At 71.2% G+C, this 115,343-nt stretch carries 103 protein-coding genes, 1 tRNA gene and 1 pseudogene (2 of these 105 only partly in view); 74 read left to right on the top strand and 31 right to left on the bottom strand.

The annotated features are described in order from the left end of the window. Window positions 1-300, bottom strand: partial view of a sugar ABC transporter substrate-binding protein gene (locus DEI96_RS03900; RefSeq protein WP_111024619.1) — the 5' end (the start) only. The gene continues 933 nt to the left of window position 1, outside the view; the window shows 300 of its 1,233 coding nt (coding positions 1-300); it begins with the start codon at window positions 298-300; the stop codon falls past the left edge of the window. Window positions 301-453: 153 nt separating this feature from the next. Between DEI96_RS03900 and DEI96_RS03905 the strand changes: the two genes are divergently transcribed. Further along, complete coding sequence (locus DEI96_RS03905) at window positions 454-1,470, top strand: LacI family DNA-binding transcriptional regulator (RefSeq protein ID WP_181433146.1); 1,017 nt, start codon at window positions 454-456, stop codon at window positions 1,468-1,470. A 217-nt stretch (window positions 1,471-1,687) separates the two neighbouring features. Beyond that, on the top strand, window positions 1,688-3,007 hold the full coding sequence (locus DEI96_RS03910; protein WP_181440584.1) for an ABC transporter substrate-binding protein: 1,320 nt from the start codon (window positions 1,688-1,690) through the stop codon (window positions 3,005-3,007). A gap of 304 nt (window positions 3,008-3,311) precedes the next feature. On the opposite strand, the gene DEI96_RS03915 is transcribed toward DEI96_RS03910, so the two are convergent. After that, window positions 3,312-3,467: a hypothetical protein gene (locus DEI96_RS03915; protein WP_284183630.1), complete on the bottom strand. Its 156-nt coding sequence runs from the start codon at window positions 3,465-3,467 to the stop codon at window positions 3,312-3,314. Here DEI96_RS03915 and DEI96_RS18055 point away from each other — a divergent pair. The 3 genes and pseudogenes from DEI96_RS18055 to DEI96_RS03925 all read left to right on the top strand — a co-directional run. Next, window positions 3,400-3,732: pseudogene (locus DEI96_RS18055) on the top strand (carbohydrate ABC transporter permease); the annotation flags it as partial. The gene DEI96_RS03915 and the pseudogene DEI96_RS18055 overlap by 68 nt on opposite strands. A 98-nt stretch (window positions 3,733-3,830) precedes the next feature. Beyond that, window positions 3,831-3,971, top strand: coding sequence for a hypothetical protein (locus DEI96_RS03920; protein WP_220039144.1), 141 nt, complete (start codon window positions 3,831-3,833; stop codon window positions 3,969-3,971). Then, window positions 3,971-4,819: a carbohydrate ABC transporter permease gene (locus DEI96_RS03925; protein WP_027464448.1), complete on the top strand. Its 849-nt coding sequence runs from the start codon at window positions 3,971-3,973 to the stop codon at window positions 4,817-4,819. The genes DEI96_RS03920 and DEI96_RS03925 overlap by 1 nt, the downstream gene beginning before the upstream one ends. A 95-nt stretch (window positions 4,820-4,914) precedes the next feature. On the opposite strand, the gene DEI96_RS03930 is transcribed toward DEI96_RS03925, so the two are convergent. Further along, window positions 4,915-5,361, bottom strand: a complete 447-nt coding sequence (locus tag DEI96_RS03930) for a MarR family winged helix-turn-helix transcriptional regulator (protein WP_164941227.1) — start codon at window positions 5,359-5,361, stop codon at window positions 4,915-4,917. A gap of 121 nt (window positions 5,362-5,482) precedes the next feature. Here DEI96_RS03930 and DEI96_RS03935 point away from each other — a divergent pair, with 121 nt between their 5' ends. Next, a complete protein-coding gene (locus tag DEI96_RS03935; RefSeq protein WP_111024616.1) occupies window positions 5,483-6,466 on the top strand; it encodes an AraC family transcriptional regulator in 984 nt (327 codons plus the stop codon). Between the two features lie 13 nt (window positions 6,467-6,479). Here the strand turns inward: DEI96_RS03935 and DEI96_RS03940 are convergent, their stop codons facing one another. Next, a complete protein-coding gene (locus tag DEI96_RS03940) occupies window positions 6,480-7,523 on the bottom strand; it encodes a LacI family DNA-binding transcriptional regulator (protein ID WP_071246046.1) in 1,044 nt (347 codons plus the stop codon). A gap of 146 nt (window positions 7,524-7,669) precedes the next feature. On the opposite strand from DEI96_RS03940, the gene DEI96_RS03945 reads away from it, so the two are divergent. The 4 genes from DEI96_RS03945 to DEI96_RS03960 all read left to right on the top strand — a co-directional run bounded on the left by DEI96_RS03945 (window position 7,670) and on the right by DEI96_RS03960 (window position 13,414). Further along, window positions 7,670-8,965: an ABC transporter substrate-binding protein gene (locus tag DEI96_RS03945; RefSeq protein WP_111024615.1), complete on the top strand. Its 1,296-nt coding sequence runs from the start codon at window positions 7,670-7,672 to the stop codon at window positions 8,963-8,965. Between the two features lie 2 nt (window positions 8,966-8,967). Beyond that, the gene (locus DEI96_RS03950) at window positions 8,968-9,990 is read left to right on the top strand and encodes a carbohydrate ABC transporter permease (RefSeq protein WP_071405209.1); all 1,023 of its coding nucleotides are present in this window, start codon (window positions 8,968-8,970) and stop codon (window positions 9,988-9,990) included. After that, a complete protein-coding gene (locus DEI96_RS03955) occupies window positions 9,990-10,871 on the top strand; it encodes a carbohydrate ABC transporter permease (RefSeq protein WP_111024614.1) in 882 nt (293 codons plus the stop codon). Before DEI96_RS03950 ends, DEI96_RS03955 begins: the two co-directional genes overlap by 1 nt. Before the next feature lie 179 nt (window positions 10,872-11,050). Continuing rightward, entirely contained in the window at window positions 11,051-13,414 is a 2,364-nt protein-coding gene (locus tag DEI96_RS03960; protein WP_502866301.1) for a beta-xylosidase/alpha-l-arabinosidase, read from the top strand. 40 nt (window positions 13,415-13,454) lie between these two features. Here DEI96_RS03960 and DEI96_RS03965 read toward each other — a convergent pair whose 3' ends face one another. Then, window positions 13,455-14,744, bottom strand: a complete 1,290-nt coding sequence (locus DEI96_RS03965; protein ID WP_111024613.1) for an MFS transporter — start codon at window positions 14,742-14,744, stop codon at window positions 13,455-13,457. Window positions 14,745-14,808: 64 nt separating this feature from the next. On the opposite strand from DEI96_RS03965, the gene DEI96_RS03970 reads away from it, so the two are divergent. Beyond that, window positions 14,809-15,432 carry a CGNR zinc finger domain-containing protein gene (locus tag DEI96_RS03970; protein ID WP_111024612.1) on the top strand — a complete coding sequence of 208 codons (624 nt, stop codon included), beginning with the start codon at window positions 14,809-14,811 and terminating at the stop codon, window positions 15,430-15,432. A 94-nt stretch (window positions 15,433-15,526) separates the two neighbouring features. Here the strand turns inward: DEI96_RS03970 and DEI96_RS03975 are convergent, their stop codons facing one another. Both DEI96_RS03975 and DEI96_RS03980 read right to left on the bottom strand, forming a co-directional pair. Beyond that, window positions 15,527-16,552, bottom strand: a complete 1,026-nt coding sequence (locus DEI96_RS03975) for a glycosyl hydrolase family 18 protein (RefSeq protein ID WP_111024611.1) — start codon at window positions 16,550-16,552, stop codon at window positions 15,527-15,529. Beyond that, window positions 16,549-17,304 (bottom strand): helix-turn-helix domain-containing protein, encoded by a 756-nt coding sequence (locus DEI96_RS03980; RefSeq protein WP_111024610.1) that lies wholly within the window; start codon window positions 17,302-17,304, stop codon window positions 16,549-16,551. Before DEI96_RS03980 ends, DEI96_RS03975 begins: the two co-directional genes overlap by 4 nt. Before the next feature lie 360 nt (window positions 17,305-17,664). Here DEI96_RS03980 and DEI96_RS03985 point away from each other — a divergent pair, with 360 nt between their 5' ends. Next, window positions 17,665-18,627 carry a helix-turn-helix transcriptional regulator gene (locus DEI96_RS03985; protein WP_111024608.1) on the top strand — a complete coding sequence of 321 codons (963 nt, stop codon included), beginning with the start codon at window positions 17,665-17,667 and terminating at the stop codon, window positions 18,625-18,627. A 34-nt stretch (window positions 18,628-18,661) separates the two neighbouring features. On the opposite strand, the gene DEI96_RS03990 is transcribed toward DEI96_RS03985, so the two are convergent. From DEI96_RS03990 to xylA, 3 genes are all read right to left on the bottom strand, one after another. Next, window positions 18,662-19,651, bottom strand: a complete 990-nt coding sequence (locus DEI96_RS03990) for an acetylxylan esterase (RefSeq protein ID WP_111024607.1) — start codon at window positions 19,649-19,651, stop codon at window positions 18,662-18,664. 82 nt (window positions 19,652-19,733) lie between these two features. Continuing rightward, entirely contained in the window at window positions 19,734-21,197 is a 1,464-nt protein-coding gene (gene xylB, locus DEI96_RS03995) for a xylulokinase (RefSeq protein ID WP_111024606.1), read from the bottom strand. A 61-nt stretch (window positions 21,198-21,258) separates the two neighbouring features. Next, entirely contained in the window at window positions 21,259-22,452 is a 1,194-nt protein-coding gene (gene xylA, locus DEI96_RS04000; RefSeq protein ID WP_111024642.1) for a xylose isomerase, read from the bottom strand. Window positions 22,453-22,549: 97 nt separating this feature from the next. Here xylA and DEI96_RS04005 point away from each other — a divergent pair, with 97 nt between their 5' ends. From DEI96_RS04005 to DEI96_RS04050, 10 genes are all read left to right on the top strand, one after another. Continuing rightward, window positions 22,550-23,746: a Gfo/Idh/MocA family protein gene (locus DEI96_RS04005; RefSeq protein ID WP_258372962.1), complete on the top strand. Its 1,197-nt coding sequence runs from the start codon at window positions 22,550-22,552 to the stop codon at window positions 23,744-23,746. Continuing rightward, complete coding sequence (locus DEI96_RS04010; RefSeq protein ID WP_111024605.1) at window positions 23,743-24,450, top strand: ThuA domain-containing protein; 708 nt, start codon at window positions 23,743-23,745, stop codon at window positions 24,448-24,450. The genes DEI96_RS04005 and DEI96_RS04010 overlap by 4 nt, the downstream gene beginning before the upstream one ends. Continuing rightward, window positions 24,435-25,547, top strand: a complete 1,113-nt coding sequence (locus tag DEI96_RS04015) for a Gfo/Idh/MocA family protein (RefSeq protein ID WP_111024604.1) — start codon at window positions 24,435-24,437, stop codon at window positions 25,545-25,547. The genes DEI96_RS04010 and DEI96_RS04015 overlap by 16 nt, the downstream gene beginning before the upstream one ends. 34 nt (window positions 25,548-25,581) lie before the next feature. After that, on the top strand, window positions 25,582-26,631 hold the full coding sequence (locus DEI96_RS04020; protein ID WP_111024603.1) for a sugar phosphate isomerase/epimerase family protein: 1,050 nt from the start codon (window positions 25,582-25,584) through the stop codon (window positions 26,629-26,631). 120 nt (window positions 26,632-26,751) lie between these two features. Next, window positions 26,752-28,044 (top strand): ROK family transcriptional regulator, encoded by a 1,293-nt coding sequence (locus tag DEI96_RS04025; RefSeq protein ID WP_284183631.1) that lies wholly within the window; start codon window positions 26,752-26,754, stop codon window positions 28,042-28,044. Beyond that, the gene (locus tag DEI96_RS04030; RefSeq protein ID WP_111024781.1) at window positions 28,041-29,072 is read left to right on the top strand and encodes an NAD(P)-dependent alcohol dehydrogenase; all 1,032 of its coding nucleotides are present in this window, start codon (window positions 28,041-28,043) and stop codon (window positions 29,070-29,072) included. The genes DEI96_RS04025 and DEI96_RS04030 overlap by 4 nt, the downstream gene beginning before the upstream one ends. Window positions 29,073-29,306: 234 nt before the next feature. Beyond that, window positions 29,307-30,689: an MFS transporter gene (locus DEI96_RS04035; RefSeq protein WP_071405221.1), complete on the top strand. Its 1,383-nt coding sequence runs from the start codon at window positions 29,307-29,309 to the stop codon at window positions 30,687-30,689. Window positions 30,690-30,839: 150 nt separating this feature from the next. Next, window positions 30,840-32,267 (top strand): bifunctional UDP-N-acetylglucosamine diphosphorylase/glucosamine-1-phosphate N-acetyltransferase GlmU, encoded by a 1,428-nt coding sequence (glmU, locus tag DEI96_RS04040; RefSeq protein WP_071405222.1) that lies wholly within the window; start codon window positions 30,840-30,842, stop codon window positions 32,265-32,267. A gap of 61 nt (window positions 32,268-32,328) precedes the next feature. Continuing rightward, complete coding sequence (locus DEI96_RS04045) at window positions 32,329-33,306, top strand: ribose-phosphate diphosphokinase (RefSeq protein ID WP_027464468.1); 978 nt, start codon at window positions 32,329-32,331, stop codon at window positions 33,304-33,306. Then, window positions 33,303-34,082: a putative protein N(5)-glutamine methyltransferase gene (locus DEI96_RS04050; protein WP_111024780.1), complete on the top strand. Its 780-nt coding sequence runs from the start codon at window positions 33,303-33,305 to the stop codon at window positions 34,080-34,082. The genes DEI96_RS04045 and DEI96_RS04050 overlap by 4 nt, the downstream gene beginning before the upstream one ends. Window positions 34,083-34,441: 359 nt before the next feature. On the opposite strand, the gene DEI96_RS04055 is transcribed toward DEI96_RS04050, so the two are convergent. Next, complete coding sequence (locus DEI96_RS04055; RefSeq protein WP_111024779.1) at window positions 34,442-36,076, bottom strand: molybdopterin-dependent oxidoreductase; 1,635 nt, start codon at window positions 36,074-36,076, stop codon at window positions 34,442-34,444. A gap of 109 nt (window positions 36,077-36,185) precedes the next feature. On the opposite strand from DEI96_RS04055, the gene DEI96_RS04060 reads away from it, so the two are divergent. Next, window positions 36,186-36,941: a hypothetical protein gene (locus DEI96_RS04060; RefSeq protein ID WP_146246963.1), complete on the top strand. Its 756-nt coding sequence runs from the start codon at window positions 36,186-36,188 to the stop codon at window positions 36,939-36,941. A 98-nt stretch (window positions 36,942-37,039) separates the two neighbouring features. On the opposite strand, the gene gnd is transcribed toward DEI96_RS04060, so the two are convergent. Next, on the bottom strand, window positions 37,040-38,497 hold the full coding sequence (gene gnd, locus DEI96_RS04065) for an NADP-dependent phosphogluconate dehydrogenase (RefSeq protein ID WP_027464472.1): 1,458 nt from the start codon (window positions 38,495-38,497) through the stop codon (window positions 37,040-37,042). A gap of 112 nt (window positions 38,498-38,609) precedes the next feature. Here gnd and DEI96_RS04070 point away from each other — a divergent pair, with 112 nt between their 5' ends. The 3 genes from DEI96_RS04070 to DEI96_RS04080 all read left to right on the top strand — a co-directional run bounded on the left by DEI96_RS04070 (window position 38,610) and on the right by DEI96_RS04080 (window position 39,903). Further along, a complete protein-coding gene (locus DEI96_RS04070; RefSeq protein WP_111024777.1) occupies window positions 38,610-39,149 on the top strand; it encodes a gluconokinase in 540 nt (179 codons plus the stop codon). A gap of 122 nt (window positions 39,150-39,271) precedes the next feature. Continuing rightward, entirely contained in the window at window positions 39,272-39,529 is a 258-nt protein-coding gene (locus DEI96_RS04075; RefSeq protein ID WP_258372989.1) for a ribbon-helix-helix protein, CopG family, read from the top strand. Next, window positions 39,526-39,903 carry a type II toxin-antitoxin system death-on-curing family toxin gene (locus tag DEI96_RS04080; RefSeq protein WP_111024776.1) on the top strand — a complete coding sequence of 126 codons (378 nt, stop codon included), beginning with the start codon at window positions 39,526-39,528 and terminating at the stop codon, window positions 39,901-39,903. The genes DEI96_RS04075 and DEI96_RS04080 overlap by 4 nt, the downstream gene beginning before the upstream one ends. Before the next feature lie 32 nt (window positions 39,904-39,935). Here DEI96_RS04080 and DEI96_RS04085 read toward each other — a convergent pair whose 3' ends face one another. The 3 genes from DEI96_RS04085 to DEI96_RS04095 all read right to left on the bottom strand — a co-directional run bounded on the left by DEI96_RS04085 (window position 39,936) and on the right by DEI96_RS04095 (window position 43,379). Beyond that, window positions 39,936-40,544, bottom strand: a complete 609-nt coding sequence (locus DEI96_RS04085) for a class I SAM-dependent methyltransferase (protein WP_111024775.1) — start codon at window positions 40,542-40,544, stop codon at window positions 39,936-39,938. 130 nt (window positions 40,545-40,674) lie between these two features. Continuing rightward, window positions 40,675-42,171, bottom strand: a complete 1,497-nt coding sequence (gene uxaC / locus DEI96_RS04090; RefSeq protein ID WP_111024774.1) for a glucuronate isomerase — start codon at window positions 42,169-42,171, stop codon at window positions 40,675-40,677. Between the two features lie 62 nt (window positions 42,172-42,233). After that, window positions 42,234-43,379 (bottom strand): LacI family DNA-binding transcriptional regulator, encoded by a 1,146-nt coding sequence (locus DEI96_RS04095; RefSeq protein WP_258372988.1) that lies wholly within the window; start codon window positions 43,377-43,379, stop codon window positions 42,234-42,236. A 120-nt stretch (window positions 43,380-43,499) separates the two neighbouring features. On the opposite strand from DEI96_RS04095, the gene DEI96_RS04100 reads away from it, so the two are divergent. The 15 genes from DEI96_RS04100 (at window position 43,500) to mfd (ending at window position 61,653) form a co-directional block, all read left to right on the top strand. Further along, window positions 43,500-44,855 (top strand): ABC transporter substrate-binding protein, encoded by a 1,356-nt coding sequence (locus DEI96_RS04100; RefSeq protein ID WP_181440594.1) that lies wholly within the window; start codon window positions 43,500-43,502, stop codon window positions 44,853-44,855. Then, window positions 44,855-45,877: a carbohydrate ABC transporter permease gene (locus DEI96_RS04105; RefSeq protein WP_111024772.1), complete on the top strand. Its 1,023-nt coding sequence runs from the start codon at window positions 44,855-44,857 to the stop codon at window positions 45,875-45,877. The genes DEI96_RS04100 and DEI96_RS04105 overlap by 1 nt, the downstream gene beginning before the upstream one ends. Next, on the top strand, window positions 45,874-46,833 hold the full coding sequence (locus tag DEI96_RS04110) for a carbohydrate ABC transporter permease (protein ID WP_214542713.1): 960 nt from the start codon (window positions 45,874-45,876) through the stop codon (window positions 46,831-46,833). Before DEI96_RS04105 ends, DEI96_RS04110 begins: the two co-directional genes overlap by 4 nt. Window positions 46,834-46,906: 73 nt before the next feature. Then, window positions 46,907-47,746 carry a sugar phosphate isomerase/epimerase family protein gene (locus DEI96_RS04115; RefSeq protein WP_111024771.1) on the top strand — a complete coding sequence of 280 codons (840 nt, stop codon included), beginning with the start codon at window positions 46,907-46,909 and terminating at the stop codon, window positions 47,744-47,746. Continuing rightward, window positions 47,743-48,957 (top strand): Gfo/Idh/MocA family oxidoreductase, encoded by a 1,215-nt coding sequence (locus tag DEI96_RS04120; RefSeq protein ID WP_111024770.1) that lies wholly within the window; start codon window positions 47,743-47,745, stop codon window positions 48,955-48,957. Before DEI96_RS04115 ends, DEI96_RS04120 begins: the two co-directional genes overlap by 4 nt. After that, window positions 48,954-49,841: a sugar phosphate isomerase/epimerase family protein gene (locus tag DEI96_RS04125; protein WP_111024769.1), complete on the top strand. Its 888-nt coding sequence runs from the start codon at window positions 48,954-48,956 to the stop codon at window positions 49,839-49,841. Before DEI96_RS04120 ends, DEI96_RS04125 begins: the two co-directional genes overlap by 4 nt. Beyond that, window positions 49,838-51,121: a mannitol dehydrogenase family protein gene (locus tag DEI96_RS04130; RefSeq protein ID WP_111024768.1), complete on the top strand. Its 1,284-nt coding sequence runs from the start codon at window positions 49,838-49,840 to the stop codon at window positions 51,119-51,121. The genes DEI96_RS04125 and DEI96_RS04130 overlap by 4 nt, the downstream gene beginning before the upstream one ends. After that, window positions 51,118-52,470, top strand: coding sequence for a D-mannonate dehydratase ManD (manD, locus tag DEI96_RS04135; RefSeq protein WP_239001473.1), 1,353 nt, complete (start codon window positions 51,118-51,120; stop codon window positions 52,468-52,470). The genes DEI96_RS04130 and manD overlap by 4 nt, the downstream gene beginning before the upstream one ends. Window positions 52,471-52,501: 31 nt before the next feature. Beyond that, on the top strand, window positions 52,502-53,404 hold the full coding sequence (locus tag DEI96_RS04140) for a hypothetical protein (protein ID WP_111024767.1): 903 nt from the start codon (window positions 52,502-52,504) through the stop codon (window positions 53,402-53,404). Between the two features lie 84 nt (window positions 53,405-53,488). Beyond that, on the top strand, window positions 53,489-54,760 hold the full coding sequence (locus tag DEI96_RS04145; protein WP_111024766.1) for a sensor histidine kinase: 1,272 nt from the start codon (window positions 53,489-53,491) through the stop codon (window positions 54,758-54,760). Further along, on the top strand, window positions 54,757-55,413 hold the full coding sequence (locus DEI96_RS04150) for a response regulator transcription factor (protein WP_111024765.1): 657 nt from the start codon (window positions 54,757-54,759) through the stop codon (window positions 55,411-55,413). The genes DEI96_RS04145 and DEI96_RS04150 overlap by 4 nt, the downstream gene beginning before the upstream one ends. 8 nt (window positions 55,414-55,421) lie before the next feature. Next, a complete protein-coding gene (locus DEI96_RS04155; RefSeq protein WP_111024764.1) occupies window positions 55,422-56,396 on the top strand; it encodes a hypothetical protein in 975 nt (324 codons plus the stop codon). A 328-nt stretch (window positions 56,397-56,724) separates the two neighbouring features. Continuing rightward, window positions 56,725-57,348: a 50S ribosomal protein L25/general stress protein Ctc gene (locus DEI96_RS04160; protein WP_071405234.1), complete on the top strand. Its 624-nt coding sequence runs from the start codon at window positions 56,725-56,727 to the stop codon at window positions 57,346-57,348. A 29-nt stretch (window positions 57,349-57,377) separates the two neighbouring features. Continuing rightward, complete coding sequence (gene pth, locus DEI96_RS04165; protein ID WP_111024763.1) at window positions 57,378-57,962, top strand: aminoacyl-tRNA hydrolase; 585 nt, start codon at window positions 57,378-57,380, stop codon at window positions 57,960-57,962. Between the two features lie 82 nt (window positions 57,963-58,044). Further along, window positions 58,045-61,653, top strand: coding sequence for a transcription-repair coupling factor (gene mfd / locus DEI96_RS04170; protein ID WP_111024762.1), 3,609 nt, complete (start codon window positions 58,045-58,047; stop codon window positions 61,651-61,653). A 189-nt stretch (window positions 61,654-61,842) separates the two neighbouring features. Here mfd and nhaA read toward each other — a convergent pair whose 3' ends face one another. Beyond that, on the bottom strand, window positions 61,843-63,021 hold the full coding sequence (nhaA, locus tag DEI96_RS04175; protein ID WP_111024761.1) for a Na+/H+ antiporter NhaA: 1,179 nt from the start codon (window positions 63,019-63,021) through the stop codon (window positions 61,843-61,845). Window positions 63,022-63,111: 90 nt separating this feature from the next. Between nhaA and DEI96_RS04180 the strand changes: the two genes are divergently transcribed. From DEI96_RS04180 to DEI96_RS04215, 8 genes are all read left to right on the top strand, one after another. After that, window positions 63,112-63,807, top strand: coding sequence for a MazG family protein (locus tag DEI96_RS04180; protein ID WP_111024760.1), 696 nt, complete (start codon window positions 63,112-63,114; stop codon window positions 63,805-63,807). A 270-nt stretch (window positions 63,808-64,077) separates the two neighbouring features. After that, window positions 64,078-65,322, top strand: a complete 1,245-nt coding sequence (hisS, locus tag DEI96_RS04185) for a histidine--tRNA ligase (protein WP_111024759.1) — start codon at window positions 64,078-64,080, stop codon at window positions 65,320-65,322. 123 nt (window positions 65,323-65,445) lie between these two features. Next, window positions 65,446-66,729 carry a phosphopyruvate hydratase gene (gene eno, locus DEI96_RS04190; RefSeq protein WP_027464494.1) on the top strand — a complete coding sequence of 428 codons (1,284 nt, stop codon included), beginning with the start codon at window positions 65,446-65,448 and terminating at the stop codon, window positions 66,727-66,729. 342 nt (window positions 66,730-67,071) lie between these two features. Then, complete coding sequence (locus DEI96_RS04195) at window positions 67,072-67,605, top strand: FtsB family cell division protein (RefSeq protein WP_111024758.1); 534 nt, start codon at window positions 67,072-67,074, stop codon at window positions 67,603-67,605. Between the two features lie 75 nt (window positions 67,606-67,680). Then, window positions 67,681-68,229 (top strand): DUF501 domain-containing protein, encoded by a 549-nt coding sequence (locus DEI96_RS04200; protein ID WP_071406119.1) that lies wholly within the window; start codon window positions 67,681-67,683, stop codon window positions 68,227-68,229. A 40-nt stretch (window positions 68,230-68,269) separates the two neighbouring features. Then, entirely contained in the window at window positions 68,270-69,745 is a 1,476-nt protein-coding gene (locus DEI96_RS04205; RefSeq protein ID WP_111024757.1) for an NAD(P)/FAD-dependent oxidoreductase, read from the top strand. 71 nt (window positions 69,746-69,816) lie between these two features. Next, window positions 69,817-69,890, top strand: a tRNA-Leu gene (locus DEI96_RS04210). 270 nt (window positions 69,891-70,160) lie between these two features. Next, complete coding sequence (locus DEI96_RS04215) at window positions 70,161-71,501, top strand: threonine/serine exporter family protein (protein WP_027464496.1); 1,341 nt, start codon at window positions 70,161-70,163, stop codon at window positions 71,499-71,501. Between the two features lie 67 nt (window positions 71,502-71,568). On the opposite strand, the gene DEI96_RS04220 is transcribed toward DEI96_RS04215, so the two are convergent. Both DEI96_RS04220 and DEI96_RS04225 read right to left on the bottom strand, forming a co-directional pair. Further along, window positions 71,569-73,290: a class I adenylate-forming enzyme family protein gene (locus tag DEI96_RS04220; protein ID WP_111024782.1), complete on the bottom strand. Its 1,722-nt coding sequence runs from the start codon at window positions 73,288-73,290 to the stop codon at window positions 71,569-71,571. Between the two features lie 240 nt (window positions 73,291-73,530). After that, entirely contained in the window at window positions 73,531-75,924 is a 2,394-nt protein-coding gene (locus DEI96_RS04225) for an Ig-like domain-containing protein (RefSeq protein ID WP_284183633.1), read from the bottom strand. 218 nt (window positions 75,925-76,142) lie between these two features. On the opposite strand from DEI96_RS04225, the gene DEI96_RS04230 reads away from it, so the two are divergent. After that, on the top strand, window positions 76,143-76,724 hold the full coding sequence (locus DEI96_RS04230; RefSeq protein WP_027464499.1) for a LemA family protein: 582 nt from the start codon (window positions 76,143-76,145) through the stop codon (window positions 76,722-76,724). A gap of 19 nt (window positions 76,725-76,743) precedes the next feature. Then, on the top strand, window positions 76,744-77,646 hold the full coding sequence (locus tag DEI96_RS04235) for a M48 family metalloprotease (RefSeq protein ID WP_111025037.1): 903 nt from the start codon (window positions 76,744-76,746) through the stop codon (window positions 77,644-77,646). Between the two features lie 4 nt (window positions 77,647-77,650). Here the strand turns inward: DEI96_RS04235 and DEI96_RS04240 are convergent, their stop codons facing one another. Beyond that, window positions 77,651-78,934: a winged helix-turn-helix domain-containing protein gene (locus DEI96_RS04240; RefSeq protein WP_111025038.1), complete on the bottom strand. Its 1,284-nt coding sequence runs from the start codon at window positions 78,932-78,934 to the stop codon at window positions 77,651-77,653. A 93-nt stretch (window positions 78,935-79,027) separates the two neighbouring features. On the opposite strand from DEI96_RS04240, the gene DEI96_RS04245 reads away from it, so the two are divergent. Then, a complete protein-coding gene (locus DEI96_RS04245; protein ID WP_051596497.1) occupies window positions 79,028-80,287 on the top strand; it encodes an AI-2E family transporter in 1,260 nt (419 codons plus the stop codon). Window positions 80,288-80,335: 48 nt separating this feature from the next. Next, window positions 80,336-81,595: a threonine ammonia-lyase gene (gene ilvA, locus DEI96_RS04250; RefSeq protein ID WP_071406124.1), complete on the top strand. Its 1,260-nt coding sequence runs from the start codon at window positions 80,336-80,338 to the stop codon at window positions 81,593-81,595. A gap of 132 nt (window positions 81,596-81,727) precedes the next feature. Here ilvA and greA read toward each other — a convergent pair whose 3' ends face one another. Further along, window positions 81,728-82,216, bottom strand: a complete 489-nt coding sequence (gene greA, locus DEI96_RS04255; RefSeq protein WP_017886739.1) for a transcription elongation factor GreA — start codon at window positions 82,214-82,216, stop codon at window positions 81,728-81,730. A 71-nt stretch (window positions 82,217-82,287) separates the two neighbouring features. Beyond that, complete coding sequence (locus tag DEI96_RS04260; protein ID WP_051596498.1) at window positions 82,288-82,779, bottom strand: DUF4307 domain-containing protein; 492 nt, start codon at window positions 82,777-82,779, stop codon at window positions 82,288-82,290. Between the two features lie 19 nt (window positions 82,780-82,798). On the opposite strand from DEI96_RS04260, the gene mca reads away from it, so the two are divergent. Both mca and DEI96_RS04270 read left to right on the top strand, forming a co-directional pair. Next, window positions 82,799-83,689: a mycothiol conjugate amidase Mca gene (mca, locus tag DEI96_RS04265; RefSeq protein ID WP_027464504.1), complete on the top strand. Its 891-nt coding sequence runs from the start codon at window positions 82,799-82,801 to the stop codon at window positions 83,687-83,689. Beyond that, window positions 83,686-83,991 carry a hypothetical protein gene (locus tag DEI96_RS04270; RefSeq protein WP_017886736.1) on the top strand — a complete coding sequence of 102 codons (306 nt, stop codon included), beginning with the start codon at window positions 83,686-83,688 and terminating at the stop codon, window positions 83,989-83,991. Before mca ends, DEI96_RS04270 begins: the two co-directional genes overlap by 4 nt. A 243-nt stretch (window positions 83,992-84,234) precedes the next feature. Here the strand turns inward: DEI96_RS04270 and trhA are convergent, their stop codons facing one another. After that, window positions 84,235-84,954, bottom strand: coding sequence for a PAQR family membrane homeostasis protein TrhA (gene trhA / locus DEI96_RS04275; protein WP_258372719.1), 720 nt, complete (start codon window positions 84,952-84,954; stop codon window positions 84,235-84,237). Between the two features lie 96 nt (window positions 84,955-85,050). Between trhA and DEI96_RS04280 the strand changes: the two genes are divergently transcribed. From DEI96_RS04280 to phoH2, 3 genes are all read left to right on the top strand, one after another. After that, window positions 85,051-85,836, top strand: a complete 786-nt coding sequence (locus DEI96_RS04280; RefSeq protein WP_027464506.1) for an isoprenyl transferase — start codon at window positions 85,051-85,053, stop codon at window positions 85,834-85,836. Between the two features lie 85 nt (window positions 85,837-85,921). Beyond that, on the top strand, window positions 85,922-87,031 hold the full coding sequence (locus DEI96_RS04285) for an aminotransferase class V-fold PLP-dependent enzyme (RefSeq protein WP_111022572.1): 1,110 nt from the start codon (window positions 85,922-85,924) through the stop codon (window positions 87,029-87,031). Between the two features lie 520 nt (window positions 87,032-87,551). Further along, window positions 87,552-88,913 carry an RNA 5'-3' helicase PhoH2 gene (gene phoH2 / locus DEI96_RS04290; RefSeq protein ID WP_181440457.1) on the top strand — a complete coding sequence of 454 codons (1,362 nt, stop codon included), beginning with the start codon at window positions 87,552-87,554 and terminating at the stop codon, window positions 88,911-88,913. A 171-nt stretch (window positions 88,914-89,084) separates the two neighbouring features. On the opposite strand, the gene DEI96_RS04295 is transcribed toward phoH2, so the two are convergent. The 5 genes from DEI96_RS04295 to xseA form a co-directional block, all read right to left on the bottom strand. Beyond that, a complete protein-coding gene (locus DEI96_RS04295) occupies window positions 89,085-90,488 on the bottom strand; it encodes a class II fumarate hydratase (protein ID WP_111022573.1) in 1,404 nt (467 codons plus the stop codon). 126 nt (window positions 90,489-90,614) lie between these two features. Next, the gene (locus tag DEI96_RS04300) at window positions 90,615-91,229 is read right to left on the bottom strand and encodes a carbonic anhydrase (protein WP_027464510.1); all 615 of its coding nucleotides are present in this window, start codon (window positions 91,227-91,229) and stop codon (window positions 90,615-90,617) included. 59 nt (window positions 91,230-91,288) lie between these two features. Then, window positions 91,289-91,924, bottom strand: coding sequence for a DUF4245 domain-containing protein (locus tag DEI96_RS04305; protein WP_110864396.1), 636 nt, complete (start codon window positions 91,922-91,924; stop codon window positions 91,289-91,291). After that, entirely contained in the window at window positions 91,921-92,166 is a 246-nt protein-coding gene (locus tag DEI96_RS04310; RefSeq protein WP_017886728.1) for an exodeoxyribonuclease VII small subunit, read from the bottom strand. Before DEI96_RS04310 ends, DEI96_RS04305 begins: the two co-directional genes overlap by 4 nt. A gap of 71 nt (window positions 92,167-92,237) precedes the next feature. Beyond that, on the bottom strand, window positions 92,238-93,473 hold the full coding sequence (xseA, locus tag DEI96_RS04315; protein ID WP_111022574.1) for an exodeoxyribonuclease VII large subunit: 1,236 nt from the start codon (window positions 93,471-93,473) through the stop codon (window positions 92,238-92,240). 126 nt (window positions 93,474-93,599) lie between these two features. Between xseA and DEI96_RS04320 the strand changes: the two genes are divergently transcribed. Both DEI96_RS04320 and DEI96_RS04325 read left to right on the top strand, forming a co-directional pair. After that, window positions 93,600-94,664 carry a 4-hydroxy-3-methylbut-2-enyl diphosphate reductase gene (locus tag DEI96_RS04320; RefSeq protein WP_081827167.1) on the top strand — a complete coding sequence of 355 codons (1,065 nt, stop codon included), beginning with the start codon at window positions 93,600-93,602 and terminating at the stop codon, window positions 94,662-94,664. After that, a complete protein-coding gene (locus DEI96_RS04325; protein ID WP_111022575.1) occupies window positions 94,661-95,407 on the top strand; it encodes a DUF6264 family protein in 747 nt (248 codons plus the stop codon). The genes DEI96_RS04320 and DEI96_RS04325 overlap by 4 nt, the downstream gene beginning before the upstream one ends. 445 nt (window positions 95,408-95,852) lie before the next feature. On the opposite strand, the gene DEI96_RS04330 is transcribed toward DEI96_RS04325, so the two are convergent. Both DEI96_RS04330 and fbaA read right to left on the bottom strand, forming a co-directional pair. Then, entirely contained in the window at window positions 95,853-97,112 is a 1,260-nt protein-coding gene (locus tag DEI96_RS04330) for a M18 family aminopeptidase (RefSeq protein ID WP_111022576.1), read from the bottom strand. 105 nt (window positions 97,113-97,217) lie between these two features. After that, entirely contained in the window at window positions 97,218-98,246 is a 1,029-nt protein-coding gene (fbaA, locus tag DEI96_RS04335; RefSeq protein ID WP_017886723.1) for a class II fructose-bisphosphate aldolase, read from the bottom strand. A 159-nt stretch (window positions 98,247-98,405) separates the two neighbouring features. Between fbaA and glpX the strand changes: the two genes are divergently transcribed. The 8 genes from glpX (at window position 98,406) to DEI96_RS04370 (ending at window position 105,995) form a co-directional block, all read left to right on the top strand. Continuing rightward, entirely contained in the window at window positions 98,406-99,395 is a 990-nt protein-coding gene (gene glpX / locus DEI96_RS04340) for a class II fructose-bisphosphatase (RefSeq protein WP_017886722.1), read from the top strand. 83 nt (window positions 99,396-99,478) lie between these two features. Then, on the top strand, window positions 99,479-100,375 hold the full coding sequence (locus DEI96_RS04345; RefSeq protein WP_111022577.1) for a hypothetical protein: 897 nt from the start codon (window positions 99,479-99,481) through the stop codon (window positions 100,373-100,375). 68 nt (window positions 100,376-100,443) lie between these two features. Next, complete coding sequence (locus tag DEI96_RS04350) at window positions 100,444-102,033, top strand: toxin glutamine deamidase domain-containing protein (RefSeq protein WP_146246865.1); 1,590 nt, start codon at window positions 100,444-100,446, stop codon at window positions 102,031-102,033. A 6-nt stretch (window positions 102,034-102,039) separates the two neighbouring features. Further along, window positions 102,040-102,321: a YrhB domain-containing protein gene (locus DEI96_RS18060; protein WP_081612280.1), complete on the top strand. Its 282-nt coding sequence runs from the start codon at window positions 102,040-102,042 to the stop codon at window positions 102,319-102,321. A gap of 115 nt (window positions 102,322-102,436) precedes the next feature. Continuing rightward, window positions 102,437-103,195, top strand: a complete 759-nt coding sequence (locus DEI96_RS04355) for a PoNe immunity protein domain-containing protein (protein ID WP_111022579.1) — start codon at window positions 102,437-102,439, stop codon at window positions 103,193-103,195. Window positions 103,196-103,823: 628 nt separating this feature from the next. Further along, the gene (locus DEI96_RS04360) at window positions 103,824-104,345 is read left to right on the top strand and encodes an RNA 2'-phosphotransferase (RefSeq protein ID WP_181440458.1); all 522 of its coding nucleotides are present in this window, start codon (window positions 103,824-103,826) and stop codon (window positions 104,343-104,345) included. 221 nt (window positions 104,346-104,566) lie between these two features. Beyond that, a complete protein-coding gene (locus tag DEI96_RS04365) occupies window positions 104,567-105,337 on the top strand; it encodes an ankyrin repeat domain-containing protein (protein WP_111022582.1) in 771 nt (256 codons plus the stop codon). A gap of 82 nt (window positions 105,338-105,419) precedes the next feature. After that, window positions 105,420-105,995, top strand: a complete 576-nt coding sequence (locus DEI96_RS04370; RefSeq protein ID WP_111022583.1) for a hypothetical protein — start codon at window positions 105,420-105,422, stop codon at window positions 105,993-105,995. A gap of 30 nt (window positions 105,996-106,025) precedes the next feature. On the opposite strand, the gene DEI96_RS04375 is transcribed toward DEI96_RS04370, so the two are convergent. Together DEI96_RS04375 and DEI96_RS04380 are read right to left on the bottom strand one after the other, a co-directional pair. After that, window positions 106,026-107,126, bottom strand: a complete 1,101-nt coding sequence (locus DEI96_RS04375; protein ID WP_111022584.1) for a DUF1266 domain-containing protein — start codon at window positions 107,124-107,126, stop codon at window positions 106,026-106,028. Between the two features lie 23 nt (window positions 107,127-107,149). Then, on the bottom strand, window positions 107,150-108,412 hold the full coding sequence (locus tag DEI96_RS04380) for a DNA recombination protein RmuC (RefSeq protein WP_111022585.1): 1,263 nt from the start codon (window positions 108,410-108,412) through the stop codon (window positions 107,150-107,152). 190 nt (window positions 108,413-108,602) lie between these two features. On the opposite strand from DEI96_RS04380, the gene iolC reads away from it, so the two are divergent. The 6 genes in view from iolC to DEI96_RS04410 are tightly spaced (at most 33 nt apart) and all read left to right on the top strand, a layout consistent with a single transcriptional unit that may run on beyond the window. Beyond that, window positions 108,603-109,643, top strand: coding sequence for a 5-dehydro-2-deoxygluconokinase (gene iolC, locus DEI96_RS04385; RefSeq protein WP_111022586.1), 1,041 nt, complete (start codon window positions 108,603-108,605; stop codon window positions 109,641-109,643). Then, window positions 109,636-110,625 (top strand): class I fructose-bisphosphate aldolase, encoded by a 990-nt coding sequence (locus tag DEI96_RS04390; RefSeq protein WP_035807563.1) that lies wholly within the window; start codon window positions 109,636-109,638, stop codon window positions 110,623-110,625. The genes iolC and DEI96_RS04390 overlap by 8 nt, the downstream gene beginning before the upstream one ends. After that, a complete protein-coding gene (locus DEI96_RS04395; RefSeq protein ID WP_110864410.1) occupies window positions 110,622-112,133 on the top strand; it encodes a CoA-acylating methylmalonate-semialdehyde dehydrogenase in 1,512 nt (503 codons plus the stop codon). Before DEI96_RS04390 ends, DEI96_RS04395 begins: the two co-directional genes overlap by 4 nt. Before the next feature lie 8 nt (window positions 112,134-112,141). Further along, window positions 112,142-113,065 (top strand): 5-deoxy-glucuronate isomerase, encoded by a 924-nt coding sequence (gene iolB / locus DEI96_RS04400; RefSeq protein ID WP_111022587.1) that lies wholly within the window; start codon window positions 112,142-112,144, stop codon window positions 113,063-113,065. A gap of 17 nt (window positions 113,066-113,082) precedes the next feature. After that, the gene (gene iolD / locus DEI96_RS04405; protein WP_110864498.1) at window positions 113,083-114,972 is read left to right on the top strand and encodes a 3D-(3,5/4)-trihydroxycyclohexane-1,2-dione acylhydrolase (decyclizing); all 1,890 of its coding nucleotides are present in this window, start codon (window positions 113,083-113,085) and stop codon (window positions 114,970-114,972) included. Between the two features lie 33 nt (window positions 114,973-115,005). Continuing rightward, window positions 115,006-115,343 carry the start of a sugar phosphate isomerase/epimerase family protein gene (locus DEI96_RS04410; RefSeq protein ID WP_017887103.1) on the top strand. It continues 616 nt past the right edge of the window, so the window shows 338 of its 954 coding nt (coding positions 1-338); its start codon is at window positions 115,006-115,008; its stop codon lies beyond the right edge, outside the window.

The following is a 115,343-nucleotide window of genomic DNA, read 5'->3' on the forward strand; positions in this document are numbered from 1 at the left end:
GAGCATGAGGACGTCGGGCAACGTCTTCGACGACGCCTGCTGCAGCACCTTCGAGATCAGGCCGGCGCCGGCGACGTGGTTGATCGTGACCGTCGCGCCGACCTCCTTCGCGCACTGCTTGTAGACCGGGTTGTAGTTCGCGTCGTAGTAGTCCTCGATCGTCAGGGCCTTGCTGCCGCCCGACGAGGCCGATCCGGAGCCGGAGCACCCGGACAGGACCAGGGGGACCGTGGCGAGCACGGCGACGGCGCCGACGAGGGCGCGGGTCCGGCGCGACTGGGAGGGGAATCTTTGCTTCATTGCAGAGCTCTTCTCTTGACGGATGCTGGGACAGGCACGCATCGACGAGGCCGCTGACGTCATCGTCGCTGTGCTCCTGGGGCGAGAAGCTAACAGATAAGCGCTTCACCTGTAAAGCGCTTTTCTGACTTGACGAGCGCTAGGATCAGCGGCATGGCCACGATGCAGCAGGTCGCCGATCGGGCGGGGGTCTCGATCGCCACCGTGTCCTTCGTGGTGAACGGGACGAAGTACGTGACCCCCGGAACCACGGCGCGGGTGCGGACCGCGATGCGCGAGCTGAAGTTCCGCGGCAACGTCGTCGCCCGTGCGCTCGCGAGCCGGCGGACCCGGATCATCGCACTGCTGTTCCCGACCACCGGCAACCGCTTCAGCCCGACCACCTCGCAGTTCTTCATGAGCGCGGCGGAGCGTGCGTCCGAGCGGGGGTACCACCTCGTGCTCTGGCCCGTGGACCCCGCGGGAGACGACCTCGACGACCTCGTGTCCGGCGGGCTCGTGGACGGCGTCATCCTGATGGAGGTGCGGATGGACGACCCTCGCGTCGCCGTCCTCACCGACCTCGACGTGCCGTTCACCCTGATCGGCCGGACCCGCGACAGCAGCGGGCTGCCCTTCGTCGACATCGACTTCGAGACGACGATCGAGGACAGCCTCGACCACCTCCAAACCCTCGGGCACCGGCGGTTCGGGCTCGTCCTCGAGGACCTCGAGGGCACCCCGATGGCCGGCTACGCACCGCACCTGCGCGTCGAGTCGACGTTCCGGCACGCGATGGACGAGCGCGGACTGACCGGGACGATCGTCACGGCGGGGCCCGGGAGTGACGGCGGGCGGCAGGCCACGAGCGACCTGCTCGCGGCGGACCCCGACGTCACCGCCGTGCTCGTGATGAAGGACGACTCGTCCGCCGGCGTCCTGGTCGGGCTCTACACCGCCGGGCGGCGGGTCCCCGAGGACGTCTCGGTGCTCAGTATCGCGTCGTCCGAGGCGAACGCCGACCAGCACTACCCGCGGCTGTCGACGATGGTCGCTCCCGGCCCGGAGCTCGGTGTGCGGGCGGCCGACGCCCTCATCGAGCAGCTCGATGGCACCTCCGAGGACCTGCCGCACTTCCTGCTGCCGTGCACGCTGCGGATCGCCGAGTCCACGGCCCCCGCCCCGGCCTGACCCCCTGCCGGCCTGGAGGCGCGGGTCGGCCCCGCCACGCGCCTCCAGGCCGCCGCTGGCCACGTTTCGGGCTGAGCGACAGTTCGCGGGGCCGCGAACCCGTGAACTGTCGTCCACCGCGAAAGCGCGGCACCCCTCGCCGCCCTGGCGGACAGCCCAGGCTCCGCCTGGTTGTGTGGATGCACAGGTTCGCAGCACCACACGTCGAGGAGGACGGATGGCAATCGACCGGAGGACGTTCATGCTCGGGGGAGCGGGGGTGCTGCTGCTCGCCGGCTGCTCCACCCGACCCGAGCGCACGCGGGTCGAGGACTGGCCCACCGAACCGCCCGAGGGCGAGGCGACGGTCAGCTGGTGGGCCGGCCAGGTCGCCTCGAAGGACGGCGGTGACCTGCGGCGGAGGCTCATCGCGGAGTTCCAGAAGGAGCACCCGAACATCCGCGTCCGGATCGTCAGCGCCCCGAGCGACACCGACACGAACCGCACCAGCCTGACGACCCAGATCGCGGCCGGCAGCAGCACGCCGGACGTCTACCTGGGTGACGTCGCCTGGCCCGGGCAGTTCGCGAAGAACAAGCTCGCGACCCCCGTGAACCAGCTCGTCGGCGAGGACTTCTTCGACCAGTTCCCCGAGGGGCTCCGGCTCGCGGCGAGTGTCGACGGCACGTACTACATGTTCCCGCTCTACATCGACGAGTCGTTCTTCCTGTACCGGAAGGACCTGCTCGCGAAGCACTCCCTGCAGGTGCCGGGGTCGTGGGAGGAAGTGCGCGAGACAGCCGCGAAGCTCGTCGACTCCGGCGACGTGTCGTACGGCTTCGCGTTCCAAGGTGACGTGTACGAGGGACTGACCTGCAACGTCACCGAGTTCGTCGCCGACGCGGGCGGGTCACTGCTCAACGACGACCTCACGAAGCCCGAGACGACGAGCTCCGAGACCAAGCGCGCGTTCGAGTTCATGCGGTCGCTGGTCACGTCGGGAGCGTCGCCACGGGCCACCCTGACGTACCAGGAGCAGGACACCAACGACGCCTTCTCCGGCGGCCGCGCGGCGTTCCTCCGCAACTGGTCGTACGCGTGGGGGATCGCGAACGGCCCGGACAGCAAGGTCGCCGGCAAGGTGGGGCTCGCCGCCCGGCCGACGTTCGACGGCATGGACGAGCACCACTCGACGATCGGCGGGTGGGGGAACTACATCAACCCGCACACCCAGGAACCCGCGGCGGCACTGACCTTCGCGCGCTGGATGTCGAGCGAGACCGCGCAGCAGTTCCTGACCCGCGAGGGCGGGGTCCTGCCGGCCCGAAGCGCCTCGCTCGTGAGCGAGGACGCGAAGCGGCAGGAGCGCCCGACCTACGACACGGCGGCGGGCATCACGCTCGTGCCCCGCCCGACCTCGACCGCCTACTACCCGAAGGTCTCGCAGGGCGTCTACCAGAACGGCAACAGCATCCTCGGCGGACAGGCGTCCGTCGACGGCGGCACCAGCGCGATGGCCTCCGCCATCTCGCTCGCCCTGCAGGGAGCAGCGCTGTGAGCGCCGGCACGGCGACACGACCGGCACGGCCTGGAGGCGCGGGTCGCGTCGATCCGCCGCCCCGGCCGACGGGGCGGTCGCGTCTCGACCGCATCCGCTCGCGGGGCGCGTGGGGCTTCGCGGCACCGGCGCTCCTGGTGGTCGCGGCGGTGACGATCTTCCCGGTCGTGTACTCGGTGGTCCTGAGCTTCGCGGACGTCGAGGTCGGCTACGAGGGCTTCACGATCCAGTCGTTCGGGTTCGACAACTACGCGGCCCTGCTGCAGAGCGCCGACTGGTACCGCGCGCTCGGCTTCACGGTGCTCTACACGGTGGTGACGGTGTCGGTCGAGCTCGTGCTCGGCATGCTCGTCGCGCTGGTGCTCGAGCGGCTGGGGGCCACCCGCGGCTGGATGCTCGCGCTCATGCTCATCCCGTGGTCGCTCGTGACCATCGTCAACGCGCAGCTGTGGAAGTACATCTACGACAGCACCTACGGCGTCGCGACTTGGTTCTTCGGCCTGTTCGGGGACGCCCCGGTGATCCTCGGCGAACCGGTGCCCGCGATCACCGGGCTGATGGTCGCGGACATCTGGAAGACGACGCCGTTCGTCGCGATCATCCTGCTCGCCGGGCTCGTGCAGATCTCGGAGGACCACTACGAGGCCGCCGAGCTCGACGGTGCGAGCACCTGGCAGACGTTCTGGCGCGTGGTGCTGCCGCAGCTCACGCCGACCCTGACGATCGCGGTGCTGTTCCGCATCCTGCAGGCGTTCGGGGTCTTCGACCTGCCGTTCGTGCTGACGAACGGCGCCCGGGCACCGCCACCCAGTCGCTCGCGATCATGGGCTACAAGGTGCTCTTCCAGGACATCAACATCGGACCGGGCGCGGCGATCGCGACCTCCACCGCGGTCATCGTCGCGGCCGGGTGTCTGCTGTTCCTCCGGGCGTTCCGGAACCAGGCGAAGGGAGGGGACGACTGATGCCCCGTCAACGTGTGCGCAAGGGTTGGCGCAAGTGGGTCAACACCGTCAACGTCAGCGGTGTCGTCATCGCGGTGCTCACCGCGCTGCCGCTCTACTGGCTCGTCACGACGTCGCTCAAGCCGGCGTCCGAGATCGGGCAGTCGCCGCCCACCGTCTGGCCGCAGTCGTTCACCTTCGACAACTTCGTGGTGGCCTTCCGCGACAACGCGCTCGGCCAGTACATGGTGAACAGCGTCATCGTGTCGGTGTCGACCACGGTGATCGTGCTCGCGCTGGCGTTCCTCGCCGGGTACGCCCTGGCCGGCCGGTTCATCCGGGGGCGCACGGCGATCATGACCTCGCTGCTCATGCTGTCGGTGTTCCCGGCGATCGCGGTGCTGACGCCGCTGTACCTGCTCGAGCGCAACCTCGGGCTGCTGAACTCGTATCCGGGCCTGATCGTGCCGTACGTGGCGTTCAACCTGCCGTTCGCCATCTGGATCATGCGGAACTACCTGCAGGGGATCCCGTCGACGATCGAAGAGGCGTCCGAGATCGACGGCGCCGGGGCCTGGCGGACCGTGCTGTCGGTGATCCTGCCGATGGCGAAGCCGGGCCTGTTCACGGTCGGCGTCTTCACCTTCACGGCGTCGTGGAGCGAGTTCCTGATGGCACTGACCTTCAACAGCGAGAACTCGTTCCGGACGATCCCGGTCGGCATCGCGCTCTTCGGAACGCAGTTCACGGTGCCGTTCGCGCAGATCTTCGCCGCGAGCGTCGCTGCGACGGTGCCGATCGTCATCCTGGTGCTGGTGTTCCGCCGCTCGATCGTGTCCGGTCTGACCTCCGGAGCCGTCAAGGGGTGACGGGTGTCCGGCATGCGGAGATAGGTAGAGAACTTACCTAGCTGCGCATGCTGGACATTCGTCCGAGCGCCGTCCTGACCGCCCGTACCCTGCCGTCAGGGGCTCGGTGCGCCGAGATCGACGGCTGCGACGATGCGGTCGATGATCCGCACGAACCTGGCCCGCTCCCGTTCCGAGAAGGAGGCCATCAGGTCGTGCAGGTGCTTGTTCGTGCCGTCCATCGCGCGCGCGTAGTCGCGGCGGGCAGCATCGGTCAGCTCGATGTACCGGCTGCGGCCGTCGTCGGGGTTCGGGACACGACTGATGTGTCCGCTGTGCTCGAGGCGGTCCACCATGCCGGTGACCGCCGGGCCGGTGAGCCCCAGGTGCTTCGACAGGTCCTTCACGCGCACCGTCCGGCCCGCTTCTTCGGCACGCGAGACGAACTGCAGCAGCGTCAGGTCGCCGCCGGAGACGCCGAGCTCGTCGCGCAGTCGACCGCGCAGTTCGGAGACCGCGGCCTCGAGCCGGGTCAGCGCCGCGTTCAGGTCGACATCGCTCACGACAATGCCCCCTTCGCACGGGTCTCGTCCGGGTCACGATACGCCGCAGTCACCGCACCAGCGTATCCACATAACGCGGAGCGTGGAACGGTGCGGGTGACGGCATCGGGAGCGGGGCACCGTGGCTGACCCCGTCCCGACTCCACAGTCCGCTGCACCCGCCGGGGAACCGGTCCGTTTCGAGGTCTCCGGCGGTGACCCCGACGCCGCCGAGCGCGACCTCGCCGCCGTCCACGGCGCCGATCGGTGGTCCGTCCGGCGCCTCGACGACGACTTCTCGTACCGGTACACGGCCGTCGGGGACTCCGACGTGAGCATCCGGCGTTCGCAGCTCCGCGGTGCCGTGCGCGGCTCGGTCCCCGTGGGCGCCGACTACGTGGTGACGTGGATCACCAGCGGGACCGCGCACCTGGACTCCGGGCGCGTCCGGATGGAGTTGCGCCGGGACGTCCCCGTGCTCCTGCCCCCCGAGGACGACTTCGTGTTCACGGCCGAGGACCACGACCAGCGGCTGGTGCACTTCGGGCGGGAGTACGTGCACCGCGTCGCGTTCGAACACCTGGAGGTCGAAGCGGCACCACTGCGGTTCGACCCGACCCGCATGCCGGAACCGGAGACCGCCGAGCGCTGGCAGGGGGCGCTCGTGGCGCTGTCCCGGGCACTGCGCGCCGAGGGCCCCGACTCGGACGCGTGGCACGCGGCCAAGCGGTCGGCGGCCACCGCGTTCCTGGACACCTTCCCGCCGCAGGCCGACGACCTGCCCGCGGTGCTCGGCCTGCCCCGGAACGCCCGGCTGCGCGCCGCGGTGGAGTACATCCACGCGCACGCCGCCGAGCCCGTCACGGTCCAGGAGCTGTCCGAGGTCGCCGGCCTGAGCGTGCGGTCGGTCCAGGAGTCGTTCCGCCGGGTCTTCGACGTGTCGCCGCTGACGTACCTGCGCGAGGTCCGGCTCGACCGGGTGCGCGGCGAACTGCTCGAGCTCGACCCGCAGGCCGGGGTCGTCGGCGACGTTGCCCGCCGCTGGGGGTTCGCCCACCTCGGCCGGTTCTCGGCGGCCTACGCGGCCCGGTTCGGCGAGTACCCGAAGCAGACCCTGCGCCGCTGACGGCGGCGGGTGCTCAGCGGCCGGACGCGGGCCTCGGAGCGGGGCCCGTACTCGCCCGAACCCGCAGGGTCGTGGGGAGCCGGACGTGGTCCGTGGTCGGTTCGCCACGGAGCATCGTCAGGAGCATCTGCACGGCGTGCGACCCGAGTTCGGCGAGCGGCTGCGACACCGTGGTGAGCGGCGGGGTCGTGGTGGACGCCTGCGGCACGTCGTCGAAGCCCACGACGGAGAGATCCTGGGGGACGCGGAGCCCGACCTCGGCCGCGGCGCGGAGCACACCGATCGCCGACGAGTCGTTCGCGGCGAACACCGCGGTGGGGCGGTCGGCGAGGGTCAGGAGCTCGCGGGCGACGGCCGCGGACTGGTCCTCCTGGTAGCCGCCGTCACGCAGCAGGCACTCGTCGACCGTGATGCCCGCGGCCGTCAGGGCCGAGCGGTACCCGGCCGCGCGCAGCTGGGCGGAGGCCAGGTCGGCGCGTCCCTGCAGGTGCGCGATGCGGGTGTGTCCGAGTGACAGCAGGTGTTCGACGGCCTGCACGGCGCCGGCCTCGTTGTCGGCGTCGACGGTGGCGTGCCCCTCCGGGCCGGTGTGCGGGTCGATCGCCACGACGGGGATCGACGAGCTCGACAGTGCCGTGGTCGGGGTGACGACGATCGCGCCGTCGATCAGGGTGCCGGACAGGCGGGACAGCGACCGGCGCTCCCACCCGGGCCGGTCGGCGCCGGTCATCAGGCCGGCGTAGGCGAGCAGCTCGTAGCCGGTGCCGGTGGCCGCCCGCGAGATGCCGCGGAGCAGCTCGGTCGAGAACGGCTCGAACTCGGGCACCAGGATGCCGACGACCCCGGTCCGCGAACTCCGCAGGCTCCGGGCGACCAGCGACGTCTCGTACCCCAGGTCGTCGACCACCTGCTGCACGCGGAGCATGGTGGCGGGTGCGACCCCGTCCCGCTGGTTGATCACCTTGGACACCGTCGGGATCGAGACCCCGGCCACCCGCGCCACGTCGCCGATCGTCACCCGGCCGGCACCGGGACGCGCGCCGAGTGCCGAGTCCATGTGCACACCGTACCGCTGCGGCACCATGCCATCGGTAAAGAAAACGTTATCGATATCGATTGACATGGACCTGGAGCAGCAGGCATGCTCTCCGCAGCGGCAGTCGATGTCGCGCATGTCAACGACGACACTTCAGGAGTTCCACGATGACGAGGAAGATCCGTGCCGCGGCAGCCATCGCGCTGATCGGGGCCACAGCACTGGTGGCCAGTGGGTGCTCGGCGGGCAGCGATGCCTCCGAGGACGGCGGGAAGGTCACGATGACCTTCTGGCACAACTCGACCACCGGACCGGGCAAGGCCTACTGGGCCTCGACGGTCAAGGCGTTCGAGGAGAAGTACCCGAACGTCACCATCAAGACCCAGGCGATCCAGAACGAGGACCTGGACGGCAAGCTCCAGACCGCCCTCAACTCCGGCGACGCCCCCGACGTGTTCCTGCAGCGCGGCGGCGGCAAGATGGACGCGATGATCGCTGCCGGGCAGCTCATGGACATCTCCGACTCCATCAGCGCCGACGCGAAGAAGTCCATCAGCGCGGGCACGTTCGCCGGGTACGAGAAGGACGGCAAGACCTACGCCATGCCGGGCGCGGTGCTCCCCGAGGGCATCTGGTACTCGAAGGACCTGTTCAAGGAAGCCGGCATCGAGGGCACGCCCACGACCATGGACGAGCTGAACGACGCGATCACGAAGCTCAAGGCCAAGGACATCGACCCGGTCGCCGTCGGCGCGAAGGACGCCTGGCCGGCCGCCCACTGGTACTACAACTTCGCGCTCCGCGAGTGCAGCCAGAAGACCCTCGAGGACACGGCGAAGTCGCTGAAGTTCGACAACGCCTGCTGGACGAAGGCCGGCGAGCAGCTCGAGGACTTCAATGCCACCAAGCCCTTCAACAACGGCTTCCTGACCACCGCGGCACAGCAGGGCGCCGGCAGCTCCGCCGGTCTCCTCGCCAACCACAAGGCCGCCATGGAGCTCATGGGCGCGTGGGACCCGGGCGTGATCGCGTCGCTGACGCCGGACGCCAAGCCGCTGCCCGACCTCGGCTGGTTCCCGTTCCCCGCGATCGACGGTGGCAAGGGTGACCCGAAGTCGATGATGGGTGGTGTCGACGGCAACTCCTGCTCCGCACAGGCCCCGAAGAAGGCGTGCACCGACTTCCTGAACTTCATCGTGCAGAAGGACAACCAGGAGGCCTACTACAAGGCCTTCAACGCCATCCCGGTGAACAAGGAGGCCCAGTCGGTCGTCGACTCGGACTACCTGAAGTCGGCCCTGGCCGCCTACCAGGACGCCCCGTTCGTCTCGCAGTACCTCGACACCCTGTACGGCCAGAACGTCGGCAACGCGCTGAACACCAGCGTCGTCGACCTGCTCGCCGGCAAGGGCAGCGCGAAGGACATCGTCGAGACCACCAACCAGGCTGCGGCCAAGGGCTGAGCATGACCCTCGACACCTCGCTCGGTACGACTCCGGCCACCGGGTCGGACACGGCCGCGGGGACGTCCCCGGCGGGGAGCGGTTCGCCGCTCCCCGCCGGTCGGCGGACCAAGCGCCGCATCGCGGACTGGCGGAAGCGCGTCGAGATCGCGGTCCTCGCCGGACCCGCGGTCATCGTCTTCGTCACGTTCGTGATCCTGCCCGTGGCGCTCGCCGCCTACTACGGGTTCTTCAAGTGGCAGGGCTACGGCCCACCCACCGACTTCGTCGGACTGCAGAACTACCTGATCATCTTCCAGGACAAGGCGTTCCACGCGGTCCTGATGCACAACGGCTTCATCGTCGTGCTCTCGCTGGTGCTGCAGGGGCCGATCGCGATCGTGCTCGCCCTGCTGCTCAACCAGAAGATGCACGGCCGCGGGCTCGTCCGCGTGCTCGTCTTCGTGCCGTACGTCATCTCCGAGGTGATCGTCGGCACCGGGTGGAGCCTGATGCTCCAGTCGAACGGCGCCGTGAACGACCTGTTCCAGAGCATCGGCCTGGGCGGACTCCGTGCGGACTGGCTGTCGAACCCCGACATCGCCATCTGGACGCTGCTCGTGATCATCTCGTGGAAGTACATCGGCTTCGCGGTGATCCTGTTCCTCGCCGGCCTGCAGAGCATCCCCGAGGAACTGTTCGAGGCCGCCGCGATCGACGGCGCCGGCTACTGGCAGATCCAGCGGCGCATCACCCTGCCGCTCCTCGGCCCGACCATCCGCATCTGGGCGTTCCTGTCGATCATCGGCTCACTGCAGCTGTTCGACCTCGTCTACATCATCTGGGGGCAGTACATCGCGTCGACCGCGGGCACCTCGACGATGGCGACGTACATGGTCGCCAACGGCCGGACCTCGGGCAACTTCGGCTTCGGCAGCGCCGTCGCGGTCGTGATGTTCGTGATCTCGCTCGTGGTCGCCCTGATCTACCAGCGCTTCGTGCTCCGCCGCGACACCGCGGGTGCACTCACCGAGAGGAAGAACTGATGGCCACCACGAGCATCGTCGCCCCCGGGCGCCGGGCCGTGCGGGAGCGCCGGTCCAGTGCCGCGATCGGACGCGCGAACCCGCTGACCTACGTCGTCGCGATCCTGTTCGTCGCCGCCAACCTGGCACCCGTGCTCTACATCGTGCTGGGCGGCTTCCGGACCAACTCGCAGATCACCACGAGCCCCGCCGGGCTGCCGGCACCGTTCGAGTTCGGCAACTACGGGTCCGTGCTGTCGAGCGGCATCTTCTGGCAGCAGCTCGGCAACTCCACGATCAGCGCCGTCACGACCACCATCGGGGTCGTCGTGCTCGGGCTGATGGTGAGCTTCGTGCTCGCCCGCTACCGGTTCGCCGGCCGCGGGGCGCTGTACGCCCTGTTCGCCGCGGGCCTGATGTTCCCGATCACGGTCGCGATCACCCCGCTCTACCTGCTCGTCAAGGACCTCGGTCTGACGAACAGCCTGGCCGGCGTGATCCTGCCGCAGATCGCGTTCGCGCTGCCGACCACCGTCATCATCCTGGTGCCGTTCCTGCGGGCGATCCCCGACGAGCTCGAGGAGGCTGCGTCGATCGACGGAGCGAGCCGTCTCGGGTTCTTCTTCCGGATGGTCGTGCCGCTGTCGCTGCCCGGCGTCGTCACGGTCGGCATCCTGGCGTTCATCGCCAGCTGGAACAGCTACATCCTGCCGCTGTTCATCCTGAACAACGAGGCCGCGTACACGCTGCCGCTCGGGGTCCAGTCGTTCTCGTCGCAGTACTCCGTCGACACCGCCAAGGTGCTCGCGTTCACCTCGATGTCGATGATCCCGGCGCTCGTGTTCTTCACGATCTTCCAGCGTCGCATCGTCGGCGGCCTGACCGGGGCGGTGAAGGGGTGACCGCGACCGACGCGACGCGGACCGCCGGACGCGACCCGCGCCTCCAGGCCGACAGCACGACGGACGCAACGACCGCGACGACCGCGACGACCGCGACGGACGCAGCCGCGACGGACGCGACCGCGACCGACGCGACCGCGACCACCGCCGGTCCCCGCGCCGACGCCCTGCTCGCCGTGATGACCCTCGACGAGAAGGTCGCCCAGCTCGTCGGCTACTGGCTCGACCAGAACGGCGTCGTCGCCCCCATGCAGGGCGAGATGGCGGCCGTGCAGCAGGGCAGCACCCTGGCGGACCTCACCCGCGACGGCATCGGGCAGTTCACCCGCGTCTACGGCACCCGCCCCGTCGAACCCGACGAGCGTGCCGCCTGGCTCTGGGCCGAACAGCGCCGCCTGCAGCGCGAGACCCGGCTCGGGATCCCCGCGCTCGTCCACGAGGAATGCCTGACCGGCCTCGCCGCGTGGAAGGCCGCGACGTTCCCGACGCCGCTGGCGTGGGGCGCGTCGTTCGACCCGGAGCTCGTCGAGCAGGTCGGCGCCGCGATCGGTGCGTCGATGCGGCAGCTCGGCGTCCACCAGGGCCTCGCGCCGGTCCTCGACGTCATCCGCGACCCGCGTTGGGGGCGGGTCGACGAGTGCATCGCCGAGGACCCCTACCTGGTCGGCACGGTCGGCACCGCGTACGTGCGCGGGCTGCAGTCGGCCGGGGTCGACGCGACCCTGAAGCACTTCCTCGGGTACTCGGCGTCGCAGGCGGGGCGGAACCACGCCCCCGTGCACGCCGGGGCCCGCGAGGTCGCCGACGTCTACCTGCCGCCGTTCGAGATGGCGCTGCGCGACGGCGGCGCCCGGAGCGTGATGAACTCGTACGCCGAGATCGACGGCGTGCCCGTCGCGGCGAACGGCGAGCTGCTCACCGACCTGCTCCGCGACCGGCTCGGCTTCGACGGCACCGTCGTCGCGGACTACTTCTCGGTGGCGTTCCTCGAGGTCATGCACGGCATCGCCGCCGACCGTGGCGAGGCCGCGGCGCTGGCGCTCGAGGCCGGCATCGACGTCGAGCTCCCGACCGGTGACGCGTACCTCGCGCCGCTCGTCGAGCGGGTCCGCAGCGGGCAGGTGGACGAGGCGCTCGTCGACCGTGCCGTGCTCCGGGTGCTCCGGCAGAAGGAGCGGCTCGGACTGCTCGAGCCGGACGCGTTCGCCGAGGACGCCCCCACCGGGATCGACCTCGACACCCCGCTGCACCAGGCGCTCGCACGGCAGCTGGCGGCGAAGTCGCTCGTGCTGCTGTCGAACGACAGCGGCACAGTCGACAGCGCTGACGGGACCGTCGACAGCACCACCCCCGTCCTCCCGCTCGCACCGGGCGCCTCGGTCGCGGTCATCGGCCCGAACGCCGACCGCGCCGAGGCCCTGCAGGGCTGCTACTCGTTCGCCAACCACGTGCTCGCTTCGCACCCCGACCTGCCGCTCGGCTTCGCGATCCCGACCGTCCGCGAAGCCGTCGTCCGGGCCCTCGGCCCGGCGGCGGTCCGCTTCGCCGCGGGCTGCGCCGTCACGGGCGACGACCGGGCCGGCTTCGCCGACGCGGTCGCCGTGGCCTCCGCCTCGGACGTCGCGGTGGTCGTCGTCGGCGACCAGGCCGGACTCTTCGGCCGCGGCACGGTCGGCGAGGGCAACGACACCGAGTCGCTCGACCTGCCCGGCGTGCAGCGCGAGCTGGTCGAGGCGGTCGTCGCGACCGGCACCCCCACCGTGATGGTGCTGCTCACCGGCCGTCCGTACGCGATCGGCTGGGCGCTCGACGGCGACCAGCCGCGTCCGGCCGCGGTCGTGCAGGCGTTCTTCCCGGGCGAGGGCGGCGGGCTGGCGATCGCCGACCTGCTCACCGGCGCGGCCTCGCCCTCGGGCCGCCTGCCGCTGTCCCTGCCCCGGTCCGCCGGTGCGCAGCCGTTCACCTACCTGCACCCGCGGCTCGGCGGCCCGTCCGACGTCACGGCCGCCGACTCGACGCCGGTGCGGCCGTTCGGCTTCGGCCTGGGCTACACCGACTTCGCCCACGACGAGCTCGTCGTCGACCCGGACGTCCGATCCGACGGCGTCTTCACCGCGTCGGTGACGGTCCGGAACACCGGGTCCCGTGCCGGCGAGGACGTCGTGCAGCTCTACGGGCACGACGTGCACGGCAGCGTCACCAGGCCCGAGGTGCAGCTCCTCGGCTACGCGCGGGTCGCGCTCGCCGCGGGGGAGTCCGCGCGGGTCCGCTTCCGCGTCCCGGCGCAGCGCTTCGCGTTCACCGACCGTCGGATGCGCAAGGTCGTCGAGCCCGGCGACGTGCAGGTCTGGGTCGCGTCGCACGCGGCGGCGTCCCGGCCTGGAGGCCCGGTGGCAGCCGGTGGGATCGTCGCCTCGGGCGACGGGCCGGTCCGGCACCCCGTCCCCGGCACCGCCACGGAGCGCGCCACCGTCGCGGTCACGGGCGCGGTGCACGAGGTCACCCCGGGCGACCCCCGCCTGGTGGAGTGGTCGCTCGTCTGACGGCAGTGCGGGGAGGCGTCGGCACCACCGATGCCTCCCCTCATCCCGTCCGTCGACCAGCCTCGGGGTCGGTGGCGAGTGCGGCCGGGTCGCGCAGACCACGGAGTGGTGAGGCGACGACCCAGACGACGGTGAGCAAGATCCCCGCGCACCCCAGGGCGAGGCCGGTCCGCGTGCCGAGCAGCTCTCCGACCAGGCCGCCGAGCCCGGCCCCGATCGCGATGACGCCGTAGGACAGCCAGCGCATGGTGGCGTTGACGCGACCGAGCACCTGGTCCGGCGAACGCAGCTGCCGGAGCGTGAGTGCGACGACGCTCGACAGTGCGGTCCCCGCGCCGTTCACGGCGAACACCCCGATCAGGACGGTGACCGTGACCGGCGTCGACCACGATGGATCGATCACGGGGAGCACTGCGAGCGCGACGCACTCGGCCGTGGCGCAGGCGACCAGGACTGGCCCGGCACCGAACCGGCGGACACTCGACGGTGCCGCGGAGGCGCCGACCACGGCGCCGATCGCCCCGAGGCTGAAGACGAGGCCGAGCAGCCCCGCGTCCAGTCCGAGCTGCCGCACGGCGTGCACGGTGAAGAGCACCATCACCCACTGCGCGAAGAGGTTGTAGATCCCGGCGAAGCCGACCAGCGAGACCAGGTACCGGTCGCGACCGACGAACCGCAGGCCCTCGGCGAGGTCGCGCAGAGCACTCCGTCCGGTCGGGGTCGGGCGGGCCTCGGGCGCGCGGATGCCGAGCAGTGCCACCGCCGACACGACGTACGTCACGGCGTGGACCGCGAGGGCCCACGGCGCCGAGAGCACCTGGACGAGCAGGCCTCCGAGTCCTGGGCCACCGACCTCGGCCGCCGCCGCCGTCGCCTCCAGCCGCCCGTTCGCGCGTTCGAGCTGCCGGCGTCCGGCGACCGTCGGCAGGAACGACTGGTAGCTCACCTCGAACGCGACGGTGAACGCGCCGAGCAGCCCGACCAGGACGACGAGCACCGGCAGGGTCAGCGCCCCGCTGAACGCCACCACCACGACGACCACGGTGAGCGCAGCCCGAGCGAGGTCGGACACGACGAGGACCGGTCGACGGCGACGACGGTCGACCAGGACCCCGAGGGGCAGCGCGAGCAGGAGGAACGGGAGCCACCGCGCGGCGTTCAGCACCCCGACCTCGCCGGCGGACGCGTGCAGGACGACGACGGCGAGCAACGGCACCGCCAGTTCGCTCACCTGCCCGCCGACGGCCGAGGCGCCCTGCGCCACCCAGAACCGCGTGAAGTCCGGGCCGAGCCCGGCCCGTGCTGCGCTAACGCGTGGAACGCTTGTCATGCATTAGACCCTGGCGCAGGCGATGCACATGGCACAACGGTTGATCACGCATTAGTCTCGGAGCATGGTGGTCTCCGACGCGCAGCCGACGTTCCCGGACGTGGGGGGACACGCGGCGCTCGACCTCGTCGACACCGTGCACTGGCGCCTCGATCCCCGTCGTTCGATCGACACCCTGAGCAGCTTCAGCGCTGTCGTGGCGTGGTGCGAGCAGATGGGCGTCCTGCCCGGCGGTGCGGACGAGATCAGCCGGCTCGCCGCAGCCGCGCCCGACGTCGCAGCGCAGGAGCACACGGCGGTGCTGGCGCTCCGCGAGGCGGTGTACGAAGCGGTGTTCGCGTCGTCACCGCGCGCCGCCGCCCACGTCGCGTCCGAGTACGTCGCTGCGCTCGGGCGCGCGACGCTCGAGCAGGGCACGGACGGGGCGTCGTGGTCGTGGCGGATGCGCGCCGACCTGTCCGGGCCGCGGGGTGCGATCGCACTGCTCGCGCAGGAACTGCTGACGTCCGACCTCAGTGCGGCGCGGCAGTGCGGCGACGACGCGTGCGGCTGGGTCTACCTGGACACGTCGCCCCGGCACAACCGCGTCTGGTGCACGGCCGCGGGGTGCGGCAACCGCAACCGGGTCGCGCGGCACCAGGCGAAGCGTCGCGGAGCCACGACGCCACAGGGCGGCCGTCAGGACTGACAGCGCGCACCACGCGCCCGGGGCGCGACCAGGCGACGGACAGGAGGCGCGGTGCGGGCTCGCACCGCGCCTCCTGTCCGTCAGCGGGTCGCGGTCACCCGACCGGTTCGATCCGGTCGGACAGGTCCAGTGACCAGACGGCGACGCCGGTCAGGCCGAGCCGCTCCGCCAGGGCGACCCGCTCGCGCAGCGAGCGTGCGTCGGACCACCAGAGCACCTCACCGCTCGGCAGGGTCGCGGTCCACTCGCCGACCGTCGCGTCCCAGTGGGCGGTCGCGCCCGCCTTCCGGACCCGGAGCCGGGCCTGGGCGTCGGAGAGCTGACCGGCCGGACGCTTCCCCTTCCAGTGGTAGCCGTACCCGGCGACACCGAGCACGATCTGGTCGGCGGGAGCGAGGGTCGCGAGCGCACGGGCGGCCTTCGACGACCACGCGAGCGACCCGACGGGGCCGGGTGCGTCCGGCTCCCAGGGGCCGTGCTGGTCGTACGCCATGAGCGTCAGGTGGTCGAGCGGGGCGCGGAGGGCGCGCACGTCGTAGCCCAGGCGGGCGTACCCGGCGGCCGTGGTCGAAGCGGACAGGGCGATGTCGAGCCGGACGTCGTCGCCGACGGCGGCCCGGAGCTCACGGGCGAAGGCGGTGAGGCCGGGCTTCTCGGCCGGGGTCAGCGCCTCGAGGTCGATCATGACCGAGTCCCAGCCGCCCGTGGCCACGTCGGCGGCGAGTGATCGGACGGCCCGGGCGCGGTTCGCGGGCGAGGTCAGGAGCTTCCGCGCGATCGGCTCGCTGAAGTCCCCGTCGGCCTCGGAGTAGTTGCTGACGAGCAGCTGCGCGGTGAGCCCGTTGGCGTGTGCCCGGTTGCGCTGGGCCTTGGCGGCGCGTGACGGTGCGGTGACCTTCGTGCCCGTGCGGTTCACCAGCAGGCCGTCGACACCGACCACGTCCATCGCGGCGGCGTTCGCGTCCACCAGGGCGGTGTCGGCGTTCTCGGGCTGGAAGCCGGTCACGTCGAACCCATCAGCGTGGGCGGCGGTCGGGGCCGTGCAGCCGGCGAGTGCGAGTCCTGCGGTGAGCGCGGCGGCGAGCAGGACCGTCCAACGGCCGCAGTGGTCGAGCGTCATGCTGGGGAACCGTCCTGCCGTTCGGGGTGGCCGGGTGCCGACCACGGCGGGAGCTCGGCGGACGGGTACCCGCCGTGCTCGTCCGGCGCCCGCATCATCGGGTTGACCGCACGCAGCCGGATGCCGGAGGTCTCTCCGGCGACCCCGCGGACGGCGCTCGCCAGCAGGAACGCGACGACGTCGGCCGTGCTGCCGTCGGGGTCGTAGCCGTGCCAGGGGCGGTCGTCGCCCTGGGCACGACGCAGGGCGCTGGCGAACGTCGCGTCGGCGTCGTCGACCTCCACCTCGCAGTCGAGCACGATCCGGAAGCGTGATCCTTCGCCCGGGGACCTGGCGAGGTCCGACGTGGCGCGGGGGTCCGGGTCCTCCGGGTCGAACGACCGGAGCGCCGCCGACGGTGCGGTGCCGAACGCGGCGCGGTACTCGGCCGCCATCCGGCCGGCGTTGCTGAAGTGCCAGTGCTTGGCGACGTCCGCGATGGTGCGACGGTCGGCGGGTGTCATGGACAGCAGGTCCCGGCGGACGCCCTCGAGCCGCACCCCGCGCAGGTACGACGCGGGTGAGGTCTGCAGCTCCCGCCGGAACGCGCTCTGCAGGCCGCGGGTCGACAGGTGTGCGGCGGCTGCGATGTCCGGTACGGAGATCGCTTCGCGGGCGTGGGCGTGCACGAACCGCAGCGCCTCGTGCACGGTGCGGGACAGCCGTGCTCCGCCGTGCTCGGGACCACTCGCCGTGGTCGGTGCCTGGTCCATACGTGGAGGGTACGAGGCGCTCGTGTGGATCGGCCTCCGACGCCACGACGCCGCCGTTATCCGGGGTGCGCGGATGTGGATCGCACCCGTTCGGGGGTCATTGTGGACCCCGGTGCGGGCGCTTATCGTCCAAGAGGTACTCAAACTGTCCCCCTTCGAACAGGGTCGGAGGCACGGTGACAGATCGGAGGATCTGATGAGTGGTTACGAGCGTGCACCGGGGGTCGCCCCGGTCCACATCACCTCCTACCGGGCTCGGGCACGCGCTGCCCGACGCGGGTGGATCGTGCAGTCCGAGGAGGACATCGATCGCGAGCGGTTCACCTTCGCGGACCTCCGCGCCCGGCGAGGGTCGGGCCAGTGAGCAGCGACACCGTCCCGCGGGTCACCGTCGGCCACGCGCCCCGGACCGCCGAGCGGTGCGGCCGGACCACCGCGGACGCCGTCCGGACGGTGCGTGCCGTGTACGACGGTCGCGACGTCCGGTTCGCGCCCACCGACCGGTTCGCGTTCCGCCACCGGACGGTGCGCCACCACAACGTCGCGCTGCTGTCGTCGGCGGTGTCGACCGCCGCCGCCGCCTCGTTCACGCCGGACGGCACGCCGGTGCTGGCGTGGTCGACCGCGGGCTGTCTCCGCATCGACGACGACGCGCCCACCCGGCCCGGCGTGCCGGTGGTCCTGCCGACGGACCGGCCGTTCACGCTGCTCGTGCCGGCGGGGACCGTCCAGGTCCTGCGGGTCGACCGCGGCTTCCTCGACGCCGTGAACGGGGTCGTGTTCGACCACCGCTTCGCCGGCCGACTGCGATCCCGCCCGGCCGATGCCGAGGTGTCCAACCTGCTCGCCCGCATCGATGCGGTCGCCGTCAACGCGCTGCACCCCGACCGCAACCTGCGCGGGCACCTGTCGGCACAGGTGCTGCTCGCCGAGTCCGTCCTGCGGGCCTTCGGCGGGGCGGACGCCGAACCCGACGCGCGGCCGGTGCGCCGGACGGAGAACACCGTGCAGCTCGCACAGGCCTGGCTCGCGGAGCACTGCGACCGGCCGCTCCAGCTCGCGGACGTCTGCCGGGCTGTCGGGGTCAGCTCCCGCACGCTGCAGGAGAACTTCGTGCAGCACGTCGGCGTGAGCCCCATGACGTACCTGCTGCAGGTTCGCCTCGACCGGGTCCGGATCGCGCTCCAGCTCGCCGACTGCGCGCAGACGACGGTGGCCGAGATCGCGCACCGGTGGGGGTTCCGCCACATGGGGCGGTTCTCGAGCACGTACTTCCAGCGCTTCGACGAGTACCCGAGGAAGACGCTGCAGACGAGCACCTGAACCCTGACGCCCGACGTCCGCCGCCCGACGTCCGTCAGCGCAAGCGGTCCGCCAGGAACGCCGCCTGACGCTCCCAGTGCCGGAAGCCGCCGCCCTCGTGCCCGTTGTACGGGTACACGACGATCTCGCGGTCGGTGGAGCCGAGGGCGTTGAACGCGGCGAAGGTCGTGCGCGGCGGCACGACGTCGTCCATCAGCGCGACCGAGAACAGCGAGGGAGCGGTGATGCCGACGGCGTGGTTCACCCCGTCCAGGTACGCGGCGGTCTCCCACACGGTGTCGGCCGCGTCGCGGTGGACGGCGAGGTACTGCGCGAGCTCCAGGTACGGCCCGCCGACCGCGACGTCGGTGCCGTTCCGCCAGTCGGCCAGGAACGCCACGTCGGGCAGCACCGCGGCGACCGGTCCGACGTGTGCCTCGACCAGGGCCGCTGCGGCGATCGTGATGCCGCCGCCCTGGCTGCCGCCGGTCAGGGCGATGCGCTCGGGGTCGACCCCGGGCAGCGTGCGCACCGCCTCGACGAGCCGCACGGCGTCGGTGTAGACGCGGCGGTAGTAGTGGTCGGCGGGCGAGCCGATGCCGCTCGTCATCCAGCCGCTGGCGTGCGGTGCGGAGCCGTGCGGGTCCGGGGTGTCGCCGCCGGCCCACCCGGAGCCCTGGCCGCGGGTGTCCATCACCACGTGCACGTAGCCGGCGAGGGCCCAGTGCACGCGCTCGCCCGGCCGACCACGGCCACCGCCGTAGCCGAGGAACTCGACGACGACCGGCAGCGCGCCCGGGTCGTCGGTCACGGGACGGTTGACCCACGCCCGCACCGGGTCACCGGCGAACCCGGGGAACGTGAGGTCCTCGACGACGAGCCCGGTCACCGGGGTCTCGGCCGGCACGAGGGTCGTCTCGAACCCCTCGCCCGCGGTCCGGGCGGCGGCGATCGTGTCCGCCCAGAAGGCGTCGAAGTCAGCGGGACGACGGACGTCCGAGCGGTGGGCGCGGAGCGCGTCGAGGGGCAGGTCGGTCAGTGGCATGGGTGTCCTCCGGGGACGATGATGCCCCCGGCGCCCTGGTGGAGGGCGCCGGGGGCGGGGAGTGTCGGATCCGGTGCGTCGGTCAGCGCGCCGCGGCGCGGTACTGCTCGAGCACCTCGGGGTGCGGGTCGGACGGCACGGTGGTCGTCGCGGTGTCCCACGTCGGCAGTGCGCCGGTGAGCGCCCACGCGGCCTGCTTCGCAGCACCCGCGGCGACGTACTCGCCGGGCTCCGGCACCAGGACGTCACGGCCGAACACCTGCGCGGCGACGGCGCGGACCGCCGGGTTCCGCGCAGCGCCGCCGATGAGCAGCAGCCGCTCGACGGTCACCCCGGTGTCCTGCACCGCGGCCAGTCCGTCGGCGAGGGCGCAGAGCATCCCCTCGACGGCCGCCCGGGCCAGGTGCGCCCGGTCGGTGGTCGCCGGCGTCATGCCGAGCAGCGATGCGGTCGCGTCCGGCCGGTTGGGCGTGCGCTCGCCGACGAAGTACGGCACCAGGACGAGGCCGTCGGCCCCGGCCGGCGCCTGCAGCGCCAGCTCGCCGAGTGCGTCGTGGTCGACGCCGAGCAGGCCGCCGATCACCTCGAGCACGCGGGCCGCGTTGAGCGTCGTGACGATCGGGAGGCGCGACCCGGTCCCGTCGGCGAAGCCCGCCACGGTCCCGCGCGGGTCACGCACCTCGGCGTCGCTGACCCCGAAGACCGTGCCGCTCGTGCCCAGGGACACCGCGACGTCACCCGGGCCGAGACCCAGGCCGAGCGCTGCCCCGGCGTTGTCGCCGAGTCCGGCGCCGATGACGAGGCCGGACCGGGCGACCGCGCCGCCGGGCAGCTCGACGTCGGTGGACAGGGCGCCCATCGCCTCGTCGGGAGCGACCACGCGGGGCACGACCACGGCGTCGTCGTCACCCATCGACGCCGGCCGCATCGGCCGCCCGAGCGCGAGCTCGAACAGCTCCGGGTCGTACTCGCGGCGCACCGGGTCCCAGTACCCCGTGCCGCTGGCGTCGGACGCATCCGTCGCCAGGGCGTCGAGGTCGGGGCCGAGCGGGCTCTCGTCCGCCGGTCCGTACCCGCGGAGCCGCCACGACAGCCAGTCGTGGGGGAGCGCCACGGCCGCGACGCGGGCCGCGTTCTCGGGCTCCGCGTCGCGGAGCCACCGCAGCTTGGTACCGGTGAACGACGCGACCGGCACCAGCCCCGTCCGGGCGACCCACGCCTCCTGGCCGAGCTCGTCGACCATCTGCGCGGCCGCGTCCGCACTGCGGACGTCGTTCCAGAGCAGGGCGTCGCGGACCACGCGGCCGTCGGCATCGAGCGCGACCATGCCGTGCTGCTGCCCGGCGATGGCGACGGCACCGACGTCGTCGAGGCCGCCGGCGTCCGCGACGGCGGCACCGAGGGCGTCCCACCAGTGACGGGGGTCGACGGCGGTGCCGTCCGGGTGGGACGCGCGTCCCTCGCGGACGACCGCACCGGTCGCGGCGTCACGGATGGTGACCTTGCAGGACTGGGTCGACGAGTCGACCCCCGCGACGAGTGCCATCAGTTCTCCTCGGCGGCAGGCCGCCTCGGCGCGCAGAATGCGGCCGCTGGCGCGTCCGCGTTCAATTCCGCGCGCCCATGAGGTGCTCCATCGCGAGCTGCTGCAGGCGGACGAAGCCGAAGCCCTTGCCGCCGAAGTACGCGTCGGCGTCGAAGTCCTCGTAGGCGGAACGGTCGGCGAGGAACGTGTCGTACGACTCGCCGTCGTTCAGCGTCGGCGTCGACAGCTCGCCGACCTTGGAGGCCTCGAGCGCTGCCTGCACCTCGGGGTCGGCGCGGAACGCCTGCGCACGCTCCTTGAGGAGCAGGTACATGCGCATGTTGGCCGACGCGGAGTCCCAGACGCCGGTGATGTCCTCGGTGCGGCTCGGCTTGTAGTCGAAGTGGCGCGGGCCGTCGTACGCCGGGCCGCCCTGCGGGGCGCCGTGCTCGAGCAGGTCGACGAGCGAGAACGCGTTCTGCAGGTCGCCGTGACCGAACACCAGGTCCTGGTCGTACTTGATGCCGCGCTGACCGTTGAGGTCGATGTGGAAGAGCTTGCCCTGGTAGAGCGCCTGGGCGATGCCGGCGGTGAAGTTCAGGCCCGCCATCTGCTCGTGGCCGACCTCGGGGTTGATGCCGAACATCTCCGGGCGCTCGAGCGTCTCGGTGAAGGCGATCGCGTGACCGAGGGTCGGCAGGAGGATGTCGCCGCGGGGCTCGTTCGGCTTCGGCTCGATGGCGAACCGGATGCCGTAGCCCTTGTCGGTGACGTACTGGGCGAGCAGGTTGACGGCCTCGCGGTAGCGCTCGAGCGCGGCCTGCACGTCCTTGGCGCTGTCGTACTCGGAGCCTTCGCGGCCACCCCACATCACGAACGTCGACGCGCCGAGCTCGGCGGCGAGATCGATGTTGCGGAGCACCTTGCGGAGCGCGAAGCGGCGGACCTGCCGGTCGTTCGAGGTGAAGCCGCCGTCCTTGAAGACCGGGGCGGAGAACAGGTTCGTCGTGACCATCGGCACGACGAGCCCGGTCGACTCGAGCGCGCCCTTGAGGCGGTCGATCTGGGTCTGGCGTTCGGCGTCGGTGGAACCGAACGCGAACAGGTCGTCGTCGTGGAAGGTCAGGCCGTAGGCCCCGAGCTCGTCGAGCTTCTCGACCGCCTCGACCACGTCGAGGGCGGGTCGGGTCGGCCCGCCGAAGGGGTCGGAGCCGTTGTAGCCGATGGTCCAGAGACCGAAGGAGAACTTGTCTGCACGGGTGGGCGTCGTTGCCATGGTGGTCACCGTTCGTCGTCGAAACAAAATGTTGCCGCGCCCAACATAAGCGGTAGTGTTGGCTGTGGCAAGCACGTGATCGCAAAGGAGCGAGCGGATGGCAAGTGAGTCGACGGTGCAGCAACGACTGCGGGTCGCGATGGTGGGGCACGGCTTCATGGGAGCCGCACACTCACAGGCGTGGCGGACCGCCCCCAGGTTCTTCGACCTCGGAGCCGAGCCGGAGATGGCCGTGGTCGTCGGGCGTGATCCCGGACGCACCGAAGCCGCTCGGCAGCAGTACGGCTGGCAGGCGGCGTCCACCGACTGGCGTGCCGTCGTCGCCGATCCGGACATCGACGTGGTCGACGTCGTGTCCCCGGGGTCCTCGCACGTCGAGATCGCGATCGCCGCGCTCCAGGCCGGCAAGCACGTCCTGTGCGAGAAGCCGCTCGCGAACACCGTCGCCGAGGCCGAGGCGATGACCGCCGCCGCCGACGCCGCGCGTGCACAGGGCGTCCGGGCGATGGTCGGGTTCAGCTACCGCCGGGTGCCGGCCATTGCGTTCGCCCGGCAGCTGGTGCAGGACGGCCGGATCGGCACCGTGCGCCAGGTCCGCGCGCTCTACCTGCAGGACTGGTTGGCGGACGAGGACGGCCCGATGACCTGGCGCCTCGACAAGTCGCTCGCTGGCTCCGGTGCGCTCGGGGACATCGGCGCGCACGCCATCGACCTGGTCGAGCACGTCACGGGCGCGTCGCTCGCCACCGTCTCCGGCACGCTCGAGACCTTCGTGACGGAGCGTCCGCTGATGGCCGAGGGGGTCGGGCTCTCCGGCACCGCGTCGAGCGAGCGCGGGCAGGTCACCGTCGACGACGCCGCGTTCTTCACCGCACGACTCGACGGCGGCGCGGCCGACGGTGCGATCGGCACGTTCGAGGCCACGCGCTACGCGACCGGGCGGAAGAACGGTCTGACGCTCGAGATCAGCGGGTCCGAGGGCGCGATCCAGTTCGACCTCGAGGCGATGAACGAGCTCCGGCTGTACGAGTCGAACGCCCCGGCGGGGGAGCAGGGGTTCCGCCGCATCCTCGTCACCGAACCCGAGCACCCCTACATGGCCGCGTGGTGGCCGACCGGGCACCTCATCGGGTACGAGCACACCTTCAGCCACCAGGTGAAGGACTTCGTCGACGCGATCGTCGCCGGCACCGACCCGTCGCCGTCGTTCGCCGACGGCCTGCACGTGCAGCGGGTCCTCGATGCGGTCGAGCGCAGCGCCGCCGCCGGCAGCACCTGGACGGCGACCTCGTGAGCGCCGCCGAGCAGACCCGCCAGGCGCTCGTCGTCCGCGGCGGGTGGGACGGCCACCAGCCCGTCGAGACCACCGACCTGTTCGTCCCGTTCCTGCGCGAGAACGGGTTCGAGGTCCGGGTGTCGGACTCGACGGCCGTCTACGCCGACGCCGCCGTCATGGACGAGGTCGACCTGATCGTGCAGGTCGTCACGATGTCGACCATCGCTGCCGACGAGTTCGCCGGGCTGCAGCGCGCGGTCCTGGGCGGCGCCGGACTGGCCGGCTGGCACGGCGGCATCGCGGACGCGTTCCGGAACACCGCCGACTACCTGCACATGGTCGGCGGCCAGTTCGCCCACCACGCGGGCAAGCACCCCGACGAGCGCGTCGGGGAACAGTCGGACAACTACATCCCGTACACGGTGCACCTCACCGACCTCGGGCACGCGCACCCGATCACGCAGGGCATCGAGGACTTCGACCTCGTCACCGAGCAGTACTGGGTGCTGTCCGACGAGTACAACGACGTCCTCGCGACCACCACCCAGGATGCGCGCGACTTCGACGCCTGGAACCGACCGGTCACCGCACCGGCGATCTGGACACGGCAGTGGGGCGAGGGCCGCGTGTTCGTCTCCGCACCAGGGCACCGCCTCGAGGTCGTCGAGTCGCAGCCACTCCGCACCATCATCGAACGGGGACTCCTGTGGGCAGCACGGTGAACGAGGGGGTGCTCCGCGTCGGCGTGGTCGGCGTCGGGGTCATCAGCCAGCAGTACTTCGAGCACTTCCCGGCCCTGCCCGGCCTCGAGCTCGCCGCGGTCGCCGACCTCGACGTCGCCCGCGCCCAGCAGGTCGGTGCGGCACAGGGCGTTCGCGGCACCACCGTGGACGACCTGCTCGCCGCCGACGACGTCGACGTGGTGCTCAACCTGACGATCCCGGCCGCGCACGCCGACATCGCCACCCGGGCCCTCGCCGCGGGCAAGCACGTCTACGGCGAGAAGCCGCTCGCGATGTCCACCGCCGAGGCCGCACCGGTGCTCGAGGCTGCCCGCGCCGCTGGCCTGCGCGTCGGCAGCGCCCCGGACACCGTCCTCGGCACGGGCATCCAGACCGCACGCGCGGCCCTCGACGACGGCGCGATCGGCACCCCGGTCGGTGCCGCCGTCGCCTGGAGCGCCCCCGGACACGAGCTCTGGCACCCCGCGCCGGCGTTCTACTACCAGCCGGGCGGCGGACCGCTCCTCGACATGGGGCCGTACTACCTGACCAGCCTCGTCACGTTCTTCGGGCCGGTCGTGCGGGTCAGCGGCAGCGCCACCCGCTCCACCCGCGAACGGACGATCGCCACCGGGCCGAACGCCGGCACGTCGATCCCGGTCGACATCGACACGCACGTCGTGGCGATCCTCGAGCACGAGGGTGGCGTGGTCTCCACCGTGACCGTCTCGTTCGAGGTCTGGGCCACCCGCGCCCCGCTGTTCGAGGTCTACGGCACCGCGGGCACCCTGGGCGTCCCGGACCCGAACCGGTTCTCGGACACCGTGTCGATCGCCACCGCCGACGACCGCTCGTGGCGTGACCTGCCGGTCGCCGCCGGGTACGCCGACGCCGGCCGCGGCTACGGCCTCGCCGACATGGCGCACGCGATCGCGACGGACCGACCGCACCGAGCCTCCGGCGACCTCGCGTTCCACGTGCTCGAGGTCATGGAGGCGGTCTCCGCCGCCGCCCGAGACCACTCGGTCGTCGACGTGCACTCGCGCGTCGAGCGACCCGCCACCGTCCCCGCCGGGTCCGCACCCGGATCCTGGTGACGGAACCCGACCACCGCGAAGAAGGACGACGACGATGACGACGACGGACGCGAGCGACACGACGGAGACGACCCGGGCCTCCAGGCCGGTCACCCTGTTCACCGGACAGTGGGCCGACCTGCCCTTCGAGGAGGTCGCCCGGCTCGCCGGCGAGTGGGGCTACGACGGGCTGGAGATCGCGTGCTGGGGTGACCACCTGGACGTCCGGCGCGCCGCGACGGACCCCTCGTACGTCGCCGAGCGCAAGGCGATCCTGGAACGCAACGGGCTGCAGGTCTGGACGATCGCCAACCACCTGGTCGGCCAGGCCGTGTGCGACGACCCCATCGACCAGCGGCACGAGGACATCGTCCCGCCGCACGTGTGGGGCGACGGCGACCCCGAGGGCGTGCGGCAGCGTGCGGCCGAGGAGCTGCAGTGGACCGCCCGTGCCGCCGCGGCGCTCGGGGTGGACACCGTCACGGGCTTCTCCGGCTCGTCGATCTGGAAGACCGTCGCCGGGTTCCCGCCCGTGCCCCCGGGGATGATCGACGCCGGGTACCAGGACTTCCACGACCGCTGGTCACCGATCCTCGACGTCTTCGAGGAGGTCGGGGTCCGGTTCGCGCTCGAGGTCCACCCGTCCGAGATCGCCTACGACTACTGGACCGCTGCGCGGACCCTCGAGGTGTTCCGCGACCGGCCGGCGTTCGGGTTCAACTTCGACCCGTCGCACTTCGTCTGGCAGGACCTCGACCCCGCCGCGTTCCTGCTCGACTTCGCCGACCGCGTGTACCACGTGCACTGCAAGGAGTCGGTGAAGCAGCTCGACGGGCGCAACGGGCGGTTGTCCTCGCACCTGCCGTGGGGCGACCCCCGGCGCGGGTGGGACTTCGTCACCGCCGGCCACGGGGACGTGCCGTGGGAGCGGGTGTTCCGCGTGCTGAACCACATCGGGTACACCGGACCGACCAGCGTCGAGTGGGAGGACGCCGGCATGGACCGGCTCATCGGCGGGCCCGAGGCGCTGGCGTTCGTCCGGCAGCTCGGTACCATCGCGCCACCGGACGCCGCGTTCGACGCGGCGTTCTCGCAGTCGCGCTGACCGGCCGGTCGCGGTCGCCGAGGTTTCGCGCTGCGCGACAGTTCACGGGCCCGCCGGTGCGAAACTCGTCGCTCAGCCCGAAACCCCACCCAGGACCCCGCCCACCACCGAGGAGGACCCATGGCACGGCAGCCCACGGCGACGCCGGGCAACGCCGCGCGCGTCCTCCGGCTCGTCCACGAGGACGGCCCCGTCACCCGCGCCGAACTCACCCGGCGCACCGGCCTGAACCGCTCCACCATCCTCGCGCTCGTCGGGGAACTCGTCGACGCCGGGCTCGTGCACGAGGAGACCCCCGCCGCGGGGACCCCGGGTGCCGGTGTCGGACGGCCGAGCGGGGTCGTCCGGGCGTCCGCCGACGTCCTCGCCGCCGCGGTCACGGTCGAGATCGACGCTGTCGGGGTCGCCCTCGTCGGCCTCGACGGCACCGTCCGCGACCGGCTGGTCGAGCCGCAGACCACCGTGCCCACCGCGGCGCAGGCCATCGAGGCCGTCGCCCGGGTCCTCGCAGCACTCCTCGCCCGCACCGGACCGGCGGCCCGTATCGTCGGGGTCGGCGTCGCCGTGCCCGGCATCGTGCGGGTCGAGGACGGCACCGTGCGCGACGCCCCGCACCTCGGATGGCGTGACGAACCCCTCGCCGCACCGCTCGCGGAACGCCTGGGGCTGCCGGTCCGGGCCGCGAACGACGCCAACCTCGGCGCCTGGGCGGAACGGCTGTACGGCAGCGCCCGCGGCGTCGACGACCTCGTGTACCTGAACGGCGGCGCGAGCGGCATCGGCGGCGGGATCGTCAGCGCCGGCCGGCCCTTCAGCGGCGCCGACGGGTACGCGGGCGAGCTCGGGCACACCTTCGTCGCGGCGAACGGGATCCGCTGCCACTGCGGTGCGGTCGGCTGCCTGGAGACCGAGGCCTCACGCTCCGCCCTCACCGCCGTCACCGGGACCCCGCCGGACGACCTCGACGCGCTCGCCGCGGCGCTCGCCGAGGGCCGGCCCGAGGTCGAGCGGGTCGTCGACCGACAGGTCACCGCACTCGCGACCGCACTGCGGAACGCCATCCACACCGTCGACCCCGAGGTCGTCGTGCTCGGCGGGTTCCTCGGTGCGCTGCTCGGACACGTCGGCGACCGGGTCGAGACCGACGTCCGCGCGCAGACGATGGCCGCGATGACCGATCGGCTCCGGATCGTCCCGGCGGCACTCGGCCGTGACGTCCTGGTCCGTGGCGCCGCCGAGATCGGCTTCGCGGAGCTGCTGCGCGACGCCACGATGCCGGCGGCACCGGCACCGGCACCGGCACCGGCACCGGCACCGGCGACGGCGAGCATGCCCGCGGCGCCCGCCGCCGCCCCCTCCACCACCCACACGTCCGGCCGCGACGACGCGGCCGAGGAAGCGAGAACCGCATGACCTCCACCCAGCGCACCAGCGTCCTGCTCGGCACCCAGGACCTCACCGTCGAGGACCGCCCCGTCCCCGCCGTCGGCCCCGGCGACGTGCTCGTCCGGGTCGCCGCCGTGGGGGTATGCGGCTCCGACGTGCACTACTACCGCCACGGCCGCATCGGCGACTTCGTCGTCGAGGAGCCCCTCGTCCTCGGGCACGAGCTGTCCGGCACGATCGAGGCCGCCGGCGAGGGCGTCGACCCGTCCCGCGTGGGGGAGCGCGTGGCCATCGAGCCGCAACGCCCCTGCCACCGCTGCGCGCAGTGCCTGGCCGGCCGCTACAACCTCTGCCCGCACATGCGCTTCTACGCGACGCCGCCGGTCGACGGGGCCTTCACCGAGTTCGTCACCATCGAGGCCGAGTTCGCCCACGTCCTGCCCGACGCCGTCTCCTTCGAGGCCGGCGCGCTCCTCGAACCCCTGTCCGTCGGCATCGCCGCCGTCCGCAAGGCCGGCATCGTGCCCGGTTCCTCGGTGCTCATCGCCGGCGCCGGTCCCATCGGCATCATCTGCGCCCAGGTCGCGAAGGCCTTCGGTGCGTCGCGCATCGTCGTCAGCGACCTGGTGCCGGAGCGCCGTGCGCGGGCCCTGGAGTACGGCGCCACCGAGGTCGTCGACCCCACTGCCGTGTCCGTCGCCTCCGACATCGTCCCCGTCGACGCGTTCATCGACGCCAGCGGTGCACCCCGAGCGGTGTCGGACGGCATCAAGGCGGTCGGTCCGGCGGGTGCCGCGGTGCTGGTCGGGCTCGGCAACTCCGAGATGACCCTGCCGGTCGAGCACATCCAGAACCTCGAGGTCACGGTCACCGGGATCTTCCGGTACACGAACACGTGGCCGGTCGCCATCGAGCTGGTCGCGTCCGGCCAGGTCGACCTCGACTCGCTCGTCACCGGTCGCTTCGGGCTCGACGACGTCCGCGAGGCCCTCGAGAGCGACACCGACCCGGAGTCGCTCAAGTCCGTCGTCTACCCCGGCGGCGTCCCGGCCTGAGCGGGCTGCGCGTCGTCCGGTGCGAGGTTCCGTACTCCGTGACGGCGCGCAGGCCTCGCACGGAGTGCGGGACCTCGCACCAGAGCGGGCGACCCCGCGGAAGCTCGCACCGGGTGACGATGCACGCACGGTGCGGACGGGAGGCGCGGGGCCCGGCCGCCCCGTGCCTCCCGTCCGGCACGTGACCCGGAACGGGGCCACCGCCGCGTCACCGGGACGCGCTACGGTTCGCGCATGACCGCTTCACCGGCCGCCGTCGTGCCGCAGCGCACCGACCGGCGCGCGCTCGTCTCCTGGGCGCTCTGGGACTGGGGTTCCGCCGCGTTCAACGCGGTCGTCACCACCTTCGTGTTCAGCACGTACCTGGCCAGCCGGGCGTTCGTGGACCCGGCGCTCGTCGGCGACACGTCCGCGGCCGGCAAGGCGATCGTGGAACGCGAGCTCGCGCACAACGCGGCCGTCGTGTCCACCGCACTGACCATCGCGGGCATCGTCGTGGCCCTGGTGGCACCGGCCATGGGGCGGCTCGCGGACTCGTCCGGACACCGCCGCCGCTCCGTCCTCATCGCCACGATCGGCGTCGCGCTGTCGATCGGCGGCATGGTCTTCGTCGCGCCGAGCCAGCCGTACCTGCTGCTCGGAGCTGCACTGCTCGGCATCGGCACAGTCGCCTACGAGATCGCGAGCGTCGGCTACAACGCCATGATCGGTCAGGTCGCCTCCGGGGAACGCACCGGCCGCGTCTCCGCCATCGGGTGGGCGGCCGGGTACTTCGGCGGGATCGTGCTGCTCGTCCTGCTGCTCGTGCTCTGCATCCAGGACTTCCGGGGCGACGGGGTCGTCGGCGGGCTCCTGCAGTTGCCGGCGACGGTCGCCACCGGGCAGTGGGACGTCCGCGTCGCGATCGGCATCGCCGCCGTCTGGCTGGCCGTCAGCTCGATCCCGCTGTTCCTCACCGTGCCCGAGGCGGTGCCCGACCGGACCCGCGGCGGCGGCGTGTTCAGTGCCTACGCGGACCTCGGCCGGGACATCGCGCGGCTGTGGCGGGAGCGCCGCAACGTCCTCGCGTTCCTGCTCGCCAGCGCGGTGTTCCGCGACGGCGTCGGGGCCGTCTTCACGTTCGGCGGGATCGTCGCCGCGCAGGTGTTCGGGTTCACGCCGTCGCAGGTCATCCTGTTCGCCATCGCCGCGAACGTCGTGGCGGGCATCGCGACGTTCGTCTCCGGACGCCTCGACGACCGGTTCGGGTCGCGTGCGCTCATCATGGTCTCGCTCGTCGGCCTCGCCGTGTGCGGGGTCGGGGTCTTCGCCGCCGGCAACGAGACGCAGTGGTTCTGGGTGCTCGGGCTGACCCTCGCCGTGTTCGTCGGCCCGGTGCAGTCGTCGTCCCGCGCGTACCTGGCGCGGCTGACGACCCCCGGCCGCGAGGGCGAGCTCTTCGGCCTCTACGCCACCACCGGCCGGGCCGCGTCGTTCCTCGCGCCGGCGCTGTTCGGCGTCGCGGTGACCGTCGGTGGGTCGACCCGGTTCGGGATCCTCGGCGTGGTCGTCGTGCTCATCGCCGGGCTGGTGCTGATGGCGTTCGTCAAGCGGGAACCGCAGGGCGCGCGGGCCTGATCCTCGGCGGGCGGGGCCGGCCAGAGCTCCCCGTCAGGCGGCCTGGAGGCGCGGTGCCGGTCCGTCCACAGGCTGCGGTTGTGCGCACGGTTCCGCACAGGGCCGTGGTCGCGTCGGGCGGCCCGGGCTGCGGTGCGCCAGGATGGGTGCATGACCGACCAGCGCATCGCCGTCGTCGTCCTCGCCGCCGGGCAGGGCACGCGCATGAAGTCGTCCACGCCCAAGGTGCTGCACCGGCTCGCCGGACTGCCGCTCATCGGGCACGTCCTGCGCACGGCGTCGTCGCTCAGCCCAGAGCACGTCGCCGTCGTCGTGCGGCACGAGCGTGACCTCGTCGCGGCCGAGGTCGTCGAGCGCGCCCCCGACGCGATCGTCGTCGACCAGGACGACGTCCCCGGCACCGGCCGTGCGGTCGAGGTCGCGGTCGAAGCACTGCCCGCCGACTTCGACGGCGCCGTCGTGGTGCTGTCCGGCGACGTCCCGCTGCTCGACGCCGCATCGCTCCGCCTCCTCGTCGACGCCCACGTCGGCGGCGGCAACGGCGCGACCTTCGTGAGCGCCATCGCCCCGGACCCGACCGGCCTCGGACGGATCGTGCGCGACGCTTCCGGCGCCTTCGTCAGCGTCGTCGAGCACAAGGACGCGACGGCCGAGCAGCTGACCATCACCGAGGCGAACGCGGGCATCTACGCGTTCGACGTGGCACGCCTCCGGGCGGCCCTGCCGTCGCTCACCACGGCGAACGCCCAGGGCGAGAAGTACATCACCGACGCCCCCGCACTGATCAGCGAGCGCGGCGGGCGCATCGACGTGGTCACCCTGACCGACCCGTGGCTCGTCGCCGGCATCAACGACCGTGCCCAGCTCTCCGACGCCGCGCGGGAACTCAACGCCCGCATCGTCCGCCGCCACCAGCTCGCCGGCGTCACCGTGCAGGACCCCGCGTCCACCTGGATCGACCTCGACGTCACCATCGAGCCCGACGCCGAGGTCCTGCCCGGCACCCAGCTCATCGGCGCCACAGCGATCGCCGCCGGTGCCGTCGTCGGACCGGACACCACGTTGCGCGACACCGAGGTCGGGGCCCGCGCCACCGTGAACCGCGTCGACGCCACCCTCGCCGTGATCGGGGACGGTGCCTCGGTCGGCCCGTTCGCCTACCTGCGGCCGGGCACGATCCTCGGTGACGACGGCAAGATCGGCACCTTCGTCGAGACGAAGAACGCCCGGATCGGCCGCGGCAGCAAGGTCCCGCACCTCTCCTACATCGGCGACGCTGAAGTGGGCGAGGACTCGAACATCGGCGCGAACACCATCACCGCGAACTACGACGGCGTGCACAAGCACCGCACCGAGGTCGGCTCGAACGTCCGTACAGGCTCGCACAACGTGTTCGTCGCCCCCGTTAGGATTGGTGACGGTGCGTACACCGGCGCCGGGACCACCGTCCGCAAGGACGTTCCGGCAGGATCGCTCGCGATCAGCTACGCCCCACAGCGCAACACCGACGGATGGGTCGAGGAACACCGACCCGGCACACCGGCGGCCGAGGCTGCTCGGCTCGCGAACGGCGAATAGATCCCGGCGACCACCCGTCGCCGACATCGACCCCTCGTGGGTCAGGGAGTGAGCACCGCACTTGTCCGGAATCAAGACAACCGGCCAGAAACGACTCGTCCTCGTCTCGGGGCGAGCACACCCGGCGCTCTCTGCCGAGATCGCGGAGGAGCTCGGGGTCGACCTCGTGCCGACCGATGCCCGGACCTTCGCGAACGGTGAGCTCTACGCCCGCTTCGACGAGTCGGTCCGTGGCTGCGACGCCTTCGTCATCCAGTCGCACACCGCGCCGATCAACGAGTGGCTCATGGAGCAGCTCATCATGGTCGACGCGCTGAAGCGTGCGTCGGCGAAGCGCATCACGGTCGTGGCGCCGTTCTACCCCTACGCGCGCCAGGACAAGAAGGGCCGCGGCCGCGAGCCGATCTCGGCCCGCCTCGTCGCCGACCTGTTCAAGGCCGCCGGCGCGCACCGCATCATGAGCGTCGACCTGCACGCCGCGCAGATCCAGGGCTTCTTCGACGGCCCCGTCGACCACCTGTTCGCCATGCCGGTGCTGCTCGAGCGCTTCCGCCAGATCCTCGACCCGAAGACGCTCACCGTCGTGTCGCCCGACATGGGCCGCGTCCGTGTCGCCGACATCTGGTCCGAGAAGCTCGGGGCCCCGCTCGCCATCATCCACAAGCGCCGCGACCCGCTCGTGCCGAACCAGGTCTCGGTGCACGAGATCGTCGGTGACGTCAGCGGCCGCGTGTGCCTGCTCGTCGACGACCTCATCGACACCGGCCGCACGATCGCCAAGGCTGCCGAGGCGCTCAAGAACGCCGGCGCCACGGGTGTCGTCGTCGCCGCGACCCACGCCGTGTTCTCCGACCCGGCCACCGAGCTGCTGCAGAGCGAGTTCATCGACCGCGTGGTCGTGACGGACACCCTGCCCCTGCCGATGGACAAGCGCTGGGACCGCCTCGAGGTCCTGCCGATCGCCCCGCTCATCGCCCGTGCCATCCACGAGGTCTTCGACGACGGTTCCGTGACGTCGATGTTCGATGGAGCCGCTTGACACATCCCGCGCGTGACGCCCTCGCGGCCCGGCTCCGGGCCGCGGGGAGCGTCTTCGCCGAGGACGAAGCCGACCTGTTGCTCGAGGCCGGTGACGGTGAGCCGGTGCGGCTCCGGAGCCTCGTGCAGCGTCGGCTGGCCGGTGAGCCGCTCGAGTACGTGCTCGGCTGGGCCGCCTTCGACGGGCACCGTATCCGGGTGACGCCCGGGGTCTTCGTGCCGCGAGCCCGCACCACCGTCGTCGTCGAGCGGGCTGCACGTCGGCTGCAGCGCTACGACCGCGTGGTCGACCTGTGCTGCGGTGCGGGCGCGATCTCGGTGGCCCTGTTCGGTCGGGTCGGCGCGCTCGACCTCGTTGCCACGGACATCGACCCGGACGCCGTCGACGTCGCAGCCGAGAACATCGGTGACCGCGGCATCGTCGTCGCCGGTGACCTGTTCGCGCCGCTGCCCGATCGGTTCCGCGGGGCCGTGGCGGTCATCGCGGTGAACGCCCCCTACGTACCGACGGCCTCGATCGAGCTCATGCCGACCGAGGCCCGCGAGCACGAACACCGCGTTGCCCTCGACGGTGGTGCGGACGGCCTCGACCTGCACCGCCGCATCGCAGCGGGTGCGGGGGAGTGGCTCCGTCCCGGTGGCGCCGTCGTCATCGAGGTGTCCGAGGCCCAGGCCGAGGCGTCCGCCGCTGCGTTCACGGCCGCCGGCTTCTCCACCGTGGTCGAGCGGGACGCCGAGGTCGACGGCACCTGCGTCGTCGCGACCCTGCCCGCCTGACCCTGGTCTGCACGCCTGCCCCTGACTTTCCCGCCGAAACCCGGCGTCGAGTGGTCACGACATGCCGCTCAGGTTCGCGGAGGCGGCACGAAGTGTCGCCCGCGCGTCCGCGAACCGACGCTTCCTGCACCCCCGGCGTGACGCACGTGGCGTGTCGCGCGACCGGGGTGAGGGGCGGGGCGGGCCGGCACCGGGCCTCCAGGCCGTCGGGTGACCGGAGCGCGCCGGCGTCGAGTGGTCACGACATGCCGCTCAGGTTCGTCGAGGCGGCACGAAGTGTCGCCTGCGCGCCCGCGAACCGACGCTTTCTGCGACCTCGACCGGCGTGAGCGGGCGTGTCGCAGACCGCTCCCGGAGCGTCAGCGCGCGTCGACCGTCACCGTGTGCCAGCCCGTCGCACCGTTGGGAGCCGGCGGCCGGTCCACGCTCGTCTGCACCTCGCCGTCCGCACTGGTCGCGCGCACCTCGATGCGGTGCGAGCCGGCGGTCGGCGTCCACCGCACCACCCACTGTCGCCAGGTGTCCGCGGAGACCGAGTCGGCGAGTTCGGCGCGCTGCCAGTCGCCGCCTCCGACGCGGACCTCGACGGCCTTCACGCCCTTGTGCGGCTGCCACGCGACCCCCGCGATCGCGACCGGCTTGCCCGCGGTCACGGTCGACCCGTTCCGCGGGGTGTCGATGCGGGACTCGAGCTTGACCGGGCCACGCTCCGACCAGCCGCGCGGTGTCCAGTAGCCCTGCGCGTCGGCGAACCGGGTGACCTCGAGCTCGGTGACCCACTTCGTCGCCGAGACGTACCCGAACAGGCCCGGCACGACCATCCGCACCGGGAACCCGTGCTCGGTCGGCAGGGGTTCGCCGTTCATCCCGACCGCGAGCAGCGCCGCGGTGCCGTCGTCCTGCAGCACGTCGAGCGGGGTGCCGGCGGAGAACCCGTCGATGCTCCGTGAGAGCACCATGTCGGCGTCGCCCGTCGGACGTGCCCGGGCGAGGAGCTCCCGGATGGGGTAGCCCAACCAGCGGGCCGTGCCGATGAGGTCACCGCCGACCTCGTTCGACACGCAGCTCAGGGTGGCCACGTGCTCCTCGAGCGGCAGCGCGAGCAGCTCGTCCCACGTCAGCGTGATCTCGTTCTCGACCGCGCCGTGGATGCGGAGCGACCAGTCGGCGGGGTCGACCTGCGGCACGCGCAGGGCCGTGTCGATCCGGTAGAAGTCGGCGTTCGGTGTGATGTACGGGGTGATGCCGTCGATGTCGAGCGACGCACCGGCCGGCACGGCCGGTGCAGCGGTCGCCGCGGCGGGCAGCCGGATGGCCCGCCGGGCAGCAGCGGCCGCCTGCATCGCTGACGACCCCAGCCTGGAGGCGGTGCCCACCACGATCGCGACGGTCGCCGTCGCGACGCCCCAGACCAGGAACGTCCGGCGCTCCGTCGACGCGGGTCGCGGTGCCGCCGTCGGCACGGTCGCCGCGGCCTCCCACCGGCGCAGCCGCTGGAGCAGCAGGCGCAGGACGACCACGGCCGCCGCGATGCCGAGGACCGTCGGGGCGCCGTCGAGCGTCCCGCTGCCCGAGCGGGTGCTGACGGCCAGCAGCGCCAGCACACCTCCGGTGGCGAACACGAGGGCGCCGAAGGGTGGGCGCACACGTTCGAGGACACCGGCACCGGCACTGATCGCGATGACGATCGCCGTCATGAGCACGAACAGGGCGACCTTGTCCCCGGTGCCGAACACGGAGACCATGAAGTCCTTCGCACCCGGGGGAGCGAGGTCGATGACGGCGGACCCGACGGCGACCAGGGGGCTGCCCGCTCCGCCGAGCAGCAGCGCGCCGAACTCGGCGACACCGAGGAACGCGGCGGCGGCCACGACGCCGACGATCGCGGCGATCAGCGTCCAACGTCGGGTCGAAGGGGCATCGGGCCCGCCCGGGCCGTCCGACGGACCCGCCGTCGGTTGGCCGATGGGTTCGTCCGTCGTCTCGGTGGTCACCGCCCGAGCGTAGGTCGCCCGGCCGCTCGTGGGCTGTGTGTGCGCGCTTCCCCGCGCGTTCATCGGGTTCGGCCAGCAGGTGGCGCGCGGCTCGTGGGAGGATCGGACCGTGCTGCAGCGTCCGGATGGTGTCCCGCGGTCCGGTCGTGCCCGCGGTGCCGGGCGGACACCGATGTCTCCGGCACGTCGACTCGCCACCCTGCGCTGGGTCATCGTCGCCGTCTGGCTGGTCCTCCTGATCACCCGGATCGTCGTCGTCTCGACGGCACCGGGCGTCGACCTCTCCTGGTACGGGATCGTCGAGTTCGGCGCGATCGCGCTCGGCGTCGTGGTCATCGTGGTCGCCGTCGTGCGGACCGCGGCGGCACGGCGGCGGCAGGCGGACGAGGCCCTCGCGCTCGCCATCCGGCGGATCGACCCGACGGTGTGGCTCGTCCCGGCGGCGCCGACACCGGAACTCCGCGGCATCGTCGACGAAGTCCGCCCGGACACCCACCTCGGGTCGCGCGTGACCTGGGCCTTCGGTGCGACCGAGGCCTCCCTGTGGGAACTCGACGAACGGCGGGCGACCCGGCTGCTCGTGATCCGGTGGAGTCGCGTCGTGCACGTCGGGCTCGAAGACGTGGCGGACGGCTTCGACGGCTCGGACGGCTCGGGGCGACTCGGTGGCTCCGAGCGACCTGGTGCTCCCAGTGGTGCTCGCCGCGCGTGTGCGGTGGCGATCCACCACGTGCGACCGGACGACACCCCCGCCGTGGCGACGTTCTTCGTCCGGACCGCCCCGGGTTCGCGTCGGCTGCTCGGGCGCGGTCCACGGCTGGACCGGCTCGTCGCCGACCTGGCGCGGGAACGCATCGTCGCCTGACGCGACGGAGGGCCCCGCGGTCAGCGAGGCCCTCCTTGCCGAACCCGCACCGACCTCCGTGGCCGGCAACGGGGCAGCAGCGGCAGCGGGCGCGGTCGTCAGTGCGTGGACGGCTCCTGCTCGACCTCGCGGCGGTCGTCGTCGGACCACAGCGTGTGGAAGGTGCCGTCCTTGTCGATGCGCTGGTAGGTGTGCGCGCCGAAGAAGTCGCGCTGGCCCTGGATCAGCGACGCGGGCAGACGGTCGGACGCGAGCGAGTCGAAGTACGACAGCGCGGACGAGAAGCCCGGCGCGGGGACGCCCGACGCGGCCGCGATGCCGACGATGCGGCGCCAGGCGGCTTCGCCCTCGGCGACCGCGTTCGCGAAGTACGGGTCGACCAGCAGCGACTCGAGCTTCGGGTTCTCGGCGTACGCCTCGACGATGCGGTTCAGGAACTGGGCCCGGATGATGCAGCCACCCCGCCAGATCTTCGCGACGTTGCCGAGGTCGATGTCCCAGCCGTACTCCTTCGCCCCGGCGATGATGAGGTCGAAGCCCTGTGCGTACGCGACGACCTTCGAAGCGTAGAGCGCCGCACGGACGTCGTCGGCGAAGGTGTCCGGAACCTCGGCGATCTGCGGACGGTTCTTGACCGACTGCTGCACGGCGGCACGCTGCGTCGGCTTCGACGACACCGCGCGGGCGAACACGGCTTCGCCGATGCCCGAAACGGGGATGCCCAGGCCCACGGCGTTCTGCACGGTCCAGACGCCGGTGCCCTTCGAGCCAGCCGCGTCACGGATGACGTCGACGAGCGGCTTGCCGGTGTCGGCGTCGCGCTGCTTGAGGACCTCGCCGGTGATCTCGATCAGGTAGGACTCGAGGTCGCCCTTGTTCCACTCGTCGAAGACCTGCACCAGGTCCTCCACCGAGAGCCCGCCGACGCGACGCAGCAGGTCGTACGACTCGGCGATGAGCTGCATGTCGGCGTACTCGATGCCGTTGTGCACCATCTTGACGAAGTGCCCGGCGCCGTCGGTACCGATGTGGGTCACGCACGGTTCACCTTCGGCCACCGCGGCGATCGACTTCAGGATCGGCCCGAGCGTCTCCCAGGCCTCCTTCGAACCACCGGGCATGATCGACGGGCCCTTGAGCGCGCCCTCTTCGCCACCGGAGATGCCGGTGCCGACGAAGTTCAGGCCCTTCTCGCGCAGGTCGTGCTCACGTCGGATGGTGTCGTGGAAGTTCGCGTTGCCGCCGTCGACGATGATGTCGCCCGGTTCGAACCGTTCGGCGAGCTGCCCGATCACGGCGTCGGTGCCCTTGCCTGCCTGGACCATGATGATGGCGGTCCGGGGCTTCGACAGCGAGGCGACGAACCCGTCGATGTCCTCGGACGCGATGAACCCGGCGTCGCCGTGCTCCTGGAGCAGCTCCTCGGTGCGGGCGTACGTGCGGTTGTAGACCGCCACCGTGTTGCCTTCGCGCGATGCGAGGTTGCGGGCGAGGTTCGAGCCCATCACTGCGAGTCCGACGACTCCGATGTTCGCCTGACCGTTGTTGTCTGCCACGAGGGCCTCCTTTGTCCTGACGTTGGCGCCCAACCTACGACCGGCGGTCTGGGACCGCACAGGTGTTGCGGGAACTGGGGACCAGAGTTCACCGGATCAATACTGTGGAGGGATGAGCGAGCTCGCTGTCCACCCGCCCGTCCTCGTGATGGGGGTCTCCGGCTCCGGCAAGTCCACCATCGGCCAGGCGCTCACCGACGCCCTGGTCGCGCGGGGCGAACCGTGCGTCTTCGTCGACGCCGACGACCTGCACCCGGTCGCCAACAAGGAGAAGATGCGGCAGGGGATCCCGCTGACCGACGAGGACCGTTGGCCGTGGCTCGACGCGTGCGCCGCGCGGATCGCCGCGGTCGAATCGGACGGCTCCCGGTGCGTGATGGCGAACTCGGCGCTCAAGCGCGCCTACCGGGACCGTCTGCGCGCGTCCGCTCCGGAGCTCGTCATCGCCTTTCTCGACGGGTCGCGCGACCTGATCGCCGAACGGCAGTCCCACCGCCAGCACGAGTACATGCCGACGACGCTGCTCGACTCGCAGTTCGCGACCCTCGAGCGGCCGCAGCCCGACGAGGCCGCCGTCGCGGTGTCGATCGACGGATCGGTCGACGACACCGTGCGGGAGATCCTCGCCGCGCTCGCGGTCACCACCGGCTGACGAAGCTCCACGACCTGCGACGGATCCCGGCAGCTCCTCCACAGGGCGCAGCGCGGCCGTCGCCGTCCCCAACCGATCCCCGGTCCCGTCCGCGTCGAGGGGGACGTTCGTACCGTCGCTCCATGACCACGATCACTGCCGCGCGTGCAGATACCACTCTTGATACCATCGACCCCATGGCCATGACCCTCCGACTCGACGACGACGAGGCAGCGGCGTTGCGCAAGCGTGCTGACCTCGAGGAGCGCTCGATGCAGGACGTCGCGCGCGCCGCCATCCGCGAGTACGTCGAGCAGCACAGCCGCAGCGATCTGATCGACGGCATCCTCGACCGAGAACTCCCGCGCTACGCCGAGGCGCTCGAACGACTCGGCAAGTGATCCACCTCACGACCGACGAGGCGTTGCACGTCGCTCGTCGGACCCTGGGAGCTGACTACGCGATCCGCGACGTCGGACTGCTCGAGGCGGCGGTCGCGCGACCCGCCGCGTCGGTGGGCGGGAACGACGCCTACCCGACGCTGGTCGAGAAGGCGGCGGCGCTCGTCCACTCCGCCGTCCGGAACCACACCCTGGTCGACGGCAACAAGCGCCTCGGGCTCATGCTGCTCGTGGTCTTCCTCGGCGTGAACGGCGTCCGGCTCCACGCCTCGAACGACCAGGCGTACGACTTCATCGTCGCGATCGCCGAGGGGGAACTCGATTCCGTGCCGGAGATCGCTGCTGCTCTGACCTCGATGGTCTCGGACGCCTGATCGACAGCGCGGCGGCCGTCAGCCGTCGGCGATCAGCGGCGCACCGCACTGATCGCCCCGTGCGGCCGGTGCTCCGGAGCCGTGCGGGTGTGGACGTCCACGACGTCGAAGCCCGCTCCGTCCAGCAGCGCCGCCAGGGACGCGACCGGCCAGCGGTACGCGGTGATGACCGCGTGGTCGAAGGCCTCGACCGCGGGACCCTCGAAGAACCCGAGCAGCAGCCCACCGCCGGGCGCGAGCACCCGATGGAACTCGGCGAGTGCCCCACGGATCCGCGACGGTTCGTGGTGGATCACCGAGTACCAGGCCAGGACCCCGTCGACGCTGCCGTCCGCGAGCGGGAGCGCGTCGAGCGACCCGACCCGGAAGTCGATGTCCGCGTCCACTGCGCCGTGCGTCCGTCGTGCGTGCTCGACGAACTCCGGCACCGCGTCGATGCCGCTGACACGGTGCCCCTGCCGTGCGAGGTGCGCCGTCCAGTGACCGGGGCCGCACCCGACGTCGACCAGGGGACCGCTGCGACCGGCTGCCCAGGCCTCGACGACGGCTCGGTCGTCCGGGTGGACGGCGTCCATCGACCCGAGCAGCGTCGCGTACTCGTCAGCTCGAGCGCTGTACGCCGCCGTCACCCGCTCCGTCATGCGCCCGACCGTACCGCCGTACCGCCGCGGCGCCGAACCGTGCGAGGTTGCGTGTTCCGTGCGACCCGGCAACCCTCGCACCAGGCACGGAACCTCGCACCACGCGGCCACCAGCGCACCGCACGCCGCGTCAGAGCTTGAACGTCGCCTTCGGGATGTCGGACACGATGCGGCGGGCGGTGCGGACGGCGTCCTCCTCCGAGACCTGGTGCGTGACCACGAGCGACGCCAGGTACGCCGCGTCCGCCCGCCGCGCCATGTCGTGCCGCGCGGGGATGGAGCAGTACGCACGGGTGTCGTCGATGAACCCGGAGGTCTTGGTGAACGACGCCGAGTCGGTGACGGCCGACCGGTAGCGCCCGATGGCCGCCGGGGTGTCGATGAACCACCACGGTGCGCCCGCGTACACGGCGGGGTAGAAGCCCGCCAGCGGCCCGATCTCGCGCGAGAAGACGGTCTCGTCGACGGTGAAGAGCACGAGGTGGAACCCGGGAGCGGTGCCGAAGGACTCGAGCAGCGGCCGGAGCGGCTCGGTGAAGGACCCGACGGCCGGCAGGTCGTGCCCGGTGTCCGGCCCGAAGCGCTCGAGCGTCGGGGTGTGGTGGTTCCGGATCACCCCGGGGTGCAGCTGCATGACGAGGCCGTCCTCCACGCTCATCTCCGCCCAGCGGTAGAGCATGTCGTGCCGGTACGCCGTCGCCTCGGCCTCGGTGACCGACGACGCGTCGCGCAGCGCCGCGGCGTGGATGCGTTCCCGCTCGCTCGACGGCAGGGGAGCGGAGCCCGCGTCGAGCACTCCGGTGTCCGTGGCGGTTGCACCGTGCTCGATGAAGTAGTGGCGACGTGCGCGGAGAGCCGCCAACAGCCCTGCGTGGCTGCCCGTGTCGATGCCGGCGGCCTCGCCGATCGACGCGACCACGGGCCTCCAGTCCGACCGCGTCGGGTCGAACACGGCGTCCGCGCGGAACGTGGGGAGCACCCGGCCGGTGAAGCCGGGGTCCGCCGCGAGCTGCGCGTGCGCAGCGAGGTCGTCCGCCGGGCCGTCCGTGGTGGCGAGGACCTCGATGCCGAAGGCGTCGAAGAGCGCGCGTGGCCGGAAGGCGGGGGACGCCAGCAGGCCGGCGATGTGGTCGTACTGGTCGTCCGCGTTGGCGGCGGACGGCGCCTGGTCGAGCCCGAACACGTCGTGCAGCTCCGTCTCGAACCAGTAGCGCACGGGGGTTCCGAGGAAGTCGTCCCAGTGCTCCGCCAGCTGCCGCCAGATGGCACGGCCTGGCGGCGTCGGCTCAGCGGCATCGCGCCAGCGATGCGCCGACGCCGCCGGGCGAGCCTGCGAGCCCGGGCGGGGCCCCGACCGGTCCGCGCGTCCCAGCGCGGCCAGGTCGACCCCGTTCGCGTGCAGCAGGCGGAGCACGTAGTGGTCGGGCGTGATGAGCAGCGATGCGGGGTCGCTGAACGGCTGGTCCGAGGCGATCAGCGCCGCGTCGACGTGCCCGTGCGGCGAGATGATCGGGGCGTCCTTGACCGCCTCGTACACGGTGCGTGCGACCGCTCGCGCCCCGGGGTCGGCGGGGAACAGCCGGTCGGGGTGCGGTGCGAGCCGGGTGGGGGTGCTGGTGCGGGTCATCATCGACTCCTTCGAGTGGCGGCGAGTGCGGGAGTGGCGAGTTCGGGAGTACTCGTGCGCGATCAGTCGGTGCCGGCACGCGGGGCCGGCCCGGTCGACTCGCGCACGGTCAGGTGGGTGGGCAGGGCGACGGCGCCGGACATGTGCTCCCCGGGCAGTTCGTCGGCGGGCAGCGCGCCGAGCCGTCCGAGCAGCATCCGGATCGCGACCCGGCCGGCCCGCTCGATCGGCGAGGTCATCGTGGTGAGTGGCGGGTTGCAGAAGTCGGCGCCGAAGATGTCGTCGCAGCCCACGATGCTCATGTCCTCGGGGACGCGGACTCCGCGCTCCCGCAGTCGGGCGAGCATCCCGATGGCGATCAGGTCGTTGAAGGCGATGCACGCGGTCGCGCCGGCGTGCACGGCGGCGTCGGCGGCCGCGGCGCCGGAGTCGACGAAGGGTGCGTGCGGCCCGACCCGGGCGACGCGGATCCCCAGGCGCTTGGCGACCTGCACGAGTGCGCGCCACCGACGTTCGTTCGACCACGAGCTGTCCGGCCCGGCGACGTACAGGATCTCCCGGTGTCCCAGCGACACCAGGTGCTGCACCGCCTGCTCCACCCCGCCGGGGGTGTCGATGAGCACCGATGGCACGCCGGTGGGCCGACGGTTCACCACGACCAGCGGGATCCGCTCGGCGAACCGTGCGATCTGCGCGTCGGACAGGCGTGACGCCGTGAGCACGACCCCGTCGGCCTTCGCCCCCACGGCGGTGAGTGCGGCCATCTCGGCGTCGGCGGACTCCTCGGTGTCGACGAGCAGCTGCGTCCAGCCGGCCCCGGCGAGCTGGTGTTGCGTGCCGCGGATGACGTCGAAGTAGAACGGGTTCGTGATGTCGGACACGAGCACGGCGACGGCGCGGGTGCGACCGGAGGTCAGCGCCCGGGCCTGCGAGTTGGCGACGTAACCGAGCTCGCGGGCCGCTCGCTGGATGCGCTCCTGGGTGACGGGGTTGACCCGGTCGGGCAGGGACAGGGCGCGGGAGACGGTGGACGCGGCGACCCCGGTGGCGTCGGCGATGTCGCGGATGGTGACGCGACGCGCGGCACCAGCGGCGGCGCCGGCAGCGCGAGCACCAACGGCGGCGCCCGCGCCAGCGGCGACGGCGCCACCAGCACCGCCAGCGGCACCGCCCGTGCGCCCGCCACCGTCCGTCGAGAGGTCCTTCACGAGGCCGAACGTATTCGCGTCTGGCAACAAGTGGCAACCGGTTGCCGCATGTTGCCATCGGCGGAACAGTGGTGCCACCGAGCAGCGCCGCTCGGAGGAGGTCTCGAGGAGGAAACCCCCGTGAAGACGCGAAGACTGCAAGTCCGCACCCTCGTCGGTGCCGTCGCCGTGGTCGCCCTCGCCGCACTGTCCCTGCAGGGATGTGCCGTGGTGAACGGCAGCGGCGACGACCCGAACACCCTCCGCGTGATGATGGGCGCGGACACCACCTACCCCAAGGAACGCAAGCAGTGGCAGCGGGAGACCGCCGCCGAGTTCAAGCGCACGACCGGTGCGGACATCCAGTGGGAGACCTACTCGTCCGCGCAGGAGGAACTGACCGCGATCCAGACGAGCGTCATCTCCGGCCAGGGCCCCGACGTCTACGCGATCGGCACCACCTTCACCCCGACCGCGTACGCCACCGGTGCCTTCGTCGAGATGGGCACGAAGGAGTGGGACGCGATCGGCGGCAAGGACCAGTTCGACCCCGCCTCGTTCGGCATCTCCGGTCCGACTGCGTCGAAGCAGATCGGGATCCCGTTCGCCAGCCGTCCGTTCGTGATGGCGGTGAACAAGGACCTGCTCGCCAAGGCGGGGATCACCGACATGCCCACCACGTGGGACGAGCTGACTGCCGATGCGAAGGCCACCACGGGTGACGGTCGCCACGGCATGGCGATCGCCTACGCCGACGGCTTCGACCCCTGGAAGTTCGTGTGGGGGATGGCCCAGAACGCTGGCAACACGATCGTCGACGGCTCGAAGGCCGAGATCGACAGCGAGGCCGTCGAGAACGCCTACCGCACCTACTTCGACTGGGTCACGAAGGACGGCGTCGTCGACCCGGCCGCGATCGGTTGGAACAACGCCCAGGCCCTCGCGCAGTTCACCGAGGGCAAGGCCGCGTTCTTCCCGATGACGACCACCACTGCCATCAACTCCTTCACGGGCACCAAGGTCGACGGCAAGTACGAGTTCGCCCTGCTCCCCACCGTCCCGCCGGGTGCGACCGAGCGGCCGTCCGACGGCATCGAGGCCGCCAGCATCCTGTCCGGCGACAACTGGGTCGTCGCCGACTACGGCACCAAGCAGGAGCTGTCGTTCGCGTTCGTCAAGCAGCTCAGCGCACCGAAGGCCCAGCTCGAGTACTACGACCTGTTCGGCAACCTGCCGACGAACGCCTCGGCCGCCGCCGACCTGGCAGCCGACAACCCGCAGCTCAAGCCGATCATCGACGCCGGCCGCCTGTCCAAGCCGACCGCGTTCACCGGCGCCTGGTCCGACATCCAGCTCGCCCTGGTCGACGTGGTCGTGCAGTCGATCCCGTCGCTGAAGTCCGGCGAGGTCACCGACGACCAGCTCCGCAAGCGACTGCAGGACGCCCAGAAGGACGCCCAGGCCACCCTCGACCGTCAGAAGAACGGAGGTCTGTGATGACCAGCACGCAGACCAGGCCCCGCACCGACGCGGCGCCGCCCCGGCCGGTCCGCCCGGCCGGCAAGACGCCCCTGTACAAACGCGAGCGCCCGCTGTGGATGCTCCTGCCCGGCGGCGTCCTCATGCTCGCCGTCATCGTGGTGCCGCTCCTGGTGGGCTTCTGGATCGCGATGCTCGACCTCGACCAGTACACGCTCCGCCAGTGGTTCAGCGCCCCGTTCGTCGGGTTCGCCAACTTCACCGAGGCGTTCACGAACTCGCCGCTGCTGCACTCGATCTGGATCTCGGTGTCGCTGTCGGTGCTCGTCACGGCCGTGACCGTCCCGATCGGGGTCGCCGCCGCGATCTCGACGCAGAACCGGTTCCCCGGTCGCGGGCTCGTCCGATCGATCTACCTGATCCCGTACGTGCTCCCGGCTTTCGTCGTCGGCACGTTCTTCCGCACGATGCTCCAGCCGCAGGGGGTCGTGAACTCGATCCTGCACACCGACGTGCTGTGGCTGAACGGCTCGGCGTCGTACTGGGCGCTCGCCGGCGTGATGATCTGGACGAGCTGGCCCTTCGTCTACCTGCTGTCCCTGGCCGGGCTGCAGGCCGTGGACAACGAGGTGCACGAGGCCGCCGCGCTCGACGGGGTGACCTGGTGGGCGAAGCTTCGGTACATCATCTTCCCGTACCTGCGCGGACCCCTCAGCCTCGCGGTGATCATCTCGATCCTGCACAACATCAACAACTTCACGCTGCCGTTCGTGCTGTTCGGCATCCCGCTGCCGTCCAGCGTCGAGGTGATGCCCGTCCTGACGTACATCGCGAGCTTCCAGTCGTTCCGCTTCGGCCTGTCCGCGGCGATGGCGATCTGCTCGCTCGTGATCGTCGCGATCCCGCTGTTCGTCTACCTGCGGGCGGTCAAGCTCGACACCGGCGACGACGCCGGCCCCAACCGGAAGCAGCGTCGCGCCGACCGCGCCACGCTCGCCGCCTCCCCGACCGCCGCCGACATCGACGGAGCCCGCGCATGACCACCCCGAGCACGTCCTTCAGCACCCGTACCCGCCCCACCGCGACGCTCACCGAGAGCATCACGACCGGCAGCGGCGGCCGGCGGAGCAAGCGTCCCTACGACACCGACGTCACCCGGTTGCTGCCGCGCTGGCTGCTCGTCGCCGTCATCGCGGTGATCATCGCGTTCATCGCCGTCCCTGTGCTCTACATCCTGTTCGGCTCGGTCAACTCCGACGTCGCCGTCGCCCGTGGCGAGTACTTCCCGTCCGAGTTCACCCTGTCGAACTACGTCGAGATCTGGTCCACCGTCGCCCTCGGCGAGGGACTGGTGAACTCGATGCTCACCGCCGGTGCCGTCGCCGTCGCGAGTGCCGCGCTCGCCGTGTCCACGGCCTACGTGCTCGTCCGGTTCCGGTTCCTCGGGCGGCTGACGATCCTGCGGGGGCTCCTCGCCCTGCAGTCGATCCCCGGCACGCTCCTGCTCCTGCCGGTCTTCGTGGTGTTCTCGAACATCGCCAGCGCCACCGGCGTGCAGATCATCGGCACCCGCTGGGGCCTGTTCGTCACCTACCTGACGTTCGCCCTGCCGTTCTCGACGTGGGTCATGGTCACCTACCTGCGCGGCCTGCCGAAGGAACTCGAGGAAGCGGCGCGCATCGACGGCGCCAGCTCGACGAAGATCCTGACGAAGATCGTCCTCCCGCTGTCGTGGCCGGGCATCGTCGTGTCCGCGATCTTCGCCTTCCTGCTCGGCTGGAACGACGTCCTGTTCTCCACGATCATGACGACCCCGAACACCCGGACGGTCGCCGTGGTCCTGCAGGTGCTCGGCACCACCCAAGAGGGCGGCGCCGTCCCGATCTACGGCCAGATGATGGCCGCCTCGATCGTCTGCGCGGTCCCCGTCGTCGCCCTGTACCTGATCTTCCAGCGCTACCTGGTCGGCGGGCTCACCGCCGGCTCCGTCAAGTAGGCCGCAACCCAGAACCGGACTGGAGGCCCGTGGCGGCCCCGCCACGCGCCTCCCGTCCGAACGAAAGGACACCATGACCGACCAGCCCAGTTGGGAACTCTCCGGTTTCGGCGACGAGATCGACGCCGATCCGGTTGTCCAGGTCGCGGTCCTGCAGGCGCTCGGCGCGAGCGCCATCGAGGTCCGCAGCGCCTGGGGCGTCAACGTCGTCGACCTCGACGAGGACCAGCTCGCCGGACTCCACCGGCTGCTCGACGAGCGTGGGCAGACCGTGTCCGCGATCGCCTCGCCGATCGGCAAGGTGCCCGTCGACGAACCCGTCGAGCACGAGGTGTCTCGGCTCGCCCGAGCGATCCGTGCCGCGCACGCCCTCGGCACGACGAACATCCGGATCTTCTCGTTCTACTTCGAGGGCCGCACGCCCGACGACGTCCGCGACGACGTCCTCGTCCGGATGCGGGCGCTGGCCGACCTCGCCGAGCGTGAGGGGGTGACCCTGCTGCACGAGAACGAGAAGGACATCTACGGCGACGTCCCCGCGCGCGTGCTCGACATCGTCGAGAGCGTCGGGTCCCCGGCGCTCCGACTGGCCTGGGACAACGCGAACTACGTGCAGTGCGGCGTCCGGCCCTTCACCGACGGCTGGGAGCAGCTCGCCCCGTACGTCGATTACCTGCAGGTGAAGGACGCCCTCGCCGCCGACTCGTCGGTGGTCCCGGCGGGCGAGGGTGACGGCGAACTGCTCCAGACCCTCACCGCGCTCCGCGACGCCGGCTACTCCGGGTACGCCTCGCTCGAACCGCACCTCAGCGATTTCACCTCCCTCGGCGGGTTCTCCGGCCCCGCGGCCTTCGGTCGTGCCGGCCGGGCCTTCCGCACCCTCACCGACCAGATCGGAGTCACCCTGCGATGACCGAACCCACCAACTCGCTCCGCCTGGCCGTCGTCGGCGCCGGTGTCATCGGCCGCCACCACGCCACCGTCGCCGTGCACCACCCCGACCTGCAGGTCGTCGCCCTCGTCGACGCCGTGCCCGAAGCCGCCACGAGCGCGGCCGACGCGATCGAGGCGATGGGCGTCGCCCGTCCGATCACGACCTCCACCATCGAGGAAGCGATCGAACAGACCGACATCGATGTCGTCGCGATCTGCTCGCCGTCCGGCATGCACGTGCAGCTCGCCGAGGCCGCCCTGGCCGCCGGCAAGCACGTCGTCATCGAGAAACCGCTCGACACCACGATGCCCCGGGCCCGGCAGATCGCGGCGCTCGCCGCAGCCGCTCGTGACCGCGGGCTCGTCACGAGCGTCATCAGCCAGCACCGCTTCGACCCGGCGTCGGCGGCCGTCGCCCGGGCCGCGCACGACGGCGGGTTCGGCACCGTGACCTCGGGGCTCGCGAGCGTCGCGTGGTACCGGTCGCAGGGGTACTACGACTCCGGTGACTGGCGCGGCACCTGGGCGCTCGACGGCGGCGGCGCGGTGATGAACCAGGGCGTGCACACCGTCGACCTGCTCGTCTGGGCGCTCGGTCGTCCGGTCGAGATCTCGGCCCAGACAGGGCTCCTCGCGCACGATCGCATCGAGGTCGAGGACACCGCCGTCGCCACCGTCCGGTTCGCCGGCGGGGCGCTCGGGGTCGTCCACTGCACGACCGCCGCGTACCCGGGGCTCTCCGCCCGGTACGCCGTGTACGGCACGCACGGCTCCGCCATCGTCGACGACGACCGGCTCGCGTACTTCCACATCGCCCCGGACACCGCCACGCTCGAGTCCGCCGCGACCACGTCGAACGCCACCGCGGTCGCCGGTGCGGTCGACCAGAAGGACGACGTCGTCCCGCCCGAGCACGTCGTCGGCGGCCCGGCCGAACCCGACCACTTCGCCGCGGGGCACGCTCGGCAGTACACGGACATCGTCGACGCGATCCGGCAGGGACGCGAACCGGGTGTCACCGTCGACGCGGCCCTCGTGTCGCTCGCCACCGTCCGCGGGCTCTACGTCAGCGCGACCCTCGGGCACCCCGTGCGCATCGACGACGTGATCGAGGGCAAGTACGACGACGTGGTGCCGGTCGTCGGCGCTGCAGCAACGTCCGCCACCGCGACCGAAGGAGCCACCCGATGAAGTTCTCCGTGTTCACCGCCTCGACCCCCGACTGGACCCCGTCCGAAGCCGCCGAGACCCTGGCGGCGCAGGGCTGGGACGGCATCGAGTGGCGCATCGTCGACGACCGCCCGGCCGACGGCGCCGAGGTCCCCGCCGAGCGGTCGTTCTGGGCGGGCAACAACTCGACGTGGCAGTACACCGGCATCCGCGACCGGGTCGGCGAGATCGCCCGGGTCACCGACGCCGCCGGGCTCGAGTACTCGGGCATCGGCGGCTACCAACCGGCCGCCGACCACGACGGCGTCGAGACGATGCTGCGCGTGACCAGCGAACTCGGCGCCCGGCAGGTCCGCGTCACGATGCCGCACTACCGTGCCGAGAAGGAACGCACCGGCGAGACCTACCCGCAGCTCTTCGACCGCACCCGCGCCGACCTCGAGTGGGTCGCGTCGCGTGCGTCGGAGCTCGGCGTGAAGGCACTCGTCGAGCTGCACCACATGACGATCACGCCGTCGGCATCCGCGGCACTGCGACTGATCGACGGTCTCGACCCCGCACACGTCGGCGTCATCCACGACCTCGGCAACCTCGTGATCGAGGGGTACGAGGACCACCTGGCCGCGTTCGAACTGCTCGGGCCGTACCTGGCACACGCCCACGTGAAGAACGCCCGCTGGGTCGACACCGGTGACGCCCGTGCCGACGGCAGTTCGATCTGGCAGCACGAGTGGGCACCCCTGCGCACCGGCCAGGCGTCGGTGTCCGAGTACCTCGACGCGCTCCGCCAGGTCGGGTACGACGGGTGGGTCACCATCGAGGACTTCTCCACCGACCTCCCGCTCGAGGCCCGCACCGCCGACAACCTGGCGTACCTCCGCTCCCTCGTCCCGGTGACCGCATGACCGATCCGCGTCCGGGCATCGTCCACCTGGGGGTGGGGGCCTTTGCTCGTGCCCACCTCGCCTGGTACACCGCCCACACCACGGGGGAGCCGTGGGGCATCACCGCCTTCACCGGCCGCTCGCCCGCGGCCGCGGACGCGTTGACCGCGCAGGACTGCCGGTACACGCTCGTCACCCGAGCCGCGTCCGGCGACGGAGCCGAGGTGGTCGACACGATCGTGGCCGCCCACCCCGGCAGCGACGACACGGCCTGGAGGCACGTGGTCGCGTCCCCGGAGACGACCATCGTCACGCTGACGGTCACCGAGCAGGGCTACCGGCCCGGGTCCGACGTGCCCGCGCGGTTGGTCGCGGGGCTCGAAGCCCGCCGTGCCGCCGGGTCCGGGCGCATCGCGCTGGTCAGTCTCGACAACCTGACGCACAACGGGGCGGTCCTGCGCGACGCCGTGCTCGACGCCGTCACCGACGACGCCCTGCGCGACTGGATCGAGGCGAACGTCACGTTCCCGAGCTCGATGGTCGACCGGATCACCCCGGCCACCACCGACGACGACGTCGCGCGCCTGTCGGAACTGCCGGCTGCGCTCGCCGGAGACCGGGTCCCCGTCGTCACCGAGCCGTTCGCGGAGTGGGTGCTCGAGGACGCCTTCGACGGGATCGACCGCCCCGCGTGGGAGACCGCCGGGGTGCGCATCGTCGACGACGTGACCCCGTACGAGCAGCGGAAGCTCTGGCTGCTGAACGGCTCGCACTCGCTCCTCGCGTACCTGGGGCTGCAGCTCGGCCACGACACCGTGGCCGAGGCTTTGGGCGACCGGGTCTGTCGCACCGCCGTCGAGCAACTCTGGGACGAAGCCGCGCTCGAGCTCCCGCTGCCCGAGGCCGAGGTCAGAGACGCCCGCGCGGCCCTGGTCGAACGGTTCGCCAACCCGCGCATCCGGCACACGCTGCGGCAGATCGCGTCCGGCGGCTCGCAGAAGCTGCCCGTCCGTGTCGTCGACGTCGTGCGGCACCGGCTCGCCCGCGACCCCTCGGCCGGCATCGGCACCGGAGCGGCCACCGCCCTCGCCGCGTGGTGGTTGCACGTCACCGAGCGACCCGACCTGGTGGACGACCCCGGTGCCCCCGGGCCAGACTCGGACGTGCACGACGTCCTGGCCGTCGTCGCGCCCGAACTCGACACCACCCCCGTGGTCGCCGCCGTGACGGCGGCGGCCGACCGCATCCGCACCGCCGCGGCACGCGCCCGCGAACGCTCCAACGGAGGAGTCCACGCATGACCGACACGAACACCACGAACCCCGCGGCCCCGGTCCCCGGTGCCACCGACAGCGGGCCGGCCGAGACCACCGCCGGCCGTCCGGACACCTGGGCCTCGGCGGACCGCGGCCAGCTGATCGAGCGGGCCGAGGTCATCGTGACCAGCCCGAACCGGAACTTCGTGACGCTCAAGCTCACCACGGCCGACGGCGTCACCGGGCTCGGCGACGCCACCCTGAACGGCCGCGAGCTCGCGGTCTCCGCCTACCTGTCCGAGCACGTCGTCCCGCTGCTCGTCGGCCGTGACGCCAGCCGCATCGAGGACGCCTGGCAGTTCCTCTACCGGTCGTCGTACTGGCGCCGTGGTCCGGTCACGATGGCCGCGATCGCCGCCGTCGACATGGCCCTCTGGGACATCAAGGCGAAGGTCGCCGGGATGCCGCTCTACCAGCTGCTCGGTGGGGCATCGCGCACCGGGCTCATGGCGTACGGCCACGCCTCGGGCAAGGAGCTGCCCGAGCTGTTCGACTCCATCCGCGAACACCAGGAAGAGGGCTACCGCTCGATCCGGGTGCAGACCGGTGTCCCCGGCCTCGAATCCATCTACGGCATCGCGTCGAACAGGACCACCGAGGGCAACGCCGGCGTCCGCTACGACTTCGAGCCCGCCCAGCGTGGTGCGTACCCGGCGATGGAGGACTGGGACACCCGCGCCTACCTGCGCCACGTACCCACCGTGTTCGAGGCCGTCCGCAACGAGTTCGGTCCCGAACTGCCGCTGCTGCACGACGGCCACCACCGGATGACCCCGCTGCAGGCCGCGAAGCTCGGCAAGTCGCTCGAGCCGTACGACCTGTTCTGGCTCGAGGACTGCACCCCCGCCGAGAACCAGGAGGCCCTGAAGCTCGTCCGGCAGCACACCACGACGCCGCTCGCGATCGGCGAGGTCTTCAACACCATCTGGGACTTCAAGGACATCATCCGCGACCAGCTCATCGACTACGTCCGCGGTGCCGTCACGCACATGGGCGGCGTCACCCCGCTCAAGAAGACGATGGAGTACGCGGCGCTGTACCAGGTCAGGTCCGGCTTCCACGGGCCGACCGACATCTCCCCGGTGGGGCTCGCCGCGCAGATGCACCTCGGGCTCGCGATCCACAACTTCGGCATCCAGGAGTACATGCAGCACGGACCGCAGACCAACCAGGTGTTCCACCAGACGTTCACGTTCACCGACGGCTACCTGCACCCGGGGGACGAGCCGGGCCTCGGGGTCAGCCTCGACGTCGACGAGGCCGGCAAGTACCCCTACGAGCAGGCGTACCTGCCGTTCAACCGCCTGGCCGACGGCACCGTCCACGACTGGTAGTCCCCGGCATCCTGGCTGGCACAGTGGTCGCATGGAGTTCGCCGACGTCGCCAGGGAGCTGCTGCTCGTCGCGCCGCAGGACTTCGTCGCCGAGCGCACCGCACGGCAGCGCGCGGTGCGCAAGGACGACCGTGCCCTCGCCACGGCGATCGGGAAGCTCCGGAAGCCCTCACCGGCCGCCTGGGTGATCGACCTGCTCGCCCACGACGGTGCCCTCGACGACGCCGTCGACCTCGGACCGGCGCTCCGCAAGGCGCAGGCCGACGCCGACCCCGACGCGATCCGGACCCTCCGTCGGCAGCGCGCCGAGGTCGTCGACGCCCTCGCACAGGCCGGTGCGGACCTGGCGTCCGACGCCGGACACCCCGTCACCGCGGCGGTGCTCGAGCAGGTCCGGTCGACGATCGAGGCGGCCATGGCGGACCCGCACGCCGGCGCGGCCGTGCGGTCGGGGCTGCTCGTGACGGCGCTCGAGAGCGTGGGGTTCGACGCGGTCGACCTCGACGGGGCGCTCGCGGATCCGGACGCGGTGCCCGACGCCTGGTCCGGCAGCGATGCCCCACCCATCCCCATCTCCCAGGCGAGGGGTGCGCGGAAGGCGAGCCGTGCCTCCAGGCCCGCGCAGCGCGACGCTCCGGAACCGGACGCCGAAGCCGAACCGAAGCGCGACCCGGCCGCCGACCGGAAGGCCGCGCGCCAGGCCGAGACCGCAGCGCGCACGGAGTCCCGCGATGCCGACGCCGCACTCGACACCGCCGAGGCCGATCTCGAACAGGCGGAGGAGCGCCGCGCGGGGCTCCAGCGTGCCCTCGAGCAGGCCGAGGCCGAGATCACCCGGCTCGAGGCAGCCCGCGACGAGGCCGAGGCAGCGAGCGACCGGGCGCGCGACGTCCTCCACGCCGCGCAGGAGCACCGTCGGCAGGTCGGCCGCTGAGCCGTCCGGCGCGACCTCATCACCTCGGATGAAAAGCGGCCGCACGGCTCGGTCCCCGTCCGGCGCGGCCCATACGCTCGCGTCATGACCTCCTTCCTCCGCCGGTACCGGCACCTGCTGGCCCCCGCCGCCGGCGCCGTGTACCTCGTGCTCTGGATCGTCGCCGAGGCCGGACGCGCGGGGCTCGCCGACCACGTCGTCGTGGTGTCGGCCTTCGCCGTCGCCATCGGCCTCGCCGCGTGGATGCCCGCGACCGCGCTCGGACTGGTCGTCGGCATCCCGCTCCTGCAGGCGGCCCGGCTGCTCACCCGGCCGACCGACACGACCTGGCCGGAGTACCTGGCGATCGCGATCGTCGTCGGCGTCGTCGGCGCCGGTCGGTCCGACCTGCTCCGCTACCTGGCGGTCCCCGTGCTCCTGCTCGCGAGTGCGGCAGCCGCCTGGGCGATGGCGGTCCCGACCGCTGCCGACCAGGACGTCTGGGGCAGCTGGGTGGGGAACTCCGGCGGGACCCGGTCCGACCTCGTCACGATCACCTTCGCGTTCGTCGGGGTCAGCGGTGTCGCCTGGGCGGTCGGCGTGGCCATCGGTGCCGCGTGGCGGATCGGCCTCGCCCGGGTCCGGGTGGTCGAGGCGCAACGCCGCACCGAGGTGACCACCACCGAACTCCGGGCCGAGCAGGACCGCGCACGGATCGCCCGCGACGTGCACGACTCGCTCGCCCACTCACTGGCCGTCGTCGTGTCCCAGGCCCAGGGTGCCGCGGCCATCGCCGTGCGGGACGAACACGCCGCCCGGGCGCTGCAGGACATCGCAGACGTGAGCCGCTCGGCGCTGGGTGACGTCCGGGCCCTGGTGGAACGCATCCAGGCGAGCGACGACGCCGACCGTCACGGGCTGCCCGACGTCCCCGACCTGGTCGAGGACATGCGGGAGCTCGGGATGACCGCGACGTTCGAGGAGCACGGTGCCGGGCTGCTGTCCGCGGGCAGCGCCAGCGCGGTGCACCGGATCGTCCAGGAGAGCCTGACGAACGTGCTGAAGCACCAGGGACGGACCGCGACGGCCCGGGTGGCGCTCGACTGGCGCGGGCCGGGGCTCGGCGTCGTCGTGACGTCACGGGGGACCGAACCCCTCGTCGAGCTCGACGGCGTCGGGTCCGGTGTCAGCGGGATGCAGGAGCGTGCACGACTGGCCGGCGGCTGGCTGCGTGCCGGTGTCGGCGACACCCCGGACGAGTGGGTCGTCACCGCGTGGCTGCCGACGACCGTCGCCGTGCCGACCACGGCGACGGCGGACACCGACACCGACACCGAGGCCGATACCAAGGCCGTCCTGCCGGAGCACGTCCGATGAGCGCCGTCCGCGTCGCCGTCGTCGACGACCAGCGACTGTTCGCCACCGGGATGCAGATGCTCGTCGACGCCCAGGACGACATGACCTGCGTCGGGACCGCCGGCGACGGTGCCACCGCCCTCGAGCTCTGCGCCGCCGAGCACCCCGACGTGCTGCTGCTCGACCTGCGGATGCCGGTCATGAACGGCATCGAGACCCTGACGCGGCTCGCTGCCTCGACCCAGGACCGCCCGCGCGTCGTCGCGCTCACGACCATCCGCCGCGACGACGCCGTCCTCGCAGCACTCCGTGCCGGAGCCGCCGCGTTCCTGACGAAGGACGCCCTGCCCGACGTCGTCACCGCGACCATCCGCGACGTGCACGCCGGTCGACCGGCCCCGACCGAAGCCGAGGCGCTCGACCTGCTGCGCGCGCAGGGCACCCCGGCCGTGACCGACCGACGCGACGAGGTCCTCGACGCGCTGACGGCCCGCGAGCGCGAGGTCTTCCTGCTCGTCGCGAAGGGGCTCAGCAACGCCGAGATCGCCGAGTCGGTCTTCCTGAGCGACGCCACCGTGAAGACCCACGTCCGCGCCGTCCTGACGAAGCTCGGACTCCGGAACCGGATCCAGGTCGTCATCACCGCACACGAACGCGGCCTCGTCCGCGCCTAGGGGGAACCATGCAGATCACGAACCGCGTCGCGAAGACCGGCACCCTCGTCGTCGTCCTCGCCGGGCTGGCCACCGCCGTCGTCCACGGGCTGCCCGAACGCGCCGACGTCGCGGTCGCACCCACCGTCGAACAGGACAGCACGGCGTGGGCGATGCCGCTCGACGCCTTCGTCGCACCGGCCTCGTCGAAGGCCACGTACGCCGAGGACCTGGTGGCCGAGCCCTGCCTGCGGAAGGCCGGCATCGACGATCCGGCGCCCTGGGCGACCGCGGCCGGGCTACAGGCCGACGACGACGCGGCCGACACCGCCGCCCGGGCGAACCCCGCACCCGCACTCGCGACCACCCGGCCCCTCACCACGGCGCTCGCCGAGGCCCGCGGTTACCACGGGCCGTCCGTCGCCGGTGCGAACCAGGAGGGCATGCGGAAGTGGGGCTACGACCCGGACCGCCAGGCCGCGTTCGCCGCGCTCCCGGACGACGTGGCCGCCCGCTGCTGGAAGGCAGCCCGGAAGACGCTCGGCACCACACTGCGCGGCACCGAGCAGACCGCGTCCGAACTGGCCCAGCGCCTGACGTACCTGGCGGCGCTGGACGCACGCCAGGACGACCCGGTCCGCACGGCCGCGGCCGGGTGGCGCACCTGCATGGCGCCGTCCGGTGTGCCGGACCTGCCCGAGGGTCCGGAGGACATGCCGACCCCCTCGATGCACATCAGCGCCCATGACGGCGACCAGGTCGTCCTGTTCTCGGACGATCCGGGGACGGCCGAGGTCGCCGTCGCCGAACGGGACGTCGCGTGCCAGGAGTCATCCGGCTACCGCAGCGCGCTGTACGCGGCGGAGTGGGAACGGCTGCTGCACGTCACCGCGACCGACGCGGCCGTGCTCCGGAGGGGTTCGACGCGGCAGCCGCAGGTGGACGCCCGCCTCGACCGGGTGATCGCGCGGCTCGCGCCGGCGGCACCCGCGGACGTCGACTGACGCGGCGGTCGCGGGGAGCGGTCCTGGGGGGAGCGCCCCGCGCCCGCCGCATGGGGACGACGGACGGGAGGCCCGTGGCGGGATCGCCACGGGCCTCCCGTCCGTCCCGGTGTGCGTCCGGATCGTGACGCGCGACACGCCCGGACGGTCCTGCTAGACTCAGTCCCTGACTTCGGCGAGGGCTGCGTACGCGCGGCCGTGATCGACGCGGTGGGATACCCGGCAAGACCCTGGGATCGTTCCTCACGCGTGCACGCGTTCGAGTTGCAACACCACAGACCCCCACGATGCCGGCACCCCGGCGTCGTCCCCGACACCAGGAGGCACCATGGCCGACTACACCAAGCTCGCAGCGGAAGTCCGCACCAAGTTCGGCAAGGGCGCTGCTCGCAAGCTCCGCGCGGCCGACAAGATCCCCGCGGTCGTCTACGGCCACGGCACCGAGCCGAAGCACATCTCGCTGCCCGGTCACGAGACCATGCTGCTCGTCCGTACCGCCAACGCGGTCGTCGACCTCGACATCGAGGGTGCTGCGCAGCTCGCCCTCGTCAAGGACGTCCAGCGTGACCCGGTGCGCCAGATCATCGAGCACATCGACCTCGTGGTCCTCCGCCGTGGCGAGAAGGTCACGGTCGACGTGCCCGTCGTCATCGAGGGCGAGTCCTTCTCCGGCACCATCCACGTGCAGGACCTCAACACGATCTCGCTGCTCGTGCTCGCCACCGACATCCCGGAGCACGTCTCCGTGAACGTCGAGGGCCTCGAGGACGGCGTGCAGATCCACGCCGCGCAGCTCGAGCTCCCCGAGGGTGCCGAGCTCGAGACCGACCCCGAGGCGCTGGTCGTCGCGATCGTCACCCCGCGTGGCACCGCTGACGACGACGCTGCGGACGAGGCCTCGGCCGAGGCCGGCGCCGAGTCGGGTGCCGAGGGCGCCGCGGACTCCGAGTAACACCCCTTCGAAGACATCTGGTCGACGCTGTGACGGACAACATCCTCGTGGTGGTCGGGCTCGGGAACCCCGGGCCCGACTACGCGGGCAACCGCCACAACGTCGGCCAGATGGTCCTCGACGAACTCGCCTTCCGCATGGGAGCGACGTTCAAGAAGCACAAGACGCCGAACCAGGTCGCCGAGGGGCGCCTGGTGCCCGGCGGCACACGACTCGTGCTGGCGAAGCCCGGGTCGTTCATGAACACCTCGGGCGGACCGGTCTCCTCGGTGCTCGGGTTCTACAGCGCCACACCGGCCGACCTCGTCGTCGTGCACGACGAGCTCGACCTGCCGTTCGACACCGTCCGCCTCAAGGGCAGCGGGGGTCACGGCGGGCACAACGGGCTGCGCGACATCATCAAGGCCACCGGGACGAACGAGTTCATGCGCGTCCGGGTCGGCATCGGGCGTCCGCCCGGTCGGCAGGACCCGGCCGACTACGTGCTGCGTGACTTCTCCGCAGCCGAGAAGAAGACGCTGCCGATCCTGCTGGCCGACGCGGCCGACGCGGTCGAGGCGATCGCCGAGGTCGGGCTGCTCGCCGCACAGCAGCGCGTGCACGCTCCGTCCTGAGCGCTCCGTGCCGGGCATCGGCGCTGTTCGCCCGTCGCGCACGTCGCGGCCGGTGTCGGTGGCGGCCGGTACCATCTCCTGAGTGACGATCTCGGGCATCATCCCTGCGCTCTCGCGCGCCTCAGCCTTCGATCGCGTGCTGCGCGCCGCACCGCGCGACGCCGACTTCTCCGTCGTGGACGGCCTGCGCGTGCCGCTGCTCGGCGCGCTGCTCGCCGAGCGCAACGGTCCGCAGTGCGTCCTCGTCATCACGGCGACCGGGCGTGAGGCCGAGGCGGTCCGCGAAGCGTTCGGCAGCTACGTCCCCGACGCCGACGTGCTCGAGTTCCCGGCGTGGGAGACCCTGCCGCACGAACGCCTCAGCCCGAGTGCCCAGACCGTCGGCACGCGCATCGCGACGCTCCGGAAGCTCGCGGCGTGGCAGGCGGCAGACCCGGCCGAGCGTCGACAGACCATCGTCGTCGCGAGCGTCCGCGCCGCGCTGCAGCCGATCGCGAGCAACCTGACGTCCCTGGCGCCCGTGGTGCTGCGGACCGACTCGCGGGGCAACGACCTGGCGGCGATCGCGTCCCAGCTGGTGGACCTCGCCTACTCGCGCGTCGACCTCGTCACCCGCCGTGGTGAGTTCGCGGTGCGCGGCGGCATCCTCGACGTCTTCCCGCCCACGGCCGACCACCCGGCACGCGTCGACTTCTTCGGCGACGAGATCGAGGCGATCAAGGCGTTCTCCGTCGCCGACCAGCGCACGACCGAGGACGACCTCGGCTCGGTCGAGCTGACCGCCTCGCGCGAACTCCTGCTCAGCGACGACGTCCGGCAGCGGGCGCGCGAGATGCTGCACGAGTTCCCGAACCTGTCGCAGATGCTCGCGAAGATCGCCGAGGGCATCCCGGTCGAGGGCATGGAGTCCCTCGCTCCGGCGCTCGTGCAGGACCTCGTGCCGATGACCTCCTACCTGCCGGACGACGCCACCATCGCGGTGTTCTCGCCCGAGCGGGTGAACGGCCGCGCGAACAGCCTCGCCGAGACGAACACCGAGTTCCTGCAGGCGGCCTGGAGCGCAGCGGTCGCGGGTGCCCAGGCACCGATCGACCTCGACGCGGGCAACTTCCTGACCGTGCAGCAGCTCAAGAACACCCGCGGGCAGCGCACCTGGTGGACGGTGTCGCCGTTCGACTCCGGCCTCGACGAAGGGGACACCGAGCGCGTCCTCACCGACGCCGAGGCCGCTGCCGAGGCCGGCGAGTACATCCGCGTCCGGGCCGAGGCGGTGCCGAGCTTCGCCGGCAGCGCCGACGGGGCGATCGCGCACGTCAAGTCGCTGACCGACGACGGGTGGGCCGTCGTGGTGACCGCGCAGGGCCAGGGCCTCGTCGAGCGTGCGGTGCAGGTGCTCGCCGACGCCGGGGTCGCCGCCCGTGCCGCAGCGGTCGACGCGCCGCCCGAGCCGGGGTTCGCCGTCGTGACGACCGCGACCGTCGAGCACGGCTTCGCGATCCCCGACCCCCGCATCGCGGTCCTGAGCGAGGCGGAGTTCTACGGCCGCAGCGTCCAGCAGGGTGCCCGCACCGTCAAGAAGCTCGCGAGCCGCCGCAAGAACGTCGTCGACCCGCTGCAGCTCAAGCCGGGCGACGTCGTCGTGCACGCGACCCACGGCATCGGCAAGTTCGTCGAGCTCGTCAGCCGCGAGGTCTCCAGCGGTGGCCGCAACGCCGTGAAGACGCAGCGCGAGTACCTCGTGCTCGAGTACGCGCCGTCGAAGCGCAACTACCCGGGCGACAAGCTCTTCGTGCCGACCGACCAGCTCGACCAGCTGTCGCGCTACGTCGGTGGCGAGTCCCCGACCCTGTCGAAGATGGGCGGCTCGGACTGGTCCGCCGCCAAGTCGAAGGCCCGCAAGGCCGTCCGCGACATCGCCGTCGACCTGGTCAAGCTGTACTCGGCGCGCATGGCGTCGAAGGGGCACGCGTTCGGTCCGGACACCCCGTGGCAGCGCGAGCTGGAAGAGGCGTTCCCGTTCGCCGAGACCGCCGACCAGCTCACCACGATCGACGAGATCAAGCGCGACATGGAACGCCCGATCCCGATGGACCGCCTGCTGTCCGGCGACGTCGGCTACGGCAAGACCGAGGTCGCGATCCGTGCCGCGTTCAAGGCCGTGCAGGACGGCAAGCAGGTCGTCATGCTCGTCCCGACGACCCTGCTCGTCCGCCAGCACATGGAGACGTTCCAGGAGCGCTTCGCCGGGTTCCCCGTACACCTCCGCGCCCTGAGCCGGTTCCAGACCGAGAAGGAGTCGAAGGAGACCATCGCCGGGCTCGCCGACGGCACGGTCGACATCGTCATCGCGACCCACCGGATCCTGTCGCAGGGCATCACCTTCAAGGACGTCGGGCTCGTCATCATCGACGAGGAACAGCGGTTCGGCGTCGAGCACAAGGACCAGCTCAAGAAGTTCAAGACGAACGTCGACGTCCTGGCGATGTCGGCGACCCCGATCCCGCGCTCGCTCGAGATGGCGGTCACGGGCATCCGCGAGATGTCCACCCTCGCCACCCCGCCCGAGGACCGCCACCCGATCCTGACCTTCGTCGGGCCGCAGTCCGACCTGCAGGTGGCGGCGGCGATCCGCCGCGAGCTGCTGCGCGAGGGCCAGGTGTTCTACGTGCACAACCGCGTGAAGGACATCCAGTCGGTGGCCGCACACCTGGCCGAGATCGTGCCGGACGCCCGCATCGCCGTGGCGCACGGGCAGATGTCGGAGACCACCCTCGAGCAGGTCATGGTCGACTTCTGGGAGCGCCGCTTCGACGTCCTCGTCTCGACGACGATCATCGAGACGGGCCTGGACATCGCGAACGCGAACACGCTCATCATCGACAAGGCGGACAAGTACGGTCTGTCGCAGCTGCACCAGCTGCGTGGTCGTGTCGGCCGTGGGCGGGAGCGCGGGTACGCGTACTTCCTCTACGACTCCGAGAAGCCGCTGTCCGAGACCGCACAGGACCGCCTCGAGACGATCGCCGCGAACAACGAGCTCGGCGCGGGCATGCAGGTCGCCATGAAGGACCTCGAGATCCGCGGGGCCGGCAACCTGCTCGGCGGGGAGCAGTCCGGCCACATCGCGGGCGTCGGCTTCGATCTGTACCTGCGGATGATCGGCGAGGCGGTGTCGCAGTTCCGTGGCGACGTCGCCGAGGGACAGACCGAGCTCCGGCTCGAGATCCCCGTCGACGCGCACATCCCCGAGGACTACGTCGAGTCCGAGCGACTCCGGCTCGAGGCGTACCAGAAGCTGTCGGCGGCCTCGGCCCCGACCGCGCAGCCGAACGCGATCGACATGGTGCTCGACGAGCTCACCGACCGCTACGGGCATCCGCCACAGGCCGTGCAGACCCTGGTCGAGGTCTCCCGCCTCCGTCGCATGGCGCAGCAGGTCGGCCTGTCCGACGTCGTGGTGATGGGCTCGAACCTGCGGGTCGCCGGCAAGGAGCTCGCCGACTCGTCGCAGGTGCGCCTGAAGCGCATGTTCCCGGGGGCGCGCTGGTTCCCGCAGCAGAACGCGACGAGCATCCCGATGCCGCGTCCGCACGACCAGGCGCTGCCGGACGACGCCCTCATCCAGTGGGTCGAGAGCATCCTCACCGCCGTGTACGGCGCAACGACCCCCGCAGAGGCACCGGCCGCGTAGACGCGAGCGGAGACGGACTGGAGGCACGGTGCGGGCCCGCACCGTGCCTCCAGTCCGTCATCGGCCACGTCCACGGCGTGCACGCCGTCCGTGACGATCCACGCGTCCGCTGATGCGAAGCGACAGAGTCGACGTCCTACGACGTCGACTCTGTCGTTCCGCGTCGGCTGCGCCGCCGCCCGCTGCCCGCTACTCGGTGTCCTCGGCCTCGGACAGCTCGCGGCGCGCGCGGTACGCCCGCGCCCGCAGGGTGACGACGACCGCCGACGCGACGATGGCGATGCCCGAGCCGACGAGCACGGCGAGGACGCCCTCGTCGAGGATCTCCTCGTTGCGGGCGAACGCCAGCTCGTTCATCAGCAGCGACACCGTGAACCCGATGCCGCCGAGCACGCCGACGGTGATGATCGAGAAGAACGACAGCGACGAGCGGCCGGGCGAGCGGAAGATCCGCGTGGCGACCGTGCCGAACAGCGTGATGCCGATGACCTTGCCGACCGGCAGCGCGAGGACGACCGCCCAGAACGTGGGGGAGAGCTCGCTGATGCCGACCGAGGGGATGATGACGGCGGCCGACGCGAACGCGAACACCGGCAGCACGATGGCGTTCGACCACGGCTCGACGTTCTCGTGCAGGGTGTGGCCCGGGCGGCGGGGCAGCACGAGCCCGAGGGCGACGCCGGCGATGGTGGCGTGCACACCGGAGTGGTAGACGAGCCACCAGGTCAGGAGCCCGACGACGACCATCGCCACGATGATGAACGTCTGCCCGCTGCGCCCCGGACGGAGCATCCGGCCGAGCAGCCAGAACACCGCGAGCGTGACGACGGCACCGGCGAGGGCCAGGAAGTCCGTGTCGTGGGCGAACACCACGGCGATGATGATGATCGCGATGAGGTCGTCGAGCACGGCCAGCGCGAGCAGGAACACCCGGATGCCGCTCGGCAGCCCGCGACCGAACATGGCGAGCACTCCGAGCGCGAACGCGATGTCCGTCGCCGTCGGGATCGGCCACCCGTGCGTGTACTGCGTGCCCGCGGTGACGAGCAGGAAGATGCCGGCCGGGACGAGCACGCCGCCGACCGCCGCGATTGCGGGGATGATCGCGGTCTTGGGGTTCGACAGCTCGCCGTCGACGAGTTCCTGCTTGAGCTCGATCGCGACGAGCAGGAAGAAGACCGCGAGCAGGCCGTCGCTGATCCAGTGCGCGATCGACAGGTCGAGGCCCAGGGCACCGAGCGGCAGGTGCGCGTCGAGCAGCTGTTCGAGGCCGGGGCCGATCGGGGAGTTCGCCACGAACAGGCCGAGCACGGCGGCGGTGAGGAGCGCGATGGCGCTGAAGCGGGGGGAGCGGACGAGGGACGACATGGATCTCCGTCTCGAGGGGTCGGGTGAGTGTCCGTCGACCAGACTTCCCGACACACCACCGCCAGTCTACGCGGGTGGCACGATGACCTGATGACCGCCGTACCGGACCTCGTGACCGTCGTCGACCGCCTGCTCGCCGAGGACGGTGGGTGCGTCTGGAACCGGGCGCAGACCCACACCTCGCTCGCCCGTTACGCCGTCGAGGAGTCGTACGAACTCGTCGACGCGATCGACGACGGCGACCCGGACGACGTCCGCGAGGAACTCGGCGACCTGCTCTACCAGGTGGTCCTGCACGCGGGGATCGCTGCCCGCGCGGGGGACTTCACCCTCGAGGACGTCGCCGCCGGGGTCCGGGACAAGATGACCAGGCGGCACCCGCACGTGTTCGGCGACGAGACGGCGGACACCGTCGAGGACGTCGTGCGGGTCTGGCGTGCGGCCAAGGCGGCCGAGAAGGCGAGTCGGCGGAGTGCGTTCGACGGTGTGCCGCGGGCGATGCCGCCGCTGGAGCGCGCTGTGAAGCTGCTGGAACGCCTGGAGGAACGTGGGGACGCCGACGCGGTCGTCGCGTCCGTCGTCGGGGCCGGTTCCGGCGTCGGCCCGGAGGCCCGTGGTGCGTCCGCCCTGCCCGCTGCGGACGACGGGGTGGGCACGGTCGACGCCGGGTGGGGGCGAGCGGTGCTCGGGGAGGTCGCGGCTGCGGCACGACGCGGGGTGGACCCGGTCGCGAGTCTGCGGGCCGCGGTGTCGGCGCTCGAGGAAGCCGGTCGCGCCGTGGAGTGATCCCCGGTCGGGAGATCGCTCCGGGCAGGGGAGAACGGGCGCCCTCCCAACCCGAAAAAGAGAGGGCGCCCGTGAGCGGGCGTCGGCTCCACCAGGGAGAGGGGCCGACAGGGAAGCCCGCTCGAACCGCGGGACGCACTGCAGCACGTCGCCCCGCGAATCGGTCCGGAGCGTGGATCAGGCACGATCCGGACCGAGGTTCTGCATGCAGTATGCCAGTGGGTCGGCACGCGCGCAAGCCGGAGACGCCCGTCTGCCAGAATTGACCGCATGGCAACGACCGTGACGGCACCCCGTGGCATGCGTGACTTCCTCCCGGCGGACAAGGCCCGGCGCGAGCACGTGCTCGGTGTCGTGCGGGACGTCTACTCGCGGCACGGTTTCGACGAGATCGAGACCCCGGTGGTGGAGGACGCTGCGCGGCTGCACTCCGGGCTCGGCGGCGACAACGAGAAGCTGGCGTTCGCGGTGATGAAGCGCGGGCTGACCACCGAGGACCTGCAGGCGGCCGAAGCGCCGCTGGACCTCGCCGACCTCGGTCTCCGGTTCGACCTGACGGTCCCGCTGGCCCGGTTCTACGCCTCGCACCGTGCGGAGCTGCCGTCGGTGTTCCGGTCCGTGCAGATCGCGCCGGTCTGGCGTGCCGAGCGCCCGCAGAAGGGCCGCTACCGCCAGTTCGTGCAGTGCGACATCGACATCCTGGGGGAGCCCGGGCAGCTCGCCGAGATCGAGCTCATCCGCGCGACGACCGCGGCCCTCGACGCCCTCGGGGTCCGCGGCACGACGATCCGGATCAACGACCGCCGGATCCTGCTGGCGCTCCTCGCGTCGTGGGGGATCACCGAGCCCGCCGCCGCCGACCGCGCGCTCATCACGATCGACAAGCTCGACAAGATCGGCGCGGACGGCGTCGCGGCAGAACTCCGCAGCACCGTGGGCGCCGACCTGCCCGGGCTCGAGGACACCATCCGTGCGCTCGAGGAAGCCGACTGGACGTCGGTCGAGGGGGCGCCGTGGCTCGACGCCGAGGCCTTCGCCGACCTGCTCCGCCTGCGCGAGGCGCTCCCAGGGGTGGACCTGCGCTTCGACCCGACGCTCGTGCGCGGCATGGGCTACTACACGGGCACGATCTTCGAGGTCGCGCACCCCGACTTCGGCTACAGCCTCGGTGGCGGCGGCCGGTACGACGGGATGATCGGTCGGTTCCTCGGGCAGGACGTCCCCGCGGTCGGGTTCTCGCTCGGGTTCGAGCGGCTCGTCGACCTCGTGACCCTCCCGGAGTCCGCCGAAGCCGACGCCGTCGTGCTCGTGTACGACAAGGACGTCGATCCGGTCCGGCTCGCGGCGCTGAAGACCGAGGCGCTGGCGTCCCACCGACGCGTCCGGATCGAGCGTCGCACGAAGAACACCAAGAACCTGCTCGCCGGCCTCGCCGCCCAGGGCTTCACGGCGTTCGCGACCGTCTCGGCGGACACCGCGTCGCTCGAGGGCGTCGAGTTCCGCCCGCTCGACTGAGCACCCAGTCCTCGTTCCAGCACGAACTCGTCCACAGCGGGGCGTCACGGCCGACGTCGTGTTCACCTCCGCTCGCTAGGATCGACACCGCAATCACCACAACCAATGTGTAGGGAGTACCCCGTGGCCCTGATCGATGCCGTAGGCGCACGCGAAGTCCTCGATTCCCGAGGCAACCCGACGGTCGAGGTCGAGGTCCTCCTCGACGACGGCGTCGTGTCCCGCGCGCTCGTCCCGTCCGGTGCATCCACCGGCGCGTTCGAGGCGTACGAGCTGCGCGACGGCGACGCCTCGCGCTACGGCGGCAAGGGCGTGCTCAAGGCCGTCGACGCCGTCCTCGACGAGATCGGCCCGGCGCTCGAGGGCTTCGACGCCACCGACCAGCGCCTCGTCGACGCCGCGCTCATCGAGCTCGACGGCACCGAGAACAAGTCCCGCCTCGGCGCGAACGCGATCCTCGGCGCCTCGCTCGCCGTGGCCCGTGCCGCAGCCGACTCGGTCGACCTGCCGCTCTTCCGCTACCTCGGCGGCCCGAACGCGCACACGCTGCCCGTCCCGCTGATGAACGTCGTCAACGGTGGTGCCCACGCGGACACCAACGTCGACATCCAGGAGTTCTTCCTGGTGCCCTACGGCGCCGAGTCCTTCTCCGAGGCACTCCGCTGGGGCGTCGAGACCTACCACGCCCTCAAGGGCGAGCTGAAGAAGCAGGGCCTGGCCACCGGCCTCGGCGACGAGGGCGGCTTCGCGCCGGAGCTCGCGTCGAACCGTGCGGCGCTCGACTTCCTGCTCACCGCGATCGAGAAGGCCGGCTACACGCCCGGCAAGGACATCGCCGTCGGCCTCGACGTCGCGTCCACCGAGTTCTTCTCGGACGGCAAGTACCAGTTCGAGGGCAAGCAGCTCTCGAGCCAGGAGTTCACCTCCTACTTCGCCGAGCTCGTCGCGAACTACCCCCTCGTCACCATCGAGGACCCGCTGGCCGAGGACGACTGGGAAGGCTGGTCGCACCTGACCGCCGAGCTCGGCGACAAGGTCCAGATCGTCGGCGACGACCTGTTCGTCACCAACCCGAAGCGTCTGCAGCGGGGCATCGACGAGAAGGCCGCGAACTCGATCCTCGTCAAGGTCAACCAGATCGGCACGCTCACCGAGACCCTCGACGCGGTCTCGCTCGCGCACCGTCACGGCCTGACCTCGATCCTGTCGCACCGCTCCGGCGAGACCGAGGACACCACGATCGCGGACATCGCGGTCGCGGTCGACGGTGGTCAGATCAAGACCGGCGCCCCGGCCCGCTCGGACCGCGTCGCGAAGTACAACCAGCTGCTCCGCATCGAGGAAGAGCTCGGCGACGCCGCGGTGTACGCCGGTCGCTCGGCCTTCCCGCGCGCCGCGTCGCTGTAACCAGCCCGGCCAGCAGTACCCGCACCACCGAGACGCCGTCCTCCTCCAAGAGGACGGCGTCTCGTCGTGTGTGCGGTGCCGAGGTGCCGAGTGGTCAGGACGTGCCGCACGCGCTGCGTCGAGTGGTCACGAGTCGTCGGTTGGCCCGGGCCTGGCCGACAGGACGTGACCACCGGACGTGCGCCGGGCGGTGTGTGGTGACCACTCCGGGTGCGGGACTTCACGGGCGGGCCGGAGCCGTGCCTCCCGGCTGCCTCGACCGGACGACGCGAGACGCTGAGAGGGCGCCGAACGGCCGCGTGCCGGGCGGCCCGACCGACCGTGCCGGGTTATCGTCGGACCGTGCCCAGCCAGAAGCCCCGCGTCCGCCGCGTCCCCGTGGCGATGCCCGACGGCAGCACGCCCGCGCAGCCCTGGTACCGCTCGATCCACTTCTCCGGGTTCAGCCTGCTCATGCTCGCGATCATCGTGCTGTTCGTGGTGGTGCTCGCGCCGTCGCTCCGGACGCTCATCCAGCAGCAGGAGCAGATCGCCCAGCAGCAGGAGGAGGTCGCGAGCCAGAAGGCCGACGTCACGCAGAAGAAGCAGGACGTCGCACGCTGGGACGACCCGGCGTACATCGAGGCGCAGGCCCGCGACCGGCTGCTCTACGTGTACCCGGGCGAGGAGAGCTACCTCGTGATGGGCACCGAGGACAAGCGGGCCGAGAAGACCCCCACCACCGACTCGGGCACCCCCGTGAGCGCGAAGGTGCAGACGCCCAAGGTCGACTGGGTGCAGGCGATGCTCTCGTCGGTGCTGCAGTCCGGACTGACGGACGAGCGTGCCGCCGACCTCGTCGCCCCCGACGTCTCCGGCACGGGCGACAGCAAGTAGTCCGAACCGCGGGGCGCGGAGCCGTCCGGCCCGACGGTGCGAGGGGTTCCGCTTCTCCGGTAGGCTCACGTTCCCGTGACGACCCCTCCCTTCGACCCGCCCTCCGACCGCGACGTCCAGGTCGTGTCGGCGCAGCTCGGCCGACCGGCACGTGACGTCATCGGGATCGCGGCACGCTGCGTCTGTGGCAACCCCACCGTCGTCTCCACGAAGCCCCGCCTGTCGAACGGCACCCCGTTCCCGACGTTCTACTACCTGTGCCACCCCGCGGCCACCGCTGCGGTCAGCACCCTCGAGGCCAACCAGGTGATGCCGGAGCTGGCAGCCCTGCTCGAGGACCCCGAAGTCGCCGCGCAGTACCGCGCGGCCCACGAGTCGTACCTGGCCGATCGCGAGTCGATCGAACACGTCGACGAGATCGACGGCATCAGCGCCGGTGGCATGCCCACCCGCGTGAAGTGCCTGCACGCCCTCGTCGGCCACGCCCTCGCCGCCGGACCCGGCGTCAACCCCATCGGTGACCTCGCGCTCGAGCGCGCGGACTGGTCGCCCTCCCGGTGTGAGTGCCGGGCGTATGATGACGGTGCAGACGCTGGAGTCGGGGCGGGTGGCGGCGAAGTCTGACCCGACTCCCGCACACCCCCATCCAAGGAGATCATCCCCCGTGCCCAAGATCCTCGTCGTCGGCGGCGGTTACGCCGGTTTCTACACCGCATGGAAGCTCGAGAAGCACCTTCGCCAGGGCGAAGCCGAGGTCGTCATGGTGGACCCGCTGCCGTACATGACGTACCAGCCGTTCCTGCCCGAGGTCGCCGCCGGTTCCATCGAGCCGCGTCACGCGGTCGTCGCGCACCGTCGTCACCTCAAGAAGACCCGCGTCGTCACGGCGAAGGTCACCAAGGTCGACCACGCCACCAAGACGGCGACGATCACCCCGACCGAGGGCGAGGCGTGGGAGGAGTCCTACGACCAGATCGTCATGACCGCCGGCGCGGTGTCCCGCACGTTCCCGATCCCGGGCGTCGCGGACGAGGCCATCGGCCTGAAGACCATCGAGGAAGCCGCGTCGATCCGTGACCGCATCCTCAGCAACTTCCACAAGGCGGCGAACCTGCCGGCCGGTCCCGAGCGCGACCGCCTGCTCACCGTCGTCGTCGTCGGTGGTGGCTTCGCCGGCATCGAGGTGTTCGCCGAGCTCCGCTCCTTCGTCACCGACCTGCTGAAGAGCCACCCGCAGCTGTCCTTCGACGACACGCACTTCCACCTGGTCGAGGCGATGGGCCGCATCATGCCCGAGGTCTCCCTCGAGACCTCGCACTGGGTGCTCAAGAACCTCGCCGAGCGTGGCGCGACCGTGCACCTCGAGACCCAGCTGGCCTCGGCCGTGGGTGGCGTCTGCGAGCTGAAGACGAGCGACGGCGCGATCGAGACCATCCCGTCCGACCTCATCATCTGGACCGCCGGTGTCATGGCGAACCCGATGGTCAAGGGCACCGACTTCCCGCTCGAGCAGCGTGGCCGCATCCGCGTGCAGCCCGACCTGCGCGTGGTCGACGACAACGGCGTGATCGCCGACGCATGGGCCTGCGGCGACGTCGCAGCCGTGCCGGACCTGACCGGTGGCGGTGTCGGCGGGTTCTGCGTGCCGAACGCCCAGCACGCCGTGCGCCAGGCCAAGCAGCTCGCGAAGAACGTCGTCGCGACCATGCGTGGCGAGGCGACGACCGACTACAAGCACGAGAACCTCGGTGCCGTCGCGGGCCTCGGCCTGGGCACCGGTGTGTTCCAGTCCGGCAAGTTCGCCATGAAGGGCTTCCTGGCCTGGGGTGCCCACCGCGGCTACCACGGCCTGGCCATGCCGTCGTGGGAGCGCAAGTGGCGCGTCATCGGCGACTGGGTCGGTGGCTTCTTCCTGGGCCGCGACATCGTGTCGCTCGACGACCGCGAGACCCCGCGCGCCGCGTTCGAGGCGTTCGCGTCCCGTCCGAAGCCCGCTGCCGAGGCCCCGGCCGCGCCCGCCGCAGCCCCGGCTCCGGAAGAGGGCAAGGTCGCCGGTGCCGCCGGTCCCGTCTACGGCGAGCCCGCGAAGGACGTCTCCAACGCCCCCGAGCCGGTGACGGCCCCGGCCGACGCCAAGTAGCACCACTCGTCACGAAGGCGGTCACCTGCGAAGGGTGGCCGCCTTCGTGCATCGGTAGGCTGTTGCGGCCCGCCCCCGTGGCCCAATCGGTAGAGGCACGCGACTTAAAATCGCTGAGTTGTGGGTTCGAGTCCCACCGGGGGTACCGCCGAGGCTCTGGCGTGGCGCCCGCCGCGTGCCGCTGCGAAAGCGACAGAACTCTGCGAACAGTTTGCGTCGTTCTGTCGCTCCGGCCGCACAGTCCGAGCGATGGTCCTGCCATCTGTCGCTTCGACGGTGGGATCGGGTCGCCCTGGGCATCGGACTGGAGGCGCGGGACCGGCCCGCCACGTGCCTCCCGGCCCGCGGACCGTCGCCTTCCCGCGAAGACGGCGCGACTGCACGACCGGCTCGCCGCCCAGTAGCATCGACGATCGTGGTCGGACTCGGAAGCGCACTCGCCAACCTGCAGAACGCCCTCCGCCGACCGGAAGCACACGTCGAGGTCGTCGACGGCGAGAGCGTCCCGGTCGGCATGCTCCTCGGCACCCTCGGAGCCCTGCTCCTGGACGCCGGCAGCTCCGTCACCGACGTCCGGTCGGCCCTCGAGAAGGCCCGGGACGCCGCCGGGGTCGGACCGACGCTCGCGATCGGCGTCCTGCCCGCCCTGGTGATGGTGAGCGAGGTCTCGACGGGCGCCGCCACCATCGTCAACGCCGAGGGCGTCGAACTGTCCTCCCGCCAGGCCGCCCGCGCCAACCGCGTCGTGCTCGGGCTCGAGAGCGGCTCCATCGCCCTCGCCGAGATCCCCGCCCGCGTCCGGGCCATCCGGGCCGGCACCGTCCCGCCGCCCGCGCTGCCGTGGATCCTCGGCAACGCCCTGACCTCGGCCGGCCTGGCCGTCGTCTTCCGCTGCCCCTGGTGGGCGATCGTCCTGGCGCTCGTCGTCGGCGGCCTGGTCGGCGTGATCGGACTGGTCCTCCGGCGCTTCCGCGAGGCCGTGGCGATCATCCCGTTCCTGGCCGCGTTCGTGTCGACGGCGATCGTCGGCCTGGTCGCCGCGGGTACCGGGTTCGAGCAGGTCCCGCTCTTCGCGGTCTGCGCCCCGGTCGCGGTGTTCGTCCCCGGCGCGCTCATCACCAACGCGTTGCTCGAACTCACCGCCGCGGACATCGTCACCGGGTCGTCGCGACTGGTGCAGGGGCTCATCATGCTCGGCTTCATGGCCGCCGGCATCGCGTCTGGCAGCGCCCTGACCGGGTTGCACGTCGACCCGTCGTCGGCCGCGCTCGTCGGCGAGGTCGCGGGGGTCGGCACCGACCTGGCCGGCTGGGAGTCCGTGCCGGCGTACTGGGTGTCGTGGGTCGCCGTCGTGGTGCTCGCGGTCGGGCTCGGTCTGGTGTTCCGGTCCGGGTGGCGCCTGACGCTCGTGTCGGTGGCGGTCATGGTCACCGCCTACGCCGTGGTGAGCACGACGACGCCGCTCTGGGGCAGCGTCGTCGCGACCGGGGCCGCGGCGGCGCTGCTGTTCGTCGCGACCCGGTTGCTCGAGCGGCTCGTGCCGGCGATCCCGGCGACGGTGTCGTTCTTCCCGGCGTTCCTGCTGCTCGTGCCGGGGACGGTCGGGCTCGTGGCGGTGGCCACCTTCGATCCCGAGGCGCTCGCGACCCCGCTCGCGACCTTCGTCAGCCTGTGCATCGGGACGAAGATCGGCGGGCTCCTGCCCGGCCTCTTCGCCCGCAACGCGCCCCGGCGCGCGGTGGACGCGACCAGCTGACGGACGGGAGGCCCGTGGCGGCGCCGCCACGGGCCTCCAGGCCGTCACCGGCCGGGTACCGGGCGCGCTACGGCTCGATCAGCCGGCCGGCTGCCGCATCCGCCGCGGCCGTGTCCTTCGCCAGGTAGTGCACCTTCTTGCCGGTGGCGTTGTAGGGCACGTCCGTGACGAAGCGGTACCGCCGCGGGCGCTTGTAGCGGGCGAGGCCCGGGTGGGACCCGGTCCACTCCTCGAGCGCGGCCGCTGCCTCGGCGTCGTCGGCCGGCAGCCGGTCGCCGGCACGGACGACGTACGCCGTGACGACCTCGCCCCACCGCGGGTCCGGCACGCCCACCACGATGGAGTCGGCGACCCCGGGGTGCTCCTGCAGCACGGCCTCGACCTGGACGGGGTGCACGTTCTCGCCGCCGGAGATGACCATGTCGTCCTTGCGGCCCACGATCGTGACCCGCTCGTGCTCGTCCCACGTGGCGAGGTCGCCGGGGTAGAACCAGCCGTTCGCGAACTTCTCGGCCTCGAGCCCGGGGTTCCGGTACGAGTAGCCGGACTTCACGGTGCGGACGGCGAACTCCCCGATCTCGGTGCCGTCCTTCGCCACCGTGTCGGTCGGGTCGGCCAGACGGTCCTCGTGCACGCGGACGACGGCGACGTCGTCGTCGGTCGATGCGCGACCGGTGGACCCGGCGCCGTCCGGGAAGTCCTCGGGGCGCAGGAACGTGTTCCAGAAGGTCTCGGTGGTGCCGTAGCCGTTGAAGATCCTCGGCGACAGCAGCTCCTGGTACCGCAGCGCCGCGGCGCGGTCGAGCGGTGCGCCCATCGTGACGATGCCGTTGAGGCTCGACAGGTCCCGCGCCCGGCGTTCCTGCGCGTCGGCGAGCTGCACCAGGTTCGGCGGGGCCCCGATCAGGAACGTCAGGCGCTCGGACTCGACCAGGTCGAGCACCCGGTCGGCGTCGAAGTGCCGCAGCGTCGTGAGTTCCGCGCCGACGTAGAACACCGGGTTCGGGCCACCGGAGTACAGGCCGCCACGGTGGAACAGCGGCGACATGTTGAGCGTCTTGTCGAACGGACTGAGCGGGAAGTGCATGACCACGTCGTGCGCGCTGAGCACCTCGACCAGGCTCGGCAGCGGGACGGGCTTCGGCCGACCGGTGGTGCCCGAGGTGTAGAGCCGGGTGGACTCGTCGTAGGTGCTGCGCGGGCCGATCGCCGCGAGTTCCTCGGGGGAGACGGGCTCGGACGCGAGCAGCTCGGCGAACCGGTCGTGGTCGCCGCCCACCGGGACGACCTGGTCCGGCCGGTGCGGCGAGGACTCGATCGCAGCGGCGATCGCACTCGTCCGCTCGGTGTCGTGCACCAGGACGGCGGGTGCGGAGTCCTCGATGATGAACGCGACCTCGTCCGGGGCGAGCCGGAAGTTCGTCGGCGAGAACACCGCGCCGATGCGGTGGCAGGCCAGGTAGAGCATCGCGAACTCGGGTGAGTTGAACAGCTCGACCATCACGACGGAACCCCGTCCGCCGCCGTGCCGGACGAGCCACCCGGCGATCCGGTCGACGGCGTCGCCGAGCTCGGCGTAGGTCCAGGAGCGGTCCGTCCCCGGCTCGCGCAGCGCGGGTCGGCCGGCGAAGCGGTGGGTGTTGCGGGCGAAGCCGTTCGCGTAGGTGAAGCTGCCCTCGAACACCTCGCGGAAGCGCGTCGCGTCGTAGTCGGACCGCGTGTCGGTGTGGGGCTCCGGGTCGGGTCGGGTGTCGGTGCGGGGTTCCGGGTCGGGTCGGGTGTCGGTCATCATCGCTCCTGCCGCCGTCGTGCGGTGCACACCGTCGGTGCTGCGCGGGCACCGGTCGCGCGGCACTGCTGCACCGCTGGTCCGGTGCGGCGTCGGTCGTCCGTGCGGGACGGCGAACGTCCCCCGTGCGGTGCGACCAGCACCGTTCGTCACACTAGCCCGCTGTCCGCGAACCGGCCCGGATGTGCGTCTTCTGTCCGACGGGTGGTGCGGTGCGCCGCTCTGGAGGCCCGGCTCGGGTCAGACGCGGGCCGCACGCCTGTCGGTGCGCAGCCAGACCAGGGCCGCGATCGCGGCCGCCACGCAGGCCGCGGCGATGCCGACGAGCAGGGCCGGTGCGGCGTGCGTGCCGGTCGTCCCCGAGTAGACCGCGGTGGTCAGCGCGACGGCGACCACCGCGAGCGCGACGTACCGGCCACGGGAGGCGGCGAGCAGTGCACTGCCGGCTGACCCCGCGACGGGCAGCAGCGTCGCGACGACGGCACCGAGCCCGCCGACGCACAGGGTGATGGCGAACTCCGACCCGAGCGACACCCAGAAGCCACCGCCCGCGAGCAGGCTGTGCAGCACCCAGCCGGCCGCGGCGAGCCCGAGCAGTGCCAGCACCCGCCAGGTCGCACCCCGGGCGCTCGCGGCGATCCCGGTGCCCAGGCGGAGCGGGCCGGTCGCCAGACCGGGGCGGACGGACGGCACGAGGACGACCCCGACGATGAGTGCGGGGGACAGGTCGGCCGCGCGGGTGACGCCGCACGCCACGAGGGCTGCGAGCACGAGCCACGGCGACACCCGGAACCCGACGGTGCGGTGGTCGCTGCCGGCTGCCCACCGCGTGGCGAACATGACGGCGGCGGTCAGGACGCCGGTCCCGGCGAGGACGGCGATCGCCAGACGGGCGTAGCGGGCCTCGAGCTCGACGCCCACCCCGAGCAGGGTGCACAGCGCCGCGACGGACACCGCGATGGTGATCGACGCCCAGGTCGGCAGGACGTCGTCGCCGCGGGCGCGGTCGGACCGCGAGCGGTTGCGGCCGAGCAGCCCGGCGAACGGCGAGCGGAGGCGGCCCCGGGTGACCGCGGCCACGAGGGCGAGCGGCGCGGCGATCAGCAGGAGGAACCCGGCGGCGACGGCGGTGGCGATCAGGACGGTCCGCCACGAGAACGCGGTCTGGATGGTCGGGACGGTGCGGTCGTAGGTGGTCGCCGCGGTCCAGTCGCCGGCGGGGCCGGACCAGTCGGGGTGGCCTCCGGCGCTGCCGACGCCGGCCGGGGTGCTGCCGGTGCCGTCGCTGGGGCCGTTGCCGGTGCCGTTGCCGGTGCCTGCTGCGCCGCCGTTCTCACCGCCGTTGCCGCCGTCGCCCCCGTGACCGGCGGCGTTCGTGCCGTTGCCGTTGCCGGTTCCTCCGTGGCCGGTCGCGCCGGGGGTGCCCGTCGTCGCGCCGGACCCCGGCGTCGACGTACCCGGCGTCCCCGGGGTGTCCGTGGGGCCCGGGGTCGGTGTGGCGGTCGGAGCCGTGGTGGTGGACCACACCGTGACCCGCACGGCGGCCGACGACCGGGAGTAGTTGCCGGCGACGTCGTGCTGCGTCGCGGTGAGCTGGTGCCCGCCGGCGCGCAGCGTCGACCCCGCGGTGGAGCACGACCACGAGGCGTCCGACGCGACCACCACGCCGCACACCGGCGCACGGTCGACGTACACGGTCACGCGGGCGCCCGGCTCACCGGTCCCGGCCACCGTCGTCGAGCGGGTGCCGATCCGTTGGCCGTCGTCCGGTGTCGTGATGCGCGGGGCAGCGGGCGCCGTGCGGTCGACCGTGATCGTCACGGGAGCGGAGGCCGCGCTCCGCAGGTCCGACCGGTAGCCGCGCGCCGTGCTGGCGGTCTGCGACGCGGTGACGGTGAACCGGCCGTCGGCGAGCGACCCGAGGGCGGCCACCCACCGGCCGTCCGCACCGACCCGGGCGGTCTGCTGGGCCGAGGAGCCGGACACCGACAGCAGCACCGTCGATCCGGGGTACCCCGTGCCGGAGACCGTGCCGCCGGTGGGCCCGGCGGCCGCCAGGGTCGGCGGGACGATGACGTCCGAGGCCGGTGCACTCGCGACGGGCAGTGCGGCGACGAGGTCACGCACCGTGAAGACCTGCTGCGGGCCGGAGCGCACGGTGCCGAGGCAGGCCCAGGAACCGTTCGGCTCCACCCGGGTCGTGCACCCGGACGAACCCGTCGCGGCCGGGCCGGTCACCCGGACGGTGTGCCCGGGGGTGCCGGTGCCGTGGAAGCGCGTCGTCCCCGTCGTGACGTCACCGGGATCGGCGATGGTGGGCCGAACGGCGGGACGCGTGGGGGTGGGCGTCGGGGCGCCCGGTCGGCCGGGGCTCGGCGGAGCGATCTCGCTCGGCTCGGGGGTGGCGGTGGGGGTGGCGGCTGCCCGGGCGGCGGGGGCTGCCGGGGCGTCCGCAGCGGCGGCGTCGACCGACGTGCCGTCCGCGGCGACCGCGATGGCCGGGGCTGCCGCGGCGCCGAGCAGGGCGGCGACGAGGACCGTCGTCGTCGCTGCGAGCAGGGCGAAGCGGGGACGACGACGAGGGCTGTCGCCCCCGACAGCCCCCTCGTCCACGTTCTCCCCGCTCGTGTTCACCGGACCCATCCCACGGGATCTGCGGCCTCCGGTCAATACACCTCGCGGATGAGGTTCGGGATCGGGCCGCAGTCCGGGAACCCGGTGTGCGTGACTCGGGAATCGCCCGTGAACACTGCTCACGGAACGGAGCATGCTCAGTGCGTCGATAGACTTCACGATGGCCGTTCAGGCCAACGCAGCACCGCGGATCCCGACGCGCAAAGGAGTACGCCCGCATGGACACCGGACTCGTCACGACGCTCATCGTCGTCGGAGTGGTGGTGGTCGTCCTGGTGATCATCGGGATCTACCTCTGGGTGACGTACAACTCCCTCGTGACGCTCAAGGTCCGGGTCGACGAAGCCTGGAGCGACATCTCGGTGCAGCTGAAGCGCCGCGCCGACCTCATCCCCACCATCGTGGACACGGTCAAGGGGTACGCCACGCACGAGAAGGCGGTCTTCGACGATGTGACGAAGGCCCGCGCCGAGACCCTGTCCGCCGGTGACGCCGACACGGCCTCCACCGCTGAGGGGCACATGCAGAAGGCGCTCAAGAGCGTGTTCGCGGTGGCCGAGGGGTACCCGCAGCTGCAGTCGAGCCAGAACTTCCTGCAGCTGCAGTCCGAGCTCGTCGACACCGAGGACAAGATCCAGGCCGCCCGCCGCTTCTACAACGGTGGTGTGCGTGAGTTGAACACGAAGATCCGGGTGTTCCCGAACTCCACGTTCGCGAAGAACCGTGGTTTCTCCGAGGCCCCGTTCTTCGAGACGAACGAGCCGGCGGCCATCGCCGAGCCGCCGCGCGTCCAGTTCTGACCCCAGCGTCGGATCCGACGTGTACAGCGCCATCGCGCGGAACAAGCGCAACACCGTGGTCATCGTCCTGGTGTTCCTGCTGATCATCGGCGCGCTCGGGTTCCTCGGCGGGTACCTCGCCGGCAACGTCTCGATCGGCTTCATCGTGCTCGTGGTGGCCCTCGGGTACGCGGTGCTGCAGTACTTCCTGGCGGCACGGCAGGCGACCGCGATCGCCGGCGGGGTCGAGATCGACCGCGTCTCGGAACCGCGGCTGTGGCGCACCGTCGAGAACCTCGCCATCGCGACCGGCATGCCGATGCCCCGGGTGTTCGTCATCCCCGACCCCTCGCCGAACGCCTTCGCCACCGGGCGTGACCCGGAGCACGCGGTGGTGGCAGCAACGACGGGGCTGCTCGAGCTCATGGACGACCAGGAGCTGCAGGGCGTGATGGCGCACGAGCTCGGACACGTCCGGAACTACGACATCCGCGTGTCCACGATGGTCTTCGGTCTCGTCGTGGCCGTCGGGCTCATCGCCGACGTCCTGCTCCGCATCTCGATCTTCAGCGGCCTGTCCGGCGGGCGGAACCGCAACTCGGACAACGGCGGCAGCGCCAACCCGGTGCTGCTCATCGCCGGGATCGTCGCCGTCATCGTGGCCCCGATCGCGGCGGCCGGCGTGCAGGCGGCGGTGTCCCGGCAGCGCGAGTACCTGGCCGACGCCACCGGGGCGATGACGACCCGGTACCCGGAGGGCCTCGCCCGGGCCCTCGAGAAGCTCGGCGCGTACGGCCGACCGATGCAGACGCAGAACTCCGCAATGGCGCACCTGTGGATCGCCGACCCGATGCGCCCCGGTGTGATGGACCGACTGTTCTCGACGCACCCGCCGCTGCCCGACCGCATCGCGCGGCTGCGGGCGAACGCCGACCGGTTCTGACGGGTCAGCCGATGCCGTCGGCGGCCGTGTCGTCGGCCGTCTCGATCGGTTCGGGGGTGTCCGCGTCGTCAGCGGACTCGTGCGGCACCAGGGGCACTCCGAGCGCCCCGGCGACGGCCGCAGCAGCGGTGCCTCGGTCGGTCACCTCGATCGCGCCGAGACCCTGCCAACTCGCGGTCCGTCGCAGTGTGTCGGCGAGCCGCTCGGGGTCCAGGTGCTCGCCGGGTTCCTGCCACGCGGTCCGGACGCGGAGTACCCCGCGCTGCCGGTCGCTCTTCAGGTCGATCCGCCCGACGAGCCGGTCGTCCTGCAGCACCGGCAGCACGTAGTAGCCGAACACCCGCTTCGGCGCCGGCGTGTAGATCTCGATCCGGTAGTGGAAGCCGTACATCCGCTCGGCCCGCCGCCGGAACCAGACGACCGGGTCGAAGGGGCTCAGCACCGCGTCCGCCGTCAGCTGCCGGGGGACCCGGGCTCCCGCGTGCAGCCAGGCCCGCTCGCCCCAGCCCTCGACCCGCACCGGCAGGAGCTCCCCGGCGTCGGTGAGGTCGGCGATCGCCGTGGCCGTGTCGTCGGAGCGCAGCCGGTAGTAGTCCGCAATGTCCGCTCGGGTGCCGATGCCGAGCGCCCGTGTGGCCTGGCGCACGAGCTCGAGCACGGCATCGGCACGCGGCGGGGCGGTCTCGAGGAAGCCCGCGGGCAGCACCTGCTCGGGCAGGGCGTACACCCGCTCGAACCCGGCTCGTCCGGCACTCACCGCCTCACCCCAGCGGAACATCTGCTCGAGCCCGAGCTTCACGTCGCTCCACCCCCACCAGGGGCCGCGTCGCACGTTCGACTCGTGCTCCACCGCGCTCGCCCGCATCGGACCCTCGGCCCGGAGCAGGGCGTGCAGTTCGCGCCGGACGGCAGCGGTCCGGGTGACGCCGTCGATCCGGGTCGGGCCGGCGTCACGCTCCCGCAGGGCGTCCATCCGCCACCGGAACAATCGCAGGTCGTCGCGGGGGATGAACGCCGCCTCGTGCGCCCAGTACTCGGTGTAGGGACCCGTCCGTCCGAGCGTCAGCCGGTCGAGCGTCGACCGATCGTAGGCCCCGAGCCGGGCAAAGAGCGGCAGGTAGTGGCTGCGTTCGAACACGTTGACGGAGTCGATCTGCAACAGCCCGAGCCGGCCGAACGCGGTGTTCAGCGCACGCGTCGAGACCGGCTCGGCGGGTGGCCGTCCGAACCCCTGCGCGGCGAGTGCGACCCGGCGGGCCTCGGCGGCGGAGAGCGTCGACCTGGGCATGCCGCGACGCTACCGAACCCCGCCGACATGAGGGTCCACGAACGTATGCCGCATACGGCACCTGACGCGAAGCACATCGCTACACTCGGGCCCATGGCATGGGGAAGCAAGCAGACACACCCCGACCCCGTGGTCGAGGAATCCGTCCCGGTCGGCGTGCGCATCGCCGGCGCGTGGTCGTGGCGGGCGCTCGTCGTCGTCGGCGTGATCGCCGTCTTCATCTGGCTCGTCACGGTCTTCAGCGAGATCCTCATCCCGTTCCTGGTCGGCATCGTGGTCTCGGCGCTCCTCGTGCCGATCTCCAACTGGCTGCAGCGGCACCACGTGCCGAAGTGGCTCGCCGTCGTGATGAGCCTGCTCGGCGGCATCGCGGCGCTCGGTGGCCTGATCTGGCTCGTCGTCGACCAGATCATCGCGTCGTACCCGTCCCTGCGTGACCGGACGGTCGACCAGTACGCGAACATCAAGGACTTCGTCCTGAGCTCCGGGTTCGGCATCAGCCAGTCCGACGTGAACGGCTGGCTCGACGACGGCACGAAGTGGCTGCAGGACAATTCCGCGTCGATCCTGTCCGGGGTCGCCAGCGCGGGTTCGGGCGCCACGCACGCCTTCGAGGCGCTCTTCATCATCCTGTTCACCACGATCTTCCTGCTGATCGACGGCAAGAACGTCTGGCGTTGGTCCGTCCGGCTGTTCCCGAAGAAGGCGCGGGCCGCGGTGGACGGCGCCGGTGTCGCCGGCTGGATCACCCTGACGAGCTTCATCCGCGTGCAGATCTTCGTCGCGTTCGTCGACGCGGTCGGCATCGGCCTCGGGTCCTTCATCGTCGGGCTCTTCTTCGGCGGCATGCCACTGGTGATCCCGATCGCCGCGTTCGTGTTCCTCGGTGCGTTCATCCCGGTCGTCGGTGCCATCGTCACCGGCTTCCTGGCGGTGTTCGTCGCGTTGATCTTCAACGGTCCCCTCGCCGCGGTCCTCGTGCTCGGGGTCGTGCTGCTGGTCCAGCAGATCGAGGGCCACATCCTGCAGCCCCTCGTCATGGGCAACGCGGTCAAGGTCCACCCGCTGGCGGTCGTCCTCGGCGTGACCGCGGCCTCCGGGCTCGCGGGCATCGCCGGAGCCTTCTTCGCCGTGCCGCTGATCGCGACGCTGAACGCCATGGTCACCACCATCGCGAGCGGACGCTGGCGACGGCTCGACTCCGACCACGTCCTCGAAGCGACGCCGAAGCGCGGGCAGCACGGGCAGATCCAGTTGCTCCGACGACGTCGGCACAAGGTCGGCGACGACGTCCCGGCGCCGGGCGTCGACTCCGGTCCCTCGGCCGAAGAAGACACCGCCAGCACCAACTGAGCGTCACACGAGTTCGCCGCGGGGCCCCGGAGCGACGATGATGGGGGAGTGACCGACACCAGCGCCTCCCCGCACACGCTCGCCGCGATCCCGACCCTCGCGGACATCGAGGCGGCGCGCGAGACCATCAAGGGCGTCGCACGCGTCACCCCGATGGAGACGTCGCAGTTCCTCGCCGAGCTGCTCGGGTCCCCGGTGCACCTGAAGTGCGAGAACCTGCAGCGCACCGGTGCCTACAAGGTGCGCGGTGCCTACAACCGACTCTCGACCCTGTCCGCCGAGCAGCGCGCCAAGGGCGTCGTCGCCGCGAGCGCCGGCAACCACGCGCAGGGTGTCGCCCTCGCCGCCCGCGAACTCGGCATCCCCGCGACGATCTTCACGCCGGTCGGCGTCGCCCTGCCCAAGCTGCAGGCCACCCGCCACTACGGCGCCGACGTCGTGCTGCGGGGCCACTCCGTGGAAGAGGCGCTGAGTGCCGCGAAGGACTTCGCCGCCCACACCGGCGCCGTGTTCATCCCGCCGTTCGACCACCCGGCCGTGATCGCCGGGCAGGGCACGCTCGGCCTCGAGATCATCGACCAGGTGCCCGATGTCGACACCGTCGTGGTGCCGATCGGTGGCGGCGGCGTCATCTCCGGCATCGCACTCGCGGTGAAGGGCATGGCCGAGCGGCTCGGACGGCCGATCCGGGTCATCGGCGTGCAGGCGGAGAACGCTGCGGCCTACCCGTCGTCGATCACCGCCGGCGAGCCCGTCACCATCACCACGAAACCGACCATCTCCGACGGCATCGCGGTGGCGCGCCCCGGCGACCTGAACTTCCCCATCATCCGCGACCTGGTCGATGACATCGTCACCGTCTCGGACGACGACACCGCCCGCGCCCTGCTCGTCCTGCTCGAGCGCGCCAAGCTCGTGGTCGAGGCAGCGGGGGCCGTCGGCGTCGCCGCGATCATGTCCGGCGCCGTCCGCGACACCGGCCGCACCGTGGTGCTGCTGAGCGGCGGCAACATCGACCCGCTCATGATGGAACGCGTGATCACCCGCGGGCTCGTCGCCGCCTCGCGCTACATCGGCATCCGCATCATGCTGCCGGACCGCCCGGGTCAGCTCGCCCGCGTCGCCCAGGTCATCTCGGACGCCGGCGCGAACGTGGTGGAGGTGCTGCACACCCGCCACGGCCAGGGCCTGGTCATCAACGAGGTCGCGCTGGACCTGTCGATCGAGGCACGCGGCCCCGAGCACGCGCAGGAGGTCATCCAGCGCCTGCACGAGGTCGGCTTCCGCCCGGAACTCCTGGAGCACTAGTCCGCGACGATCCACGAGTCGTTCGACGCGTGGACTGTCGGAAATGCGGTGCGCGCTCTGGGCGCGACCAGCTGACAGACGGGAGGCCCGTGGCGGTGTCGCCACGGGCCTCCCGTCTGCAGTGGGCCGGGTCTACGGCTCGTAACGCTCGATCTTGACGACCTCGACGGCGATCTCCTTGCCGTTCGGCGCCGTGTACGTGGCCTTGTCGCCGGCCTTGAGGCCGACGATGGCCGCGCCGACGGGGCTGACGGGGCTGTAGACCGTCAGGTCGGAGCCCTCGGCGACGATCTCGCGGCTGCCGACCAGGAAGGTGGACTCGTCGCCGGCGATGACCGCCGTGACGACGGTGCCCGGCTCGACGGTGCCGTCGAACTCGGCTTCGCTGACGGTGGCGTGCTTGAGGAGCTCGGTGAGGACGCGGATGCGGGCCTCGATCTTGCCCTGCTCGTCCTTCGCGGCGTGGTAGCCGCCGTTCTCCTTGAGGTCGCCCTCTTCGCGAGCGGCCTCGATGCGGCGCGCGATCTCGGCACGGCCCTCGCCGCTCAGCTCGTCGAGCTCCGCCTTGAGACGGTCGTGCGCCTCCTGGGTCAGCCAGGTGACCTGCGTGTCGTTGCTCATGTTCTGTCCCTTCGACCATGAAAAAACGAGACCGGCCGAGTGGTCGGTCTCGAGAGGCGAATCAGGACAGTCTAGGGAATCCAGCAGTCGTGGATCAAGCCGGTCACGCCCCGCGTCGTCGTGGTGACCTGCGTGGAGATGCTCCGGCTGCGCTGTTCGGACGCCGGCACGGTGATCTCCTTCCAGCCCACGATCGAGTAGCTCTTGTCGAGGACCTGCACGGCGCACTTCGCCTCGACACCCGGGTCGACGGACACCTGCGAGTGGACGACGGTGCTGTGCTCGGACAGCACCTCGTACCCGATGACGTCCTGGTCGAGGCCGCGGTCGGACTGGTCGAGCCCGGCCCAGATCACCCACGCACCGAAGACCACGACGACCGCGATGGCCGCGACGATGGCGAAGAGGCGGCTGCGGCGCTTGCGGGCCGGGGTACGGCCGTAGCGCTCGTCGAGGGTGGCGGTCTGGGTCTGTTCGGACAGTTCGGGGCTCCCGGGGTGGATATCCTGATCCCAGGGTAGTTCACGCGATGCTGTGCGCTGCCCGCGTCCGACGCCGCTCACCCGCAGTGAGGAACCCCACGTGCCCTACCGTCTGCTGGCCGTCCACGCCCACCCCGACGACGAGTCGAGCAAGGGTGCCGCGACCGCCGCGAAGTACGTGGCCGACGGGCACCAGGTGCTCGTCGTGTCCTGCACCGGTGGCGAGGCCGGCGACATCCTGAACGACCAGCTCGGCGAGCCGGCCACGAGCCGTGCACACCGCGACATGGCCGGGTACCGCCGCACCGAGATGGCCGCGGCGCAGCAGGCGCTCGGCATCGACCACGTGTGGCTCGGCTACCACGACTCGGGGCTGCCCGACGCCGAGAAGGGCGAGACGGTCCGGCCGGGCACGTTCTCCACGGTGCCGCTCGAGTACAGCACCGAGGCCCTCGTCCGCGTGATCCGCCGGTTCCGCCCGCACGTGCTCGTCACCTACGACGAGAACGGCGGCTACCCGCACCCCGACCACATCCGCACGCACGAGGTGTCGATGGCCGCGTGGTCCGCCGCCGCCGACCCGTCGGCGTACCCGTCCGCCGGTGCCCCGTGGTCGATCGCGAAGCTCTACTACGAGCGCACGATGAACCCGCGCCGCTTCAGCACGATCTTCGAAGCCCTGCAGGAGCGCGACCCGGACAGCCCCGCGATCGAGCAGCTGCGCGAGTGGGTCGAGCGGTTCGCCGACCGGCCCGACCTCGCCACCACCCACGTCGACGTGCACGAGTACTTCGACCAGCGTGACGCCGCACTCCGCGCGCACGCCAGCCAGGTCGCACCGGACAGTGCCTTCTTCTACTGGCCGAACGACCTCCTCGCGACGGTGTGGCCGACCGAGGACTACCAGCTCGTGGAGGCACGCGTGCCGACCGAGCTCCCGGAGACCGACCTGTTCGCCGGGATCCCAGCCGACAAGGAACCGACCTCGTGAGCACCATCGCGGCGGCACTCGCCGCCACCCCCAGCCCCAGCCCCTCGGTCGTCCCCGACGTCGACGTCACCCCGGGTGTCGTCGGGTTCATCGCGATCGCACTCGTCGCGATCGTGACGATCCTGCTCGTGGTGGACATGACCCGACGCATCCGTCGGACCCGCTACCGCGCCGAGGTGCGTGAGCGGCTCGAGGCCGAGGCGAACGGCACCGCAGGCGACGGCACCGCGACGGACGAGCCGGAGCGGCGGGCGGCCGAGGACGGCCGCGCCGACGTCGGCGACGACACCGAGCGCGGCTGACGCGACAGCAGGGCGGACTGGCGCGGCTACAAGGCGGACTGGAGGCCCGTGGCGGCATCGCCACGGGCCTCCAGTCCGACTTGTGCGTGCGTCTACCGGAACCGGGCGTACCTGGTCGAATCGGGCGTACCTACCGAAACCGGGCGTACCTACCGAAACCGGGCGTACCTGGTCGGAACTTCCTGGTGAGTACGCCCGGAACCACCAGGTATCGCACGTGTTCTGGGAAGGAACGTGCGACGGTCAGCGCACCGGGTCCAGCGCGACGATGAGCACACCGACCCACTGCGCACCGAAGGCCACCACGGTCAGGGCGTGGAACACCTCGTGGAACCCGAACTGCGTCGGCACCGGGTTCGGCCGCTTGAAGGCGTAGACCAGCGCGCCGATGATGTAGGCGACGCCGCCGGACAGGATGAGCACGGTCATCGGGACGCTCGCCGCGAAGAACTGCGGCAGGAGCCCGAGGGCGGCACACCCGAGGACCAGGTAGATCGGGACGTACAGCCAGCGGGGCGCGTTGATCCAGAGCACCCGGAACGCGATGCCGAGCGCGGCGCCCGACCACATCACCCAGAGCACGACGACCATGAGCGTGTGCGGCAGGGCGCAGATCGCGACCGGTGTGTAGGTGCCGGCGATGAGCAGCAGGATGTTGGTGTGGTCGATGCGCTTCAGCACGGCCTTCACCTTCGGCCCCCACGGGAACCGGTGGTAGGTCGCCGAGACGCCGAACATCGCGAGCGACGTCGCCATGAACACGGCGCTGCCGACCTTCGCGGCGGTGCTGTCGGCGAGGGTGATCAGGACGACCCCCATCGCGATCGCGAACGGGAACGCACCGAGGTGGATCCAGCCGCGCCAGGCCGGACGGGGTTCGGCGGCGGTCGTGGTCGTGTTCGCCGACGCCTCTTCCGTGAACGGGACGTGGGGGAGTGTTCCGGTCTCGTGCTCGTCCTGCATGGTCCCGACCATAGGGCCTGACCCCGAACGACAGCCACGTGTCCGCAGAGCGGGAGCCTCAGGGATCCGGTGTCGGTGGTGCACTACGCTCGGTGCGTGACCGGGACGGCGGGATGGACAGGGCGAGGGATCCTCTACCGCGCCTACCAGCGCCGGATCCGCCGCCAGCTCGAGGGTGCAGCGAAGCCCAAGCACGTCGCCATGATCGTGGACGGCAACCGCCGCTGGGCGAAGCAGCTCGGGCTCGAGTCCGCCGCACACGGCCACCGCGCCGGCGCCGCGAAGATCCCGGAGTTCCTGACGTGGTGCGACGACCTCGGCATCGAGGTCGTGACGCTGTACCTGCTGTCGGCCGACAACCTGACGGGTCGCGGCGGCGAGGAGCTCGAGGAACTCGTCGGCATCATCGCCGACCTCGCCGGGGTCCTGGCCGACAACCGTGACTGGCGCGTGCAGCACGTCGGGTCGAACGAGGGGCTGCCGGAGAACCTGGTGACCGCGCTCGAGCAGGCCGAGCAGCGCACCGCCGGCCGCACCGGCCTCCACGTCAACCTGGCCGTCGGGTACGGCGGCCGTCGTGAGATCGCGGACGCCATGCGCAGCATCGTGCAGGCGCACGGCGCGGGCGGTGGCACCATCGACACCCTGGCCGAGGTCCTGACGCCGGAGCTCATCGGCGACCACCTGTACACGCAGGGTCAGCCCGACCCCGACCTGGTGATCCGGACCTCGGGCGAGCAGCGGCTCTCCGACTTCATGCTGTGGCAGAGCGCGCACAGCGAGTTCTACTTCGTCGAGGCGTTCTACCCGGACCTGCGCGAGGTCGACTTCCTCCGGGCGGTCCGCGACTTCGGCCTCCGGTCGCGTCGCTTCGGCGGCTGACCAGCCACCTCCCGCACCGGGTTCGTCGGCGGAGCCGCGTCCCAGTAGGCTCTCAGGGTTCAACCCTGTGAAAGGTGCACCACCTGTGAACATCGACGAGTACGCCGCCGGCTTCTCCGAAGACCCCGGTTACCTCGACCACGCTGCGTTCGGCCCCGTGCAGACCGCCGTGCTCGAGGAGCAGCGTGTGCTCGGCACCATCCAGGCACACATGCGCTTCGGCGCCATGGAGACCCTCGACGAGCAGGACGCCCGCGTCCGCACCGTCGCCGCCCGCCTGGTCGGCCGCCGCGAGGACCAGGTCGTCTCGCAGGCCGCGACGACCCCGGGTCTGCTGCACACCGCCTTCGGCCTGAGCGGTGGCGTGCTCGTCTCCGCCGACGAGTACCCGTCGCTGCCGCTCGCACTCGCCAGCGCGGCCTCGGCCACCGGCGGACGGGTGCAGCCCGTCGTCATCGAGTCGGGTGCCGGCTGGGTGACCCCCGAGCTGATCCGTGAGCGCCTGACCGACGAGGTGACCGCCGTCGCGGTATCCCTGGTCGACTGGCGCACCGGCTACCTGACCGACCTCGCCGCCATCCGCGAGGTCATCGGCGACCGCCTGCTCATCGTCGACGCGATCCAGGGCTTCGGCGTCGTCGACGCCCCGTACGAGGTCGCCGACGTCGTCGCCACCGGCGGGCAGAAGTGGTTGCACGCCGGGTGGGGCACCGGGTTCGTGGCGTTCAGCGACCGCGCCCTGAACCGGATCCGTCCGGCGCTGTCCGGTCCGCACGGCACGTCCGGCTGGCCCACCGAGGTCCCCGCGGTGCGTCCGGGGGCCGCCGGCTTCCAGATGTCCCGCATCGACCCGGTCGCGCAGGCTCGGCTCGCGGTGTCGCTCGAGCGTCTCACCGCGGTCGGCGTGGCCGCCGTGCAGGAGCGGATCACCGACCGCGTCGAGCGCGTGTTCGCGATCGCCGACGAGTTCGGGCTCGAGGTCGAGTCCAGCCGCGACCCGGCCGAGCGCGCCGGCATCGTGGTGCTCCGGCCGACGCAGGGTCGCGTGACGGCCCTGTCCGCCGCGATGCACAACCACGGCGTCACCGCGACCACGCGGCTCGGCGTCGCGCGGGTGTCCGTGTTCCCGTCGACCACCGACGAGACCCTGGACATGTTCCGCGACGCCTGCGTCTCGTACGCGACGATGCAGTAGCAGCGGCTGGCTGCTGCGCTTGCTGCCTCCCGTCCGCGGCCCGCGAGCGGTCACGACACCCCGCTCACGTCCGCCGAGTGGTCACCACCTGTCGGCCGGGGCCGTCGCAGCCGACGGTTCGTGACCACACGGCGTTGCGCGCGCGACGAGTGGCGACCAACGGACGGCCTGGAGGCGCGGTGCCAGGCCGCCACGGGCCTCCCGGCCGCAGCCCGCGAGCGGTCACGACACCCCGCTCACGTCCGCCGGGTGGTCACCACCGGTCGGCTGGCGCCGACGCAGCCGACGGTTCGTGACCACTCGGCGTCGCCGCCGCGCGCGGCGTCGCGAGCCACGCTCGCGTTGTTCACGCGACCGTAACTCCGGAAACCGCGTGTCGCTGTCGGGGTGTCGGGGGCCGGACGTACGTTGTCCCCATCGGGCACCGCGCCCGATCGAAGCGGCCACAGTCGGTGCTTCGGGACCCGCTCCGTGGCCGCGTTCGAGGACAGGACCGGGCCCGTCGCGGCCCGGGGATGGAGTGGTCGTGACCTCTCAGAACGTCTCTCGCGGAGCACAGCAGCAGCACACCGCGGACTCGTCCACATCGGTCGCCCAGCGCACGTACGTGCTCGACACATCGGTGCTCCTCAGCGATCCGCGGGCCTTGTTCCGCTTCGCCGAGCACGCCGTGGTCCTGCCCGTGGTGGTCGTCAGCGAACTCGAGGCGAAGCGCAACGACCCGGAGATCGGGTACTTCGCCCGGCAGGCCCTCCGGCTGCTCGACGAACTGCGCATCGAGCACGAGCGGCTCGACTTCCCGATCGCGATCGGCGACGGCGGCTCGTTCCGCGTCGAACTGAACCACTCCAACCAGTCCGTCCTGCCGTCGGGCCTGCAGCTCGGCGACAACGACTCCCGCATCCTCGCTGTCGCGTCGAACCTGAAGAACGACGGGCTCGACGTCGTGGTCGTGTCGAAGGACCTGCCGCTCCGGGTCAAGGCGTCGTCGATCGGCATGGCGGCGGAGGAGTACCGCGCCGAGCTCGCGGTCGACTCGGGCTACACCGGCATCGCCGACCTGCAGGTCTCCGGCGAGCAGATGTCCGACCTGTACGAGAAAGAGGAGATCCGGTCCTCGACGCTCGACGGTGTCCCGGTGAACACCGGCGTCGTCATCCACTCCGAACGCGGATCAGCCCTCGGCCGCGTGCACGTCGCCGGCGCCGTCGCACTGGTGCGCGGCGACCGCGAGGTCTTCGGGCTCCGCGGACGCTCGGCCGAGCAGCGGCTCGCCATCGACGCCCTGCTCGACTCCGAGATCGGCATCGTCTCGCTCGGCGGCAGCGCCGGCACTGGCAAGTCGGCGCTCGCCCTGTGCGCCGGACTCGAGGCGGTGCTCGAACGGCAGCAGCACAAGAAGATCATGGTGTTCCGGCCGCTGTACGCCGTGGGCGGGCAGGACCTCGGCTTCCTGCCCGGCGACGCCGGCGAGAAGATGAACCCGTGGGCGCAGGCCGTCTACGACACCCTCGGCTCGGTGGTGTCGGACAACGTCCTCGACGAGGTGGTCGAACGCGGCCTGATCGAGGTGCTGCCCCTGACCCACATCCGCGGCCGCTCCCTGCACGACGCCTTCGTGATCGTCGACGAGGCGCAGTCGCTCGAACGGAACGTGCTGCTCACGATGCTCTCGCGCATCGGTCAGAACTCGCGGGTCGTGCTCACCCACGACGTCGCGCAGCGCGACAACCTGCGGGTCGGTCGGCACGACGGGATCGCGTCGGTCATCGAGCGACTCAAGGGGCACCCGCTCTTCGCACACGTCACACTGACGCGGTCCGAGCGCTCCGCGATCGCGGCCCTTGTCACCGACCTGCTGGACTCGCCGGACCTGGCGTAGCGGCAGGCGCTGTCGGGTTTTCGCGCTGACCGACAGGTCACGGGCTTCCGGGCGCGTGACCTGTCGCTCAGCGCGTGAGGCGGGCAGAGCCGCCATCGGACGGACGGGAGGCCCGGTGCCAGCTGGCACCGGGCCTCCCGTCCGTCAGGGGGGTGCGTCAGGAGCGTCGCGTCAGTTCGGGTGGGTCATGCTCAGGACGTCGAGCGCCTCGTCGAGCTGCGCTTCGGTGACCTCGCCGCGCTCGACGTGGCCGAGGGCCACGACGGCTTCGCGCACGGTGATGCCCTCGGCGACGGCGTACTTCGCGACCTTCGCCGCTGCCTCGTAGCCGATGACCCGGTTGAGCGGGGTGACGATCGACGGCGAGGACTCCGCGAAGGCGCGAGCACGCTCGAGGTTCGCCTGCAGCCCGTCGATGGTCTTGTCGGCGAGCACACGCGAGCTGTTCGCCAGCAGGCGGATCGACTCGAGCAGCGCCGTGCCCATCACCGGGATGGCGACGTTCAGCTCGAACGCACCCGAGGCACCGGCCCACGCGATGGTGGCGTCGTTGCCGATGACCCGGGCGCCGACCATCAGGGTGGCCTCGGGGATCACCGGGTTCACCTTGCCCGGCATGATCGAGGAGCCGGGCTGCAGGTCGGGGATGTGCAGCTCACCCAGGCCGGTGTTCGGACCGGAGCCCATCCAGCGCAGGTCGTTGTTGATCTTCGTCAGGCTGACGGCGAGCACCTTGAGCGCTCCGGAGGCCTCGACCAGGGCGTCACGCGCGCCCTGCGCCTCGAAGTGGTCGACGGCCTCGGTGATCGGCAGGTCGGTGTCGCTCGCGAGCTGGGCGATGACCCGCTGCGGGAAGCCCTTGGGGGTGTTGATGCCGGTGCCGACCGCGGTGCCGCCGAGCGGGACCTCGGCGACGCGGGGGAGCGTCGCCTGCACCCGCTCGACGCCCAGGCGGATCTGGCGGGCGTAGCCGCCGAACTCCTGCCCGAGGGTGACGGGCGTGGCGTCCATCAGGTGCGTCCGGCCGGACTTCACGGCGTCCGCCCAGAGCGTGGCCTTCGCCTCGAGGGACTCGGCGAGGTGCTCGAGGGCAGGCACGAGCGTGCGGAGGAGCGCCTCGGTCACGGCGACGTGCACGGAGGTGGGGAAGACGTCGTTCGACGACTGCGAGGCGTTGACGTGGTCGTTCGGGTGCACCGCCGAACCCGCGATGTCGGACGCCAGTGTCGCGAGCACCTCGTTCATGTTCATGTTCGACGACGTACCGCTGCCGGTCTGGTAGACGTCGACCGGGAACTGGTCGTGGTGCTGGCCGCCGATGATCAGGTCGGCCGCGCCGACGATGGCGTCGGCGACGGCGGGCTCGACGATGCCGAGTTCACCGTTCACGATGGCCGCCGCACGCTTGATCCGTGCGAGTGCCACGATCTGCGCCGACTCGAGCCCGGTGCCCGAGATGGGGAAGTTCTCGACAGCGCGCTGGGTCTGGGCACGGTAGAGCGCCGACTTCGGCACCCGTACCTCGCCCATGGTGTCGTGCTCGATGCGGAACTCGGTCGGGGTGGTGTCGGTCACGTCGTCGTGGTCCTTCCTGGGGTGCTCGCCGGTCGCGGTCGCGCCGGCCCGTGCCTGCGCCCCGGGGTCGCCGGGGCGGTCGTCGTCGGGGTCGGTCTTCGTCTGGCTCGGTCGTCGTCGGGTCGGTCAGACCTGGCCGACGACGGTGTCGATGGTGACTTCTCCGGTGGCGAGGTCGTACGTCGCCCCGACGACGGCCAATCTACCCTCGGCCACGGCGTCGGAGACCGCGCCGGAGCGCTCGATCACCTGGCGAAGGGTGGCTTCGAGGTGCGCGGCGCCGACGGCTTCCTGCGGGAGCTCGGCGTCGGTGAGTCGGACCTTCTCGACGCTCGGGGCGATCGCGTCGACGAGGGCCTGCAGGTGCGGGGCGGGGACGGGCTCACCGGAGCGCGCTGCCGCGACGGCACCGCACCGGGTGTGCCGGAGCACGACGACCAGGGGCGTGCCCAGGGCGACGACCGCGAACTCGATCGAGCCGAGCACGACGTCGTCGACGATCTGGCCGGCGTTGCGGATGGCGAACAGGTCACCGATGCCGGCGTCGAAGACGTGCTCGAACGGCACCCGCGAGTCCGAGCAGCCGAGGACGGTCGCGAACGGCGACTGCGATCCTTCGAGCTCGGTGCGGCGGTCCGGGTCCACGCGGCCCATCCGGCGCTTGTCGGCGGCGAAGCGGGCGTTGCCGTCGACCAGCAGGCGCAGGGCGTCGGACGGGGTGGAGGCGGCGCGGTCGGGCATGGGGCTCCTCGGTTCGGGTGGGACGGGGTGGTGACTGGCGGGGCGGTGCCCGTCGTCGTCTACTCGGTCAGTTCTCGGGAGACGGCGGTCGCGACGGTCCGGAACGCCTTGTCGTCGGCGGTGCCGGAGAGCACGATCGTGTTCTTGCCGAACGTCGAGACGAGCGAGTACGCGTGGTTGCCGGCATCGGTGCCCTCGGCGCGGCGGTCGTAGACGGTCCACTCCGTGTCACCGATCGTGCGGTCACCGGTGGAGGGGCGCTGGTCGAGCTGGTTCGACACCCACGAGGCGTTGGCGTCGATGCCCTGCTGCAGGCCGAGGTACTGCTTGTCCGGCGTCACGAAGCCGACGGTCCAGACGTCCACGCCGTCGGTGGTCTTGCTCGCGAAGTCCGCGCGGTTGGCGCTGTAGCCGTCGGGCAGCGGCGGCGCCACCAGGGTGACGTCGTCGACGTTCGCCTTCGCCGCGATCTGCTGGTAGTCGACGGTGCGGTCCACCGTGGTGTCGGGCCGGACGACGACCGCCACCAGGAACAGCACGATGCCGAGCGAGGCGATGAGCGCGATGACCAGGTTGAACGCGGTCTGGTGCTGCCGGCGGGCGGTCCGGGCGGCGTCCTTGCGGGCCCAGGTCTCCTCTGCCGTCTCGGGGCGACCGAGCTCGGCGACGATCGGGCGGCCGTCGGCGTCGGTCATCGGCCGGATCCGTCCTGGGCGTCGCTGGCTGCACGGGCCGCATCGAGCCGTGCGCGGGCGCCGACGAGCCACTCTTCGCACCGGGCGGCGAGGGCTTCGCCCCGTTCCCAGAGCGCCAGCGAACGCTCGAGGGTCGCGGAGCCCTGTTCGAGCTCGCTCACGACGCGCACGAGTTCGTCGCGGGCCGCTTCGTAGCTCAGCGACTGGACGTCGGTCTGCTCGGGTTCCTGCTGGGATGGCACGGGTCGATCCTACCGAGCGTCCACCGACGATCCGTCGCCCGGACCCAGGCTGTGGAGAACACCCGTGGTGGTCAGGAGCCGTCCGGGCCGGGGCCGTCCGGTTCGAGCGTGCCCGTGGCCGTACCGGCACCGAGCGTGACGTGCACCGGTGTCGCTCCGGACAGGTCGTCGGTGCCGCGGACGACACCCCCGTCGGCCCGCTGCACGATGGCGTACCCGCGGCGCAGGGTGTCCCGCGGTGAGAGTGCCCGGAGCCGGGCGGTCAGGTGCCCGACCTCGGAGTGCCCGCGCTCCAGCCGGCGGTCGAGCAGTTCGCGGGCACGGGACAGGTCGCGGGCGACCTCTTCCGCGCGGGTGTCGACGAGCCACGCGGTCGACGCCAGGGCCGGGCGCGACCGCAGCGCGGCGAGCCGGTCGGCCTCGACCGACAGCGTGTGCGAGAGCCGGAGCCCGAGCCGGGCGCGGGCCGCCCGGACGTTGGAGAGCTCCTCGGCGACGTCGGGCACGACCCGCTTGGCGGCGTCCGTCGGGGTCGAGGCGCGCAGGTCGGCGACCTCGTCGAGGATCGGGCGGTCGGCCTCGTGGCCGATCGCCGAGACGATCGGGGTCGACGCCGCGGCCGCCGCACGGACGAGTCCTTCGTCGCTGAAGCCGAGCAGGTTCTGGAAGTCGCCGCCACCGCGGGCGATGATGATGACGTCGACCTCGGGGTCGGCGTCGAGCTCGAGGATCGCCGCCGTGACCTCGCCCACGGTCCGTTCGCCCTGCACGGCCGTGTGCACGGTGCGGAACTCCACCTGGGGCCACCGCAGCTGCGCGTTCCGCTTGACGTCCTTCTCGGCGTCGGAGTCCTTGCCGGTGATCAGGCCGATGCGGTGCGGCAGGAACGGCAGACGCCGCTTTCGGGACGGGTCGAACAGCCCTTCCTCGGCGAGGGTGCGGCGGAGGCGCTCGAGGCGTTCGAGCAGGTCCCCGAGCCCGACGTGCTTCATCTCGACGACCTGCATCGTCAGCGAGCCGCCCTTGACCCAGTAGTTCGGCTTGAGGGCGGCGACGACGCGGTCGCCCTGCTTGATGTCCGCCGGCACCCGGGAGCGCACGCTCGACCAGATGGAGAACGACACGGTGGCGTCGACCTCGACGTCCTTGAGCTTGCCGTACACGTTGCCGCCGGCGACGTTCCACTGCGTGATCTCGCCCTCGACCCACGCGGTGCCGAGCCGATCGATCCAGTCGCGGAGCTTCGCGCCGAGGAGCGCCACCGGCCACGGGTTGTCGGCCGTCGGCGGGCCCTGTTCGATCGCCATGTCGCTCCTCGTCCTGCTGGGACGTCCATCGTGCCCGAGACCGGTGACAGGGGACGGACGTCGTGTTCTCCACAGGCACCCCGCGCGCCCAGGTCGCGTGCGTGCCGCTCACCTATCATCGGGGACGTGACGATCACCAACGGCCACACGGTCCCGCTCGCCCCGCCGCGTGTGCACGCGGCACGGGGTCGACTGCGTGACGAACCGGTCGCCGGCCCCAAGAAGGTGCTGCTCGCAGCCCCCCGTGGTTACTGCGCCGGGGTGGACCGTGCGGTCGTCGCGGTCGAGAAGGCCTTGGAGCAGTACGGCGAGCCCGTCTACGTCCGCAAGCAGATCGTCCACAACGTGCACGTGGTGTCGACGCTCGAGCAGCGCGGTGCCGTCTTCGTCGACGACGTGGCCGAGGTGCCCCGTGGTTCGCACGTCGTCTTCAGCGCGCACGGTGTGTCGCCGGCCGTCGTCGCGGGTGCCGCCGAGCGCGACCTGCACGCCATCGACGCCACCTGCCCCCTCGTCACCAAGGTCCACCGCGAAGCCACGCGGTTCGCCAAGGCCGAGCGCACCATCATCCTGATCGGCCACGCCGGCCACGAAGAGGTCGAGGGCACGATGGGGCACGCCCCGGACCGCACGATCCTGGTGAACGGCCCCGACGACGTCGCCGCGCTGTCGGTGCCCGACCCGGACAACCTCGTCTGGCTGTCGCAGACCACGCTCAGCGTCGACGAGACGATGGAGACCGTGCGGCTGCTGCGCGAGAAGTTCCCGGCCATCCAGGACCCCCCGTCGGACGACATCTGCTACGCCACCCAGAACCGCCAGGTCGCGATCAAGAAGGTCGCGCCCGGTGCCGACCTGGTGATCGTGGTCGGCTCGGCGAACTCGTCGAACAGCGTCCGCCTGGTCGAGGTCGCGCTCGAGCACGGTGCCCGCGCCGCCCACCGCGTCGACTACGCGGAGGAGATCCAGCAGGAGTGGCTCGACGGTGTCGAGACGGTCGGTGTGACCAGCGGCGCGTCCGTGCCGGAAGAACTCGTGGCCGAGGTGCTCGAGCAGCTCGCCGACGCCGGCTACGCCGCCGTCGAAGAGGTCGTCACCGCACACGAGGACCTGATGTTCTCGCTCCCCAAGGAGCTCCGCACCGACGCGTCGGGCAACCCGACGCGCGCGCTCGGCGGGCGTCGGGCATGAGCGGCTCGGACGGCTGGTCCTCGATCCCGCGTCGCGACCCGGCGAACCACGGCGACGCCGGCGCTGGTACCGGTCAGGAGGCCCGGGGTGCGTCCGCGACGCCGGCCGCCGGCCCCACGAACGGCCGGCCCCAGGGCCGTCCCGCCCCCGGGTACGGCGAGTACGCCCCGGAGGGCTGGGTGAACCCGGTCCTCGTCGAGCAGGAACGCCAGGAGCGGGAGCATCAAGCACGGGAGCGGCAGGACCAGGCCCGCGCCAACGGCACGCGCGACGCTGCTCCGAGCGACGGCGTCCGCGGCGAACGTGCCGGTGCGGACGCTCGCTCCGGTGCAGTCCCTGCTGGAGCGCAGCGGTCGATGGCCCGCAGCCGGTTCGGTCGCACACCGGCCGACTTCGTGCTCACCGTCGGGCTGCTCGCCTTCGGGCTGGTCTCCGTGGTGCAGTCCCTGTCCGTGGGCGAGGTCGCCTCCACCGTGCGGCGCACCCTCGAGACCCAGTACACGGCGCTGAACGACCCGAGCGCCCTGAGCACGGCGGCCGCCATCGCCGCGATCACCAACGTGGTCGTCTTCGCCCTGGTCGCCTGGTGGTCCATCCGTCGGCTCCGCGCACGGAAGCGGACGTTCTGGGTGCCGCTGGTCGGCGCGGTCGTCGCCACGGCGATCAGCACGATCGCGTTCGTCGTCGTGGTCATGCAGGACCAGGCCTTCGTCGACTTCATGCTGCGACAGTCCGGCGCCTGACCGCCTGACCGCCTGACCGCCTGACCGCCTGACCGGCTGACTGCCGGGCTGCTCGCGGCGCCGCCTGACCGCCGGGCTGCTCGCCGCGCCGGCCTCCGCGCGCCGAGCGGTCGCAACACGCCGCGGGCCCGCCGTCGAGTGGTCACAAAGTGTCGTCTGGCACCGGCGCAACCGACACTTCGTGACCACTCGGCCCTGCGCGCCCGGGGAGTCGTGACCTCTCGGCAGCCCGCCCGTCGGCCAGCCGCGGTGCCGGTGCCCCTCTGGCGAGCGTCGTCAGCCTCCCGGGCGAGCGCAGCAGCCACCGCCGAGTGGTCGCAACACGCCGCGGGCCCGCCGTCGAGCGGTCACGAAGTGTCGTCCGGCACTGGCGCAACCAACACTTCGTGACCCCTCGGCAACACGAGCGCGGGGAGTCGTGACCACCCCAGCCAGCAGCCGGAGGTCAGCTGGCCAGGAAGGCCGCGACCGCTCCGTGCAGGGCAGCCAGGTCGTCGACGTGCACGAGCTCCCGGATCGAGTGCATCGAGAGCAGCCCGACGCCGATGTCGATCGTCGGGATCCCGAGCCGGGTCGCCGCGATCGGGCCGATGGTCGAGCCGCCGGGGATCGTGTTCACGTTGACGAACGGCTGCCACGGCACACCGGCGGTCTCGCACGCGGCGGCCCAGACGGCCTCGCCCTTCGCCTCGGTCATGTAGCGCTGGTTCGCGCTGATCTTCAGCAGCGGTCCGGCCCCGGGGCGCGGACGGTTCGTCGGGTCGTGCTTCTCCGGCTGGTTCGGGTGCACCAGGTGCCCGGCGTCGCTCGACAGCAGCCACGACGCACGGAACGCCCGGGCGGCTTCGGAGCGGGTGGCGCCGAGGCCCTCCTGCACACGGCCGAGGACGTCCTCGAGGAACGGACCACCGGCACCGGACGGCGTCGACGACCCGATCTCCTCGTGGTCGAACGCCGCGAACACCGGGATGTGGTCACCATCGGTCGGAGCGTCGACGATGCCCCGGAGTCCGGCGTGCACGCTCGTCAGGTTGTCCATCCGGCCGGACGCCAGGAACTCCCGCTCGATGCCGATCCGGGCCGGCGCCTGGGTGTCCGCGAGGAACAGGTCCCACGACACGGCACCCTCGCCGAGCCGGGCGAGCAGCCACTCCACGATGGAGGTCCCACCGGCGTCGCCGTCGACCCCGACGATCGGCAGCGTGTGGCGCTGGCGGTCGATCTCCTTGCCGTCGTTGACCCCGCGGTCGAGGTGGATCGCCAGGTTCGGGATGCGGGCGACGGCGTCGGTGCTGACGAGCCGCACGCTGCCGTCGGCGTCGACGACCCGGCCGGCGATCCGCAGGTCACGGTCGAACCAGGTCGACAGGAGCGCGCCGCCGTAGACCTCGACGTTGAGCTGCTCCCAGCCCCCGGTGCGCACGCCGGGGTTCGGCTTCACGCGGAAGCCGGGGGAGTCGGTGTGGGCGCCGAGGATCCGGAACGGCGTCGTCGGGACGGCACCGTCGGGCAGGCGCCACGCGATGACGGCGCCGTCGCGGACCACCACGTACGCACCGGGTTCGGTCGGCCAGGCGTCGAGCTCGGACAGCTCGGTGAACCCGGCTGCGACGAGACGGTCACGGGTCGCCGCCGCCGCGTGGAACGCGGTGGGCGACTCGGTGACGAACTGGGCGAACTCGGAGGCGATGGCGTCGACGGTCACCCGCCCATCGTGGCACGGGGTGGGGGCGACCCGACGCAGAACGGGGCGCGTCCGTCGGACGCACCCCGTTCCTCCAGGCCGGTGGACCCGACCGGACGGACCTGCTCAGCCCTTGGCGTGGCCTGCCGAGCCGAGGACCTTCGCGGCCTCGACGACGCGGGCCGCCATGGCGGTCTCGGCGACCTTGCCCCAGGCGCGGGGGTCGTACTGCTTCTTGTTGCCGACCTCGCCGTCGATCTTCAGGACACCCTCGTAGTTGCGGAACATCGAGTCCGCGATCGAGCGGGTGAACGCGTACTGCGTGTCCGTGTCGATGTTCATCTTGATGACGCCGTTGCGGACGGCCTCGTGGATCTCGTCGTCGGTCGAGCCGGAGCCGCCGTGGAAGACGAGGTCGAGGGGGTTCTCGCCGGTGCCGTGCTTCGCCGCGACGGACGCCTGGATCTCGCCGAGGAGCTCGGGGCGGAGCTTGACGTTGCCCGGCTTGTAGACGCCGTGCACGTTGCCGAAGGTGAGCGCCGCGATCCAGCGACCCTTGTCGCCCAGGCCGAGCGCGTCGACGACCTTCTCGACGTCGTTCGGGGTCGTGTAGAGCGCGTCGTTCGTGCCCTCGTGCTGGACGCCGTCCTCTTCGCCGCCGACGACGCCGATCTCGACCTCGAGGATCGCGTTGATGTTCCGCGTCTTCTCGATCATGGTCTTCGCGATCTCGATGTTCTCGTCGAGCGGCACGGCCGAACCGTCCCACATGTGCGACTGGAAGATCGGGTTGCGACCCTGCCGGACCTCTTCCTCGCTCGCCGCGATCAGCGGCAGGACGAAGCCGTCGAGAGCATCCTTCGGGCAGTGGTCGGTGTGCAGCGCGACCGTGATGTCGTAGTTCTTGGCGACCTCGTGGGCGAACTTCGCCATCGCGAGGGCACCCGCTGCGCGGTTCTTGATGGTGTGGCCGGCGAAGTAGTCGGCACCGCCCGTCGTGACCTGGAGGATGCCGTCGGAACCGGCTTCCTGCAGGCCCTGGAGGACCGCGTTGATGGTCTGCGAGGAGGAGACGTTGACCGCGGGGTACGCGAACTTGCCCGCCTTCGCGCGTTCGATCATCTCGGCGTACTGTTCCGGCGTTGCGATGGGCACGTGGATCTCCTTCGACTTCGGTGATGTCCCCGCCGATCGTAGTCAGCCGGACTGGAGGCGCGGTCCGGGTTACGCGGTCGGCTCACGTCCGGCGTGCACATGCGTGCACGGGCCCGGTGTCCGGACCGTCGGTCGGCCGCCGGTCGGTAGGCTCGGGTCGTGACTCCCACGACTGAGACCGGCTCCCTGTTCCTCCAGCCCGACCGCAACCTCGCGCTCGAGCTCGTGCGTGCGACGGAGGCCGCCGCGATCCGTGCGCAGCCGTGGGTCGGGCGTGGTGAGAAGAACCTGGCCGACGGCGCCGCGGTCGACGCGATGCGCAAGTTCCTCGGCACGGTGAACTTCGACGGTGTCGTCGTCATCGGCGAGGGCGAGAAGGACAACGCCCCGATGCTCTACAACGGCGAGCACGTCGGCAACGGTCACGGTCCGGCCTGCGACATCGCGGTCGACCCGATCGACGGCACCTCGCTCACCGCCGCCGGCCGCCAGAACGCCATCTCCGTCATGGCCGTCTCGGACCGCGGCTCGATGTACGACCCCTCCGCCGTCTTCTACATGGACAAGATCGCCGCCGGCCCCGAGGGTCGCGGTGTCCTGGACCTCGAGAAGCCGATCGGTGACAACATCCGCGCGCTGGCGAAGGCCAAGGGCAAGGACCTCGAGGACATGGTCGTCGCCGTGCTCGACCGTCCGCGCCACGACGAGCTGATCCGCGCCATCCGCGCGACCGGTGCCGGCACGCGACTGCTGCTCGACGGTGACGTCGCCGGTGGCATCGCCGCCGCCCTGCCCGGCTCGACCATCGACATGTGCGTCGGTGTCGGCGGCACCCCCGAGGGCATCATCACGGCGTGCGCGATCAAGGCGCTCGGCGGCGTGATCCTCGGCAAGCTCCAGCCGAAGGACGACGAGGAGCGCGAGCGCGCCATCGCCGCCGGCCACGACCTGGACAAGGTCCTCGACCAGGACGACCTGGTCACCGGCGACAACACGTTCTTCGTCGCCACCGGCGTCACCGACGGCGTCCTGGTCGACGGTGTCCGTCGTTCGCGCGGCGTCATCCACACCGACTCGCTCGTGCTCCGCTCGCGCTCGAACACGATCCGCCGCATCCAGGCGGACCACCGTGCGGAGAAGTGGTTCTAGGCCGGACGATCGTCCGCCGCTTCGGGGCGTCGCCGGTCTTCCGGCGGCGCCCCGTTGCACGAGCCCTTGCGTAGGCTCGACGCATGACTGCGACAACGGCACGGATCGTCGGACTGGACACCGCGGGCATCCGCACGCTGCACGCGGAGGCGGACGGCACGGCCGACCGGCTGCCGCACGTCGTGCCGGTGGCGCCCGACCTCGGCGTGATCCTGGCGGACGAGGACGGTGCGATCCTCACCGCGCCGGCGCTCGCCGAGATGGGCTGGGCGGACGACGACGTCCTGCGCGCAGCCGTCGCCGCCGCGCAGGGGCAGGCCGGAGGCGACGTCGCGGTGATCCAGCCCGGAACGATCGTCATCCAGGACCCCGACCTCGCCGTGGTGCTCGTGCTCGCACCGCAGGCGTTCCAGGGGATCGAGTTCCGCGGCAGCGCAGTGGTCTTCCCGGTTGCGCCGACGACGTTCATCGTCACCGGCGACCAGGACGAGGACGGGCTCCAGGTCGCGGCCGGTGTCGCCCAGCAGATCCTGGCCGACGACGAGGGCGAGGTCCTGAGTGGACCGCCCATGGTGCTGCGCGGTGACGGGTGGGTCCGGTTCGAGCACCCGTCACTCGACGGCGAGCTCCGGACGATCCGCGCGCTCTGGACGGCGACCGCCGCGAACCTGCAGCAGGACGCCCTGCAGGAGTCGTTCGACCGGCGGGGTGAGGACGTCCACGTCGGTGCGGTCTCGGTCGCCCGGCTCGCCGAGGACGACCCGGCCTTCTCGTACTCGTCGTGGACCGAGGACGTCGAGACCGTCGTCGCCGCGGTCGACACGATCGTGCTCGTGACCCTCGACGGGCAGACGCAGCCCGTGCCGTTCGGTCGGCTGCGGGAGCTGGCGTCCGGGCTGATCGAGGAACTCGAGGTCCGCCCGACGCGCTACCGGCTCCGCGGTTTCCCGGACCTCGAGTCGGTCCGCGCGGCCCTCTGACGGGTCGACATCGGTCGGTGGAACTCGTCCCCGTCGCTGCCCCCTGATATGGTCACACTCGCGCGCTTGTGGACAACGGCGCGAGAGATCGGACCTGGGGAGGAATGATGGGGCGGCCGTCGGGGTGGGACGTTGTCGATCAGGGTGATGATCCGGTCAAGGGGGATCCGTCGACGTTGCGGATGATGGCGCGGGAGTACCAGCGCATCTCCGACGCGGCCGATGACGCCTCGACCCGGCTGAAGTCGGTGAAGGGGTCCGGGTGGCTGACCGACTGGGAGGGTGAAGCCGCGGATGTGTTCGTCGACGCGATCGAGGACACCCCGTCGGACCTGACCAAGCTCGTCGATTCGTACGAGCTCGCCGCGACGGCGTTGTCGGGGTGGGCTGACACGGTCGATGACACCCAGTACCGGGCTGATGGTGCGTTGGCGGATGCGAAGGACGCCACCGGGGACCTCGCCGCGGCGCAGGACCGGTTGGCGGATGCGCAGTCGACGTTGTCGCACTACGAGTCGGCGTCGAAGGACCTGTCGAAGGTCGCGGACGAGTACCCGGCGGGTTCCGACGTGCCGGACGGGGTGGATGTTCCCTCGCCGGCGCAGTTGCGGGCGGCGTCCGACAACGCGTCCGTGGCGCAGGGCTCCGTGTCATCGGCGCAGGGAGACATCTCGGCGGCGCAGTCGCGGATCGATGCGGCGAAGCGGCTCGTGGCGGACGCGAAGGGTGATTGGCAGGACGCGGAGCAGCGGACTGCGACGAAGATCGGTGAAGCTGCGGACGCGGGGCTCGGGAAGCAGTCCACGTGGGACAAGATCTTCGGGTCCGAGGCGTGGGAGACCATCGTGTCGGTGGCGAAGGTCGTCGTGGCGGTGGGTGGGATCATCGCGATGATCATCCCGGGGCCGTGGACGTTGATCATCGCGGCGATCGCGCTCGTGGTGTTGGTGGACACGTTGTACAAGATGGGCAAGGGCGAAGCCGACGGGTGGGACCTCGCGTTCTCCCTCATTGATTGCGTGCCGGCCGCTGGTGCCTTGTCGGCAGGAGCCCGCACGGCAAAGTTCACGGGGATGCTGACCGCGGCCGGGGATGTCACGTCCGGCACCAGGGCAGTCCGTTCTCTGAATGCCGGTGTGCCGATGGTCCGCGACCTCGCAACCAGCGTTCCTCGCGGTCTCCGTCGGGCGATTCATGCTGACTCCGCAGACCCGCAAGTTCTCCGCTCAGTCTTCGAGCGGGAGTACGGACCACTGAAGATGGTCAACGCGGAGCGGCTCGCCCGGGGTGTGGACGGGTTCAGCATGAACTGCACGAGGTGTGTCATCGCGACAGAGCATGTGCTCGATGGGAAAGCCGTCTCGGCAATGCCCGTCTTCACGCGAGGCGCGAGCGTCGCCGACGTCGCTGAGCACTTCGGCAAGTCCATCCGAGACTTCCAACCGGTGCGGTCGTACGATTCGATCGTCGCTAGGCTCGAGTCCGCTGGTGAGGGGGCTCGTGGCGTTGTATTCGGGACCAGGGCGGGTACCAATCCAGTCGGCCACGTGTTCAACGTTGTTCACGATCGGAATGGTGTTGTGTTCCTCGACGGACAGTCAGGAACGTTTGCCAAGTTGGAGAACTTCGATCAACTCTTCCTACTCAAGACACGGTGATGGTGCATGCGAACTCTCAAAGATGCTCAGGATGAATTTGCGAAGGAAGTGCGCGCTGACGAAGACCTTATCTGGGATAGGGGATGGATCGAGACCGACGATTGGTGGATCGTTCTTTACAACAGCCGAGAGTATTACGAGACACAAAACCCGTTGTTTAGCCTAGCTGGAAATGGCCCCTTTGTTGTACCAAAAGACGGCAGTGCCTGTTTCACTCTTCAAACGAACACATCGGTTGAATCGCAAATAGAGGAACGGGGCCAGCGGGTCATCAGTCGGTCTCGGTGAAGCCAGTTCCGGCTCGAGCGGATGAGACGCCCGAGCGCGCAGTCATCAAGATCAGTCCGGACGGCTCGTGCATACCGCAACTGCTCGATGCGGCGGCACGTTTACGCTAAAAGGCATGACTCCACGCGACAGCCGAGTGAGTGCGGCCTACTGGACCGATGCGATAGAAGTCTTGACGCGCGGCGTCGAGGGGTTTCGCCCGTTCAGTCATGTGTTCCGGGCCGACGACGTGCGAGCTGGGAGTATTCGAACGACCGCGAACTTCGACAACGCGCTCTTTCTGTTGGGCGCGCGGTACTCGGCGGGCTTTCCGACGTCACTCCTCGCGGATGATCTCGAGTCGGTCGTCACTATCTGGGAGAACTGGAACCGCTACGCTGCCGTGCCCGACGGTGGCTTCCCGCTAGAAGCGCTGACGTTCAACGACAAGTCGCCGTACTACTACGCACTGTGGTTGGCGTCGGTGGCGCGGTGCATCGGCGTCAATTCGGCGTTGACGGATCGGTTGATCGAGATCGTTGCTGCTGCTGGAGGCGCTGACCCAGTGCTCGGGACACTGTTGGGGGTCGAACCGGTGCGGGACTCCGTGTGGCACAAGCGGCCGTTCCAGAACCTCGATACGGCCGCGACCGGGACGCCGGATCGCGCCATTTCTGCGCTGAACAGGTACGTGCAAGCCTGGCAGAAGAACATCTCGTTCATTTGGTGGGCCTCAGCGCTGAAGGCAGTGCAGGGGGATAGCTTTGAAACGTACTTCGGGTACTGGGCTTGGGAGGCGGCTGGGCTCGTCGTGGCGCGCGGGCTCGACGACTCCGTGTTGCGGTCGTCGCCGTACTATCCAGTCGACCTCGTCGACGGCCAGCAGGACGGATGAGCCGCCCGGCTGCCCGAACGAGGACCTCTGGGAGGGGCCATGAGTGATTCGAAGGTGTACTGGGCGGCCATCGTGGAACTCGGGGCCGTTCGGTTCTCGCAGAAGTCCGTCTCCTGCAAACAAGACCGACCGACTTACCGGCGAACCCTACAACTACGACGACACATTCCGTCTCGCAAGGGGGTGCAGGATGAGAGCTCTTCGTCACCTCACCGTCGACGAACGCCTGGTCGTTATCCGGCTGATCCAGCCAGAGTTCTTCCTCTTCCCGAATCGCTTCCTGCACCTGGTCGCCGCTGATGATCTGCCGGCGGTCGAACCATGGTCGTGGCTTGTTAAGTATGAAGACGACTTGTACTTTTAGGCTGAAATCGTCGCGAAGCAGTATCCGACCCGTTCCCTCGTGCCCTTCGCAAAGCACCAGGACACAGACGATGTGTTCTGCTTTGACGGTGGCGACCATTCGGGCGACCCTCCCGTGCTGATCATCCATACGTTTGCTTCACCTGGGACGGAGTACCGGGGGCAGTGGACGTCCTTCGACGTCTGGTGGGAGGAGATGGAGGAGCATCGAGCAGCGTGGCTCGCGGAGCAGGAAGAGGACTGAGACATGCCTCGTAGGGACACGTTGATCAGCAAGGCGATGTCGCACGCGTTGCGGCACGAACCGGGTGCGTACGGGCTGGAACTCGGCGCTGACGGGAGCGTCCCGCTCGCAGATCTTGCCGACGCTTTGGAGCGGTCGGGCATTCAGTCATCGTTGGAAGATCTGCGCCGCGTGGTCGCCGAGTCCGACAAGCAGCGCTTCGCCGTCGAAAGCGACCGGATCCGTGCTCAGTACGGGCACTCGACGGACGAGCGCATCGTGAAGCCGTCGATCGTTCCGCAGCCGGTGCTCTGGCATGCAACTTCCCCCGCTGCGGCTGAGTCGATCCTGCGCGAAGGGCTCTTACCGATGGGGCGCCAGTACGCGCATCTGACGACCGATCGCGAGTTGGCTATGCAGGCTGGGCGGCGCAAGTCCACCGCTCCCGTCCTGTTGCGAATCGATGCAGCTGGCGCGCACCGGGAGGGCGTGGAGTTCACGGAGGGCCACGGCCGGGTGACCCTGGCCTTGCTCGTTCCCGCGCGGTACATCTCGGCGGAATGACGCGCCTGCCTCACCCGCGCGAGTAGCGGGGCTCCTGCATTGCTTGGGCGATGCGCTCGAGACGGTCACCCGTCGAACGGATCGATTTCTCAGTCTCCCGCGAGTGCGAGGGGGCGATGGCAGTCTCATCTCATCAGACGTGAGACTGCTCGGAAGAAGCGCAGGCCCGACCAGCTGGGCTTGCAGTCGGGTGGCGTGGAAGTCCTGGATAGCATCATCCGATGAGCACAGCGATGGACAGTTCTGCGTTCTGGGATGCGATCATCGCGGACGATCCGCAGGCGATCACGAGGATCGCGTCGGAAGGCTTCGAAGTGTCTTCAGCATCACGCGCCAATGCCGACGCCCTCACGCCCCTCCACTTCGCGGCTCAGACCGGTGCGGTGCATGCGATGCGAGCACTCCTGGACCTCGGGGTGGAGGTGGACTCGCCGGACCGCTGGGGGACGACGCCGCTGCAGCTCGCAGTGACGAACTCAGGCGACGGCGGACTTGATCCGGTCGCCGTCTTGCTCGACGCCGGCGCTGATCCGTGCCATGTCAACGACCTTGGTGCGACCCCACTGAGCTATGCCCGAATCTCGGGGGACGCACCCGCCGGGCTTATCACCATGCTGCAGCAGGATCGGGTGTTCGAGGATGATGAGGCGGGCGTATCCGTCGTGTTCGAGGCCGCTACGCATGGGTCCCTCATCGACATCCAATCAGCAATTCGTGCCGATGCGGCTCTGCTCAACTCTGCCGTGGCTGGAGAGACTCCGCTCCGACTGCTCGTACGACGTTCTCTCCCCGTGCGACCGAATCGATCGAACCCACACCCGGTCTCTGTGGACGACGCGGTGGCTGGCGCCAGTGCAATGCTGAGTGCCGGAGCGAAGGCCAGGTTGGTCGGTGCAGACGGCTTCACCGCTCAAGGGCTGGCACGAGCGTTCCTGGCGCCGAAGCCGTTGATCAAGGTGCTCGATCGTGCGGCGAAGCTCGAGCGGAGGTAGACGGCGTGAATGATCAAGAGGCAATGAAGTGCGCTATCGCGGCGAAGGCTCCCGGTCGCGACACGAACGAAGGTGGTTCAAGGTGATCGACGTCGAAGTACTCCGCACAGCGCTCGATCCGTCCTCGATGGACGTTCCGAAGCAGGTTCGGAACGCCTTCGAGAAGGCGGCTCGGGTGAAGTCGTTCGTCACGGTTCCGGGCGGGGCTGCGCTGATCTGGGGATCGGTGTTGATCGCGGTCTACGGGGACGCTCCCCGTGTGAGCACGGCGGCACGCGCGCTGCGCGTCCCTGACGAGGGTGTGTCCCACACCCAACGGACGAGGCAGCGTGGTGCCTACGCGGCGGTGGCATTCGCAGCCGCTCGCGACTCCGACCCACCATCGGTTGCGGCACGGACTGCCGGATGGACGGTGAGAGAGCCGTTGATGCAAGGGAAGGCGCTTCGGCACCACATCGACCGGTCCGCCGAGGAACGGGAGATGGACGAGTTCATGCCGGTTTCCGGGCACCTCGCCGCCTTCGCATCGGACATGGTGATCCTGGGGACCATGTGGCTGTTCGGCGGGTCTGACGCGTGGCCGATCGGGCGGATCGCAGCGGAGTGGGACCGCAACGCCGAGGCCGTCCGCGCGCTCCCCGGGTACTCCGACGCATGAGCCGTCGCCCCGAGGGTGATCCTGTCGTGGTCAGGAGACCGACGCGTCGTCCTCGTCCGCCCACAGCGGGTCGCTGACGGTCCGGGGCAGCAGCACCCCCGGCGACGCCGGCCACGGCAGCCGCGTGATCGGCCAGTTCGAGGCGAAGAGCTCACGCCGCCCAGCATCGAACTCCTGCACCGTCTTGAGCTCGTCGTAGACCAGGGCGTACGCGGCCCGCAGGTTGTCGAAGTAGTCGTCCCACGAGTCGAACAGGGTGAAGGCGACATCGGAGACCAGGTCGATCGACGACCAGGCATCGTCCTCGTTCAGGAGCCCGGCGGCGTACGCACCTCGGACGGCGGTGACCGCGTTCTTGACGTCCATCGACCAGAGCAGCTTCGGCGGTCGGTCCGCTCGGCGTTCGAGCAGGCTCGACCCTGCCCACGGGTCGGTGCCGAGCAGTGAGGACAGCCGGGTGAGCCGGGTCTCACCCTCGGCGGATCGGCTCAACGCGAGGAACTGCCACGACACGCTCTTCGGACCGAGCAGGTCGACGGCGAAGGCCTGTGCGTCCCGCCCGCTGGCGATCTTGTAGGTCCCGTCGAGTTCGCGGCGCAGGAACGTCAGCGGGGGCAGGGGGATGGTCACGAAGGGCGACGACGTGGTGTCCTGCAGGTACTCGCCACCGAGCTCAACCCGCGAACCGTACGGGGCGAGCGACGCCGGCCACCATCCGTCGTGGAAGTCGCCGAACGAGGCGAGGGCCAGCTGCTGCAGTCGGCGGACGGGCAGCTCGCGAGCACCGGTGCGCTCCCGGTACCGCCGCTGTTCCCGCACCGGCAGCCCGATGTCACGGAGCGAGGTGATGAAGGTCAGCACGAACCACACGACGACGGCGATCAGGAAGCAGCGCCACACCGCCTGGATGCCGTACCCGAAGTGCTGCCGGACGTCGTACGGGGCGAGGATCGAGATCAGGAGCACGACGAAGAACGCCACGATCGCGATCGCCATGATGATCCACGCTGCGGCGCGGTCCCGTCGTCGCCCGGTCTGCTTCCGCGCCTTGGCGACCATCGCCCGGTGCCGCCAGCGTGGACGGACCGGGAACTCGCGGTCGCCGGGATGGTTCTGCAGTGCTTCCCCCATGACGATCGATCGTAGCGAGCGGCTCAGTCCTCGTCGACGGCGCCGACGAGCTCCGGGGCCGTGAGCAGCCTCGGCTCGTCCTCGATCGATGACGGGTCCGCGATGACCTTCGACTCGTCGAGCAGCGACAGCCGACGGGCGCTCGGCAGCACCTGGCGCTCGAGGGACCCGACGAACCGGTTGTAGTCGACGACGGAGCCCCGGATCGAGCGGCCGAGCTTGTCGACGTGCCCGGCCATCGTGGACAGCCGGCCGTAGAGCTCGCGGGAGACCTTGAAGAGCTCGTGCGCCTCTTGCGAGACGACGTCCTGCTGCCACGAGAACGCCACGGTCTTGAGCACGGACCACAGCGTCACGGGAGAGGCGAGCGCGATGCGCTTGCGGAAGGCGTGGTCCAGCAGGCCGGGGTCGGCGGCGAGGGCGCTCGAGATGAGCGACTCGGACGGGATGAAGGCGACGGTGAGCTCGGGGGAGGCGTCGTAGCCGGTCCAGTACTCCCGTGCGGCAAGGGCGTCGACGTGGGCTCGGAGCGCCTTGACGTGCTGGGCGATGAGCTGGTCGCGTCGAGCTGCCTCGGCACCGGTGGCGGTCGCCGGGATCTCGGCGGCCTGCAGGTAGGCGCTGAACGGCACCTTGGCGTCGACGGCGATGGTCTTGCCGCCGGGCAGGTGCACGACCATGTCCGGGCGGGCGGAGCCGACGGCGGTGCTGACGGAGGACTGCACGTCGAAGTCGACGCGTTCGAGCAGCCCGGCGGCCTCGACCACGTTGCGCAGCTGCGTCTCGCCCCAGACGCCGCGCGTGCTGTTCGACGACAGGGCGCTGGCCAGGGTGTCGGCAGTGGCGCGCAGGCGCTCTTCCGACTCGGCGGCCGACCGGAGCTGCGCCGACAGCGCGCCGTACTGCTCGCTCCGCGATTGCTCGAGCTCGGCGATCTTCGTGCGCATCACGTCGAGCGTCTGCGCCACGGGGCTGAGCGCGGAGAGCACCTTGGACTCGTTCTGGTTCCGTGCCGCGTCGACGCCGTGCATGCGCTGCACCAGGTGCTCGAGCTCGGCGGAGCGCCGCTCGAGCGAGTCGACCTGGCGACGGTACTGCGTGTCCTGGGCGTCGAGGCGTTCCTCGGCGTCGCGTCGGGCCGCCTCGAGCTGGCCGCGGAGCGCCTCGGCCGTCGCACGGGACGACGCGGCGTCGACGCCCGCGCGCGAGCGGGCGAGCGACCAGGCGACGACCGCACCGACGGCGATGCCGATCACGAGACCGATGACCAGGGCGAGGATCTGCATGTCGCGACCCTGGCAGAACCCACCGACACCGCGCCTCCCGGCACTCCGGCGCGCCCCGCAGAACCAGCGTGACCAGCGCCACGGGACCAACGTGACGGACCACGGAATCCATGTCATGACATTAGGGCAAACAGGGTGTACAGTCGTGATCGTCCGCCGATGAAGCCGCACGGAAGGTCCACCGCGTCGCATGACGAACCAAGCTCCCCACGCCTACGACGTGATCACGATGGGACGCGTCAGCGTCGACATCTACCCGCAGCAGACCGGCCCGCTCGAGGACGTCTCGACCTTCTCGAAGTCCGTCGGCGGCAGCGCCACGAACGTCGCCATCGCCGCTGCTCGACACGGCGCGGACGCCGCGGTCATCACCCGGACGGGCAACGACCCCTTCGGCCGGTACATCGCCCGCACGCTGCCCGAGTACGGGGTCGCGAACGCGTTCGTCGAGACGGTGGAGGGGCTGAACACCCCCGTCGCCTTCTGCGAGATCTTTCCGCCTGACGACTTCCCGCTCTACTTCTACCGGGCCCCGAAGGCGCCGGACCTGATGATCACGGCGAAGTCCCTGCCGCTGCACGAGATCGAGCGCGCAAAGATCTTCTGGACCACGGTGACCGGCCTCAGCGAGGAGCCGAGCCGACAGGCGCACCACGTGGCGTACGAAGCCCGGTCCGCCGCGCAGAACAGCACGAAGACCCACACCGTTTTGGACCTGGACTACCGGTCGATGTTCTGGTCGAGCCCCGAGGCCGCGACGCGCGAGGTCGCGATCGCCCTCGAGCACGCCACCGTCGCCGTCGGCAACCGCGAGGAGTGCGAGGTCGCGGTCGGTGAGACCGACCCGGTCCGCGCCGCCGACGCCCTGCTCGACCGCGGTGTCGAGATCGCGATCGTCAAGCAGGGGCCGAAGGGCGTGCTGGCGAAGACCCGCGACGAGTTCGTCGAGTTCCGTCCGCACCACATCGACGTCGTGAACGGGCTCGGCTCGGGCGACGGCTTCGGCGGCGCGCTGACCCACGGGCTGCTGCAGGGCTGGAGCCTCGAGCGGATCCTGGCGTTCTGCAACGCCGCCGGCGCGATCGTCGCGACGCGGTTCGAGTGCTCGACGGCGATGCCGACGAGCGACGAGATCGAGCAGTTCCTGACCGACAACCCGGCCGAGGGCACGACGCACACGGGTGCGACGCAGACGGGTGAGACGCACACCGAGGAGAAGACCCATGCCTGAGCTCAGCCCCGCTGACTTCCAGCGCCTCCGCGACATCCGTGCCGGCCAGCCGGACCTGGTGCGTGCCACGCTCGACGCTCGCCGCAAGCGCTCCCTGCTCGCCGACGACGGCAAGCTCTTCATCGTCGCCGCCGACCACCCCGCACGCGGTGCGCTGGCGGTGCGCGACGACGAGTCCGCGATGGCGGACCGCTACGACCTGCTCGAGCGGCTCGTCACGGCCCTCGGCCGGCCGGGGGTCGACGGCGTGCTCGGCACCCCCGACATCCTCGAGGACCTCGCGCTGCTCGGCGCCCTCGACGGCAAGGTCGTCGTCGGGTCGATGAACCGCGGGGGGCTCCGCGGCGCGACCTTCGAGATGGACGACAGGTACACGGCGTACTCGGCGCAGGCGATCAAGGACTCCGGGCTCGACTTCGCCAAGCTGCTGGTGCGCATCGCCCTGGAGGACTCGGGCACCGCGCCGACGCTCGAGGCCACGGCCCGCGCCGTCAGCGAGGCCGCGGCGCTCCAGCTGCCGATCATGCTCGAGCCGTTCATGTCCGAGTGGCGGGACGGCCGGGTCGTCAACGACCTGTCGGCCGACGCCGTGATCACCTCGATGGCGATCGCTGCCGGCCTCGGCGAGTCCAGCGCCTACAGCTGGCTCAAGATCCCCGTCGTCGACGACATGGAGCGCGTGATGGCCGCGACGACGCTGCCGACGCTGCTGCTCGGCGGCGACCCGGCTTCGCGCCCGCTGGAGACGTACGCCAAGTGGGCTGACGCCCTGGCCCTGCCCGGCGTCCGCGGCCTGGTCGTCGGACGCACCCTGCTCTACCCCTCGGACGGCGACGTCGCCGCCGCCGTGGACGTGGCCGCCGGTCTCGTCCACAGCCAGGAGGCCCGGGGCGGGTTCTCCACAGATGCCCACGACCCAGCCGCTCGGCTCGCGGGCGCCACCACCATGGACTCGTCCATCTCGGAAGGAAGCAACGCATGACGCTCACCGACACGACCACCACCACCGTCGGGCACTGGATCGACGGCAAGCGCGTCGAATCCGCGTCGGGCAACACCGCCCCCGTGTACGACCCGGCGCTCGGCGTCGCGACCAAGCAGGTCGCGCTGGCCGACGAGTCCGAGATCCAGGCGGCCATCGGCAGCGCCAAGGCGGCGTTCCCCGGCTGGAGCAACCTCTCCCTGGCCAAGCGCCAGGCGATCCTGTTCTCGTTCCGCGAGATCCTGAACCGCGACAAGGCCGAGCTCGCCGAGATCATCACGAGCGAGCACGGCAAGGTCATCGACGACGCCATGGGCGAGATCGCCCGTGGGCAAGAGGTCGTGGAGCTCGCCACCAACATCCCGAGCCTGATGAAGGGCGAGTTCTCCGACCAGGTCTCGACCGGCATCGACGTCTACTCGATCCGCCAGCCGCTCGGCGTCGTGGGCATCATCAGCCCCTTCAACTTCCCGGCGATGGTGCCGCTCTGGTTCCTGCCGATCGCGATCGCCGCGGGCAACACCGTCGTGCTGAAGCCGAGCGAGAAGGACCCGTCGGCCGCCATCTGGCTCGCCGAGAAGTTCAAGGAGGCCGGGCTGCCCGACGGCGTCTTCAACGTCCTCAACGGCGACAAGCTGTCCGTCGACGGCCTGCTCACCAGCGACGACGTCGAGTCGATCTCGTTCGTCGGCTCCACGCCCATCGCGCAGTACGTCTACGAGACCGGTACCAAGCACGGCAAGCGCGTGCAGGCCCTCGGTGGCGCGAAGAACCACATGCTCGTCCTGCCGGACGCCGACCTCGACCTGGTCGCCGACAACGCGATCAACGCCGGCTTCGGTTCGGCCGGTGAACGCTGCATGGCGATCTCGGTCGTCGTCGCCGTCGAGCCGGTGGCCGACGAGCTCATCCAGAAGATCAAGGACCGCGCGGCGACCCTGCGCATCGGCGACGGTCGTCGCGGGTGCGACATGGGCCCGCTCGTCACGAAGCAGCACCGTGACAAGGTCGCCTCGTACATCGAGGTCGCAGAGCAGGACGGTGCGGTGGTTGTGGTGGACGGCCGCACCGTCCGACCCGACGGCGACGAGAACGGCTTCTGGCTGGGCCCGACGCTGATCGACCAGGTGCCCACCACCAGCCGCGTCTACACCGAGGAGATCTTCGGTCCGGTGCTGAGCGTCGTCCGCGTCGCCACCTACGAAGAGGGCCTCGAACTCATCAACTCCGGCGCGTACGGCAACGGCACCGCCATCTTCACGAACGACGGTGGCGCCGCCCGACGGTTCCAGCGCGACGTGCAGGTCGGCATGATCGGCATCAACGTCCCGATCCCGGTGCCCGTCGCCTACTACTCGTTCGGCGGCTGGAAGAACTCGCTGTTCGGTGACCACAAGGCGTACGGCGCCGACGGCGTGAGCTTCTTCACCCGTCAGAAGGCGATCACGAGCCGCTGGCTCGACCCGTCGCACGGCGGCATCAACCTCGGCTTCCCGTCGAACAACTGACCCGCAGCATGGCGAACGAACAGCACCAGCACGACCAGTGGTTCATCCCGGCGGGCTCCCGGCCCGAGGCGGGCTGGACCGACGTGGTCGACGGTCGCATCGAGGGGTGGGCGCACACCGGGCTCCGGACCGGCGCGCTGACCGACGGGGGCGAGCTGCGCCTCCCGGCCGACGCCGTCGAGCGCATCGTCGTGCCGCTCGCCGGGTCGTTCCACGTGACCCACTCGGGCGCCGCCGGTGACGGCGAGCAGGCCCTGCAGGGGCGGGGGAGCGTCTTCGACGGTCCCACCGACGTCCTGTACCTGGGCTCCGGCTCCGCGGCCACCATCACCGGCAGCGGCCGGTTCGCCGTCGCGGAAGCCCCCACCGACACCGTCAAGCCGACCACCTACGTGGCCCGGCCAGACGTGCCCGTGGAACTCCGCGGTGCGGGGCAGTCGAGCCGTCAGGTGCACAACTTCGGCACCCCGGCCGCGCTCGACGCCGTCAAGTTCATCGTGTGCGAAGTCATCACGCCGGCCGGCAACTGGTCGTCGTACCCGCCGCACAAGCACGACACGAACGTGCCCGGTTCGGAGTCGAACCTCGAGGAGATCTACTACTACGAGGCTGCGGTGTCCCGCGGGCTCGAGTCGATCGCGCCCGAGGCCGCCGACCCGTTCGCCCTGCACCGCACCTACGCCTCGGACGACCGCGCCATCGACGAGTTCCGGCAGGTCCGGACCGGTGACGTCGCCCTGGTGCCGTACGGCTGGCACGGTCCGGCGGTCGCCGCTCCGGGCTACGACATGTACTACCTCAACGTGATGGCCGGGCCCGACCCGGAGCGCGTCTGGAACATCACCGACGACCCCGCCCACGGGTGGGTCCGGCAGGCGTGGGCATCGGAATCGATCGACCCACGACTGCCCTACGAAAGGAAGCAGGCGTGACCACCACCACGCGGAAGATGACCGTCGGCCAGGCACTCGTCGAGTTCCTGGCCAACCAGTGGACCGTCGACGGCGACGTCCGCGAACGCACCATCCCGGGGATCTTCGGCATCTTCGGGCACGGCAACGTCGCCGGGGTCGGTCAGGCCATCAAGCAGCTCCACGTCGAGCAGCCCGGGTTGCTGCCGTACCACCAGGCCCGCAACGAGCAGGCGATGGTGCACGAGGCCGTCGGCTTCGCCCGCATGCACCGCCGCCGCGCGACCTACGCGTCGACGGCGTCGGTCGGCCCGGGCGCCGCCAACATGCTGACCGCCGCGGCACTCGCCACCACGAACCGGCTGCCGGCACTGCTGCTGCCGTCGGACACCTTCGCCACGCGCACCACCGACCCGGTGCTCCAGCAGATCGAGCTGCCGCACGACACGTCGTTGCAGGTCACCGACGCCTTCCGTCCGCTCTCGCGCTACTTCGACCGTGTGGAGCGTCCGGAGCAGTTGTTCTCGATCGCCCTCGCCGCGATGCGGGTGCTCACCGACCCGGCCGAGACCGGTGCGGTGACGATCGCGCTGCCCGAGGACGTCCAGGCCGAGGAGTTCGACGTCCCCGTCGCGTTCCTGCAGCCGCGCGAATGGCACATCCGCCGTCCGCTGCCCGAGCGTGGCCCGCTCGAGCGTGCCGTGGCCGCGATCCGCGCCGGCCGGCGTCCGGTCATCGTGGCCGGCGGCGGGGTGCTGTACTCCGACGCCGCCGACGAGCTCCGCGCCTTCGTCGAGGCCACCGGGATCCCGGTCGGCACGTCGCAGGCCGGCGGCGGATCCCTGGTCTGGGACCACCCGCAGTACCTCGGCGGGATCGGTGCGACCGGCACCGCGGCCGCCAACGCGATCGCCGCCCAGGCCGACGTCGTCATCGGGATCGGCACCCGCTACAGCGACTTCACCACGGCGTCGCGCACGGCGTTCCAGAACCCCGACGTCACGTTCGTCAACGTCAACGTGGCCGCGTTCGACGCCTACAAGCACGGTTCGCAGCTGCCGCTGATCGCGGACGCCCGGGAGGCCCTGGTCGCCCTGACCGAGTCGCTCACCTCGGACACGGCGTACGTCGTCGAGCCCGGCTACGCCTCCGAGATCGCCTCGCTGAAGGCGGCGTGGGACGCCGCCGTCGACGGCGCGTTCGCGCCGTCCGGCGCGGACCTGCCCGGCCAGCCCGAGATCATCGGCGCCGTGCAGTCGGTCTCCGACCCGCGCGACGTCGTGATCCAGGCCGCGGGCTCGCTGCCCGGCGACCTGCACAAGCTCTGGCGGGTGCGCGACGAGCTCGGGTACCACGTCGAGTACGCGTTCTCGTGCATGGGCTACGAGATCGCCGGTGGCATCGGGGTGCGACGCGGGGCTCCGGACCGCGACGCGATCGTGATGGTCGGCGACGGCAGCTACCTGATGCTGCACACCGAGCTCGTCACCGCCGTGGCCGAGGGCATCAAGATCATCGTCGTGCTCATCCAGAATCACGGGTACGCATCGATCGGGCACCTGTCGGAGACCGTCGGCTCCGAGCGCTTCGGCACGAAGTACCGGTACCTCGACGAGACCGAGTCGTTCGAGAACGGCGAGCCCCTGCCCGTCGACCTCGCCGCCAACGCCCGCTCGTACGGCGTCGACGTCATCGAGGTGCAGCCCGGCCCGGACAGCATCGAGGACCTGAAGGCCGCACTGCGTCAGGCGAAGGCGAACGACCACACCACCCTGGTGCACATCAACTCCGACCCGCTGGTCTACGCCCCCGAGGGCGACGGCTGGTGGGACGTGCCGGTCGCGCAGACCTCCACCCTCCCCAGCACCCAGGCCGCCCGCGCCGAGTACGAGCAGCAGGTCGCCACGCAGCGTCCGCTGCTCGGCTGAACCGTTCACGAGACAGAAAGCGACAGCGACGTCATGACCGACACCGCCACCCCCATCGGCAGCCCCGCCACCGACGCGGCGCCCGCCTCGATCCGCATCGGCACCGCACCTGACTCGTGGGGCGTCTGGTTCCCGGACGACCCGAAGCAGGTGCCGTGGCAGCGCTTCCTCGACGAGGCGTCCGCCGCCGGGTACGAGTGGATCGAGCTCGGCCCGTACGGGTACCTGCCGACCGACCCGTCGCAGCTGTCCGACGAGCTCGAGTCCCGCGGGCTCAAGCTGTCGGCCGGCACGGTCTTCACCGGGTTCCACAAGGGCGAGGACCAGTTCCAGCGCGCGTGGGACCAGGCCGTCGCGGTCGCCGGTCTGGC

The organism is Curtobacterium sp. MCLR17_031 (assembly GCF_003234775.2).
GTDB lineage: Bacteria > Actinomycetota > Actinomycetes > Actinomycetales > Microbacteriaceae > Curtobacterium > Curtobacterium flaccumfaciens.

What these genes read in the sequence shown, in the direction of transcription:
- xylA (WP_111024642.1), bottom strand. Translation starts at nt 22,452, where the DNA reads ATGGCAACGACGCCCACCCGTGCAGACAAGTTCTCCTTCGGTCTCTGG.
- DEI96_RS03980 (WP_111024610.1), bottom strand. Translation starts at nt 17,304, where the DNA reads ATGGACCAGGCACCGACCACGGCGAGTGGTCCCGAGCACGGCGGAGCA.
- DEI96_RS04345 (WP_111022577.1), top strand. Translation starts at nt 99,479, where the DNA reads ATGACTGCGACAACGGCACGGATCGTCGGACTGGACACCGCGGGCATC.
- DEI96_RS04145 (WP_111024766.1), top strand. Translation starts at nt 53,489, where the DNA reads ATGACCTCCTTCCTCCGCCGGTACCGGCACCTGCTGGCCCCCGCCGCC.
- DEI96_RS04230 (WP_027464499.1), top strand. Translation starts at nt 76,143, where the DNA reads ATGGACACCGGACTCGTCACGACGCTCATCGTCGTCGGAGTGGTGGTG.
- DEI96_RS03920 (WP_220039144.1), top strand. Translation starts at nt 3,831, where the DNA reads ATGGGCTACAAGGTGCTCTTCCAGGACATCAACATCGGACCGGGCGCG.
- DEI96_RS04110 (WP_214542713.1), top strand. Translation starts at nt 45,874, where the DNA reads ATGACCACCCCGAGCACGTCCTTCAGCACCCGTACCCGCCCCACCGCG.
- DEI96_RS04155 (WP_111024764.1), top strand. Translation starts at nt 55,422, where the DNA reads ATGCAGATCACGAACCGCGTCGCGAAGACCGGCACCCTCGTCGTCGTC.
- DEI96_RS04020 (WP_111024603.1), top strand. Translation starts at nt 25,582, where the DNA reads ATGACGACGACGGACGCGAGCGACACGACGGAGACGACCCGGGCCTCC.
- DEI96_RS04245 (WP_051596497.1), top strand. Translation starts at nt 79,028, where the DNA reads ATGGCATGGGGAAGCAAGCAGACACACCCCGACCCCGTGGTCGAGGAA.
- DEI96_RS04125 (WP_111024769.1), top strand. Translation starts at nt 48,954, where the DNA reads ATGAAGTTCTCCGTGTTCACCGCCTCGACCCCCGACTGGACCCCGTCC.
- DEI96_RS04120 (WP_111024770.1), top strand. Translation starts at nt 47,743, where the DNA reads ATGACCGAACCCACCAACTCGCTCCGCCTGGCCGTCGTCGGCGCCGGT.
- DEI96_RS03905 (WP_181433146.1), top strand. Translation starts at nt 454, where the DNA reads ATGGCCACGATGCAGCAGGTCGCCGATCGGGCGGGGGTCTCGATCGCC.
- DEI96_RS04030 (WP_111024781.1), top strand. Translation starts at nt 28,041, where the DNA reads ATGACCTCCACCCAGCGCACCAGCGTCCTGCTCGGCACCCAGGACCTC.
- DEI96_RS04305 (WP_110864396.1), bottom strand. Translation starts at nt 91,924, where the DNA reads ATGACCGACGCCGACGGCCGCCCGATCGTCGCCGAGCTCGGTCGCCCC.
- DEI96_RS04180 (WP_111024760.1), top strand. Translation starts at nt 63,112, where the DNA reads ATGACCGCCGTACCGGACCTCGTGACCGTCGTCGACCGCCTGCTCGCC.
- DEI96_RS03910 (WP_181440584.1), top strand. Translation starts at nt 1,688, where the DNA reads ATGGCAATCGACCGGAGGACGTTCATGCTCGGGGGAGCGGGGGTGCTG.
- xylB (WP_111024606.1), bottom strand. Translation starts at nt 21,197, where the DNA reads ATGGCACTCGTCGCGGGGGTCGACTCGTCGACCCAGTCCTGCAAGGTC.
- DEI96_RS03925 (WP_027464448.1), top strand. Translation starts at nt 3,971, where the DNA reads ATGCCCCGTCAACGTGTGCGCAAGGGTTGGCGCAAGTGGGTCAACACC.
- DEI96_RS04375 (WP_111022584.1), bottom strand. Translation starts at nt 107,126, where the DNA reads ATGGGGGAAGCACTGCAGAACCATCCCGGCGACCGCGAGTTCCCGGTC.
- DEI96_RS04105 (WP_111024772.1), top strand. Translation starts at nt 44,855, where the DNA reads ATGACCAGCACGCAGACCAGGCCCCGCACCGACGCGGCGCCGCCCCGG.
- iolD (WP_110864498.1), top strand. Translation starts at nt 113,083, where the DNA reads ATGACCGTCGGCCAGGCACTCGTCGAGTTCCTGGCCAACCAGTGGACC.
- DEI96_RS03955 (WP_111024614.1), top strand. Translation starts at nt 9,990, where the DNA reads ATGGCCACCACGAGCATCGTCGCCCCCGGGCGCCGGGCCGTGCGGGAG.
- DEI96_RS03990 (WP_111024607.1), bottom strand. Translation starts at nt 19,651, where the DNA reads ATGCCACTGACCGACCTGCCCCTCGACGCGCTCCGCGCCCACCGCTCG.
- hisS (WP_111024759.1), top strand. Translation starts at nt 64,078, where the DNA reads ATGGCAACGACCGTGACGGCACCCCGTGGCATGCGTGACTTCCTCCCG.
- DEI96_RS04365 (WP_111022582.1), top strand. Translation starts at nt 104,567, where the DNA reads ATGAGCACAGCGATGGACAGTTCTGCGTTCTGGGATGCGATCATCGCG.
- DEI96_RS04150 (WP_111024765.1), top strand. Translation starts at nt 54,757, where the DNA reads ATGAGCGCCGTCCGCGTCGCCGTCGTCGACGACCAGCGACTGTTCGCC.
- DEI96_RS03915 (WP_284183630.1), bottom strand. Translation starts at nt 3,467, where the DNA reads ATGTACTTCCACAGCTGCGCGTTGACGATGGTCACGAGCGACCACGGG.
- DEI96_RS03975 (WP_111024611.1), bottom strand. Translation starts at nt 16,552, where the DNA reads ATGACGCTCGACCACTGCGGCCGTTGGACGGTCCTGCTCGCCGCCGCG.
- DEI96_RS04140 (WP_111024767.1), top strand. Translation starts at nt 52,502, where the DNA reads ATGGAGTTCGCCGACGTCGCCAGGGAGCTGCTGCTCGTCGCGCCGCAG.
- DEI96_RS04390 (WP_035807563.1), top strand. Translation starts at nt 109,636, where the DNA reads ATGCCTGAGCTCAGCCCCGCTGACTTCCAGCGCCTCCGCGACATCCGT.
- DEI96_RS04005 (WP_258372962.1), top strand. Translation starts at nt 22,550, where the DNA reads ATGGCAAGTGAGTCGACGGTGCAGCAACGACTGCGGGTCGCGATGGTG.
- xseA (WP_111022574.1), bottom strand. Translation starts at nt 93,473, where the DNA reads ATGGCGATCGAACAGGGCCCGCCGACGGCCGACAACCCGTGGCCGGTG.
- iolC (WP_111022586.1), top strand. Translation starts at nt 108,603, where the DNA reads ATGACGAACCAAGCTCCCCACGCCTACGACGTGATCACGATGGGACGC.
- iolB (WP_111022587.1), top strand. Translation starts at nt 112,142, where the DNA reads ATGGCGAACGAACAGCACCAGCACGACCAGTGGTTCATCCCGGCGGGC.
- DEI96_RS04075 (WP_258372989.1), top strand. Translation starts at nt 39,272, where the DNA reads ATGACCACGATCACTGCCGCGCGTGCAGATACCACTCTTGATACCATC.
- DEI96_RS04325 (WP_111022575.1), top strand. Translation starts at nt 94,661, where the DNA reads ATGAGCGGCTCGGACGGCTGGTCCTCGATCCCGCGTCGCGACCCGGCG.
- uxaC (WP_111024774.1), bottom strand. Translation starts at nt 42,171, where the DNA reads ATGACCCGCACCAGCACCCCCACCCGGCTCGCACCGCACCCCGACCGG.
- manD (WP_239001473.1), top strand. Translation starts at nt 51,118, where the DNA reads ATGACCGACACGAACACCACGAACCCCGCGGCCCCGGTCCCCGGTGCC.
- DEI96_RS04395 (WP_110864410.1), top strand. Translation starts at nt 110,622, where the DNA reads ATGACGCTCACCGACACGACCACCACCACCGTCGGGCACTGGATCGAC.
- DEI96_RS03945 (WP_111024615.1), top strand. Translation starts at nt 7,670, where the DNA reads ATGACGAGGAAGATCCGTGCCGCGGCAGCCATCGCGCTGATCGGGGCC.
- DEI96_RS04070 (WP_111024777.1), top strand. Translation starts at nt 38,610, where the DNA reads ATGAGCGAGCTCGCTGTCCACCCGCCCGTCCTCGTGATGGGGGTCTCC.
- DEI96_RS18060 (WP_081612280.1), top strand. Translation starts at nt 102,040, where the DNA reads ATGCGAACTCTCAAAGATGCTCAGGATGAATTTGCGAAGGAAGTGCGC.
- DEI96_RS04355 (WP_111022579.1), top strand. Translation starts at nt 102,437, where the DNA reads ATGACTCCACGCGACAGCCGAGTGAGTGCGGCCTACTGGACCGATGCG.
- DEI96_RS03965 (WP_111024613.1), bottom strand. Translation starts at nt 14,744, where the DNA reads ATGACAAGCGTTCCACGCGTTAGCGCAGCACGGGCCGGGCTCGGCCCG.
- DEI96_RS04025 (WP_284183631.1), top strand. Translation starts at nt 26,752, where the DNA reads ATGGCACGGCAGCCCACGGCGACGCCGGGCAACGCCGCGCGCGTCCTC.
- DEI96_RS04220 (WP_111024782.1), bottom strand. Translation starts at nt 73,290, where the DNA reads ATGACCGACACCCGACCCGACCCGGAACCCCGCACCGACACCCGACCC.
- greA (WP_017886739.1), bottom strand. Translation starts at nt 82,216, where the DNA reads ATGAGCAACGACACGCAGGTCACCTGGCTGACCCAGGAGGCGCACGAC.
- DEI96_RS04380 (WP_111022585.1), bottom strand. Translation starts at nt 108,412, where the DNA reads ATGCAGATCCTCGCCCTGGTCATCGGTCTCGTGATCGGCATCGCCGTC.
- DEI96_RS03940 (WP_071246046.1), bottom strand. Translation starts at nt 7,523, where the DNA reads ATGGACTCGGCACTCGGCGCGCGTCCCGGTGCCGGCCGGGTGACGATC.
- DEI96_RS03970 (WP_111024612.1), top strand. Translation starts at nt 14,809, where the DNA reads ATGGTGGTCTCCGACGCGCAGCCGACGTTCCCGGACGTGGGGGGACAC.
- nhaA (WP_111024761.1), bottom strand. Translation starts at nt 63,021, where the DNA reads ATGTCGTCCCTCGTCCGCTCCCCCCGCTTCAGCGCCATCGCGCTCCTC.
- DEI96_RS04085 (WP_111024775.1), bottom strand. Translation starts at nt 40,544, where the DNA reads ATGACGGAGCGGGTGACGGCGGCGTACAGCGCTCGAGCTGACGAGTAC.
- DEI96_RS04240 (WP_111025038.1), bottom strand. Translation starts at nt 78,934, where the DNA reads ATGCCCAGGTCGACGCTCTCCGCCGCCGAGGCCCGCCGGGTCGCACTC.
- glmU (WP_071405222.1), top strand. Translation starts at nt 30,840, where the DNA reads ATGACCGACCAGCGCATCGCCGTCGTCGTCCTCGCCGCCGGGCAGGGC.
- DEI96_RS04130 (WP_111024768.1), top strand. Translation starts at nt 49,838, where the DNA reads ATGACCGATCCGCGTCCGGGCATCGTCCACCTGGGGGTGGGGGCCTTT.
- DEI96_RS03960 (WP_502866301.1), top strand. Translation starts at nt 11,051, where the DNA reads ATGACCCTCGACGAGAAGGTCGCCCAGCTCGTCGGCTACTGGCTCGAC.
- DEI96_RS04115 (WP_111024771.1), top strand. Translation starts at nt 46,907, where the DNA reads ATGACCGACCAGCCCAGTTGGGAACTCTCCGGTTTCGGCGACGAGATC.
- trhA (WP_258372719.1), bottom strand. Translation starts at nt 84,954, where the DNA reads ATGCAGGACGAGCACGAGACCGGAACACTCCCCCACGTCCCGTTCACG.
- DEI96_RS04160 (WP_071405234.1), top strand. Translation starts at nt 56,725, where the DNA reads ATGGCCGACTACACCAAGCTCGCAGCGGAAGTCCGCACCAAGTTCGGC.
- DEI96_RS04300 (WP_027464510.1), bottom strand. Translation starts at nt 91,229, where the DNA reads ATGCCCGACCGCGCCGCCTCCACCCCGTCCGACGCCCTGCGCCTGCTG.
- DEI96_RS04035 (WP_071405221.1), top strand. Translation starts at nt 29,307, where the DNA reads ATGACCGCTTCACCGGCCGCCGTCGTGCCGCAGCGCACCGACCGGCGC.
- DEI96_RS03950 (WP_071405209.1), top strand. Translation starts at nt 8,968, where the DNA reads ATGACCCTCGACACCTCGCTCGGTACGACTCCGGCCACCGGGTCGGAC.